Annotated in this window: 101 protein-coding genes, 1 tRNA gene and 4 pseudogenes (2 of these 106 only partly in view); 48 read left to right on the top strand and 58 right to left on the bottom strand. The window is 59.6% G+C overall.

Features of this window, described 5'->3' with window-relative positions; all coding sequences use genetic code 11:
- Positions 1-301: the 5' portion of an imelysin family protein gene (locus C4J94_RS21915; RefSeq protein ID WP_124388037.1), read on the bottom strand. It extends 764 nt beyond the left edge of the window; only the first 301 of its 1,065 coding nucleotides appear in the window; its start codon is at positions 299-301; the stop codon falls past the left edge of the window.
- A gap of 31 nt (positions 302-332) precedes the next feature.
- The gene (locus C4J94_RS21910) at positions 333-1,772 is read right to left on the bottom strand and encodes a di-heme oxidoredictase family protein (RefSeq protein WP_124388036.1); all 1,440 of its coding nucleotides are present in this window, start codon (positions 1,770-1,772) and stop codon (positions 333-335) included.
- A gap of 139 nt (positions 1,773-1,911) precedes the next feature.
- Here C4J94_RS21910 and C4J94_RS21905 point away from each other — a divergent pair, with 139 nt between their 5' ends.
- Positions 1,912-2,475: an NAD(P)H nitroreductase gene (locus tag C4J94_RS21905; RefSeq protein WP_124388035.1), complete on the top strand. Its 564-nt coding sequence runs from the start codon at positions 1,912-1,914 to the stop codon at positions 2,473-2,475.
- Between the two features lie 185 nt (positions 2,476-2,660).
- Here C4J94_RS21905 and C4J94_RS21900 read toward each other — a convergent pair whose 3' ends face one another.
- The 3 genes from C4J94_RS21900 to C4J94_RS21890 form a co-directional block, all read right to left on the bottom strand.
- Positions 2,661-4,091, bottom strand: coding sequence for an amino acid permease (locus C4J94_RS21900; RefSeq protein WP_124388034.1), 1,431 nt, complete (start codon positions 4,089-4,091; stop codon positions 2,661-2,663).
- Positions 4,092-4,234: 143 nt separating this feature from the next.
- Positions 4,235-5,287 carry an ornithine cyclodeaminase gene (locus tag C4J94_RS21895; RefSeq protein ID WP_124388033.1) on the bottom strand — a complete coding sequence of 351 codons (1,053 nt, stop codon included), beginning with the start codon at positions 5,285-5,287 and terminating at the stop codon, positions 4,235-4,237.
- A gap of 48 nt (positions 5,288-5,335) precedes the next feature.
- The gene (locus C4J94_RS21890) at positions 5,336-6,370 is read right to left on the bottom strand and encodes a histone deacetylase family protein (protein ID WP_124388032.1); all 1,035 of its coding nucleotides are present in this window, start codon (positions 6,368-6,370) and stop codon (positions 5,336-5,338) included.
- Positions 6,371-6,489: 119 nt separating this feature from the next.
- Here C4J94_RS21890 and C4J94_RS21885 point away from each other — a divergent pair, with 119 nt between their 5' ends.
- The gene (locus C4J94_RS21885; RefSeq protein ID WP_124388031.1) at positions 6,490-6,990 is read left to right on the top strand and encodes an Lrp/AsnC family transcriptional regulator; all 501 of its coding nucleotides are present in this window, start codon (positions 6,490-6,492) and stop codon (positions 6,988-6,990) included.
- Between the two features lie 196 nt (positions 6,991-7,186).
- Here C4J94_RS21885 and C4J94_RS28200 read toward each other — a convergent pair.
- From C4J94_RS28200 to gap, 8 genes and pseudogenes are all read right to left on the bottom strand, one after another.
- Positions 7,187-7,717: pseudogene (locus C4J94_RS28200) on the bottom strand (methyl-accepting chemotaxis protein); the annotation flags it as partial.
- A 375-nt stretch (positions 7,718-8,092) separates the two neighbouring features.
- Positions 8,093-9,184: pseudogene (locus C4J94_RS28195) on the bottom strand (cache domain-containing protein); the annotation flags it as partial.
- Between the two features lie 278 nt (positions 9,185-9,462).
- Complete coding sequence (locus tag C4J94_RS21875; RefSeq protein ID WP_124388030.1) at positions 9,463-9,864, bottom strand: YbaN family protein; 402 nt, start codon at positions 9,862-9,864, stop codon at positions 9,463-9,465.
- Positions 9,865-10,026: 162 nt separating this feature from the next.
- A complete protein-coding gene (locus C4J94_RS21870; protein ID WP_124388029.1) occupies positions 10,027-10,635 on the bottom strand; it encodes a biliverdin-producing heme oxygenase in 609 nt (202 codons plus the stop codon).
- Positions 10,636-10,770: 135 nt separating this feature from the next.
- On the bottom strand, positions 10,771-13,335 hold the full coding sequence (locus tag C4J94_RS21865; RefSeq protein ID WP_124388028.1) for a TonB-dependent receptor: 2,565 nt from the start codon (positions 13,333-13,335) through the stop codon (positions 10,771-10,773).
- A 116-nt stretch (positions 13,336-13,451) separates the two neighbouring features.
- Positions 13,452-14,420: a FecR domain-containing protein gene (locus tag C4J94_RS21860; RefSeq protein WP_124388027.1), complete on the bottom strand. Its 969-nt coding sequence runs from the start codon at positions 14,418-14,420 to the stop codon at positions 13,452-13,454.
- Between the two features lie 75 nt (positions 14,421-14,495).
- On the bottom strand, positions 14,496-15,014 hold the full coding sequence (locus C4J94_RS21855) for an RNA polymerase sigma factor (RefSeq protein WP_124368204.1): 519 nt from the start codon (positions 15,012-15,014) through the stop codon (positions 14,496-14,498).
- A gap of 139 nt (positions 15,015-15,153) precedes the next feature.
- A complete protein-coding gene (gap, locus tag C4J94_RS21850) occupies positions 15,154-16,155 on the bottom strand; it encodes a type I glyceraldehyde-3-phosphate dehydrogenase (protein WP_124388026.1) in 1,002 nt (333 codons plus the stop codon).
- A 221-nt stretch (positions 16,156-16,376) separates the two neighbouring features.
- On the opposite strand from gap, the gene edd reads away from it, so the two are divergent.
- From edd to C4J94_RS21830, 4 genes are all read left to right on the top strand, one after another.
- Positions 16,377-18,203 (top strand): phosphogluconate dehydratase, encoded by a 1,827-nt coding sequence (gene edd, locus C4J94_RS21845; RefSeq protein ID WP_124388025.1) that lies wholly within the window; start codon positions 16,377-16,379, stop codon positions 18,201-18,203.
- Complete coding sequence (locus C4J94_RS21840) at positions 18,200-19,156, top strand: glucokinase (RefSeq protein WP_124388024.1); 957 nt, start codon at positions 18,200-18,202, stop codon at positions 19,154-19,156. Before edd ends, C4J94_RS21840 begins: the two co-directional genes overlap by 4 nt.
- A 141-nt stretch (positions 19,157-19,297) precedes the next feature.
- A complete protein-coding gene (locus C4J94_RS21835; protein ID WP_124388023.1) occupies positions 19,298-20,032 on the top strand; it encodes a response regulator in 735 nt (244 codons plus the stop codon).
- The gene (locus C4J94_RS21830) at positions 20,022-21,491 is read left to right on the top strand and encodes an ATP-binding protein (RefSeq protein ID WP_124388022.1); all 1,470 of its coding nucleotides are present in this window, start codon (positions 20,022-20,024) and stop codon (positions 21,489-21,491) included. The genes C4J94_RS21835 and C4J94_RS21830 overlap by 11 nt, the downstream gene beginning before the upstream one ends.
- A gap of 123 nt (positions 21,492-21,614) precedes the next feature.
- Here C4J94_RS21830 and C4J94_RS21825 read toward each other — a convergent pair whose 3' ends face one another.
- Entirely contained in the window at positions 21,615-22,544 is a 930-nt protein-coding gene (locus C4J94_RS21825) for an AraC family transcriptional regulator (protein ID WP_124388021.1), read from the bottom strand.
- A gap of 328 nt (positions 22,545-22,872) precedes the next feature.
- On the opposite strand from C4J94_RS21825, the gene C4J94_RS21820 reads away from it, so the two are divergent.
- Positions 22,873-23,214 carry an antibiotic biosynthesis monooxygenase family protein gene (locus C4J94_RS21820; protein ID WP_124388020.1) on the top strand — a complete coding sequence of 114 codons (342 nt, stop codon included), beginning with the start codon at positions 22,873-22,875 and terminating at the stop codon, positions 23,212-23,214.
- A 43-nt stretch (positions 23,215-23,257) separates the two neighbouring features.
- Positions 23,258-23,503 carry a hypothetical protein gene (locus C4J94_RS21815; RefSeq protein WP_124388019.1) on the top strand — a complete coding sequence of 82 codons (246 nt, stop codon included), beginning with the start codon at positions 23,258-23,260 and terminating at the stop codon, positions 23,501-23,503.
- Between the two features lie 106 nt (positions 23,504-23,609).
- Here C4J94_RS21815 and C4J94_RS21810 read toward each other — a convergent pair whose 3' ends face one another.
- The gene (locus tag C4J94_RS21810) at positions 23,610-24,242 is read right to left on the bottom strand and encodes a flavin reductase family protein (protein ID WP_124388018.1); all 633 of its coding nucleotides are present in this window, start codon (positions 24,240-24,242) and stop codon (positions 23,610-23,612) included.
- A gap of 196 nt (positions 24,243-24,438) precedes the next feature.
- Between C4J94_RS21810 and C4J94_RS21805 the strand changes: the two genes are divergently transcribed.
- Positions 24,439-25,194 carry a hypothetical protein gene (locus C4J94_RS21805; RefSeq protein WP_124388017.1) on the top strand — a complete coding sequence of 252 codons (756 nt, stop codon included), beginning with the start codon at positions 24,439-24,441 and terminating at the stop codon, positions 25,192-25,194.
- Positions 25,195-25,293: 99 nt separating this feature from the next.
- Here C4J94_RS21805 and C4J94_RS21800 read toward each other — a convergent pair whose 3' ends face one another.
- From C4J94_RS21800 to C4J94_RS21785, 4 genes are all read right to left on the bottom strand, one after another.
- Positions 25,294-26,613: an MFS transporter gene (locus C4J94_RS21800; protein WP_124388016.1), complete on the bottom strand. Its 1,320-nt coding sequence runs from the start codon at positions 26,611-26,613 to the stop codon at positions 25,294-25,296.
- 282 nt (positions 26,614-26,895) lie between these two features.
- Complete coding sequence (locus tag C4J94_RS21795; RefSeq protein ID WP_124388015.1) at positions 26,896-28,221, bottom strand: sigma-54 dependent transcriptional regulator; 1,326 nt, start codon at positions 28,219-28,221, stop codon at positions 26,896-26,898.
- On the bottom strand, positions 28,215-29,981 hold the full coding sequence (locus tag C4J94_RS21790; protein ID WP_124388014.1) for an ATP-binding protein: 1,767 nt from the start codon (positions 29,979-29,981) through the stop codon (positions 28,215-28,217). Before C4J94_RS21790 ends, C4J94_RS21795 begins: the two co-directional genes overlap by 7 nt.
- Positions 29,982-30,140: 159 nt before the next feature.
- Entirely contained in the window at positions 30,141-31,664 is a 1,524-nt protein-coding gene (locus C4J94_RS21785) for a fumarate hydratase (protein ID WP_124388013.1), read from the bottom strand.
- 217 nt (positions 31,665-31,881) lie between these two features.
- Between C4J94_RS21785 and C4J94_RS21780 the strand changes: the two genes are divergently transcribed.
- Together C4J94_RS21780 and C4J94_RS21775 are read left to right on the top strand one after the other, a co-directional pair.
- Positions 31,882-32,814: an iron-sulfur-binding ferredoxin reductase gene (locus tag C4J94_RS21780; RefSeq protein ID WP_124388012.1), complete on the top strand. Its 933-nt coding sequence runs from the start codon at positions 31,882-31,884 to the stop codon at positions 32,812-32,814.
- A gap of 30 nt (positions 32,815-32,844) precedes the next feature.
- A complete protein-coding gene (locus C4J94_RS21775; RefSeq protein WP_124388011.1) occupies positions 32,845-33,594 on the top strand; it encodes an enoyl-CoA hydratase in 750 nt (249 codons plus the stop codon).
- A 226-nt stretch (positions 33,595-33,820) separates the two neighbouring features.
- Here the strand turns inward: C4J94_RS21775 and pyk are convergent, their stop codons facing one another.
- On the bottom strand, positions 33,821-35,272 hold the full coding sequence (pyk, locus tag C4J94_RS21770) for a pyruvate kinase (RefSeq protein WP_124388010.1): 1,452 nt from the start codon (positions 35,270-35,272) through the stop codon (positions 33,821-33,823).
- Between the two features lie 174 nt (positions 35,273-35,446).
- Here pyk and C4J94_RS21765 point away from each other — a divergent pair, with 174 nt between their 5' ends.
- Complete coding sequence (locus C4J94_RS21765) at positions 35,447-35,821, top strand: tol-pal system YbgF family protein (protein WP_124388009.1); 375 nt, start codon at positions 35,447-35,449, stop codon at positions 35,819-35,821.
- Between the two features lie 205 nt (positions 35,822-36,026).
- Entirely contained in the window at positions 36,027-36,386 is a 360-nt protein-coding gene (locus C4J94_RS21760; protein WP_124388008.1) for a PilZ domain-containing protein, read from the top strand.
- A gap of 19 nt (positions 36,387-36,405) precedes the next feature.
- On the opposite strand, the gene C4J94_RS21755 is transcribed toward C4J94_RS21760, so the two are convergent.
- Genes C4J94_RS21755 through C4J94_RS21730 form a run of 6 tightly spaced genes read right to left on the bottom strand, consistent with a single transcriptional unit; the run spans position 36,406 to position 43,073 of the window.
- A complete protein-coding gene (locus tag C4J94_RS21755; RefSeq protein WP_124388007.1) occupies positions 36,406-37,737 on the bottom strand; it encodes a DUF58 domain-containing protein in 1,332 nt (443 codons plus the stop codon).
- A 7-nt stretch (positions 37,738-37,744) separates the two neighbouring features.
- Positions 37,745-38,743: a MoxR family ATPase gene (locus C4J94_RS21750; RefSeq protein ID WP_124388006.1), complete on the bottom strand. Its 999-nt coding sequence runs from the start codon at positions 38,741-38,743 to the stop codon at positions 37,745-37,747.
- Positions 38,740-39,897 (bottom strand): DUF4350 domain-containing protein, encoded by a 1,158-nt coding sequence (locus tag C4J94_RS21745; protein WP_124388005.1) that lies wholly within the window; start codon positions 39,895-39,897, stop codon positions 38,740-38,742. Before C4J94_RS21745 ends, C4J94_RS21750 begins: the two co-directional genes overlap by 4 nt.
- Positions 39,894-41,423: a DUF4129 domain-containing protein gene (locus C4J94_RS21740; protein ID WP_124388004.1), complete on the bottom strand. Its 1,530-nt coding sequence runs from the start codon at positions 41,421-41,423 to the stop codon at positions 39,894-39,896. The genes C4J94_RS21745 and C4J94_RS21740 overlap by 4 nt, the downstream gene beginning before the upstream one ends.
- Positions 41,410-42,384, bottom strand: a complete 975-nt coding sequence (locus tag C4J94_RS21735) for a stage II sporulation protein M (RefSeq protein ID WP_124388003.1) — start codon at positions 42,382-42,384, stop codon at positions 41,410-41,412. Before C4J94_RS21735 ends, C4J94_RS21740 begins: the two co-directional genes overlap by 14 nt.
- Entirely contained in the window at positions 42,381-43,073 is a 693-nt protein-coding gene (locus C4J94_RS21730) for an RDD family protein (protein WP_124388002.1), read from the bottom strand. Before C4J94_RS21730 ends, C4J94_RS21735 begins: the two co-directional genes overlap by 4 nt.
- Before the next feature lie 167 nt (positions 43,074-43,240).
- On the opposite strand from C4J94_RS21730, the gene sbcB reads away from it, so the two are divergent.
- A complete protein-coding gene (sbcB, locus tag C4J94_RS21725) occupies positions 43,241-44,668 on the top strand; it encodes an exodeoxyribonuclease I (protein WP_124388001.1) in 1,428 nt (475 codons plus the stop codon).
- Between the two features lie 90 nt (positions 44,669-44,758).
- On the opposite strand, the gene mvaT is transcribed toward sbcB, so the two are convergent.
- Positions 44,759-45,133 (bottom strand): histone-like nucleoid-structuring protein MvaT, encoded by a 375-nt coding sequence (mvaT, locus tag C4J94_RS21720; protein WP_003175830.1) that lies wholly within the window; start codon positions 45,131-45,133, stop codon positions 44,759-44,761.
- 346 nt (positions 45,134-45,479) lie between these two features.
- On the opposite strand from mvaT, the gene purU reads away from it, so the two are divergent.
- Positions 45,480-46,328, top strand: coding sequence for a formyltetrahydrofolate deformylase (gene purU / locus C4J94_RS21715; RefSeq protein ID WP_019821236.1), 849 nt, complete (start codon positions 45,480-45,482; stop codon positions 46,326-46,328).
- 117 nt (positions 46,329-46,445) lie between these two features.
- On the opposite strand, the gene C4J94_RS21710 is transcribed toward purU, so the two are convergent.
- The 5 genes and pseudogenes from C4J94_RS21710 to C4J94_RS28185 form a co-directional block, all read right to left on the bottom strand.
- Complete coding sequence (locus tag C4J94_RS21710) at positions 46,446-47,555, bottom strand: lysylphosphatidylglycerol synthase transmembrane domain-containing protein (protein WP_124388000.1); 1,110 nt, start codon at positions 47,553-47,555, stop codon at positions 46,446-46,448.
- Positions 47,543-48,295 (bottom strand): DUF2334 domain-containing protein, encoded by a 753-nt coding sequence (locus tag C4J94_RS21705; protein ID WP_124387999.1) that lies wholly within the window; start codon positions 48,293-48,295, stop codon positions 47,543-47,545. Before C4J94_RS21705 ends, C4J94_RS21710 begins: the two co-directional genes overlap by 13 nt.
- Entirely contained in the window at positions 48,288-49,409 is a 1,122-nt protein-coding gene (locus C4J94_RS21700; protein ID WP_124387998.1) for a glycosyltransferase family 1 protein, read from the bottom strand. The genes C4J94_RS21705 and C4J94_RS21700 overlap by 8 nt, the downstream gene beginning before the upstream one ends.
- A gap of 306 nt (positions 49,410-49,715) precedes the next feature.
- Positions 49,716-50,480: a methyl-accepting chemotaxis protein gene (locus C4J94_RS28190; protein WP_372240905.1), complete on the bottom strand. Its 765-nt coding sequence runs from the start codon at positions 50,478-50,480 to the stop codon at positions 49,716-49,718.
- Positions 50,481-50,573: 93 nt separating this feature from the next.
- Positions 50,574-51,605: pseudogene (locus tag C4J94_RS28185) on the bottom strand (cache domain-containing protein); the annotation flags it as partial.
- A 203-nt stretch (positions 51,606-51,808) separates the two neighbouring features.
- Between C4J94_RS28185 and C4J94_RS21690 the strand changes: the two are divergent.
- Positions 51,809-53,287: a helicase HerA-like domain-containing protein gene (locus C4J94_RS21690; RefSeq protein ID WP_124387996.1), complete on the top strand. Its 1,479-nt coding sequence runs from the start codon at positions 51,809-51,811 to the stop codon at positions 53,285-53,287.
- A 3-nt stretch (positions 53,288-53,290) separates the two neighbouring features.
- Here C4J94_RS21690 and C4J94_RS21685 read toward each other — a convergent pair whose 3' ends face one another.
- Positions 53,291-53,746 carry a DUF721 domain-containing protein gene (locus tag C4J94_RS21685; RefSeq protein ID WP_124387995.1) on the bottom strand — a complete coding sequence of 152 codons (456 nt, stop codon included), beginning with the start codon at positions 53,744-53,746 and terminating at the stop codon, positions 53,291-53,293.
- 305 nt (positions 53,747-54,051) lie between these two features.
- On the opposite strand from C4J94_RS21685, the gene secA reads away from it, so the two are divergent.
- From secA to C4J94_RS21670, 3 genes are all read left to right on the top strand, one after another.
- Positions 54,052-56,787 carry a preprotein translocase subunit SecA gene (gene secA / locus C4J94_RS21680; protein ID WP_124387994.1) on the top strand — a complete coding sequence of 912 codons (2,736 nt, stop codon included), beginning with the start codon at positions 54,052-54,054 and terminating at the stop codon, positions 56,785-56,787.
- Between the two features lie 121 nt (positions 56,788-56,908).
- Complete coding sequence (gene argJ / locus C4J94_RS21675; RefSeq protein WP_124387993.1) at positions 56,909-58,126, top strand: bifunctional glutamate N-acetyltransferase/amino-acid acetyltransferase ArgJ; 1,218 nt, start codon at positions 56,909-56,911, stop codon at positions 58,124-58,126.
- Positions 58,127-58,145: 19 nt separating this feature from the next.
- Positions 58,146-59,090 (top strand): Nudix family hydrolase, encoded by a 945-nt coding sequence (locus tag C4J94_RS21670; RefSeq protein WP_124387992.1) that lies wholly within the window; start codon positions 58,146-58,148, stop codon positions 59,088-59,090.
- A gap of 119 nt (positions 59,091-59,209) precedes the next feature.
- Here C4J94_RS21670 and C4J94_RS21665 read toward each other — a convergent pair whose 3' ends face one another.
- The 3 genes from C4J94_RS21665 to C4J94_RS21655 are packed head-to-tail and all read right to left on the bottom strand — an operon-like array spanning position 59,210 to position 62,790.
- Positions 59,210-59,788, bottom strand: a complete 579-nt coding sequence (locus tag C4J94_RS21665; RefSeq protein ID WP_124387991.1) for a cob(I)yrinic acid a,c-diamide adenosyltransferase — start codon at positions 59,786-59,788, stop codon at positions 59,210-59,212.
- Positions 59,789-59,790: 2 nt separating this feature from the next.
- On the bottom strand, positions 59,791-61,827 hold the full coding sequence (locus tag C4J94_RS21660; RefSeq protein WP_124387990.1) for an ATP-binding protein: 2,037 nt from the start codon (positions 61,825-61,827) through the stop codon (positions 59,791-59,793).
- A gap of 45 nt (positions 61,828-61,872) precedes the next feature.
- The gene (locus C4J94_RS21655; RefSeq protein WP_124387989.1) at positions 61,873-62,790 is read right to left on the bottom strand and encodes a putative 2-dehydropantoate 2-reductase; all 918 of its coding nucleotides are present in this window, start codon (positions 62,788-62,790) and stop codon (positions 61,873-61,875) included.
- A gap of 123 nt (positions 62,791-62,913) precedes the next feature.
- Here C4J94_RS21655 and C4J94_RS21650 point away from each other — a divergent pair, with 123 nt between their 5' ends.
- Together C4J94_RS21650 and C4J94_RS21645 are read left to right on the top strand one after the other, a co-directional pair.
- Entirely contained in the window at positions 62,914-63,399 is a 486-nt protein-coding gene (locus tag C4J94_RS21650) for a YajQ family cyclic di-GMP-binding protein (RefSeq protein ID WP_003193880.1), read from the top strand.
- Positions 63,400-63,534: 135 nt separating this feature from the next.
- Positions 63,535-64,380: a mechanosensitive ion channel family protein gene (locus C4J94_RS21645; protein ID WP_124387988.1), complete on the top strand. Its 846-nt coding sequence runs from the start codon at positions 63,535-63,537 to the stop codon at positions 64,378-64,380.
- A gap of 187 nt (positions 64,381-64,567) precedes the next feature.
- Here the strand turns inward: C4J94_RS21645 and C4J94_RS21640 are convergent, their stop codons facing one another.
- Entirely contained in the window at positions 64,568-65,866 is a 1,299-nt protein-coding gene (locus tag C4J94_RS21640) for an OprD family porin (protein ID WP_124387987.1), read from the bottom strand.
- A 739-nt stretch (positions 65,867-66,605) separates the two neighbouring features.
- On the opposite strand from C4J94_RS21640, the gene C4J94_RS21635 reads away from it, so the two are divergent.
- On the top strand, positions 66,606-67,031 hold the full coding sequence (locus C4J94_RS21635) for an HIT domain-containing protein (protein WP_124387986.1): 426 nt from the start codon (positions 66,606-66,608) through the stop codon (positions 67,029-67,031).
- A gap of 3 nt (positions 67,032-67,034) precedes the next feature.
- Positions 67,035-67,241 carry a SlyX family protein gene (locus C4J94_RS21630; RefSeq protein WP_124364187.1) on the top strand — a complete coding sequence of 69 codons (207 nt, stop codon included), beginning with the start codon at positions 67,035-67,037 and terminating at the stop codon, positions 67,239-67,241.
- Between the two features lie 68 nt (positions 67,242-67,309).
- Here C4J94_RS21630 and C4J94_RS28025 read toward each other — a convergent pair whose 3' ends face one another.
- Positions 67,310-67,912 carry a cold-shock protein gene (locus C4J94_RS28025; RefSeq protein ID WP_122683310.1) on the bottom strand — a complete coding sequence of 201 codons (603 nt, stop codon included), beginning with the start codon at positions 67,910-67,912 and terminating at the stop codon, positions 67,310-67,312.
- 429 nt (positions 67,913-68,341) lie between these two features.
- Here C4J94_RS28025 and C4J94_RS21620 point away from each other — a divergent pair, with 429 nt between their 5' ends.
- From C4J94_RS21620 to C4J94_RS21535, 17 genes are all read left to right on the top strand, one after another.
- Entirely contained in the window at positions 68,342-68,815 is a 474-nt protein-coding gene (locus C4J94_RS21620) for a Dps family protein (RefSeq protein ID WP_003193874.1), read from the top strand.
- 180 nt (positions 68,816-68,995) lie between these two features.
- Positions 68,996-69,334 carry a ribbon-helix-helix domain-containing protein gene (locus tag C4J94_RS21615; RefSeq protein ID WP_124387985.1) on the top strand — a complete coding sequence of 113 codons (339 nt, stop codon included), beginning with the start codon at positions 68,996-68,998 and terminating at the stop codon, positions 69,332-69,334.
- A gap of 172 nt (positions 69,335-69,506) precedes the next feature.
- Positions 69,507-69,728 carry an FmdB family zinc ribbon protein gene (locus C4J94_RS21610; RefSeq protein WP_003193872.1) on the top strand — a complete coding sequence of 74 codons (222 nt, stop codon included), beginning with the start codon at positions 69,507-69,509 and terminating at the stop codon, positions 69,726-69,728.
- Between the two features lie 108 nt (positions 69,729-69,836).
- Positions 69,837-71,612, top strand: coding sequence for an aspartate--tRNA ligase (gene aspS / locus C4J94_RS21605; protein WP_124387984.1), 1,776 nt, complete (start codon positions 69,837-69,839; stop codon positions 71,610-71,612).
- Between the two features lie 135 nt (positions 71,613-71,747).
- Positions 71,748-72,494, top strand: coding sequence for a YebC/PmpR family DNA-binding transcriptional regulator (locus C4J94_RS21600; RefSeq protein ID WP_124387983.1), 747 nt, complete (start codon positions 71,748-71,750; stop codon positions 72,492-72,494).
- 156 nt (positions 72,495-72,650) lie between these two features.
- Positions 72,651-73,175: a crossover junction endodeoxyribonuclease RuvC gene (gene ruvC / locus C4J94_RS21595; protein ID WP_003237683.1), complete on the top strand. Its 525-nt coding sequence runs from the start codon at positions 72,651-72,653 to the stop codon at positions 73,173-73,175.
- A 67-nt stretch (positions 73,176-73,242) separates the two neighbouring features.
- Complete coding sequence (ruvA, locus tag C4J94_RS21590; protein WP_016973269.1) at positions 73,243-73,854, top strand: Holliday junction branch migration protein RuvA; 612 nt, start codon at positions 73,243-73,245, stop codon at positions 73,852-73,854.
- Positions 73,855-74,913: a Holliday junction branch migration DNA helicase RuvB gene (gene ruvB, locus C4J94_RS21585; protein ID WP_003175801.1), complete on the top strand. Its 1,059-nt coding sequence runs from the start codon at positions 73,855-73,857 to the stop codon at positions 74,911-74,913. It begins immediately after the preceding gene.
- A 250-nt stretch (positions 74,914-75,163) separates the two neighbouring features.
- Positions 75,164-75,619, top strand: a complete 456-nt coding sequence (ybgC, locus tag C4J94_RS21575; RefSeq protein WP_124387982.1) for a tol-pal system-associated acyl-CoA thioesterase — start codon at positions 75,164-75,166, stop codon at positions 75,617-75,619.
- A 1-nt stretch (position 75,620) separates the two neighbouring features.
- Positions 75,621-76,316: a protein TolQ gene (gene tolQ / locus C4J94_RS21570; RefSeq protein WP_053135845.1), complete on the top strand. Its 696-nt coding sequence runs from the start codon at positions 75,621-75,623 to the stop codon at positions 76,314-76,316.
- A 23-nt stretch (positions 76,317-76,339) separates the two neighbouring features.
- On the top strand, positions 76,340-76,792 hold the full coding sequence (tolR, locus tag C4J94_RS21565) for a protein TolR (RefSeq protein ID WP_161793227.1): 453 nt from the start codon (positions 76,340-76,342) through the stop codon (positions 76,790-76,792).
- Positions 76,792-77,865, top strand: a complete 1,074-nt coding sequence (gene tolA / locus C4J94_RS21560) for a cell envelope integrity protein TolA (RefSeq protein WP_124387981.1) — start codon at positions 76,792-76,794, stop codon at positions 77,863-77,865. The genes tolR and tolA overlap by 1 nt, the downstream gene beginning before the upstream one ends.
- Before the next feature lie 17 nt (positions 77,866-77,882).
- Positions 77,883-79,163: a Tol-Pal system beta propeller repeat protein TolB gene (gene tolB, locus C4J94_RS21555; protein WP_057723839.1), complete on the top strand. Its 1,281-nt coding sequence runs from the start codon at positions 77,883-77,885 to the stop codon at positions 79,161-79,163.
- Between the two features lie 55 nt (positions 79,164-79,218).
- Positions 79,219-79,719 (top strand): peptidoglycan-associated lipoprotein Pal, encoded by a 501-nt coding sequence (gene pal, locus C4J94_RS21550; protein ID WP_003193861.1) that lies wholly within the window; start codon positions 79,219-79,221, stop codon positions 79,717-79,719.
- A gap of 6 nt (positions 79,720-79,725) precedes the next feature.
- Entirely contained in the window at positions 79,726-80,562 is an 837-nt protein-coding gene (ybgF, locus tag C4J94_RS21545; RefSeq protein ID WP_124387980.1) for a tol-pal system protein YbgF, read from the top strand.
- Positions 80,563-80,726: 164 nt separating this feature from the next.
- Positions 80,727-81,374 (top strand): 7-carboxy-7-deazaguanine synthase QueE, encoded by a 648-nt coding sequence (gene queE, locus C4J94_RS21540; protein ID WP_124387979.1) that lies wholly within the window; start codon positions 80,727-80,729, stop codon positions 81,372-81,374.
- 133 nt (positions 81,375-81,507) lie between these two features.
- A tRNA-Lys gene (locus C4J94_RS21535) sits at positions 81,508-81,583 on the top strand.
- A gap of 86 nt (positions 81,584-81,669) precedes the next feature.
- Here C4J94_RS21535 and asnB read toward each other — a convergent pair.
- Positions 81,670-83,481, bottom strand: coding sequence for an asparagine synthase (glutamine-hydrolyzing) (gene asnB, locus C4J94_RS21530; protein ID WP_124387978.1), 1,812 nt, complete (start codon positions 83,479-83,481; stop codon positions 81,670-81,672).
- A 12-nt stretch (positions 83,482-83,493) separates the two neighbouring features.
- Positions 83,494-84,645: an MFS transporter gene (locus C4J94_RS21525; protein WP_256657732.1), complete on the bottom strand. Its 1,152-nt coding sequence runs from the start codon at positions 84,643-84,645 to the stop codon at positions 83,494-83,496.
- A 65-nt stretch (positions 84,646-84,710) separates the two neighbouring features.
- Between C4J94_RS21525 and serS the strand changes: the two genes are divergently transcribed.
- Positions 84,711-85,973 carry a serine--tRNA ligase gene (serS, locus tag C4J94_RS21520; protein ID WP_164485595.1) on the top strand — a complete coding sequence of 421 codons (1,263 nt, stop codon included), beginning with the start codon at positions 84,711-84,713 and terminating at the stop codon, positions 85,971-85,973.
- On the opposite strand, the gene C4J94_RS21515 is transcribed toward serS, so the two are convergent.
- From C4J94_RS21515 to C4J94_RS21480, 8 genes are read right to left on the bottom strand one after another with little or no spacing between them, the layout of a single operon-like run.
- On the bottom strand, positions 85,964-86,791 hold the full coding sequence (locus C4J94_RS21515; protein WP_124387975.1) for an aldo/keto reductase: 828 nt from the start codon (positions 86,789-86,791) through the stop codon (positions 85,964-85,966). The genes serS and C4J94_RS21515 overlap by 10 nt on opposite strands.
- Before the next feature lie 9 nt (positions 86,792-86,800).
- The gene (locus tag C4J94_RS21510; protein WP_124387974.1) at positions 86,801-87,469 is read right to left on the bottom strand and encodes a phytanoyl-CoA dioxygenase family protein; all 669 of its coding nucleotides are present in this window, start codon (positions 87,467-87,469) and stop codon (positions 86,801-86,803) included.
- 3 nt (positions 87,470-87,472) lie between these two features.
- Positions 87,473-88,846 carry a hypothetical protein gene (locus C4J94_RS21505; protein ID WP_124387973.1) on the bottom strand — a complete coding sequence of 458 codons (1,374 nt, stop codon included), beginning with the start codon at positions 88,844-88,846 and terminating at the stop codon, positions 87,473-87,475.
- A gap of 11 nt (positions 88,847-88,857) precedes the next feature.
- Entirely contained in the window at positions 88,858-90,105 is a 1,248-nt protein-coding gene (locus C4J94_RS21500; protein WP_124387972.1) for a hypothetical protein, read from the bottom strand.
- Between the two features lie 8 nt (positions 90,106-90,113).
- Entirely contained in the window at positions 90,114-90,866 is a 753-nt protein-coding gene (locus C4J94_RS21495; protein ID WP_124387971.1) for a hypothetical protein, read from the bottom strand.
- 18 nt (positions 90,867-90,884) lie between these two features.
- On the bottom strand, positions 90,885-91,865 hold the full coding sequence (locus C4J94_RS21490) for a 1-aminocyclopropane-1-carboxylate deaminase/D-cysteine desulfhydrase (RefSeq protein ID WP_124387970.1): 981 nt from the start codon (positions 91,863-91,865) through the stop codon (positions 90,885-90,887).
- A gap of 13 nt (positions 91,866-91,878) precedes the next feature.
- On the bottom strand, positions 91,879-92,682 hold the full coding sequence (locus C4J94_RS21485; protein WP_124387969.1) for a class I SAM-dependent methyltransferase: 804 nt from the start codon (positions 92,680-92,682) through the stop codon (positions 91,879-91,881).
- Positions 92,679-94,394 carry a carbamoyltransferase C-terminal domain-containing protein gene (locus C4J94_RS21480; RefSeq protein WP_124387968.1) on the bottom strand — a complete coding sequence of 572 codons (1,716 nt, stop codon included), beginning with the start codon at positions 94,392-94,394 and terminating at the stop codon, positions 92,679-92,681. Before C4J94_RS21480 ends, C4J94_RS21485 begins: the two co-directional genes overlap by 4 nt.
- Before the next feature lie 783 nt (positions 94,395-95,177).
- Between C4J94_RS21480 and C4J94_RS21475 the strand changes: the two are divergent.
- From C4J94_RS21475 to nadA, 7 genes and pseudogenes are all read left to right on the top strand, one after another.
- Positions 95,178-95,375, top strand: a pseudogene (locus tag C4J94_RS21475) (2-isopropylmalate synthase); the annotation flags it as partial.
- Between the two features lie 112 nt (positions 95,376-95,487).
- Positions 95,488-96,228 carry a helix-turn-helix domain-containing protein gene (locus tag C4J94_RS21470; RefSeq protein ID WP_124387967.1) on the top strand — a complete coding sequence of 247 codons (741 nt, stop codon included), beginning with the start codon at positions 95,488-95,490 and terminating at the stop codon, positions 96,226-96,228.
- 207 nt (positions 96,229-96,435) lie between these two features.
- A complete protein-coding gene (locus tag C4J94_RS21465) occupies positions 96,436-97,932 on the top strand; it encodes an efflux transporter outer membrane subunit (protein WP_124387966.1) in 1,497 nt (498 codons plus the stop codon).
- Entirely contained in the window at positions 97,929-99,101 is a 1,173-nt protein-coding gene (locus C4J94_RS21460; RefSeq protein WP_124387965.1) for an HlyD family secretion protein, read from the top strand. Before C4J94_RS21465 ends, C4J94_RS21460 begins: the two co-directional genes overlap by 4 nt.
- Positions 99,094-100,638 carry an MDR family MFS transporter gene (locus C4J94_RS21455; RefSeq protein ID WP_124387964.1) on the top strand — a complete coding sequence of 515 codons (1,545 nt, stop codon included), beginning with the start codon at positions 99,094-99,096 and terminating at the stop codon, positions 100,636-100,638. The genes C4J94_RS21460 and C4J94_RS21455 overlap by 8 nt, the downstream gene beginning before the upstream one ends.
- A gap of 112 nt (positions 100,639-100,750) precedes the next feature.
- Complete coding sequence (locus tag C4J94_RS21450; protein ID WP_124387963.1) at positions 100,751-101,218, top strand: SRPBCC family protein; 468 nt, start codon at positions 100,751-100,753, stop codon at positions 101,216-101,218.
- A 245-nt stretch (positions 101,219-101,463) separates the two neighbouring features.
- Positions 101,464-102,522, top strand: a complete 1,059-nt coding sequence (gene nadA, locus C4J94_RS21445; RefSeq protein ID WP_124387962.1) for a quinolinate synthase NadA — start codon at positions 101,464-101,466, stop codon at positions 102,520-102,522.
- Positions 102,523-102,656: 134 nt separating this feature from the next.
- On the opposite strand, the gene C4J94_RS21440 is transcribed toward nadA, so the two are convergent.
- The 10 genes from C4J94_RS21440 to C4J94_RS21395 form a co-directional block, all read right to left on the bottom strand.
- Complete coding sequence (locus tag C4J94_RS21440) at positions 102,657-103,145, bottom strand: RDD family protein (protein ID WP_124387961.1); 489 nt, start codon at positions 103,143-103,145, stop codon at positions 102,657-102,659.
- Between the two features lie 94 nt (positions 103,146-103,239).
- On the bottom strand, positions 103,240-103,452 hold the full coding sequence (locus C4J94_RS21435; RefSeq protein WP_049711759.1) for a cold-shock protein: 213 nt from the start codon (positions 103,450-103,452) through the stop codon (positions 103,240-103,242).
- Positions 103,453-103,845: 393 nt separating this feature from the next.
- On the bottom strand, positions 103,846-104,970 hold the full coding sequence (gcvT, locus tag C4J94_RS21430) for a glycine cleavage system aminomethyltransferase GcvT (protein WP_124387960.1): 1,125 nt from the start codon (positions 104,968-104,970) through the stop codon (positions 103,846-103,848).
- Between the two features lie 39 nt (positions 104,971-105,009).
- Positions 105,010-106,386 carry an L-serine ammonia-lyase gene (locus C4J94_RS21425; RefSeq protein WP_124387959.1) on the bottom strand — a complete coding sequence of 459 codons (1,377 nt, stop codon included), beginning with the start codon at positions 106,384-106,386 and terminating at the stop codon, positions 105,010-105,012.
- A 162-nt stretch (positions 106,387-106,548) separates the two neighbouring features.
- Positions 106,549-109,386, bottom strand: a complete 2,838-nt coding sequence (gcvP, locus tag C4J94_RS21420; protein ID WP_124387958.1) for an aminomethyl-transferring glycine dehydrogenase — start codon at positions 109,384-109,386, stop codon at positions 106,549-106,551.
- 10 nt (positions 109,387-109,396) lie between these two features.
- Positions 109,397-109,780, bottom strand: coding sequence for a glycine cleavage system protein GcvH (gcvH, locus tag C4J94_RS21415; protein WP_124387957.1), 384 nt, complete (start codon positions 109,778-109,780; stop codon positions 109,397-109,399).
- Positions 109,781-110,190: 410 nt separating this feature from the next.
- Positions 110,191-111,699, bottom strand: coding sequence for a sigma-54-dependent transcriptional regulator (locus tag C4J94_RS21410; protein ID WP_124387956.1), 1,509 nt, complete (start codon positions 111,697-111,699; stop codon positions 110,191-110,193).
- A 184-nt stretch (positions 111,700-111,883) separates the two neighbouring features.
- Positions 111,884-112,246, bottom strand: a complete 363-nt coding sequence (locus C4J94_RS21405) for a DUF5064 family protein (RefSeq protein WP_124387955.1) — start codon at positions 112,244-112,246, stop codon at positions 111,884-111,886.
- A gap of 18 nt (positions 112,247-112,264) precedes the next feature.
- Positions 112,265-113,194 carry a carbamate kinase gene (gene arcC, locus C4J94_RS21400; RefSeq protein WP_124387954.1) on the bottom strand — a complete coding sequence of 310 codons (930 nt, stop codon included), beginning with the start codon at positions 113,192-113,194 and terminating at the stop codon, positions 112,265-112,267.
- Positions 113,195-113,280: 86 nt separating this feature from the next.
- On the bottom strand, positions 113,281-114,211 hold the 3' portion of the coding sequence (locus tag C4J94_RS21395) for an ornithine carbamoyltransferase (RefSeq protein WP_124387953.1). The gene runs 80 nt beyond the window's last position; 931 of the gene's 1,011 nt are visible here — the last part of the coding sequence; the start codon falls outside the window, past its right edge; it ends in the stop codon at positions 113,281-113,283.

Raw genomic sequence — 114,211 nt, 5'->3', positions numbered from 1 at the left:
ACTGCACCTGCCAGGAACGGTTGCCCTCGGCCAGCGGGCCGATCAGCAGCGGTTGCAACTCGGCCCAGGCTTTTTGCGCGTGGAGGAAGTCGGCACGGGCGGTGTCCAGGCTTTCCTTGCCCTGGCAGTAGGCCAGGGCGCTGACGGCCAGTTGGCGGTCGGCTTCAACCCAGCGGCTGTAGGTCGGCAGGATGACTTGCTTGGCGATGGCCGCCGAGGTCACCGCTTGCGGGTCCTGGGGCGAGCAGGCGCCGAGGGCGAGGGCGGCCAGGCTGGTGAACAACAACTTGGGACGGAACATGTCGAGCTCCCTTCTGTAATTGGGGCAAAGCTTATAGAGAATTCAGGAACGCCAGCAACGCGGCACGCTGCTCGGCATTGAATGACAACACATGCTGCTGCGCCGCTTGGGCTTGCCCGCCATGCCAGAGCACGGCTTCGAGCAGGTTGCGGGCGCGGCCGTCATGCAGGAACTGGGTGTGACCACTGACGGCTTGCGTCAGGCCGATGCCCCACAACGGCGGGGTACGCCAGTCGCGGCCACTGGCCTTGAATTCGGTACGGTTGTCGGCCAGGCCCTCGCCCATGTCGTGCAGCAGTAAGTCGCTGTAGGGGCGGATCACCTGGTTGGCCAGTTCAGGTTCGGCGGCGTTGGCGGCCGTGGTGAACGTCGGCTTGTGACAGCCCTGGCAACCGGCCTGGTAAAACAGATTCTTGCCGGCCAGCACCTGCGGCGCGTTGACGTCGCGGCGCAGCGGCACGGCGAGGTTACGCGTATAGAACAGCACCAGCCGCAGGATGTTGTCGCTGACTTCCGGCTCGCCGTCGGGGCCGTTGCCGTTGGGTGCCTGTTTGCAGGCGACTTGGGCGTCGGTGCAGTCATCGAAGGGTCTCAAGGAGGTGGTGAGGCCCATATCACCAGAGAATGCGTGAACATTTTGTTGATTGAGGTTGGGTTGCCCGGCTTTCCAGCCAAACCGCCCGAGCACGGTTTTTTGCTCGGCGTCGTCCCACACCTGATTCGCTCGGCCGAGGATGGCTTCGCTGTCCGCCGTCTCCGGGTCGGTGTTGCGCAGGATATCGGCGTCGCTGATGGCTTCAAGCAGCCCCAGGCCGATCATGGGGGGGGCGACGCGCGCAGAAAAACGCGTGTCGGGGTGCATCGGGCCATAGCCGAGCTGGGTGATTTGCAGCTCGGGCTTGCGCAACTCCACCACCGTACCGTCCTTGAACTGGACGTTGACCGGTGTGTAATCGATCCGAACCTTGCCCTCCGGGGCTACGCCAGGCACGGCCATGTCCTGCAGCTGCCCGCCATACACCGGCTCCGGCACCACGCCGAGCTGTTCGATGAGTTTGGCGTAAGGAGGCTGCTCTGTGGCAGGCCGCTGGATCGACAGGCGGACCAGCATCGACACCGCATTGGGCGCGTCGGCCAGCGGTGGATGGCCTCGGCCGTCCTTGATATGGCAGTTCTGGCAGGCATTGGTATTGAACAGCGGGCCCAGGCCGTCACGTGCGGTGGTGGTAGAGGGCGCGATCACCCAGGGGCTGCGAAAGAAACTGTTGCCGACGCTGAAGTCCAGCCGGCGTGTGGGCGCCAGGTTGGCCGAGGGCAGGGAAAACGCATTCTGGTCCCGCTTGTTCACTGTCGTGGCACCGCCGGCGCGCGCTTCACCCGGCTCGGCCTGGGTGAACCGTGGGGCGTCGTCGCAGGCGGTCAGGCCAAGAGCCATCAACGCGGCGCACAGGTGAAGTAGCGAACGGAACATCGAGTTTCCTGAACGAAGGCGAAAAAGGTGGTCGCAAAGTCTAACAGGGCGGGACAGTTTGAATAAGAGCAATTATCGTTTGGTGGCCTGCCGATTCATTCCGCTAGAATGACCGCACATTTTTCTCAGGAGGTGGCCAATGCAGGCTCTCGACGCTTTGCTCAACCGTGTTTCCGTGCCGCGTTTGCTGGAGCCGGCACCGACCCAGGAGCAGCGCGACGTGCTGTTCGCCGCCGCCATGCGTGCGCCCGACCACGGTCAGTTGCGCCCGTGGCGTTTCCTTACCGTGGAAGGTGCCGCCCGTGAGCAGATGGGCACGCTGTTGGCCGAAGCTGCCCGCCTGCAAGACGCCGATGCCCCGCAAGCTGTGATCGACAAAGCCCAGAACGGCCCGTTGCGCGCGCCGCTGGTGGTGGTGGTGATTGCTCGCTTGCAGGAGCACTTCAAAGTGCCCAAATCCGAACAACTGCTGGCCGCCGCCTGCGCGGCCCACGGCATTCTGCTGGCGGCTTATGCCCAGGGGATTGGCGCGGTGTGGCGCACCGGTGAGTTGTCCTACTCGGCCCACGTCGCCAAAGGCCTGGGGCTGGCAGCCGGAGAGCAAGTGATTGGCTTTCTCTACCTGGGCACCCCACAGAACCCGCCGCGCACCGCGCCGAAGGAAGACCTGACAGCGTTCGTCCAGGCCTGGACCGGTCTGTAAGGTTTTTGTAGGAGCGAGCTTGCTCGCGAAGCACTCAGGGCCCACTCGTTTATCCAGAATGAACGCGTTGTCTGGGCGTTTTTCGCGAGCAAGCTCGCTCCTCCAGGTATTGAGGCTTGCCCGATGGCGGTGGTACATACCCAGCAGCTTTTGGTGAGTCCGAGTGGATCAAGCCATTCGTTTCATTAGGGCTGCGCCACTGTCGCGTTCTGCCTGCCAGGAATAGCGTCAGACGTTGGCTTCAAGGCGCGAGTCAACTGATAAGCAATTGCCAGCCACACGAACCATCCCGGCATGACCATCAGGGCAATACGCGTATCAGGCCGCAACGCCAGCAGGCAGAGCACAAAGCCCAGGAACGCCAGGGAAACCCAGGCCATCGGTACTCCGCCAGGCATCTTGTAAGCCGACTTCGCATGCAGATCAGGGCGTTTTTTGCGATAGGCAATATAAGACGCCAGGATCGTCGACCATGTGAAAATCACCAGGATCGCCGACACGGTAGAGACGATAGTAAAGGCTGTCATGACTTGCGGAACGACGAACAGCACCAATACTCCCACCAGCATCAGCAGCATCGTGAACGCCAGGCTCAACAGCGGCACGCTGTTACTCGACAGCCGTCGGAATGCGTGGGGCGCGTTGTCTTGGTTGGCCAACCCGAACAGCATACGGCTCGATGAAAATACGCCGCTGTTTGCCGATGATGCCGCAGACGTCAGTACCACGAAGTTGACGATGCCGGCTGCTGCGGGGAACCCTGCCACAAGAAACAGTTCGACAAACGGGCTCTTGATTGCAGATACCTGCTGCCAGGACGTCACAGCAATAATGCAGATCAGGGCCAGCACGTAGAACAAGATGATCCGCAGCGGAATCGAGTTGATTGCCTTGGGCAGGGTTTTCTCCGGAGATCGAGTTTCGGCGGCGGCTGTGCCAATCAGCTCAGTGCCGGCGAAGGAGAAAATCGCCATTTGAAATCCGGCAAAGAATCCGAACAAGCCGTTAGGGAACGCTGCCTGTTTATCCACCAGGTGACTCAGGGACGCGGTGACCCCGCTGGGTGAGACGAACGAACTGGCAATCAGCACGGTGCTGACGCCGATCAGGGTCACCACCGCAATGATCTTGATGATTGCGAACCAGAACTCCACCTCCCCGAACAGCCTGACCGTCAGCACGTTGAGCGCGAACAGGGTCGCCAGCATTCCGACCGCGGGTATCCACGCCGGCACGTCGGGAAACCAATACTGGAAAAATCCGCCGACCACGACGGCATCGCCGATCACCGCCACGCTCCAGCTCAGCCAGTACGACCAGCCGAGGAAGAATGCCGCGCGCGGGCCGAGGTACGCACCGGCGAAGTCGGCAAAGGTTTTGAAGTTGAGATTGGACAGGAGCATTTCGCCCATGGCACGCATGACGAAAAACACGAACAGTCCAATGATCATGTAGATGAGGATGATCGACGTCCCGGAGAGGGCGATGATCTTCCCGGAGCCCATGAACAGGCCGGTACCGATGGCACCGCCCATGGCCATTAGCTGGATGTGACGATTGCCCAGCGTGCGCTGCAGCGCGGGCTGTTCAAGCAGCCCGGAAGAATTCGATTTCATTGCAAAACCTCTTGATTTTATGTTTTTGAGTTTTGGCAGAAAGTAGGTGTCGAGCGTTCTTGTTAGAAATACAACGGCCAATCACGGGCATGCCTGGAAGGCGATGGCCCCCTCGCCAAGTAGCTGGGGGCGGCCATTACCGATCAGTTGACGGTGCGCAGGTGCGAGGCTTTGGCCGGTAGCGGATTCAGCAGTTGAAAGAGGTTCTTGATGTTGGCTGGCGTCGGTACGAGGTGGATGCGTCGACCGATTTGCTGTGCCTGAGCCAGATCGTTGAGGTAGCGCAGTGACGAAAAGTCCTCCAAGGCAAAGCCCACCGAATCGAAGACAGTCACCTGCGTATCGTTTTCGCGTCCAACCACTTCACCCCGCGCAATCCGGAAAAATTCGGTCACGGGAGAGTCGGCTTCCAGTTGCTGAATGTCGCCCTCAATACGTGTCTGCGGCTCGAATTCGACGATGACCCGGGCGTTGCGCAGGATATCGGCATGCAGTTCGGTTTTACCCGGGCAGTCACCGCCGACCGCATTGATGTGCATGCCGGGCTCGATCATGTCGGGGGTCAGAATCGTTGCATAGGCTTTGTCGGCGGTGACCGTGGTGACGATATCCGCGCCTTTGACTGCTTCCTTCACGGAGCCGGCCAGAATGACCTCGATTTCCGGAAACATCGCGAGGTTATGCTTCAACTTGAGGGACGCGTCGTGATCGATATCGAAGATGCGGATTTCGCTGATGCCCAACAGGTCATGAAAGGCGAGCGCCTGGAATTCACTTTGGGCACCGTTGCCGATGAGGGCCATCGAGGTCGCATTCGAGCGAGCCAAGGACTGCGCCACCAGCGCGGACGTTGCGGCGGTACGCACGGCAGTGGTCAAGGTCAGTTCGCTGAGCAGGGTGGGATAGCCACTCTGCACATCAGCCAGGACACCGAAAGCCATGACCGTCAGCAGGTTCTGCTGGCCGTTGTGCGGATGGCCGTTCACGTATTTGAATGAATACTGCTGACCATCGTCGGTGGGCATCAGTTCGATGACGCCTGCTGCCGAGTGGTTGGCGGTGCGCGGCGATTTATCAAAGTGCGCCCAGCGTGCGTAGTCAGCCTTGATGTAGGTCGCCATGTCGCGGATAGCGCGCCGGATGCCCACTTGGGTAAACAGGCGTGCAGCGTCATCGACATCTATGAAAAGCGTCATGTTCTTATTCTCCGTTCCAGAATTGAAGGCCGTTGAGCGAGGGATGGATCAGCTGCGTTTGCTCTCGAATCCGTGCAGCACGTTGACGGCGTTGATGCCGATTTCGTCGACCATGTAACCCCCTTCCATCACGAACAGAGTGGGGCAGCCAACGCTGGCAATAAGCTCTCCGATCCCGATGAAATCATCGCTTTCCAACAGGAAATGGCTGATGGGATCGTCCTTGAATGTGTCGACTCCCAGCGAAATCACCAGCACCTCTGGGGCAAAGTGCTGGAGCGTCCTGCAGGCATGGCGCAGGGCGTTGCTGTAGCTTTCCCAAGTGGTGCTTTTGGGCAAGGGGTAGTTGTGGTTGAACCCCTCGCCAAGGCCGGCGCCGACTTCGCTGCTGAAGCCTGAGTAGTAGGGATAGGAGACGGCCGGCTCGCCGTGCAGCGAGACGAACATCACGTCACTGCGGTCGTAGAAAATGTTCTGTGTGCCATTGCCATGATGAAAATCGACATCCAGTACCGCAACACGCTGGGCGCCTTGGGTAATGGCCCGTTGTGCGGCAATGGCCGCGTTATTGAGGTAGCAGTAGCCGCCCATGTATTCGCGTGCAGCGTGATGTCCCGGCGGGCGGCACAGCGCAAACGCACTGTCATGGCCTTCATCGATCAGGGCAAGGCCGGTGAGGGCTATATCGGCGCTGGTTTTTACAGCTTGCCAAGTGGTGGCAGTAATCGGGGAGCCGGCATCCATGGCGTAGAAACCCAATTTGCCGTCGATGAAGGTCGGTACTTGGTCGTTGGCCAGATCGCGCACGGGCCATACCAGCGGCAAAGCATCGTGAGTGCGTCCGGTTGCGCACCATTGCGTCCAGGCACTTTCCAGAAAACTGACGTAGCGCTCGCTGTGCGCATTGACGTAGCACGACCGGTCAAATACGCGCGGTTCGATGATCTGGCCCAGGCCGACCTGCTTGACGCGGTCATGGACGGTATCGGCCCGGCTGGGTTGTTCGAAGGACGGCTTGAGTACGCCGTCTTTTAATTCTGTGCCGTGGTGCAAACGGTGGGAATCACTAAAAACTGTAAACATTCTGCGCATCCGTTAATGTGAACCAGTGCAAATATTCTGTTCTGGCCAGGAGGCGATTTCTTTGCTTTGTTTTCGCGGATTAGCAGATATTTCGGGTTTTTTTACTCAGGAATGGCTTCATGCAGAAAAAAATTTCCAAACGTATCAGCCTCGACCACACCGACCTCGCTATCCTTGAATTGCTGCAGGAAGACGCGAGTATTTCCAATTCCGAGCTCAGTGAGCGACTGTCGTCAAGCCTGACGCCTTGTTGGCGAAGGCGTAAGAGAATGGAGGAGGCGGGCGTCATAAAAGGCTATCAAGCCAACCTTGATCGACGCATGCTGGGGTTGGATATCATGGCGTTTGTGCATATCCGTTTTTCTACCCATGCCGACCATGCTCCGGACGCCTTCGAGGCGGTGATTGCGCAATTGCCGCAAGTGTTGGCCTGTCACAAGATCACTGGTGATGCCGATTACGTGTTGCAGGTGTTGGCGAAGGATCTTGATAGCTACAGCGACTTTGTCGAGCAGGTGCTCAGACGTCAGGTGGGCATTGCGTCCATCCAGTCCAGCCTGGCCTTGCGTGAAATCAAGTCCAGTAGCCGCCTTGCGATACCAAAACCGGGAAAGGACTGAGCGAGGGCAAGCCCCCTCCAGCATTGGGCCTGTGGTGTTATCAACTTCACTTGCTGGCTGAGCGGGTGTGTAAGCGGTACTCGGTCCAACTGTGGGAGGGGGCTTGCCCCCGAAAGCGGTGTGTCAGTGACAGATAAGTTGACTGACACTCCGCCATCGGGGGCAAGCCCCCTCCCACATTGAGGTGTGGTGTTATTTAGACCTTGAACTGATCCATCAACTTCATTTGCTGGCTGGCCAGTGCATTGAGCTGGCTGCTGATGGCTGCCGACTCGGTGGCCTGGCCGGTGAGGGTTTCGGTGACGGTACGGATTGCGGAGACGTTGCGGTTGACCTCTTCAGCCACTGCGCTTTGCTGTTCGGCGGCGCTGGCGATCTGCAGGTTCATGTCGCTGATCACCGTCACGGCGTCGCTGATCTTGCCCAGGGCCTGCACGGCTTGGTGGATCTGCCCGGCGTTGCTTTGGGCCTGGTGCTGGCTCGAATGCATGGTCGCCACCACGCCACGGGTGCCGCTCTGGATACGTTCGATCACCAGGCGAATTTCCTCGACCGAATCCTGGGTGCGTTTGGCCAGGTTGCGCACCTCGTCGGCCACCACCGCAAAACCGCGCCCGCTTTCCCCGGCGCGCGCCGCTTCGATCGCCGCGTTCAATGCCAGCAGGTTGGTCTGTTCGGCGATGCTGCGGATCACTTCCAGGACCGAACCGATCTGTTCGCTATTGACCGCCAACGCCTCGACTTCGCCGACGGCCTTGCTGACTTCTTCGGCAAGGGTGGTGATATCGCGGGTACTTTGCTCGATGATCGACATGCCTTCGCGTGCCGACTGATCCGCGCCGCGTGCCGCGCTGGCGGCGTTGGAGGCGCTGTTGGCGACGTCGTGGGCGGTGGCGCTCATTTCATTGGACGCGGTAGCCACCTGGTCGATTTCGCGGAACTGCACCTGCATGCCTTCGCTGGTCTGGCGCGCAATGGCCGAGGACTGGTCGGCCGTGCCGCGCGCTTCGGTGATGCTTTGCTTGATCTGCGCGATGGTCGGCTGCAGCTTGTCGAGGAAGCGGTTGAACCAGTTCACCAGTTCGCCCAGTTCGTCTTTTTTGGCATAGGCCAGGCGTTGGGTGAGGTCGCCGTCACCGCTGGCAATGTCCTTGAGCATGGCCGCCACGCTGTTGATCGGGCGGGTGACGCCGGTGGCGGTCAGCCAGACCAGCAGCAGGCCGAGCAGGGCAGCGGCGGCGGCCACCGATAGGGCTTTGAAGGTGCCTGTCGCCTGGGCTTCATCAAGCACGCCTTGCAACTTCACGTTATCCGCCAGCATTACCGCTTTTGGCAGCTTGATCACCACACCCCAGGATTTGGCGTCGGCAATCGGCTTGACGGGGTACACAGCGCGAATGGTCTCGTCCTGCTCGCGGATCATCGGGCGATCACTGGCGAGCAGTTGCACGATCTCTTTGCCTTCGGCGCCCAGTGTGTCGATCAGATTCTTGCCCACGCGCGCCGGTTCACCGCTGTAGGCGGCGATCAGGCCGGTGCTGGACAGCACCTCCAGGTGCGCAGCGCCGTTGAACAGGTCTTTCTGGGCCGCATCGGTGACGGCTTGCAGGGCGTTGAGGGCGATATCCACACCGACCACGCCGATCACCTTGCCGTCCACGATCAAAGGCTGGGAGATGGTGGTCATCAGTACGGGCTTGCCGGCCACCGTGTCTTCGTACGGATCCAGCAGGCAGGTGGTGCGTGTGTCTCGTGGGCAGGTGTACCAAATGTTGTAGGGCGTGCCGCTGAGGTTGAGGGTGGTTTTCGTCAGGTCATCTTCAACCATGATCGTGTTCAGGCTTTCGCCGCCAGCCCGGCTCCAGTAGCTGGAGAAGCGGCCTTTTTCGTTGGAGACGCGCGCCTTGTCGTCAACGAATTCGCTGTCCTTGCCATCCAGTCCGTTGGGTTCGAACGACAGCCAGATGCCCAGCACCTTGGTGTTACGGTCAAACGCGGTTTTTACGCTCTGGTTGATGTCTTCGCGCAGGGCGCCTGCTTCCAGGGAACGCTTGGCCCCCAGGTTGCGCAGGTCTTTGATGTGGTCGGAGAGGGCGGTGACCACCAGCAGGTTTTCGTTGAAGGTTTTCTGCAACTGCACGGCCTGCTCGGCCGCCTTGGCTTGCAGCAGCTGTTCTACGCTGGCAGTCAGCATTCGTGAGCTTGAGTCACTGACCAGTTCATCGTTCTGGTTGGTCGTGTAGATATTGATGCCGACCACCAGTGCGATCACCCCTAACAGGCAGAGGCCGGAGAGCAGCACGATTTTCAAGCGGATAGAGAGGGTGTCGAACATAGGTTCACTCACGAATGGACTTGTTGAGAAGCACGCAAAGTGCCAAGTCCATTCGGCGCCATGCCTGAAACATCGGCGTAACAAATTAATTCATGAGTATCAGGCGATGAGCGGTAGGAAAACCCCTACACACAGCGTTATCCGGGCTGTGCAAGCCGCTCGGGGCGCGACCAGATCCACAGGTTGCCCAGGCCCATGCCGACGATTGCCAGGTAGATCGGCCAGCCGTGATCGAGCATCACCAGCATCAGCACGGCGCACAGCAACATGCTCACGGTGGCGCTGACCTTGGCCCGGCGCGCGATGATCTTGCCATTGCGCCAGTTGAACAGGATGGGCCCGAACAGGCGGTGGTTTTCCAGCCAGGCGCTGAGGCGTGGCGAGCTTTTGGTGGCGGCCCAGGCGGCCAGCAGGATGAATTCGGTGGTGGGCAAACCCGGTATGACAATCGCCACCAGGCCGATCCCCAGGCTGACGTAGGCCAGCAGGCCATAGAGAAGCTGGGCGATTTTCGAGGTGGATTGGAGTTTGCGGGTCATGGTGTGTGCAATCAGGAGATGACAAAAAATCAGCTTGAAATAGGGACAAAGTGTGGGAGGGGGCCTGCCCCCGATGGCGGTGGTTCAGTTATGGATTCGTTGGCTGATACACCGCTATCGGGGGCAAGCCCCCTCCCACATTGGATTGCATTAAACCGGGGATCAGGCCAGTTCAGGGGCCGTAGCGTACGCCTGTTCCAGCAATACGGTGAAGCGTACGAACGCATCGATCGCGCCTTTATCCATGGCGGCTTCCTCTTCGGCGCTCAATTGCATTGCATCGAGGGTGCGGGTGAAGCGTTTCCAGCCTTCGGCACGCCCGCCCTCCGGCTCGCCCAGGTGACGGGCACCGAAGGTTTCGCTCAGGCCCAGGCCCACGGCACGTTTGATCAGAAAGGCCGCGCCCAGTTTGGAGCCTTCGGAAACGAACAGCCAGCCCAAGGCCTCGGCGCGGCCAGGGTTGTTCACGGCGCCGGCAACCGGTGCTGGCACGTCGGTGTCGAGGTCGCCCAGGTCGAGTCTGGCGGCGTCTGCGCGGCAGCGCTGGGCCAGGTCCGGGATGATCTGGTTCAGTTCGGTATCGTTGTACAGCGCCACCAACTCCGATTGGAACAGGTACTGCGCCACCACGAAGCGAGCGAAGTTGGCCTGGGTTTCAAATGGGGCGTGGGCTTTGACCAGCGCGTCGAGCCTGGTGTGTGGCTCGTGGGTGATCTGGTTCAGGCGCTGGGAGCGCAGGTTTGGACGTTCTGCGGTAGGAGAAGCGGTCATGAAAAAGTCCTTGAGAAGGGGTAGCGCCTGTTGGCTCTAAAGAGAGCGGTTATCAACTAGACGAACAGGAAGACGCGGCACAGTAAAAAATCCTCACCTCGCCGCAATCATCGCGGCGAGGTGAGGAGGGTGCCGTCAGATGTCCCAGATCACATTGATCGCGAAGTTGCGACCCGGCTGGGTCAGGCGATCAAGGTTGGCCGGGCCGGTCACCGCGGCTTCGCCGACGCTGTCGTAGCTGCGCACGTCATCCCAGTTCCAGTACTGCTTGTCGGTGAGGTTGTAGACGCCGCCGTTGATGGTCACGTCTTGGGTGACCTTGTAGTAGGCGCTCAGGTCGAGAATGCCGAACCCCGGCGTCTTGAATGGGCCGCTGGTATCGCCGTCCGGGGCGTGGAAGGTGCTGCTGTCGACGCGATTCTGTTTCTTCACCAGGGTCCAGCTCAGCAGGCCGCCGTAGCTGTCCTGGTCATAGCCCAGGCCGAACACACCCTTGAGCGGGTTGACGCTGTTGAGCGGCTCGCCGTTGTCATTGTTGCGGCCATGGGCGTAGGACACCGCACCCTGGGTATACAGGCCTTGCGGTGCGCCGAAGGCATCCAGGTTCAGGCGACCCTTGGCTTCGGCGCCCTTGATGGTGGCGCGCTTGATATTCACCGCCTGGAACTGTTCGACGGTGCCGCCGACCACCGCGTTGTCTTCGTCGATGAAGTCGCGGTATTTGTTGTAGAACACGGCGATTTCAAAGGAGCCCTCATCGAACTTGCCGCGAAGCCCGGTTTCGATGCCCTTGCTGGTTTCCGGCTTGAGGTCGGGGTTGGGCTCCACGGTGTAGCCCAGGTTGAGGTTTTCGAAGCGGCCGTATAGCGCCTTGGCGGACGGCGTGCGGAAACCTTCGGCGTATTGGCCGAACCAGGTGTATTGATCGGTCAAGGCGTAGGTCAGGCCGAACTTGGGCGTGACGCGGTGCCAGGTCTTGTCCTTGCCGTCGACGGTATAGGCACCGGTGGGGTTCACGGTGCTGAGGAATTCCTCGGTCAGCTTGGGCTTGAGTCGGGTGTAGTCATAGCGCACGGCGGGCAGGAAGGTCCATTTGTCCCAGGTGATCTGGTCCTGGGCGAACAGCGAATAGGTGTTGATGGTCGGGTCGGGGAAGTCGCTGGCTTTCTTCACGCTGTCGCCGGCCGATGGGCTGGGCGCGCCGATGGCGGTGCAGCCGCTGCCGACCGCCAGGCAGGTGGCGCTGCCTTCGCGCGAACCGGTGACTTTCTGCTGCTTGAGCGTGGTGCCGTAGGTGACCTGGTGATCGGTGTCACCGAGGCTGAAGGCCTTGTCCAGTTGCGCATCGAACACCCATTGTTTCTCTTCGTACAACGTGTCGCGGGTGCGCAATACGCGACGGCCCGACTGGTAGATTTCAGCCGTGGTCTGGTCGGTCTTGGCGATCTGGTAATTGAGGCTGGTCTTGATGCGGTCTGCGATGGGCGAGTCGAGGGCGAAGCTGTTTTCCAGGCCGAAACGCTCGCGGGTAATGGTGTCGTTGCCGCGACGGTCTCGGTAAAGGTTGAAACCGCGTCCACCCACGAACGGGCCGCCCACCGCGTTCTTCAGATTGACGTCGCGATCATCCTTGTACTTCTCGTAGGTAAGGCCCAGGCGGTTGTCGTCGCCGTAATTCCAGCCCAGTTTGGCCAGCACATTGGTGGTGCGTGCGTCTTCAGGGTTGGCGCCGGTGCGGGCCAGGCCGGTGGCGTTGTTGCCGTCGTAGGATTCGGTTTCGTGGCCGTTGCGCTGGCTCAGGTGCAGCAAGCCGTCGAAGTCCTGCACGCGGCCGGCGACGGTGGCGGAGGTCAGCCAGCTTTCGTCGGCGGAGCTGTAACCGGTCTTCAGGCGCGCGCCGACGTCCTGGCCGGGCTTGATGATGTCATCCGGGTCGAGGGTGAAGTAGCTCACCGCGCCGCCAATCGCACTGCTGCCGTACAGGGCCGAGGCCGGACCGCGCAGGATTTCCACGCGCTTGACGATTTCCGGGTCGACGTAGTTGCGCCGGGTCTTGGCGTAGGGGCCGTTGAAGAAGTTGTCCGGCACTTCCACGCCGTCGACCTGGGTCAGAATGCGATCGCCGTCGATACCGCGAATGTTATAGCCCGCGTTGCCCGAGCGCGTGCCGGCGCCGCCCACCGACACGCCCGGCTCGTAACGCACCAGTTCACGGGTGGTGTTGACGTTCTGGCGATCCAGCTCCTGGCGGTCGTGCACGCTGACCATGCTCGGTACGCTGTCCACATCCTGCTCGGTGCGGGTGGCGCTGATGGTCACTTGCTGCAGGTTCAGAGCGCTGCCGGCGGCACGTTTCTCCAGGACAATGTTGTTATTGCCCAGCTTGCGATAGCTCAGGTGGGTCCCCGCCAACAGCCGCTCCAGCGCCTTCTCCGGCGACAACGCACCGCGCACGCCAGGGGACGACACACCCTGGCCCAACTCGGCTGGCAGGCCGACTTGCCAGCCGGTCACGCCGGTAAAGGCGTTGAGTGCCGACACCAGTGGCTGCTGTTCGATGCTGAAATTGTAGTTGCCGTGGCTGCGCGGCGCCGGTTCGGCGGCAGTCGCGGCCATTGCTGGCGCACCGGCCATCAGTATGGCGGCGGTCAGCAGGGACAGGACGGGCGAACAAGACCGGCGGTTGAAACGAGAGGACATCGAGAGCGCTCCGGAGGTACGAATCTTATAGTTGCGAACCGATTCAAATAGGAATCAGTTGCATTGGCTATAACGAGACGTATCGCCGGTCAGCTTCGAGTAAAAATAATTCTCATTTAGTTCAGGATGACCAGCGCTGGGTATTCCGAGAGCTTGGCCGAGGTGATGTGGGCCAGGGAACGCACCACGTCCAGCGGCTGGTCAAGGCGATAGTTGCCGGTGACGGCGACGCTGGCGAGCTTGTCGTTGGTGTTGACGATCCAGCCCGGGTAATAGCGACGCAGCTCGGCCAGCACTTCGCTCATCGGGCAGTTCTCGAAGACCAGGCGGCCCTGGACCCAGGCCAGGTCTTTGCTGGCATCCAGCTTGGCCGGCTGGCCGAAGCCCTTGGGGCCGATGCGGATGCTCTGGCCGGCACTCAGGCGCACACGGGCGTCGTCGAAGGTATTGCTCAGGTCGACGTCACCGCGCTGCACTTGCACCTGGGCTTCGCCGTCGAGATAGCGCACGGCAAACGCGGTGTCCTGCACGCTGGCGCGCACCGGGCCGGCGTCGATTTCCAGCGGCAGGCCACGGGCGGGGGCGATGTCGAAAAACGCCTCGCCCTGGTAGAGGCGGGCGATGCGCTGATGGTCCTTGATGCTGCTGGAAAACGCCGAATTGGTGTTGAGCAGTACGTTGGAACCTTCGTCCAGTTGCAGGCGCTGGCGCTCGCCGACCACGGTGAGGTGGTCGGCCTGCAGGCGTACCGGCAGGTTGCTGAAGCTGAACAGGCCGAGCAGCAGCACGGCGGCGGTGGCCAGGGGTTTCCAGTGCGGTTTGACCCGGCGCCAGGCGCTCGGCTTGCGCGGCGCGGCCAGGGCCACGGCGGCGCTGTGCACCGGCGCGCCATCCCAGGCGGCCTGGGCCTTGTTGAAGGCGTGGGCATGCGCCGGGCTCTCGGCCAGCCAGGCCTGGAACGCGGCGTGCTGGCCGGGCTGCGGGCACTGCAAGGCGATCAGCCAATCGAGGGCTTGGTCCATGGCCGCGTCTTGCAGCACCTCATGAGCCAACTCGTGGGGGCGCAGTTTATTCGGGTCCGTCACGGTGTTCCTCGGGTCTTCGCCACGTTCTATTCATTTTTCCTACAGCCTGGATCGACGCCTCTGTCGGAGTGAAGCTTAAGGCTGATCCAATCGTTCGGCCACACCTACACAGATGGCCATGATCAACTTCAGTTCCTTTTGTACGGTGCTCAAGGAGACCTGCAACTGATCGGCAATCTCCTGGTAGCTGCAACCGTGCAGGCGGCTGAGGATAAAGATGCGTTGCTGGCGGGCGCTCAACTGGCCCAGGCTGACGCTCAAATGCTCGAGCAGTTGCTCGGCCTGGGTGGCGTCTTCAGGTGTGCTGATCGGGGCGGCGACACTTTGCAGGATATCCAGCGGTACATCTTCCTGCAGGGTGCGAGCCTGAATCCTGCGCGAACGCAAATGATCCAGCGCCAGGTTGCGCGCTGTCTGGTAGACGAAGGGTTCCAGGTGGTCGATCGGCCGCTCACTCAGGGCGCGAGTCACGCGCAGGTAGGTTTCCTGCAGCAGGTCCTCGGCGGTGCTGTGGTTATTCACCATGCGTTGCAGCGTGCGCAGCAGGATCACCCGTTGGGTGAGAAAGACGTGGTTGAAGCGAGATTGGCTCACAGTGATACCAGACCGATTTGCAGTTAATGATAATGCTTATCATCAGCCGAAATGGCAAGTGGCTATTTCTGCAGCCTTGCACCGCTCAAATGTGGGAGGGGCTTGCCCCCTCCCCACACAAGCCCCACTCCAAATGGCTTTACTCGGCGTTGCAGAGCGCCAGGCAGTTGTCGAGCATGCGGTTGGAGAAGCCCCACTCGTTGTCATACCAGGCCAGCACTTTAAGCAGCTTGCCGCTGACCTTGGTGTGGTTGGCATCGAAGATCGATGACAGCGGGTTATGGTTGAAGTCACTGGAAACCAGCGGCAGGGTGTTGTAGCCGAGGATTTTCGAGTGCTGGCTGGCGTGCTTCAACAGCGCGTTGACTTCATCGGCCGTGGCTTCTTTCTTCAGCTGTACGGTGAGGTCCACCAGCGACACGTTGATCACCGGCACGCGCACGGCCATGCCGGTCAGCTTGCCCGCGAGCTCCGGCAGCACCAGGCCGACAGCTTCAGCGGCGCCGGTCTTGCTCGGGATCATGTTCTGGGTGGCCGACCGTGCGCGGTACGGGTCGGTGTGGTAGACGTCAGTCAGGTTCTGGTCGTTGGTATAGGCGTGAATCGTGGTCATCAGGCCGCTTTCGATGCCCAGTTCGCGGTGCAGCACCTGGGCGACCGGCGCCAGGCAGTTGGTGGTGCACGATGCGTTGGAGATGATCTGGTGCGATTGACGCAGAATGTCATGGTTGACGCCGTAGACCACGGTCGCGTCCGCGCCCTTGGCCGGGGCGGAGATGATCACCTTGCGCGCGCCGGCGGTAATATGGGCGGCAGCCTTGTCACGGTCGGTGAACAGGCCGGTGCATTCGAACACCACGTCGATCTTGTGCGCGGCCCACGGCAGGTCGGCCGGGTTGCGAATGGCACTGACGGCGATCCGGTCGCCATTGACGGTCAGGCTTTCCTGATCGTGGGCGACCTCTGCTTCGAATGTGCCATGGACGGTGTCGTATTTGAGCAGGTGGGCATTGATTGAACTGTCGCCCAGATCGTTGATGGCGACGATCTGCAAATCCTGGCGGTAGCCTTGGGTATACAGTGCGCGCAGGACATTACGGCCGATGCGGCCAAAACCATTGATTGCGATACGTAGAGTCATTGGAAGGTGCCTATCGTCGATTTGTTGTAAGAATTACAAGATTATTCGCATAAAAATAGAAAACAAGCCTTTTTAGTGGCAATATTTTGTTCAATCTACAACGAGTGACCTGAATCAACTGGTCCGATGATCCAAACGACTCCCTGCCATCCCATGTGCGGCGGGCGTTTGATCAGCATAGACACTCAGGTCGCCACATCCGTTAGCCTGGAGTTCTATACATGCATCCCCGCGTTCTTGAGGTCACCGAACGGCTTATCGCCCGCAGCCGCGCCACCCGCGAGGCTTACCTTGCGCTCATTCGCGGCGCAGCCAGCGACGGTCCGATGCGCGGCAAGCTGCAGTGCGCCAACTTCGCCCACGGCGTGGCGGGTTGCGGCACCGAAGACAAAAACAGCCTGCGCATGATGAATGCCGCCAACGTGGCAATTGTTTCTTCGTATAACGACATGCTCTCGGCGCACCAGCCGTACGAACATTTCCCTGAACAAATCAAAAAAGCCCTGCGCGAAGTCGGTTCGGTCGGCCAGTTCGCCGGCGGCACGCCCGCCATGTGCGACGGCGTGACCCAGGGCGAGCCGGGCATGGAACTGAGCCTGCTCAGCCGCGAAGTCATCGCCATGTCCACGGCGGTAGCGCTGTCCCATAACATGTTCGACGCCGCGCTGATGCTGGGCATCTGCGACAAGATCGTCCCCGGCCTGATGATGGGCGCGCTGCGCTACGGCCACCTGCCGATGATCTTCGTGCCCGGCGGGCCGATGCCGTCGGGCATCTCCAACAAGCAGAAAGCCGACGTGCGCCAGCGCTATGCCGAAGGCAAGGCCACCCGCGAAGAGCTGCTGGAATCGGAGATGAAGTCCTACCACAGCCCCGGTACCTGCACCTTCTACGGCACCGCCAACACCAACCAGCTGTTGATGGAAGTGATGGGCCTGCACCTGCCGGGCGCTTCGTTCGTCAACCCGTACACGCCACTGCGCGATGCGCTGACCCGCGAGGCCGCGCACCAGGTCACGCGCCTGACCAAGGCCAACGGCAACTTCACGCCGATCGGCGAGATCGTCGACGAGAAGTCCATCGTCAATTCCATCGTCGCCCTCAACGCCACGGGCGGGTCCACCAACCACACCCTGCACATGCCGGCCATCGCCATGTCGGCCGGTATCATCCTGACCTGGCAGGACATGGCCGACCTCTCCGAGGTGGTCCCGACCCTGTCGCACGTGTATCCGAACGGCAAGGCTGACATCAATCATTTCCAGGCAGCGGGCGGCATGTCGTTCCTGATCCGCGAACTGCTCGAAGCCGGCCTGCTGCACGAAGACGTCAACACCGTGGCGGGCAAGGGCTTGAGCCGGTACACCCAGGAGCCGTTCCTGGTCGACGGCGAACTGATCTGGCGCGACGGCCCCATCGAAAGCCTCGACGAAACCATCCTGCGTCCCGTGGCCCGTGCGTTTTCGCCGGAAGGCGGCTTGCGGGTGATGGAAGGCAACCTCGGCCGTGGCGTGATGAAAGTCTCGGCCGTTGCGCCGGAGCACCAGGTGGTCGAAGCACCGGCCGTGGTGTTCCAGGACCAACAGGACCTGGCCGATGCGTTCAAGGCCGGCCAGTTGGAAAAAGACTTCGTCGCGGTGATGCGCTTCCAGGGCCCGCGCTCCAACGGCATGCCCGAATTGCACAAGATGACCCCGTTCCTTGGCGTGTTGCAGGACCGTGGTTTCAAAGTAGCGCTGGTGACAGACGGGCGTATGTCCGGCGCGTCGGGTAAGATCCCCGCCGCGATCCACGTCAATCCTGAAGCCCAGAGCGGCGGGCCGCTGGCGCGGGTTAAAGATGGCGATATCATTCGCGTCGATGGCGTCACCGGCACCCTGGAGCTTAAGGTGGACGCCGAAGAATTTGCCGCGCGCACGCCGGCCACGGGCCTGTTGGGCAATAACGTGGGCGCCGGTCGCGAGTTGTTTGCATTCATGCGCTTGGCCGCAAGCTCCGCAGAGCAGGGCGCCAGCGCCTTTACCTGTGCCTTGGAGACGCTTAAGTGAAGTTAGCGCTGGTCGGTGATATCGGGGGTACCAACGCCCGTTTTGCGTTGTGGCGGGATCAGGCACTGCATGCGATCCGCGTGCTGGCCACGGCGGATCACTCAAGCCCTGAGGAGGCCATCAAGGTCTATCTCAAGGAAGCAGGCCTGGCGCTGGGTGACATTGGCGCGGTATGCCTGTCGGTGGCCGGGCCGGTGAGCGGCGATGAGTTCAAGTTCACCAACAATCACTGGCGCTTGAGCAAGACGGCGTTCTGCCAAACATTGCAGGTGGACGAACTGCTGCTGGTCAACGATTTCTCGGCCATGGCCCTGGGCATGACCCGCTTGCAGCCCGATGAATTCCGCGTGGTCTGCGAAGGCACCCCGGAGCCGTTGCGACCGGCGGTGGTGATCGGCCCGGGCACCGGCCTGGGCGTCGGTACCCTGCTGGACTTCGGCGCAGGCCGTTGGGCCGCGTTGCCAGGGGAGGGCGGCCATGTCGACCTGCCCCTGAGCAGCCCGCGCGAAACCCAGTTGTGGCAACACATCTACAGCGAAATCGGCCACGTCAGCGCTGAAACCGCGTTGAGCGGCGGTGGGTTGCCGCGCCTGTACCGGGCGATTTGTGCGGTGGATGGGCACACACCGGTGCTGGACACGCCCGAGGCCATCACGGCGGCGGGCCTGGCGGGCGATCCGGTGGCGATGGAAGTCCTCGAGCAGTTCAGCATCTGGCTGGGCCGGGTGGCGGGCAACAATGTGCTGACCACGGGTGGGCGTGGCGGCGTGTATATCGTGGGTGGGGTGATACCGAGGTTTGCCGATTTCTTTATCAACAGCGGTTTTGCCAAAAGCTTTGCCGACAAAGGTTGCATGAGCGACTACTTCCAAGGCATTCCGGTATGGTTGGTGACGGCGCCGTATTCGGGGTTGACCGGGGCGGGGGTGGCGCTGGAGCAGGCCTTTGCTTAGGCTGTGATGGCCTTAGCGGGGGCAAGCCCCCTCCCACACTTTGAATTGTGAACGCTTTCAAATGTGGGAGGGGCGGTGCGACGATTCGACTTGCCCCCGATGAGGCCCTCAAGAGCACCCCATCACAACAAGGAGGACCCCGTGAGCGTAATCAGTAAATCGATTCTCCTCGTCGACGACGACCAGGAAATCCGCGAATTGCTGCAAACCTACCTCAGTCGCGCCGGCTTCCAGGTCCGTGGTGTGGCCGATGGCGCGGGGTTCCGCCAGGCGATGAGCGAGGCCCCGTGCGACCTGGTCATCCTCGATGTGATGTTGCCGGACGAAGACGGTTTCAGCCTCTGCCGCTGGGTCCGCCAGCACCCGCGCCAGGCGCAGGTGCCGATCATCATGCTTACTGCCAGTTCCGACGAAGCCGACCGCGTGATCGGCCTGGAACTGGGCGCCGATGATTACATCGGCAAGCCGTTCAGCCCCCGCGAGTTGCAGGCGCGGATCAAGGCGCTGCTGCGTCGCTGCCAGTTCGGCCAAGAGCGCAGCAGTGGCGGCGAGGTGTTGGTGTTCGATGAATGGCGCCTGGATATGATCAGCCATCGCCTGTTTCACGTGGATGGCGAAGAGGTGATCCTCTCCGGTGCCGACTTTGCCTTGCTCAAGCTGTTTCTCGACCACCCGCAACAGATCCTCGACCGCGACACCATCGGCAACGCCACCCGTGGCCGCGACCTGATGCCGTTGGACCGGATCGTCGACATGGCCGTCAGCCGCCTGCGCCAACGCCTGCGCGACACCGAAAAGCCCCCGCGGCTGATCCGCACCGTACGCGGCAGCGGCTATCAACTGGCAGCCAGCGTGGTTGCCGGCAATGCCCACTGAACACCTGAGCGAACGCCGCCGCCGTTTCCCCGTGCCACGCTCGCTGCTGGGGCGCATGTTGCTGTTGACCCTGCTTGCCGTGTTGTTCGCCCAGGCGCTGTCCAGCGTGATCTGGGTGTCGCAGCTGCGCGCCACCCAGCTGGAAGGCCTGGTGACCAGCGCCCGTAGCCTGGCGCATTCGATGACCGCCAGCGTGAGTTACTTCCGTTCGTTGCCGGTGGCCTATCGCCCGCTGGTGCTCGACCAGTTGCGCAGCATGGGCGGCACGCGGTTTGTGGTGACCCTCAATGATCGCCCGCTGGACATGCAGATCTTGCCCGAAACCCCGCGCAAGCAGGCGGTGCTGGTGGCGGTGGACGAAGTGCTGCGCCAGACCCTCGGCGCCGATGTGCATATCTCGGTGGAGTTCGTCAGCGCCGAAGACCTGCGCATCTTCAACGCTGGTCTCAAGCTTGATGAACTGCCGCGCTCCTGGGCGCACTACGCATTGACCCTGGAGCCGGTCAACCCGCCGGTGCTGGTCACCCAGATCCAGCTCGCGCCCGGTGAATGGCTGTACATTGCCTCGCTGCTGCCGGAGCCATACACCAGCCTCGAAGAGCAAGGCCTGCCTGCCCAACAGGTGTGGTTTATCGTGCTGACCAGCGGTTTTCTGTTGCTGTTTATCGGCCTGCTGGTGCATTGGCAAAGCCGGCCGCTCAAGCGCCTGGCGCGGGCGGCGCGGGACATGTCCCTGGGCGCCGATGTAGAGCCGGTGGCCGAAGGCGGCGGCAGCGAAGTGGTGGAAGTGGGGCGTGCGTTCAATGCCATGCGTGAGCGCATCAGCCGTTACCTGACCGAGCGCAGCCAGTTGTTCAGCGCGATCTCCCACGACTTGCGCACGCCCATCACGCGCCTGCGCCTGCGCGTGGAATTGCTTGAAGACGAGAACCTGCAAACCAAGTTCGGGCGTGACCTGGATGAGTTGGAATTGCTGGTCAAAGGCGCGCTGCAATGCGTGAAAGACACTGATATCCACGAGAACATCCAGCCGGTCGACCTCAATCACGTACTTGAATGCCTGGTCGAGCCGTACCTGGCGCCCAACGGCAATGGGCGCGTGACCCAGCATGGGCAGGCCTTGACCACCTATCCGGGCAAGCCGCTGGCGCTCAAACGCTGCATCGGCAACCTGATCGACAATGCGCTGAAATACGGACAGAACGCGCATTTGCACATCGAGGACGATGGCGCCGAGTTTATCCTGCACGTGGATGATGAAGGCCCCGGCGTGCCGGAACAGCGCCTGGAGCAGGTGTTCGAACCGCACTTTCGCCTGGCCGGGCAGCAGCAAGGGTACGGCCTTGGCTTGGGCATCGCCCGTAACATTGCCCACAGCCATGGCGGTGAAGTGAGTTTGCAGAATTTGCGCGAGGGTGGATTGCGGGTGACCCTGCAGCTGCCCCGCGGCCTCGACTGAACATACGCCGGACCAACTGTGGGAGGGGGCTTGCCCCCGATAGCAGTGTGTCAGTCAGCCAATGTGTAGCTGACACGCCGCCATCGGGGGCAAGCCCCCTCCCACATTTTGATTTTCATTGCATCAGATGCTTTGGCGTAACCGGGCCAGGTCGCGCAAAGGCGGTGCACCAAACAACCGGCTGTATTCCCGGCTGAACTGCGAGGGGCTTTCATAGCCCACTCGATACCCTGCTGCCGAAGCCTCCAACCCTTCGGCAATCATCAGCCGCCGGGCTTCCTGCAAGCGCAGTTGTTTCTGATATTGCAGCGGGCTCATGGCGGTGATCGCCTTGAAACGGTGGTGCAAAGTCGAGACGCTCAGGTTCACTTCCCGGGCCAGGTCATCGATGCGCAGCGGCTGTTCGTAGTTGCCGTTCAACCACTTGATCGCCTGGCTCACGCGATGGCTCTGGCTGTTGGCCACGGCGATTTCATACAAACGATAGCCTTGAGGCCCACGCAACAAGCGGTAGAGGATTTCGCGGTTGATCAGCGGCGCGAGCATCGCGATATCCTTGGGCGTATCCAGCAGGCGGGTCAGGCGCAGCACGGCGTCGAGCAGCTGATGGTCGATGCGGTCGACGTACATGCCACGGGCGGTCGGACGCGACGGCACGCCCATCGGCCCGGCTTCGGCAATCAGCGCGGTGAGCTGGGCCGGGTCGATGTTGATGCGCACCGACAGGTTGGGGTCTTGAGGGGTGGCGTCGATAATCCGCCCGGACACGGGCATGGCCACCGAGAACACCAGGTAGTTGAGCGGGTCGTAGGCAAAGATTTCGTCGGCCAGGCGCACTTCCTTGCTGCCACTGGCCAGGATGCACAGGGCCGGCTCCACCAGTACCGGCATGAAGTCGCGCGGTGTGTTGTGGCGGTTCAGGTACAGCGACGTGATCGCCGTGCCGTAGGAACCATCCTCCCAGGTATGACGGTGCACAATGCTGGCCAGTTCGGCACGCTGCTTTTCCATCTCGGCATCGAGGGGAATGGGCTTGAGGTCGGGCGACGACATGGGGCGTCCTCTACACGCGGGTTTGATGGGGCTCAGCTTAGCGGTGGGTTTTCAAATAGTGTTACGTCGATTCTGCACAATCCTTGCCTGATCCTGCGCCATGGCGTGGATCAGGCAAGCAAGAGGGCTGTCATCTCCCTGAAACATGGCGTTTGCGCCTGGAATAAATCGGCGGCTGGGACGTCCTGCCTACGCTTCTCGCAGGATTGTGCAATAAGCCTGCAGGAATTGACTAACCGGGCCCACACCGGCGCCGCTATCTTTGATCCTGTGGCAACACGCCCCCACAGTGCTTGCCGAGCATCACTTCTCAACGGGAGAGTCGAACATGTCCACCCCCATTCCCGCGAGCCATATGGCCTTTATCCGTGCCCGTACCGGGTGCAGCACCGAACTCGGTGCACGCTTGAGCAGTTTGATCGAACCGGGCCGACAGGCTCAGGGTTGCTTGCAGTTCTCGCTGCAGCATTCCCAGACCGACCCTGATATGTGGCTGATCTCGGGCTTCTGGAGCAGCGAACAGGCGATGAGCGCCTACTTCGATTCGCCGGCCCTGATGGTCTTTACCGAGTTGCTGAACGACATGGTCGTGCGCAGCATGGACTTCCAGACCTTCACCGATGCATCCGCCGTCAACGCCTACGACGAGTACCTGCAACTGGCCGGTTGAGAGGGTTAGAATGGCCGACTTTCCATTGGCCAGGACTTTCAACATGGCACGTAAACAATTTGCCCACCACGAAGCCGTTTCCGCCGTAGTGCCGGGAGAGGGTGGCTACAGCGCCGCCGTCGCCGTCAAGGCACTGGATGGCATGGGCGCTCCACGTTTTCACAAAATCCTGGAAGGGCAAACCTTCAAGACCGCTTCCGATGCCGACGATGCGGCGACTGCGCAGCTTGAGCAGTTGGTCGATGTAGATATGGAAGGCCAACTGACCTGGGCAACTGCAGCCAACTAATGTGGGAGGGGGCTTGCCCCCGATAGCAGTGTGTCAGTCAGCTTATGTGTAGCTGATACACCGCTATCGAGGGCAAGCCCCCTCCCACAGGTTGGCTGTATTTCAGTCAGGCTTTGGTGGCGCCTGGGCGGTACATCTTGAACAGCGCTTGCGGGCCCAGCTGGAAATAATCCGCCGGCCCGCCACCGCGCAGAATCGGCTCGGCGGCGGCGGTGTCGTAGACCCCATCCTTGAGCAGCCATTTGGCGATGTGCACCGCGACCACTTCGCCCAGTACCAGCCAGCTGGGTACCAACTGCTGGTCGGCGCGTTGCAGCTGGATGATCTGCGTGACCTTGCACTCGAACGACACCGGGCTCTCGCCCACCCGCGGTACGCCAACGATCTTCGATGCCACCGGCGTCAGGCCGGATAACTCGAATTCATTCACGTCGGGCGAGACGGCCGCGCAACTCTGGTTCATCTGCTCGGCCAGCGGGCGCGTCGCCAGGTTCCACACAAATTCGCCGGTCTGCTCGATATTGTTCAGGCTGTCTTTGCGCCCGACGCTGGAAAACCCAATGATCGGCGGAATGTAATTGAACGCGTTGAAGAAACTGTAGGGCGCCAGGTTCAGGCGGCCTTCGCTGTCGTGGGACGAGATCCAGCCGATGGGTCGCGGGCCGACGATGGCATTGAACGGGTCATGAGGCAGGCCGTGGCCTTTGGCGGGTTCGTAGAAATGGATATCGTCAGACATAAGCCGGGGGTTCCTGCTGCGGGGATCTGGGAGGCAGCCATAGTGCAATCCATGACGGTCAATTTCCATCGACAATATGGAATTTTCATTCCTCGCCCACCTATTTTTCACAGCTCCCCGTTCAGTCTGCGCGCCAGGTCGACACCCCCTTATAAGTTGGCCATTGAATGACTGAGCTTCGGAGCCTACTCGCACTATGAATAAACTTCCTCAGATCACCCTGGCGTTCTGGGTCATGAAAATCTGCGCAACCACCCTGGGCGAAACCGCCGGGGATTTGCTGTCGATGACGCTGAATGTCGGGTACGCCATCAGCTCGATGATCCTGATCAGCGTGTTCCTGGTCACTCTGGTGACGCAACTCTGGTCGAAAACCTACAACCCGGTGCTCTATTGGATCGTGATTCTGTCCACCAGTACGGCGGGCACCACGATGTCGGACTTCATGGACCGCACCCTCGGCCTGGGATACGCCACAGGGTCGATGATCCTGATCGTGATCTTGATGATCATCTTCGCGATGTGGCACCTCAGCGGTGATTCACTGAACGTGAACAAGGTGCAGACCTTCCGGGGTGAGTTGTTTTACTGGATGGCGATTCTGTTCTCCAACACCTTGGGCACGGCATTGGGCGATTTCCTGGCGGACGATTCTGGGCTCGGCTTTGCCGGTGGCGCCTTGTTGATCGGCTCGACCATCGCGGCGGTGGTGGCGCTCAAATACTTCACCCGAATCTCATCGGTGCTGTTGTTCTGGGTGGCGTTCGTGCTGACCCGGCCGTTTGGCGCGACCCTGGGCGACTTCCTGACCAAGCCCCATGAAAAGGGCGGGCTGGATTTCGGCACCATTGGTTCGTCGGCGGTGTTGGCGGCGGTGCTGGTGGTGATGATTGCCGGCGCGTCCTATGTGCAGCGTCGCTATGGGCGAAGGGAGGTTGCAGAGCTGTCCTGAAACCAATGTGGGAGGGGGCTTGCCCCCGATGGCGGTGTATCAGCTACACATTGGCTGACTGACACACCGCTATCGGGAGCAAGCCCCCTCCCACATTTTTTAGTCCGTAGTGATCCGAGAATGCTTGCGGGTGTCTTTCATGGTCACGTAGACCAGCAACGACACCGCGATACACGCGGTCACGTACCAGTAATAGCCGGTTTCCATGCCGATACTCTTGAACCACAGCGCGATGTATTCAGCGGTGCCGCCGAAGATCGACACGGTCAGGGCATACGGCAGGCCAACGCCCAGGGCGCGAATTTCAGTGGGGAACAGCTCGGCTTTCACCACCGCGTTGATCGAGGTGTAGCCGCTGACGATGATCAGCGCCGCCATGATCAGGAAGAACGCGCCCCACCAGGTCTGCACGGTGTGCAGCGTGGTGAGGATAGGCACGGTGAACAGGGTGCCGAGGATACCGAAGGCGATCAGGATCGGCCGACGGCCAATCTTGTCCGACAGGCCGCCCACCAAGGGCTGCAGGCACATGAACAGAAACAGCGTGGCGGCCGAGATGGTGGTGGAGTCGGAGATGCTCATGCCGACGGTGTTCACCAGGTATTTCTGCATGTAAGTGGTGTAGGTGTAGAACGCCAGGGTGCCGCCCATGGTCAGGCCGACCACGGTAAGCAGTTCCTTGGGATGACGCATCAAGGTGCGCATTGCGCTTTCCTTGGCTTTTTCCTTCTTGGTGAACGACTCGGTTTCTTCCATGCCGCGACGCAGGTACAGCGCAACCACTGCGCAGAGCGCGCCGATGGCGAACGGGATGCGCCAGCCCCAAGCATACAGCTGCTCGGTGGTCAGCACCTGCTGCAGGACGATCAGTACCGCCAGGGCAATGAGCTGGCCGGAAATCAGGGTGACGTACTGGAAGCTGGAATAAAAACCACGACGTTCCTTGGTCGCCATCTCGCTGAGGTAAGTGGCAGAGGTGCCGTATTCGCCACCGACGGATAGCCCCTGCAGCAGGCGGGCAAACACCAGCAGGATGGGCGCGCCAATACCAATGATTTCATAGCCAGGGCTCAGGGCAATCAGCAGCGAGCCGAAGCACATCAGGTAGACCGAGGCCATCAGGGCTTTTTTACGCCCGACCTTGTCGGCGTACAGGCCCATCAGCCAGCCGCCGATAGGGCGCATCAGGAAGCCTACGGCGAAGATCGCGGCAGTGTTGAGCAATTGGGCGGTGGTGTCGCCTTTGGGGAAGAAGGCTTTGGCGAAGTACAGCGAGAAAGCGGCGTAGACGTACCAGTCGTACCACTCGACCATGTTGCCGACGGAGCCGCTGAAGATCGATCTGATTCGGCTGGAGGTCGTGCGTTCTTTTGCCGGCGCAGCCGCCGACCCCAGAGGCAAGGTGTTGGAGTTATCCATTGAAGGATCCTTCATCTAGTTGTTTTTATGGAGCGGCGCGTGCGCAGCCTGTTGGGGCTATAGCAGGAGCTGTGCCAGGTGGATGAGGGCCCGGTTTAGAAGGGTTTCAAGGTTTTTTTGAGCGGAATGTTGCTGATGGTTTTGCGGTGATGAGCGGAAATCCGCTTATGGCTGCTGGCCTCATCGGGGGCTTGCCCCCTCCCACAGTGGACCGCGTTTATTCAGGAACAATGAGGTCAAAATGTGGGAGGGGGCTTGCCCCCGATGGCGATCGGAAGGCCGCTAGAGAAACATCTCCCGAACCAACCCATGCCGTTGCATCTTTTCATTGAGGGTCCGCCGCGGCAGTTGCAGCTCGGCCAGCACCGCCTTGATATCGCCCTTGTGCCGAGCCAGCGCGGCTTTCAGGCAATGCGCTTCAAACGCCTCTTGCTGCGCCGCCAACGATTGCCCGGCTTCGATGCCCTCCGGTTCCGGCTCACCCAGCCCGAGCACCTGGCGCTCGGCCGCGTTGGCCAGTTCGCGCACATTGCCCGGCCAGTCATGACTGAGCAGGCGGCCCAGCGCCGGGCCACTCAGCGGCTCAGCGCTGCGCCCCAGACGCTGGGCCGCATCCTGGGCAAAATGCTCATACAGCAGCGGGATATCTTCGCGCCGCTCGCGCAACGGTGGCAGGCGCAGTTGCGCGACGTTGAGGCGATACGCCAGGTCTTCGCGAAAACGCCCGGCGCGGGCCTCCTCCAGCAAGTCCGGCTTGGTGGCGGCAATGATACGCAAATCCACATGAATGCTTTGGTTGGAACCCAGGCGCTCCAGTTTCTGTTCCTGCAACACGCGCAGCAGTTTTACCTGCTGGGCCAACGGCATGCTTTCGATTTCATCGAGGAACAGCGTGCCGCCATGGGCATACTCCAGCTTGCCGATGCGCTTGCCCTGGGCGCCGGTGAATGCGCCGCTTTCGTGGCCGAACAATTCGGCCTCAAACAGTTGCTCGGGGATCGCAGCGCAGTTGAGCGCCACAAAGGGCTTTTTCGCCCGCAGGCCGAAATCATGCAGGCAGCGTGCGACCAGCTCTTTGCCGCTGCCAGTCTCACCGCGGATCAACACGTTGACCGGCAGCGTCGCCAGGTCCAGCACCTGGCGACGCAGGGTTTGCAGGCTCTTGGACACCCCCAGCAGGCTCGATTCCAGCTGGGCGCGATGGTCGGCTTGCCGATGCAAGCGGCGGTTTTCCAGGATCAGCCCGCGTTTATCCAAGGCGCGGCGCAGGCTATTGAGCAGGGCGTCCGGGCTGAAGGGCTTTTCGAGGAAGTCGTAGGCGCCGTCGCGCATGGCTTCCACGGCCATCGGCACGTCGCCATGCCCGGTGAGCAGGATCACCGGCAAGTCGGCATCACGACGCTGCACCTCGGCCAGCAGCTCCAGGCCGCTGAGGCCGGGCATGCGCACGTCGCTCAGGATCACGCCGGGGAAGTCCCTGGGCAACTGCGCCAGGCATTCCTCGGCGCGGCTGAACAACTGCACCTCGAACCCCGACAGGCTCAACCATTGCTCGACGGCCGTACGAATGCTGGCTTCGTCATCGACCACAATCACCGCGTTCAACATAGGTCGGGCGTCTCCAGCGCAACAGGCAAGGTCAGGGTAAATACTGCGCCGTCGCCTCGGTTGTCGGCGACCAGGCGTCCGCCCAGTTCATGCACGATAGCGTAGGACACGGCCAGTCCCAAGCCGAGCCCGTCACCCACCGGCTTGGTGGTGAAGAAGGGGTCGAAGACGTTGTTCAGGTGTTCTTCGGCAATCCCGCCGCCGCTGTCGCTGACGCTCAACTGCCAGAGCTGCTGGTCGGCGTGCAGACGGATTTCCAGGCGTTTGCGCGGCTTGTCGGCCATGGCGTCCAGGGCGTTGCGCAGCAGGTTGATCAGCACCTGTTCCAGACGAATCGCGTCGCCACGTACCCAGGCCGGGCGCGTCACGTCCAGCACGGTGCTGACCGCTTCATCGCGCAGGCGGGCGTCGAGCAGGTGCAGGGACTGGTCGACTACCGTGGCCAGGTCCAGGCGTTCGCGCAGGCCGCTGGGGCTTTTACGCGCGAAGGTCTTGAGGTGGCCGGTCAGCGCGGCCATGCGGGTGAGCATGTCATCCAGCGGCGTGAGTGCCTTGTAGGCATCGTCGACGCGGCCGTGATCGAGCAACAGCCGCAGCGTGGCCAATTGCATGCGCTGGGCGGTCAGCGGTTGGTTGATTTCATGGGCGAGGGCGGCGGACATCTGCCCCAATGCCGCCAGCTTGGCGGACTGCACCAAGCCATCCTGGGCGGTGCGCAGGGCCTGGGTGCGTTCCTCGACCAGTTGTTCAAGCTCCTCGCGGCTGCGTTGACGCAAACGCGCCAGGCGCCAGCGTTGGCTCAAAAACAGCACCAGGAACACCAGTGCCAGCCAGGACCCGGCGGCCGCAAGCCCGGCGTTGCGTTGGTCTTCGAACGGGAACTGGGGCTTGCGCAGCAGGTGCAGGGTCCAGCCTTCGGCTTTGAGCGGCAGCGATTCCCAGATGTAGTTGGCGTTGCCATCGGGGCCGTTGACGCGCATCAAATGGCTGTTGTCGTCGAAGCGCTGCAGGATGCGGGTCTCCAGCGGTTGCAGCTGCTTTTTGTCGTATTGGCGGGTGGACTTCAGTTCCGCCAGGTCGCTGGCCGACAGCTCACGCAAGCTGCGGTAGCGCCAGCCCGGCTGGTTGGCGATAAACACGATCCCTCGGGCATCGCTGACCAGCAGCAGGTCGTTGCCCTGGGCCCATTCGCGTTCAAGTTCGGGAAATTCGAGTTTGACCACCATGGCGCCGAGGAACTGTTCGTGCTCGTCGACCACCGCGCTGGAAAGGAAGTAGCCTGGGATCCCGGTGGTCACCCCCACCGCATAAAAACGTCCGGTGCCCTGGCTCAGGGTCTGGCTGAAATAGGGCCGAAACGCATAGTTGTGCCCCACATAACTGCTGGGTAGGTTCCAGTTGCTGGCGGCCACGGCCAGGCCGGTGCGGTCCATCAATTCCAGGGTGGAAGACTGTGCGGCACCGTTGATGCGTTCCAGCTTGCGGTTGAGCAGGTCCTGGGTAGTGGCATCCAGCGGGCCTTTCAAGGCATTGATCATCTCCGAGTCCAGGGCCAGCACGGCGGGCAGGGCGCGGTAGCGTTCGATCAGGGTGTGCAGAGAGTTGCCATACAGCGTGAGTTGCTGGTTGGCGCGGGCGGCATCGTCCACCAGGGCTTGGCGTTCGGCATGACGCGTGGCAAGCGCTGCGGCCAGTACGGCGCCGGCAATGATCAGCAGGGAGTAAAAGGTCAGGCGCAGCGGGCGAGGGATTGCGATCATACGATGATGAACAGGCGCGGTAAGGGGGCAAGCACCATACCATGAGCTGTTCGGAACGTGTGTGGGAGGGGGGATGCTCCCGCATTTGACTGCACTCATCATGAAAAAAGGCGACTGGGCCGTGGGGCCGCAGTCGCCTTTATCCTTGTAGGGAGGCGCTTACTGCACTTCCACCGCCAGGCTCTCACTGATCTTCTTCTGCCAGATGGCAGGACCGGTGATGTGTACGGATTCGCCGTTGCTGTCCACTGCAACAGTGACCGGCATGTCCTTCACGTCGAACTCGTAGATCGCTTCCATGCCCAGTTCGGCGAACGCGACGACGCGCGACTTCTTGATGGCTTGCGCCACCAGGTAAGCGGCGCCGCCCACGGCCATCAGGTACACGGCCTTGTGGTCCTTGATCGCTTCGATGGCGGTCGGGCCGCGCTCGGATTTGCCGATCATGCCCAGCAGGCCGGTTTGCTCGAGGATCTGACGTGTGAACTTGTCCATCCGCGTCGCGGTGGTCGGGCCCGCCGGGCCAACCACTTCTTCGCGCACCGGATCGACCGGGCCGACGTAGTAGATGAAGCGGCCCTTGAGGTCTACCGGCAGGGTTTCGCCCTTGTTCAGCATCTCGACCATGCGCTTGTGCGCCGCGTCGCGACCGGTGAGCATCTTGCCGTTGAGCAGCACGGTTTCGCCCGGCTTCCAGCTTTGCACTTCTTCTGGCGTCAGGGTGTCGAGGTTGACGCGACGGGCCGACGGGCCGGCTTCCCAGACGATTTCCGGGTAGGCGTCCAGCGGCGGCGCTTCCAGCGAGGCCGGGCCCGAACCGTCGAGCACGAAGTGCGCGTGGCGGGTGGCGGCGCAGTTGGGGATCATGCACACCGGCAGGGACGCGGCGTGAGTCGGGTAGTCCATGATCTTCACGTCGAGCACGGTGGTCAGGCCACCCAGGCCCTGGGCGCCGATGCCCAGTTGGTTGACCTTTTCGAACAGCTCCAGTCGCATCTCTTCGATGCGGTTCTGCGGGCCGCGCTTCTTCAGCTCGTGGATGTCGATGGACTCCATCAACACTTCCTTGGCCATCACCGCGGCTTTCTCGGCGGTGCCGCCGATGCCGATGCCAAGCATGCCCGGTGGGCACCAGCCGGCGCCCATGGTCGGAACGGTCTTGAGCACCCAGTCGACGATCGAGTCGGACGGGTTGAGCATGGCCATTTTCGACTTGTTCTCGGAACCACCGCCCTTGGCGGCTACGTCCACTTCCACGGTGTTACCCGGGACGATGGAGTAGTGGATCACCGCCGGGGTGTTGTCCTTGGTGTTCTTGCGCGCGCCTGCCGGGTCGGCGAGGATGGATGCGCGCAGGACGTTTTCCGGCAGGTTGTAGGCGCGACGCACGCCTTCGTTGATCATGTCGTCCAGGCCCATGGTGGCGCCATCCCAACGTACATCCATGCCCACGCGCACGAACACGGTGACGATACCGGTGTCCTGGCAGATCGGCCGATGGCCGGTGGCGCACATGCGTGAGTTGATCAGGATCTGGGCCATGGAATCACGGGCGGCCGGCGATTCTTCGCGCAGATAGGCCTCGTGCATCGCCTGGATGAAGTCAACGGGGTGGTAGTAGGAAATGAATTGCAGGGCGTCGGCAACGCTCTGAATCAGGTCGTCTTGCTTGATCACGGTCATGAGTCGCGCTCCTCTATAAGGGAACATTCAATAAGGTGGCTTCAGTTGGGGGGCATCGGTCGGCTGAAACCACCTTTCCAAGGCACGCCACTGGTGCAGGCGCGACGCTAAAAAGGCGCGGCAGTATAACCCGGCACGGTGGCCGATACACCCGACTATGGTCAAACTGTCGCAGGCATGATTCCCTGTGCGCGCCCCTTTGTGATTGAGCCCTTGTATGCCTGAACTCTACGTCGGCGACCGCCATTGGTCGGTAGCCACCGGCAGCAACCTGCTGGATGCCTTGAACCAGGCGGGTGTGGCCGTGCCCTTCAGTTGCCGCGCCGGAAGTTGCCATGCCTGCCTGGTACGCTGCCAGGGTGAGGTTTTGGACCAACAGCCTGACGCGTTGAATCCGGCGCAACGCCACGACGGCTGGCGCCTGGCGTGCCAGTGCCAGGTTGTCGACGATCTGCGGGTCGAAGCCTTCGACCCTGTGCGTGACGGCATGGCTGCCGAGGTCGTGAGTGCCGATTGGCTGACGGCATCGGTGCTGCGTCTGCGCCTGCTGCCCGAGCGCGGCCTGCGGTACAGGGCGGGGCAGCACCTGGTGTTGTGGGCGGGGCAGGTGGCGCGGCCGTATTCCCTGGCAAGTTTGCCCCAGGAAGATCAGTTCCTGGAGTTTCATCTGGATTGCCGCCTGCCCGGCGCATTCAGCAATGCGGCTCGACAATTGAAAGCCGGTGATCGTCTGCGCCTGGGCGAATTGCGCGGCGGGGCGCTGCAATACGATCCGGACTGGCAATTGCGGCCGATGTGGCTGCTCGCCTCCGGCACTGGCCTGGGGCCATTATGGGGCGTGTTGCGCGAGGCGCTGCGCCAGGATCACCAAGGCGCCATTCGCGTGATTCACCTGGCCCATGATGCCGAGGGGCATTACCTGGCCGAGCCCTTGGCGGCGTTGGCCGCGAGCCATCCGAACGTGACCGTGGAGTTGTGGACGGCGGCGCAGCTGGACCAGGCATTGGCGCAACTGCGGCTTGTTTCCCGGCAAACCCAGGCCTTACTCTGCGGGCACCCCGTCAGCGTCGAGGCGTTCGCCAAGCGCTTGTTCCTGGCGGGACTGCCGCGCAATCAACTGCTGGCCGATGTGTTCCTGCCCCGTGGTTGAGCGCTGAATCCTACCGCCGCGAGATTCGCCATGACCGACGCCATCCTGCTGCAACGCGAGGGCGGGTTGCTGACCCTGCAGCTCAATCGCCCTGACAAGAAAAACGCCCTGACCCGCCTCATGTACACCCAACTGGCCCAGGCGCTGGAACAGGCCGATGCGGACGCGGGCATCAATGCCGTGCTGATCCAGGGCAGCAGCGACTGTTTTACGGCCGGCAACGACATCGGCGACTTCCTCGAACAGCCGCCCAGTGACCTCGACAGCCCGCCGTTTCACTTTATGCAGAGCCTGCTCAACTGCCGTAAGCCGGTGATCGCCGGTGTTGCCGGGCCGGCGGTGGGTATCGGCACCACACTGTTGCTGCATTGCGACCTGGTGTATGTCAGCCGTGATGCGCGGTTGCGCATGCCGTTCGTCAACCTTGGGTTGTGCCCTGAGTTTGGTTCGAGCCTGATCCTGCCGCGTTTGCTGGGGCATGCGAAGGCCGCTGAACTGCTGCTGTTGGGTGAGGGGTTTACCGGTGAACAGGCCGCAGCCTGGGGAATTGCCACCGAGGCGCTGGGCAGTGGCGAAGCCGCCTTGGCCAAGGCGCGGGAAATCGCCGGACGCTTTGAGACGCTGGCACCGGGAGCGGTGCAAGTGACCAAGCAGTTGATGAAAAGCGTGGACCGTGAGCAGTTGCGTCAGGTGATCGAGGAGGAGGGGGCGTTGTTTGTGCAGCGGTTGAGGTCGCCGGAGGCGATTGCAGCGTTGTCGGGGTTTATCGCTCGGCGCTGACTGGAATGTGGAAGGGGACAAGCCCTAATGCCAGTCAGTTAAGAAGCAGCAAAAGCGAAAAGTCATCTGTGGCGAGGGAGCTTGCTCCCGCTGGGTCGTAAAGCGGCCCCAAACAACGGGACTGCTGCGCAGTCCAGCGGGAGCAAGCTCCCTCGCCACAGTTAAGGTGTGCGTTTTGACTGACTGGTATTAGGGCAAGCCCCTCTCATCGGTTTCAGCGTGTCACTCAGACCTGCGGGTCGCCCACGTGCAGGATCTTCATGCCATTGGTGCCGCCGGTGGTGTGGTAGCTGTCGCCCTTGGTCAGGATGACCCAGTCGCCTTTCTCGACCACGCCGCGTTTGACCAACTCGTCGATAGCCTTCTGGCTCACTTCGTTCGGTGCCAGCGAAGCCGGATCGAACGGAATGGTGTACACGCCACGGAACATCGCCGCGCGGGCCTGGGCTTCGCGGTGAGGGGTGAACGCGTAGATCGGTACCGACGAGCGAATGCGCGACATGATCAACGGTGTGTAGCCACTTTCGGTCAAGGCGATGATCGCCTTTACGCCTGGGAAGTGGTTGGCGGTGTACATGGCGGCCAGGGCAATGCTCTGGTCGCAGCTTTCGAACTCTTTGCCGATACGGTGGCTGGAGGTCTTGCTGGTCGGGTGCTTCTCGGCGCCGAGGCAGATGCGCGCCATGGCCTGCACGGCTTCCAGCGGGTACGGGCCAGCGGCACTTTCAGCCGAGAGCATCACGGCGTCGGTGTAGTCGAGCACGGCGTTGGCCACGTCGGACACTTCGGCGCGGGTCGGCATCGGGTTCTGGATCATCGACTCCATCATCTGGGTCGCAACGATCACCGCTTTGTTGTGGCGGCGTGCGTGCAGGATGATCTTCTTCTGGATACCGATCAGCTCGGCATCGCCGATTTCCACGCCCAGGTCGCCACGGGCAACCATCACGGCGTCGGACGCCTTGATCAGGCCATCGAGGGTTTCGTCATCGGCCACGGCTTCGGCACGTTCGATCTTGGCCACCAGCCAGGCGGTACCACCGGCCTCGTCGCGCAGTTTACGGGCGTATTCCATGTCGGCGGCGTCGCGCGGGAAGGACACGGCGAGGTAGTCCACTTCCATTTCGGCGGCGAGCTTGATGTCGGCCTTGTCTTTTTCAGTCAGGGCCGGCGCGGTCAGGCCGCCACCGCGACGGTTGATGCCTTTGTGGTCGGACAGCGGGCCGCCGATGATGACGGTGCAATGCAGTTCGGTCGGGGTTGCGGTGTCGACGCGCATCACTACGCGGCCGTCGTCCAGCAGCAGTTCGTCACCGACGCCGCAGTCCTTGACCAGGTCCGGATAGTCGATGCCGACGACGTCCTGCGTGCCTTCGGTGAGCGGATGGCTGGTGGAGAAGGTGAATTTGTCACCGATCTTCAGCTCGATCCGCTTGTTGGCGAATTTGGCGATACGGATCTTCGGGCCTTGCAGGTCACCCAGCAGCGCCACGAAGCGGCCATGCTTGGCGGCCAGGTCACGCACCAGCTTGGCGCGAGCCTTGTGCTCGTCCGGGGTGCCGTGGGAGAAGTTCAGACGGGCAACGTCCAAACCAGCCAGAATCAGCTGTTCGAGGACTTCCGGCGAGTTGCTGGCCGGGCCAAGGGTGGCGACGATTTTGGTACGACGGACGGACATGCACAGACTCCTGAGTTCAAGCGCTGGGGAAGGCTACTATGCTCTTTCGTTGTAGTCATTGTTCGTTTGCACTACTTATCGACGATCGGCTTGTTTTTGCTGCGGATGAAAGGCGAACGTCCTTGAAGATTTTCGACCAGGGGTCGATACACTGCACAAGACAGGAGAACCCCCATGCGAATTTTGCTCGTTGCTGCCCTGGCCGTCAGTGTTGTCGGCTGCACCCGCTGGTCGATGGACCATCATTTGAACAACGCCTACCGCGCCTATGGGGTGGGTGACTGCGCGCGGGTCACCCTGGAGTTGTCCCAGGTCGACCGTGAGAGCCGCACCCGTCGTTATGTGCAACCCGAGGTCTCGATGTTGCGCGGGCAATGCCTGGAGCGGCAGAAACTGTTCGTCGATGCCGCACAAACCTATCAATTCATCATCAGCCAATACCCGGCGAGCGAGTACGCTTACCGTGCCCGAGCGCGGCTCGATACCCTGCGCCAGCTAGGCCATTACTCTGGCGTGAGTGTGGCGCAACCTCCGCCGACGTCTTTGTGATGCTATTTGTCGCTTCATAACTGGCCTGTTTTCAGTCTTGGGTTATTCTTTGAGTGTTGGTTTGTACAACTTTCTATTCAAAAGAATGCAAGGCCCGGATTCGGCAGCTGTTTTGTGACAACGGCCGTTTGTCACACCGATATCCAGGGAGAGCGAGCGATGGGCTCGTTCCGAATCACTGGCTTTATTGGATGGCGAACTCAACATGTTTATCGAACGACGGATCGAACGGCATCAGCTGCCTTATTTCTTGCAGGTGTTCAACCGGCTTACGGACAAGCCAATCGGCTTTTTGGGCGACGTTTCTGAAGACGGGCTGATGCTGATCAGCCAGCTTCCGATGATGATCGGTGCCGATTTCGAGCTGTGCTTGAAAATTCCAGGACCGGACGGCGAGATTCGGGCCGTTGACCTCGCCGCGACTTGCTTGTGGAGCCGTGAAGACGTCAACCCGCAGCATTACGACTCGGGGTTCCGTGTGTGTCAGGCGTGCGATGAATACGCGCAATTGATCAACGCCTTGCTGCATTACTTCAGTTTCGATCCTCTACAGGCACCTGTCTGACTATGCGCAACGCTTGCGTTCAGAACACTCCGGCTTTTTTCCAGCGCAGATAACGCGTGACCAGCGCGGCGCCCAGCGTCGACGGCAAGCTATCGACTACCGACAGCCCATGCGCGCCCAGGTGATCATGCAGCTGGTTTCGCCTGTTGAGGTAGTCAATTGCGCCGCTGTAAGCCAGTGCTTCGGGTAGGGTTTGTACCGGGGCCTGGCGTAACTGGTCGAGTACTTCCTCTCGCAAACTCGCGACCAGTACCCGATGGTGTCGACCGATTCGCTTGATGGCAGTCATCAGGGCTTCATCATCTTCATCGCGCAGGTTGGTGAGCACGATCACCATAGCGCGGCGTTTCTGCCGAGCCAGCAATTGGCTGGCGGCGGCCTCATAGTCAGCTGTCTTGCGTGTGCTCTCCAGGTCATAAACCGCGTTCAGCAAAACGTTCAACTGGCTGCTGCCCTTGGCCGGTGCCAGGTAACGCGGTTGGTCGCTGGCAAAGGTACACAGCCCTACTGCATCGCCTTGGCGCAAGGCGACATAACTCATTAACAGGCAAGCGTTGAGAGCGTGGTCGAAGTGGGACAGCTCGTCATCCTGGCTGCGCATGCGCCGGCCGCAATCGAGCAGGAACACAATCTGCTGGTCGCGCTCATCCTCGTATTCCCGGGCAATCGGCGTGCGTTGGCGTGCGGTGGCTTTCCAGTCGATCTGGCGCAGGCTGTCACCGTCGCGAAACTCGCGTAATTGATGAAACTCCAGGCCCGGTCCGCGCCGTTGGTGCTGACGTATCCCCAGCTGGTTCAGCCAGTTATCCACTCCCTGCAACTGTGCGCCGGACAAACGGGCGAAATCCGGGTACACGCGTGTGGCGTCGCGGGCTTCGATCCAGCGTCGTGCCGACCATAACCCCAACGGACTGGGCACCTGGACCTCGCAGCGGCTGAAGCTGAAATGCCCACGGCGCACGGGGCGGACGCCATAGCCCAACTCAGCACGCTCGCCAGGGCGCAGCGTGATGTGTTGGGGCAGGTTATCCACAACCAGTCCGTCAGGCACGTGATCGAACACCTGCACGGTCACCGGCTGTGGATAGTCATGTTCCAGTGACAGGCGCACTTCGCCCCAGCGCCCCAACGCCAGGCTGCCAGGCAGTGTCCTTTGCACATGCGGCGACGGTCGGCGGCGCAACCGTATGGCATCCAGCATCGCCAGCAACAACAGAGCCAGCAACAGGCCCCAGGCGATTGCGTGCAAGGCCTTGGGCACCGTGAACTGCAACGCCGCCGACGTACCCAGCAGGATATCGAGGGCCAGCAGCACACCCAGCCAGGTCAAGAGCAGACGGGTCGGTTTCATGCCCGCGTTACTGCCTGGGCGCCGGGGTCTGGTCGAGCAACTGCATGATCACCTGATCCACCTCCAGGCCGTCGATGTCCAGCTCCGGCGAAAGACGTACGCGATGACGCAGCACCGCCAGGGCGCAGCCCTTGACGTCATCCGGGGTCACGAATTCACCCCCGCGCAACAGCGCCCGGGCACGGGCACCGCGAACCAGGGCGATAGAAGCCCGGGGACCGGCGCCGATGCTCAAGCCTGGCCAACTACGCGTTGCTCGCGCCAGGCGCACGGCATAGTCGAGGACCTGCTCATCCAGAGGCATGCCGCTGGCGATCTGCTGCATCTGCACCACGTCTTCGGCTTGCAACACGGTTCGCAACGGTTGCACATCGAGCATGTCGGCCCGTGACGAGCGGCTGACTTCGCGCACCATGTCCAACTCTTGTCGTGCGTCGGGATAATCCATGCGGACCTTGAGCATGAATCGGTCCAGCTCGGCTTCGGGCAAGGGGTAGGTGCCTTCCTGCTCGATGGGATTCTGGGTGGCCAGCACCATGAACGGCGCGCCGATGGGCAATGCCTCACCCTCCAGGGTGACCTGACGCTCCTGCATGGCTTCAAGCAGTGCCGCTTGTGTCTTGGCCGGGGCACGATTGATTTCGTCGGCGAGCAGCAGGTGAGTGAATACCGGCCCCTTGCGCAGCTTGAACTGTTCGGTCTGCAGGTCGTACACCGCGTGGCCGGTGACATCGCTGGGCATCAGGTCCGGGGTGAACTGGATGCGCGCGTAATCACCGCCAAAGCAACGGGCCAATGCACGCACCAGCAGCGTTTTGCCCAAACCGGGTACGCCCTCAAGCAGTACATGGCCGCCTGCGATCAATGCGGTGAGTACGTCGTCGATCACCGCGTCCTGGCCAATGACTGCCTTGCGCAATTCAACGCGCAGGGCCTGGGCCTGTTGGCTGGCGGATTGAAGACTGTGTTCGGTGTTCAGGGCAGTGGCCATTGGAGAGTCGCTCATAGGGCATTCCTGAGGGTTTGCAGGCACGCCACCTGGCGGCTGAAGTCGGCGCTGGAGAGCCGTTTCAGCGACGGTGCGCCGAGTGCCTGGCTGATGATATGAGAGGGTTGTCGCGTCAGGCGTCCCAGCACCTGCCATTGCTCGGCCGTGTCGAGGTGTTCGAAGCCGGGGTGGCGCCGCCGGGCGGTGCGCAGCAGGTCTTGCTGCAAGGCTTGCAGCAATGTGCACTGGCCGTTGCGGCGCAGCAGGAAGTCGGCGCTGGCGCGCAAATGCTCCTGTAACTGACGACGCGCTTTGGGCGCGGATTGCTGGATCGGGCCCTGGCGCATGCCGGCTTGCCATAGCGTCAGGGCAACCAGTGCGGCCAGCGCGATGAGGGCCTGGGGGAAATAACGGATCAGCAGGGTCAGCAGGTCGTCCACATCGCTGTTGAACAGCAAGGTGACGTCGGTGCCCTGGGTCAGGTACCACAACAGCCAAGCGTTGTCGTGCTTGCCGATGCCCGGGGTTTTCCACAGGTCGCTGTCGGTGATCACCGTGACGCGGCCTGTTCCCACGTCACGTTGCATCAGATGGCTGGACTTGGCGCTGTTGGCTGAAAACTGCGCCAGGTGCCTGGGGTCGGTAAGATTGAAATCGGTGTCAAAACTGAAATATGCCGGCGCGGTTTCATTGTCGACATACAGTTTGGTGAGGTCGGGTGCGACCTTTTTGCGCGGTGGCGCCGGCTCGTCGAAGTCATCGCTCAAGGCCTGGCGAAGTTCGAGGCGATCGAGCAGCAGGTCGCCGCTTTTGCCGGTCTCTTCATCCCATAACGCCTCGGCCACCAGTAGCAGATGGCCGCCGGCTTTTGCCCATGCCAGCAGCTGTTCCACCTGGCGTGGGGTCATGTTGCTGCGCTCCCCCAGCAACAGCAGGCTATGGTCTTTGGCGGGCAGGTCGGCCAGGCGCTCAAGCCCGTTGGCATGCGCTACCGCGACGCCCTGCTCGCGCAGGAAATGCTCAGCCGCGAGGTAGGGATTCGCCAGTGCCTCTGGCGACGGGCCACGATCCACGACTTCCACGTAGGGAATTGCCTTGTGCCAGGCATACAGGCCACCCGCTCCCAACAGGCACGCCAGCAGCAGCGCTATCCAGACCAAGGGGCGGTTCATTGGCTGGCTCCGTCACTGAAGAGTGCGCGCCAATCGTTGCACAGCTGTTGCTGGGCGGCGTCGGGGGGCAGGCGGTGGCCATAAGCAAGGTTTTGCCAGTGACGGGTCAATTCGTGACTGAATGCCAGCAACTGCGGTTGCTGCAAATGACGAATGCGCTCCAGCACCTGGCCCTCGGTGTCGGCACTTTTGAGTGGCAGGCTGAACTCATGCAGCAGTCGGCTGAGCAAGCCGCGATAGAGCAGGCCAAGGGCTTCCCTCGGTTGGCTGGGCCATAGCTGTTCGGCGGCGCTGGCGATGTCGTCGGGCAACGTCTCGACCCCCAGTTCCAGCCCGAACAACTGGGCAGGCGCAGGTTGTGTGGCCTTGGGGTGAGATTGCCGCCTGCGGCTGACAAACGTGCGCAGCCATTCACGGTAGCGCCAGACCAGCAAGGCCAGCCCGCCAATCACCAGGGCCCATAGCAGTATCTCCAGGCCCATGGCCAGGTGTTTGAAGGTGTTGCTGTTGAGGTTGTCGAGCAAGTGCTGGAGCCAGCCAGGCAGCTTGCCATCACCGTGGGCTTTACGGGCGGGGGCGGAGCTTTCCTCGCCAAAACGATAACGGGTGACGGTTTCCGGATTCTTGAACGGCGGTTTTTCCAGCAGTGCCTTGATCGATTGACTGGAGGCCTGGGTGCTGAGGGGCTTTTGGCCAGGCGTTTCGCCGGCCATCGCCGGTGGGCTCAATTGCGTCAGGGTCAGCGCGATGGCCAGCAGCAACAGCGGCGCGACACTGCTCAGGCGTTGGCGCAACCTTCGAAACACCAGTTCCAGGTCCCAAGCCTCAAGGACGGTGCGACGGTTCAGGTACAGGCTGAAACCGCAGGCGACGTAGATGGGTTCCCAGAACACCAGGATCAGCGCATAGAAGGCATTGCTCAGGTGTTCCAGCCATAGCCCCTGCGGGCCTGTCGCCAGTGCCAGGCGCTGCCAGTCCCAATCCAGTTCGACCTGTTCCGGGATGAATAGATAGAACAGCGCCATGCAGCCGAACCACAGGCCGATTTCCAGGTGCACCCCGATGATCGTCAGCCAGCGCGCAGCGCCCGCATTGCGCTGTTGCAGTACGCCCAGCCGCTGCTGGCGCGCTTGACCCTCCAGGCCTTCGAGCTGGCTCACGGGAAGTACGAAGCTGCGGCTCAGGCTCAGCCGACGCCAGGTCAGGCTGGCGAGCAGTTGTCCCTTGAGCAGGCGTGGCCACTGGCGAACGGCCTGTTTCAGGCTTGGCGTTTCACCAAACAGGGCCTTGGAAAGGATGTACAACGGCAAGCGCTCGAAGGCGGGCTTCAGCCACCAGAACAGGAATATCGCGTAGGACGGGTACTGCCACAGCAGCGCGGTGAGCAGAATGAACACAGGCAGGCTTACCAGGGCCCAACTGCTCATCAGCAATGCCCGATGTTCCCGGGCCATCAGTACGCCGAGGTCCATGGCTTCCCAGGAGGTGCGGGGGCGGATTACCACGCTGGAATCACTTAGGCGCATGGCGAGTCCGGCCGGCGAAGGTCAGGTAGGCAGCCACCAGCAGCCACAGTGCGCCGCCCACAAGGTATTTGATCCAGGGTGCAAGTGTCGTGCTGGATGACCAGTAGGCCTCAATGAATGCTGCAATCAGCAGGAATATCATAACCCCGCAGAGCATCTGCACGCTTTTGCGGGCCGCGAGGCGCAGGGATTCACTGCGTGCCAGAGGCCCTGGAGCGATCAGCGACCAGCCCAGTTGCAAGCCTGCTGCACCGGCCAGAGCGATGGCGCTGAGTTCGAAGGCACCATGACCGATCACAAATGACCAGAACGTCTGGCCGTAGCCGATCTCACTGAGGTACCCGCAGACCGCCCCGATCGTCAATCCGTTGAATACCAGGAAGAACACGCTGCCCAGGCCGAACAGCAAGCCGGCGGCAAAGGTCTGGAACGCGATGCCGATGTTGTGCATCACGTAATAGCCAAACATCATCCAGTCTTCGCTGGAGGCACGTTCGGCCGCACGCCCCAGGCGGCTGGCGGCGGGGTCGTACATGCTCTGCATCTCGGCCACCTGTTGCGGGCTGACGATGCTGTAGATCAGGTCGGGGAACAGGTAGACCAGCAAAGCGATACCGAGCAGGCTGCCGAAGAACAGCAGGCTGGCGACCAGTACGAATCGCCACTGTTCGCGCACCAGGCGCGGGAAGCCGGCCAGGATGAAGGCCAGTACGTCCGCCGTCGTTTGACTGCGATGACGATACAGTTGCTGGTGGCCGCGCAGCGCCAGCTGTTGCAGGCGGTCCACCAGGTAACTGCTGTAGCCGCGCTCCTGGGCCAGGGCCAGGTGTTGGCACAGGCGTCGATAGTGATAAGGGAAGTCGGCTACCTCGCAGGCTTTGCCTCGCTCCAACTGTTGCAGTTGTTCGGCAAAGGTGTGCCATTGCTGTTGGTGACGACTTTCAAAAAGGCTCTGCTTCATGTCGGCCCCAACACGCCATGGGCCACACCGTTGAGTTGCTCCACGGCGCGAGCCGGAGACACCTGCAACGGCGCGGCGAGGATTGCCGCCAGTTCATGGACGCGCTCGGCAGACAGTTCAGCCTGGCGTTCGGCGAAACCGAGTATGGCCCGCTGCTCGCCCAGTTCCAGTGTGAAGGGCAGGCGCAGGGCGGCTGCCTGCGGGATGCGCGGGCGTGCCAATGGCTGCTCGCGGTAGACCACCAGCGTACCCGCGGCCAGGTCGCCGAGGCGCTTGAAGTGCGGATGTTGCAGGCAACTGATGGCGCCGAAGAAGTAGCCGAAGGGCAGCATGTCGACAAAGCGCAGCAGGTTGCGGATCAGCGACGCCGACCAACCGATGGGCGTGCCGTCGTCCTGCACCACCCGCAGGCCCATGACCTGCTTGCCGGGGGAACAGCCCTGGTTGAGCACTTCGAACAGCACCATGTACCACCAGCTGACGAGGAACAGCAGCAGCGAGCCCAAGCCAAGCCCGAGGTTGCCCAGCAGCGCCAGGGGCACCAGCAGGATGCCCATGACCACCCCACGCACGAGCAGGTCGAAGGCATAGGCCAACGCCCTTGAGGGCAGGCCGGCTGGGCGCAAGGGCAGGTCGATACCCTCCGGGGTCTCGATCTGGTAGCAGGTATCCAGAGGTGCTGTTGGCATTGCGGTCCTTGGCAGTGCGAAGCGACTGAGAGAGACGGATGCTAGCAGTGTCGAGGCTGGAAGCAACCCTCGAAGATTTTGCTGGATGTTTGTACAGTAAAGGTATCGCTGGCCCCTGACACCCCGCAGCGCCTAGACTTTGCCGGTCTTCAGCACAGGAACAGGCCGTGACCTCCATTTTCTGGTACGACTATGAAACCACCGGGATCAACCCGCGCAGCGATCGCCCGCTGCAGGTAGCCGGCATTCGTACCGACCTCGAACTCAACGAAGTCGGCCCGCCGATCAATCTTTACTGCCAGCCCGGCGACGATATCTTGCCCCATCCGGCGGCGTGTGCGATCACCGGTATCACGCCGAGTGTCCTGGCGCAGAAGGGCCTTGCCGAAGCGGATTTCATGACCCGGGTGCATGCCGAACTGTCTGCCCCCGGTACGTGCGGCGCGGGATACAACACCCTGCGATTCGATGACGAGATGACGCGCTACAGCCTGTACCGCAACTTTTTCGACCCCTATGCGCGTGAGTGGCAGGGCGGTAACAGCCGCTGGGATTTGATCGATGTGATGCGCACCGCATATGCCCTGCGACCGGAAGGCATTGTGTGGCCCGAGCAAGACGGGCGCGTGACGCTCAAGCTTGAGCGCTTGACCGAGGCCAACGGCATCGACCACGGCCAGGCTCATGATGCGTTGTCCGACGTGCGCGCAACCATTGCCCTGGCGCGGCTGGTGCGCGAAAAACAACCCAAACTGTATGAGTGGCTGTTCCAGTTGCGCAGCAAGCAACGGGTGATGGACCAGGTGCGGTTGTTGCAGCCGATGGTGCACATTTCCGGACGCTTCAGCGCCGAGCGTCATTATCTGGGTGTCGTACTGCCTTTGGCCTGGCACCCGCGCAATCGCAATGCATTGATTGTCTGCGACCTGGGGCTCGACCCGCAGGCCTTGCTCGAGTTGGATGCCGACACGTTGCGCGAACGCCTTTATACGCGCCGTGATCAACTGGCGGAGGGTGAGCTGGCGGTGCCTTTGAAGCTGTTGCACATCAACCGCTGCCCGGTGGTGGCGCCGTTGAAGGTGCTGCGGGCGGAAGATCGCGAGCGGCTGCAACTGGATATGAGCGTTTATCAGGCGCGGGCGCTGCGACTAACTGACGCACAGGAAGTTTGGCGTGACAAGTTGGCAAGCATTTACGCCGAGGAGGAGTTTGCGGCGAATGAGGATCCGGAGCAGCAGCTCTACGATGGTTTTATCGGCGACCGTGACCGGCGTTTATGTGAACAAGTTCGCATGGCAGAGCCGATACAACTAGGGCGTCAGCAATGGCCGTTCGATGATCATCGGTTGCCGGAATTATTATTTCGCTACCGCGCGCGTAACTTTCCTGAAACCTTGAACAATGAGGAACAAGAGCGCTGGAGACTTTTCTGTCAGCAACGTTTGTCAGACCCGGTGTGGGGCGCGCCCAATACCTTGATGGCATTTAAGCTGGCACGTAAGGAATTGGAAAACAATGCAACAGCGTTTCAGCACCAGGTACTGGGTGAATGGCAAGACTATGCCGACTCTTTAGCGGCTCGCCTGAATCTGTAGCCGGACAATTGCAAAACATCCAGACAATAAAAAACGCCAGCAAGCTGGCGTTTTTAATGTGTCGCGTATCGGCTGTGAATCCGACCGGGCTTAGCCCAGCAGGGTTGCCCAACCTTCAACCACGTCGCCGCCCCACTTGGCTTTCCACTCTTTCAGAGTCTTGTGGTTGCCACCTTTGGTTTCAATCACTTCACCGTTGTGCGGGTTTTTGTATTGCTTGACCTTGCGAGCACGTTTGGTGCCGGTGGTTTTCACAGCGCCGCGCGGTGCTTTAACTTTCGATTCCGGATCCAGCAGCGCGATGATGTCACGCAGGGATTTGGAGTATTCACCCATCAGGGTGCGCAGTTTGCCTTCGAATTCCAGCTCGGTTTTCAGCTTGTCGTCTTGCGACAGGTTCTTCAAGCGGGCTTGCAGCTCTTTGATAGCTTCTTCGGTGGCGCGGTATTCGTTGATCAGAGACATGTGGACTACCTTATGTAGAACGCTGATTGACAGGGTGCGTAGCCCAATAATAGTCAGGCCAATTCACCAAGTAAACATTTAAGCAGCTATTTGGGTGAATTATATTGAATGTTTGTGGCAGCGCTCTGCAGTCGAATTAATTATTAGGGGGGTCGCTAAAAACAAGCAGCTTAATTCGGTTAAGTGCCGAGCTTACCGTTGTACCGTCATATACCGGTGATAAAACCCTACGCGATTAAGGGTTGTTGCCATCGCACGGCGGGAGAATAAGCCGCAAGGAGTACTGCAGTTTTTCTGCGCAATCGCTAGAATGGCGGCCTTTGTGAAGTTCTGGAGTTTCCCCCTAATGCGCACTTTTCGGCTGGTGATTGCTTGCCCGGACCGGGTTGGCATCGTTGCCAAGGTCAGTAACTTTCTGGCTTCTCATAATGGTTGGATCACCGAGGCGAGCCATCACTCGGATGACCTCAGCGGTTGGTTTTTCATGCGTCACGAAATTCGTGCCGATACATTGCCTTTTGGTCTGGAAGCCTTTCGTGAAGCGTTCGCGCCGATCGCTGAAGAGTTTTCGATGACCTGGCACATCACCGACACCGAGCAGAAAAAACGCGTCGTCCTGATGGCCAGCCGTGAATCCCACTGCCTGGCGGACCTTCTGCACCGCTGGCACAGCGACGAACTCGATTGTGAGATCGCCTGTGTGATCTCCAACCATGATGACTTGCGCAGCATGGTCGAATGGCATGGCATTCCGTATTACCACGTGCCGGTCAACCCGCAGGACAAGGAGCCCGCGTTCGCCGAGGTGTCGCGCCTGGTCAAGCAGCACGACGCCGATGTGGTGGTGCTGGCGCGCTACATGCAAATCCTGCCGCCGGAACTGTGCCGCGAATATGCCGGCAAGGTGATCAATATTCACCATAGCTTCCTGCCTTCGTTCGTAGGTGCCAAGCCCTATCATCAGGCTTCGCTGCGCGGCGTGAAGTTGATCGGCGCGACCTGCCACTACGTCACCGAAGAGCTGGATGCCGGTCCGATCATCGAGCAGGACGTGGTTCGTGTCAGTCACAGCGACAGCATCGAAGACATGGTGCGTTTCGGCCGTGACGTCGAGAAGATGGTGCTGGCCCGCGGCCTGCGTTATCACTTGGAAGACCGCGTGCTGGTGCATGGCAACAAGACCGTGGTGTTCTGACCAACGCGTTGGGATTGAACACGCAGGGGCCCGGGAGTAAAACTCTACGGGCCCTTTTTTATTTCCAGGAGGCGGCCATGACTGACCCACTCGACAAGGCGACATCCAGGCCACCCGCTACAGTGGGCGAGGGGTGTCTGAGTCGCTACGACCCGGACGCGCTGGGCGCCGATGACGGTACTGATTTTCCGGGCGCTGCCCAGCTGTGGGAGCAGTTGCAGGAACTCGAGAAGCCGCCCGCGGCCCCTGGAAAAGACGCTTGAGCAGCGGTGTGCCCACCATCAGCAGAAACACGGGCGCACCGGCCAGCAGATAGAAGTAGTAGGTCACTGCGCGCCAGATCAGAATCGCCGCCGCCGCCGTGGATTTGCCCACCATGGGCGCCAGCAAGGCCGCCGACGTCAACTCCGCTGCCCCGGCCCCGCCTGGCAACAGGCTGAACTGCCCTGCGGTCAAGGACAGCATCTGGATCAGGAAACTCCAGGCCCACTGCACGTCACCCCCAAGCCCTCGCAGTGCCAGGTACAACACGCTGTAGCGTACGAGCCAATGCAGGCTGGTCAGCGTGAACACCCCAAGCAGCGTGGGCCAGGGTAATTTCAGCGTCTGGGTGAATGCCGCGAGGAAGCGCAGCACCCGGCGGGCCCAGCGACGACGGGTGCTGACGCGTACATGCAGGGCCTTGAGTGCCCGCCCGGCCAGGCGAATCAGCCGGCGATGAAAGCGCACCACCACCAGGCAACCCACGACGCCACTGACCATCGACACCGCACTGACCCCCAGCAGCCATTCCAGGCGCGGGCTGAGGCTATGGAACAACGCGTACAGCACGATGCCCAGCAGTGCGCAGAGGAAAAACAGCAAGTCATTCAACTGATCCATGGCAAACACCGCGCTGCCGTGGGCGGGGCGAATGCCATTGCGTGCCAGCAGGCCCATCAGCGTCAGCGGCCCACCGCTGCCGCCCGGCGTCGCGCACATGGCGAACTCGGTCGGTATCACCACGCCCAGGCTTCTGCGCCATCCCAACTTGCCTCGCTGTTCGCCCAGCAACAAGCGGATGCGCAGGCTGTTGATCAACCAGCAGCCGATGATCATGGCAAACATCCCCAGTAACTGAGGCAGCGGAAACTGCCGCAGCCGTGCCACGGTTTCGCCGCCACCCAGCCACACCGGAATCACCAGGGCGACCAACAGCGCCAACAGGAGCCAGATCAGCCGGCGCATGGCAGCGTCGACAGCCAAGCGGCCTTGGTGTGTGGCGTGCGGCCGTCGTCGAGCAGTCGTTGCAGGGTTTGCAGCCAGTAGTCACGCGAGAGCCTGTGGCGCATGTCTACAGGGTGCAACCCCAAGCGGATCACCGGGGCGGTCTGCCAGCGCTGTTCACGTCGATCGCTCAAGACTTTGGACAGGCCCCGGCGCCACGCACTGCGAGCGCTCCACACCAGGCCCGGCGCATGGATGCGCGTGAAGTCAGGCAGGCGATACAGATGCTGGGGATCGCTGGTATAGCTCAGCGGTAACTGGCGCAGCGCCAGCCGGGTGCCGTGGCTCATCAACCAGGCGGGTGCGACAAACCCGTGCAGTGGCCAGTCATTGCGCTGGAACACTTCAATGCCGTCCGTCAGGCGCTGCAACGCCTCGGCCTGGGACAACTGGTAGAACTCGCCCTCGTGTGTATAGATGCGGCGCATGAACCATTCTTTCGGCGTGCGCGGCCGAGGTTGTTCGTCGCAGTGGTAATAGCCGTGCAGGGCGAGTTCATCGCCGCGGGCTACGCGACTATCGAGCAGGCGGCGGAAGTCACCGTGGGCGGCGAGGGCGTCATGATGATGAAAATCCGGGACGACCAGCCAAGTGATAGGGACATCGCCGAGGGCGTCGACGGCCTCGACAAAAGGCCGGTAATCGGCCCAAGTGCTCGGCGCCACGTCATGCAGCACCAGCATTACCGAACGTTCAGCCATGGGCGAGCATCGGTTTGTGAGTACCCAGCACGGCGTGGTAATGCCCCAGCAGGCTGTCCACCACCGCATCCCAGGCGTAATGCTGTTCGACATGGCGCCGAGCCTGTTCCCCAAGGCGGCGACTGTCGGCGCCGAACAATTCGTGTACCGCATCGGCCATGGCTTTTGGGCTGTTAGGCGCGCAGAGCAGGCCGCAGCGCTCGTCGACAATCTCAGTGAAGGCGCCCGCCGCAACGGCGACCACCGGGATGCCACAGGCCATGGCTTCCAGAATGACCAGGCCAAAGGTTTCCTGGTCGCCACCGTGCAGCAACGCATCGGCACTGGCCATCAAGCGGGCAACATGCTGGGCCGGGCGGAAGCCGTCGACCACGGTGACATTGTCCGGCACGCTGGCCGGCATGCCGGAGCCGACCAGTAACAGGTGGTAACCCTCGCCCAGGCGTTTCATGCAATTGAGCAGCACCGGCAGGTTTTTCTCCTTGGAACCACGCCCGGCGAAAATCAGCAGCCGGGTGTCCTCATCGATCCCCAGTTCGGCGCGCAGGCCGGGGTCGCGCAGGGCAGGGGTGAAGGTTTGCAGGTCGACGCCCAGGGGTTGTACGAAAACGTTTTTCACCCCAAGCCCAGTGAGTTTGTCGGCCATCACCTGGCTGGGCGCCAGTACCCGGTCAAAATTTCCATAGAGTTTGCTGACATAGGCTTCGACGTTGGGGGTAAACCAGGCGCCCATGCGGTTACGCACCAGCAGCGGTAGATCGGAGTGATAAAACCCGATGACCGGCACATCCAGTTGGCGCCGGGCGTCCAGGGCCGCCCAGGCGGTCAGGTACGGATCGCCGACTTCGATCAGATCAGGCTGTAAGTCGTGCAGGACATTTCGCCAAGGCGCCAAGCGCAGGGGGAAGCGGTAGCCTTTGCCGAAGGGCAGTGGCGGTGCCGGCACTTCGAAAATACCATCCCGCTCGCTCAAGTGGGCTCCGGGCACCAGCAGACTGTGGCGAATGCCAGGCTTGAGCGCCAGGCGCCGATGCTTGGCGTCCAGATAAGTGCGTACGCCACCGCTGGCCGGGGCGTAGAACATGGTTATGTCAGCGATATGCACGATGAACATCCCTCCGATCCATTGCTCTCCTTAACGTGGACCTGAGGTAAGGATAGATGTTCGATCGGGATTGATGTCGTGTCGCTTGGCTGAGAATGAGGGCGGGGTCCTCTGGGCGCGCGCTTGCCCTGATACCTGCCAGTCAAGAAGAAGCAGGCGCGAGAAATACCTGTGGCGAGGGAGCAAGCTCGCGCTGGACTGCGCAGCAGGCCCATTGTTTGGGGCCGCTTCGCGGCCCAGCGGGAGCAAGCTCCCTCGCCACAGGTAGGGTGTTCGCGTTAACGGACTGGCATCAGGGCAAGCCCGCGGTATCTGTCAGATCCGGAAACTACCCACCATTTGCTTCAAACGTGCGGCCTGGCGCTCCAGGTCCGAGCAGGCGCGCAGCGTCGATTGCAGGTTTTCCACGCCTTCCTGGTTGAGGGTGTTGATTTCGGTGATGTCCATATTGATCGACTCCACCACCGAGGTCTGTTCCTCGGTGGCGGTGGCCACGGACTGGTTCATGCCGTCGATCTCGCCAATGCGCTGAGTCACGCTGTTCAAGCGTTCGCCGGCCAGGTTGGCGATTTCCACGCTGTCCTGGCTGTGGCGCTGGCTTTCGCTCATGGTGCTGACCGAGTCGCGGGCGCCGACTTGCAGTTCCTCGATCATCTTCTGCACCTGTTGCGCCGATTCCTGGGTGCGATGCGCCAGGTTGCGCACTTCATCGGCCACCACCGCGAACCCGCGGCCGGCCTCACCTGCACGTGCGGCTTCAATGGCGGCGTTGAGCGCGAGCAAGTTGGTTTGCTGGGAAATACTGGTGATCACTTCGAGAATCTGGCCAATATTCACCGTCTTGCTGTTCAGTGCCTCGATATTGGTACTGGAGGCGCTGATCATGCTCGACAGCTGAGTCATCGCCTTGATATTGCGCTCCACTACCTGCTGGCCGTCTTCGGCCAGATGCCGCGCATCACTGGCCTGATTGGAGGCTTGCGCTGCGTTACGGGCGATTTCCTGAGCCGCCGCGCCCAGTTGGTTGATGGCTGCCGCGACACTGTTGGTGCGATTGGCCTGTTCGTCCGAATTGACCATCGACGAGTTGGAGGCACTGACCACCCGCAATGCGACTTCATTGACTTGTTCGGTGGCCGACGACACTTCGCGGATCGAGGTATGAATGCGCTCGACGAAACGGTTGAACGCATTGCCCAAGGTGCCGAATTCGTCGTTGTTCTGGATGGTCAGACGTCGGGTCAGGTCGCCTTCGCCGTCGGCGATGTCCTGCATGGCGCGGGTCATCACGTGCAGCGGTTGCAGCAACACGCGGATTAACATGCCCAGCAAGGCGATGATGATGACCACGGCGATAATCGTGGCGATAACCGCCGACGTACGGAACTCACTGAGCATGGCGAACGACTTGGCTTTATCCACCGAAATGCCCAGGTACCAGTTCACCGAGGGCAGGCCCTTGATCGGGGTGAACGTGACGATATTGGTTTTGCCATTGGCCTGCACTTCGCTGAAATCCGCGCTGATCTTCGGTGTGTCTTTGGCGTACACGTCAGCCAGGGTCTTCATCACCAGGGCCTTGTCCGGGTGGACCAGCACTTTGCCGTCGGCGCTGACCAGGAACGCATAGCCCATGCCGCCGAAGTCCAGGGCACCAATGTTGTCCACCAGGGTTTGCAGGCTCAGGTCGCCGCCCACCACGCCGATGCTCTGGCCGGCCTTGGCACTCGGTGTGGCGATGGAAATAATCAGTTGCCCCGTTGCCGCGTCGATATAGGGCTCGGTCAACGTCGAACCGTTGCTGTTCTGGGCACCCTTGTACCAGGGGCGAACACGCGGGTCGAAACCGTCGGGCATCTTGGTGTCGGGGCGGATGGTGAAGGTGCCCTGGCTGTCGCCGACGTAGGTCGCCATGAACGACGATGTCAGCGCTTTCTGTTCCAGCAGGCTGGCAACCACCGAGGGGTCGGGGTTGAGGGCAATATTCTGTGCGGCGTTTTCTACCAGCGCGATGCGCCCGGTGAGCCAGGTCTGGATATTGCTGGCGGTGACATCGCCCATTTCATGCAGGTAGTTATTGAGGTCGTCACGGATCGCATTGCGCTGAAGGTAATCGTTGTAAAGGGTAAATAACGCGAAGGCGGCGATGACGATAAGGGAGGCTGCAAGCAAAATTTTATGGCTGAAGCGCAGGTTTTTATTCATGGCTTGTAGGGTCCGCTAAGGTCTTGATATCCGAGGCGCGTCCTGATGGGATGCGCAAAAATGGCAGCGTCAAAAAAGGTGTGGTACTTCTGGTGCTAGCGCTAGGGGCCTGCGTAGGAAATATCTGTCCTATTTTGGATGTTGTGGGTTTCACATTACTTGTATCGACCTGGCTGCACTAAAGATTAACCAAAGGTGACGAAATGCCTGACTCCACACAACTGCTTATCGGTGCCGGCCCAGACGGCCAGCCCATCGCCCAGCCCATGCGCCTGGCCAACCGTCATGGGTTGATCGCCGGCGCCACCGGCACCGGCAAGACCGTCACCTTGCAGCGCCTGGCGGAAGCCTTCAGTGATGCGGGCGTGGCGGTATTCGCCGCCGACATCAAGGGTGACCTTTGCGGCCTGGGTGCCGCGGCCAACCCCCAGGGCAAGGTTGCCGAACGCATCGCCGGGATGCCCTTCCTTGATTACGCGCCCAAGGCTTATCCCGTTACGTTGTGGGATATCCACGGGCAGTCCGGTCACCCTTTGCGCACCACCATCAGCGAAATGGGGCCGTTGTTGCTCGGCAGTCTGTTGGAACTCACCGACAGCCAGCAGTCGGCGTTGTACGCGACATTCAAGGTAGCCGACCGTGAAGGCCTGTTGCTGCTGGACCTCAAAGACCTCAAGGCCTTGCTCAACCACCTGCGCTATCACCCTGAGCTGTTGGGCGACGATGCCGCGTTGATGACCACCGGTTCCAGTCAGGCGTTATTGCGGCGCCTCGCGGTGCTGGAGCAGCAGGGCGCCGAAGCGCTGTTTGGCGAACCGGCCCTGCAGCTCGAGGATATCTTGCAGCCTGCCAGCGACGGGCGCGGCCGCATCCACCTGCTGGACGCCAGCCGCTTGGTGCATGACGCGCCGAAGGTCTATGCGACCTTCCTGCTGTGGCTGCTGGCGGAACTGTTCGAGCAGTTGCCGGAGCGCGGTGATGCGGAAAAACCGCTGCTGGCGCTGTTTTTCGATGAGGCGCACTTGTTGTTCGCCGATACACCCAAGGCGTTGCAGGACCGTTTGGAACAGGTGGTGCGCTTGATTCGTTCCAAAGGCGTGGGCGTGTACTTCGTCACCCAATCGCCGGGAGATTTGCCCGACACGGTACTGGCGCAACTGGGGCTGCGGATTCAGCATGGCCTGCGCGCGTTCACCACCAAGGAGCAGAAATCCCTGCGGGCGGTGGCGGACGGTTTCCGGCCCAACCCGGCATTCGATGCCCTGGCCGTGCTGACGGAGTTGGGCACCGGTGAGGCGCTGGTGGGCACCTTGCAGGAAAAAGGCACGCCGGAGGTAGTCCAGCGCGTATTGGTCGCCCCGCCACAGTCGCGGATCGGGCCGCTCACCGAGGCCGAACGTGCGGCGCTGGTCGCCAGTTCGCCGCTGCAGGGCCGGTATGACAAGCCGATTGACCGTGAATCAGCCTATGAAGTGCTGATGGCGCGCAAGGAGTTGGGGCCGACCGAGGAGGCCAAACCGGCGACCGAAGAGCCCAGCTTCACCGACAAGGCCGGTGCGTTCCTGGGAACCACGGCGGGCAAGGCGCTCAAATCCGCCATGCAGCAGGCGGCCAATCAGATGGGGCGGCAGTTGGTGCGCGGCTTATTGGGCTCGTTGCTGGGCGGCAGTAAGCGCAAGTAAGGCTCAGGGCTTGGGCCTGGCATGGGCGGCCAGCCGTTCCAGTGCCGCGCGCAAGCCCGGGTCGTTGATTCCTTCAGCCGTGGCCTGGAGGGTTTCGGCCGCCGTTTCCGACAGGTCCATCGTATGCCCCCCCGTGCTGCGCAGCACGGTGGGCGGCTGCACCTTGAACTGGATGCGCGTCAGGCCGGCAAACTCGTCAAACTCCATCAATTGGCGCTGCAAGCGTTTTTGCTGGTAACGCAAGCGGGTGGCCCAATGCCCATCGGTGACAATTAATAGCAGATTGCCTTCGCGCCAGGACGCTACATGACAATGTTCGCGGGCGGCCGGTTGCAGCTGACTTTCTAGCAGGCGTTGCAAGCGACCCAGGCGTTGCGCGTGGCCAAAGATGGCTTTGAGCGGCTTGGCTTCGCGAAGCAACACGCCGGGAGCGCGGGCTGTAAGAGGGCGAAATGCCATGTTTAGACACCTTAAGTAACAGAGCAGCTATCTTAACAGAAAGCGCCTGTGGGCCCCGAGGCCGTGCGGAGGCAGGGCTTTTCTCATGAAATCAATAAGTAACTTCTGCCTTTCATGGGTTGAAGTTCCGCCAAAAGCCCTTATTTTAAACAAGCCCTCTCACAGCGCCGTGCCCGCCTCCGGGAACAACGCCACTTTCCTCACCCACGATTCCGGGTAGAATGCGCGTTCGCATGCGGCCGTGAGGGCTGCTCGGGCCACTCACGGTGCGCCCTCCATCCCTATGTGTGGAAGAACCTGCCGATATGTTTGCGCCTTTGTTAAAGAAACTTTTTGGAAGCAAGAATGAGCGCGAAGTCAAACGCATGCTCAAGACGGTGCAGCTGGTCAATGCCTTCGAAGAGCAGATGGTTGCTCTGTCGGACGAGCAATTGCGCGCCAAGACCGAAGAGTTCAAGGCCCGCATAGCCAAAGGTGAAACCCTCGACAAGCTGCTTCCCGAAGCCTTTGCGGTCGCCCGTGAAGCCGGTAAGCGCGTTATGGGCATGCGCCACTTCGACGTCCAGTTGATTGGCGGCATGACCTTGCATGAAGGCATGATTGCCGAAATGCGTACCGGTGAAGGCAAGACCCTGGTGGCAACCCTGGGTGTTTACCTCAATGCACTGTCCGGCAAGGGCGTGCACGTTGTGACAGTGAACGATTACCTGGCCCGCCGGGACGCCAACTGGATGCGCCCGCTGTATGAATTCCTCGGCCTGACCGTCGGCGTAGTGACGCCGTTCCAGCCGCCGGAAGAAAAGCGCGCCGCCTACGCCGCCGACATCACCTACGGCACCAACAACGAATTCGGTTTCGACTACCTGCGCGACAACATGGCGTTCAGCATGGAAGAAAAATTCCAGCGCGAACTCAACTTTGCCGTGATCGACGAAGTCGACTCCATCCTTATCGACGAAGCGCGTACCCCGCTGATCATCTCCGGCCAAGCCGAGGACAGCTCGCGCCTGTACACCGAGATCAACAAGTTGATCCCGCGCCTGGAGCAGCACATCGAGGAAGTCGAAGGCGTGGTGACCAAAGAAGGTCACTTCACCATCGACGAGAAGACCCGTCAGGTCGAACTCAACGAGGCTGGCCACCAGTTCGTCGAAGACATGCTGACCCAGATCGGCCTGCTGGCTGAAGGCGAAAGCCTGTACTCGGCGCATAACCTGGGCCTGCTGACCCACGTGTATGCCGGCCTGCGTGCCCACAAGCTGTTCCATCGCAACGTCGAATACATCGTCCAGGACGGTCAGGTGGTACTGGTCGACGAACACACCGGCCGTACCATGCCTGGTCGCCGTTTGTCCGAAGGCCTGCACCAGGCCATCGAAGCCAAGGAAATGCTCAACATCCAGGCCGAAAGCCAGACGTTGGCCTCCACGACCTTCCAGAACTACTTCCGTCTGTACAACAAGCTGTCCGGCATGACCGGTACGGCCGACACCGAAGCGTTCGAGTTCCATCAGATCTACGGTCTGTCGGTGGTGGTCATCCCGCCCAACAAGCCACTGGCGCGTAAAGACTTCAACGACCTGGTGTTCCTGACCGCCGAAGAGAAATACGCGGCGATCATCAATGACATCAAGGACGGCATGGCCAAGGGCCGCCCAATCCTGGTGGGTACCGCGACCATCGAGACTTCCGAGCACGTGTCCAACCTGCTCAACAAGGAAGGCATCGAGCACAAGGTCCTCAACGCCAAGTTCCACGAAAAGGAAGCCGAGATCATCGCCCAGGCCGGTCGCCCCGGCGCGCTGACCATCGCCACCAACATGGCCGGTCGTGGTACCGACATCCTGTTGGGCGGTAACTGGGAAGTGGAAGTGGCTTCGCTCGACAACCCGACCCCCGAGCAGATCGCCCAGATCAAGGCTGACTGGCAGAAACGCCACCAGGCCGTGCTGGAATCCGGCGGTTTGCAGGTGATCGCGTCCGAGCGTCACGAATCGCGCCGTATCGACAACCAGTTGCGTGGCCGTGCCGGTCGCCAGGGTGACGCCGGTTCCAGCCGTTTCTACCTGTCGCTGGAAGACAGCCTGATGCGTATCTTCGCCTCGGACCGGGTCAAGAACTTCATGAAGGCCCTGGGCATGCAGTCCGGTGAAGCCATCGAGCACCGCATGGTGACCAACGCCATCGAGAAGGCCCAGCGCAAGGTTGAGGGGCGTAACTTCGACATTCGTAAACAACTGCTCGAGTTCGACGACGTCAACAACGAACAGCGTAAAGTGATCTATCACATGCGTAACACGTTGCTGGCCGCCGACAACATTGGCGAGACCATCGCTGACTTCCGTCAGGACGTGCTCAACGCCACCGTCAGCGCGCATATCCCGCCACAGTCGCTGCCTGAGCAGTGGGATGTTGCCGGTCTGGAAGCCGCGTTGAAGAGCGACTTCGGCGTCGACCTGCCGGTTCAGCAGTGGCTCGACGAAGACGACCACCTGTACGAAGAAACCCTGCGCGAAAAACTGATGGCCCAATTGCTGGCCGCGTACAACGAGAAAGAAGAGCAGGCGAGTGCCGAAGCACTGCGCACCTTCGAGAAACAAATCGTGCTGCGCGTGCTGGACGACCTGTGGAAAGACCACCTGTCGACCATGGACCACCTGCGTCACGGCATCCACCTGCGTGGCTACGCCCAGAAGAACCCGAAGCAGGAGTACAAGCGCGAGTCGTTCACCTTGTTCTCCGAACTGCTGGATTCGATCAAGCGCGATTCGATCCGCGTGCTTTCCCACGTTCAGGTGCGTCGCGAAGACCCGATCGAGGAAGAAGCACGCCTGCGCCAGGAAGCCGAGGCACTGGCTGCGCGCATGCAGTTCCAGCACGACGAAGCGCCGGGCCTGGACGCGCCTGAGGTGCTGGGCGAGGAGGTCGATGTGGCCCTGGCTCAAACGCCGGTGCGCAACGATCAGAAGCTGGGCCGCAACGAACTGTGCTACTGCGGTTCGGGTAAGAAATTCAAACACTGCCACGGCCAGATCGAATAAGATTTTCGCCTGGCGCTGCAACACCCTACGCCGCGACCGGCATCAGCCGTCGCGGCGTTTTGCCATTAATTCCCCGTCGGTAGCGACGGCACAGACATCATCTATTTCGAGGAGCGCATACATGGCTGTTGGTCTTGGTCCTTTGCCCACATTGCACCCGGTCGCCGGTTTTGAACTCGGTATCGCGTCGGCCGGCATCAAGCGTGCGGGCCGCAAGGATGTGGTGGTGATGCGCTGTGCCGAAGGCTCGACCGTCGCTGGCGTGTTCACCCTCAACGCCTTTTGCGCTGCCCCGGTGATCCTGGCCAAGCAACGTGTGGCCGGTTCGATTCGTTACCTGCTGACCAACACCGGCAATGCCAACGCCGGTACCGGCGAGCCCGGCCTCGTGGCGGCGGCACGCACCTGCGCCAAGCTGGCGCAGTTGACCGGCGTCGACGCCAGCCAGGTGCTGCCGTACTCCACCGGGGTGATCGGTGAGCCGCTGCCGGTGGAAAAAATCGAAGGCGCCCTGCAAGCCGCGCTGGATGACCTGTCTGTGGATAACTGGGCGGCTGCGGCCACCGGCATCATGACCACCGACACCCTGCCCAAGGGCGCGAGCCGTCAGTTCGTGCACGAGGGCGTGACCGTCACCGTGACCGGTATCAGCAAGGGCGCGGGCATGATCCGCCCGAACATGGCCACCATGCTCGGCTATATCGCCACCGACGCCAAAGTCTCCCGCGATGTGCTGCAACGCCTGATGCTGGACGGCGCCAACAAGTCGTTCAACCGCATCACCATCGACGGTGATACCTCCACCAACGACTGCTGCATGCTGATCGCCACCGGCCAGGCCAACCTGCCGGAAATTACCTCCACCGAAGGCCCGCTGTTCGCGGCGTTGAAGCAGGCAGTATTCGAGGTGTGCATGGACGTGGCCCAGGCCATCGTGCGGGACGGCGAGGGTGCTACTAAGTTCGTCACCGTTGAAGTCAATGGCGGCGGCAACCACCAGGAGTGCCTGGACGTAGGTTACACCGTGGCGCACTCGCCGCTGATCAAGACCGCCCTGTTTGCTTCCGACCCGAACTGGGGCCGTATTCTCGCGGCGGTGGGCCGTGCCGGTGTGCCTGACCTGGACGTGAGCAAGATCGACGTATTCCTCGGCGATGTATGCATTGCCAGCCGTGGCGCCCGTGCCGACACCTACACCGAAGCCCAGGGCTCGGCGGTGATGCAGCAGGAAGAAATCACCATCCGTATCGAGCTGGGCCGCGGCGAGTGCAGCGAAACCATCTGGACCACGGACCTGTCCCACGAATACGTGAAGATCAACGCGGAATATCGCACCTGAAACCCGGAGGAAGTCGGCGGTGAAACGAGTGCATGTAGCAGCAGCGGTGATCCGCGGTGTCGATGGCAGGATCCTGCTGGCACGCCGCGCCGATACTCAGCATCAAGGTGGCCTCTGGGAATTTCCCGGCGGCAAGGTGGAGGCGGGCGAGTCAGTCGCCACAGCCTTGTCCCGCGAATTGCAGGAAGAGCTGGGCATCCAGGTCACCACGGCGCGGCCGTTGATTCAGGTGCAGCATGATTACCCGGACAAGCAGGTGTTGCTGGATGTCTGGGAAGTCTCGGCGTTTACCGGCGAACCCCACGGGGTTGAAGGCCAGCCCTTGGAATGGGTGACCCCGCGAGACCTGATCAACTATGCGTTTCCAGCGGCTAACGCGCCCATTGTTGCGGCGGCACGTCTGCCTGCCGAGTACCTGATCACCCCCGGTGAGCTGGAAACCGCGCCCTTGTTGCGTAGCCTTCAAGCCGCCATTGCCGGTGGCATCAAGCTGGTCCAGCTGCGCGCGCCCAATGGTTACGACCCCAAATACCGCGACCTCGCCGTGGATGCAGTGGGGTTGTGTGCGGGCAAGGCGCAGTTGATGCTCAAAGGGCCGTTCGAATGGCTGGGAGATTTCCCATCGGCCGGCTGGCACATGACGTCGGCCCAATTGCGTAAGTACGCGAGCAAGGGGCGGCCACTGCCGAAGGACCGTTGGCTGGCGGCTTCGTGTCACAACGCTGAAGAGCTGGCGTTGGCAGAGTTGATGGATGTGGACTTTGTCACGCTGTCGCCGGTTCAGCCGACGCAGACTCATCCTGAGGCTCAGCCGTTGGGCTGGGAACAGGCGGCCGAGCTGATCCGTGGGTTCAGCAAGCCGGTGTTTCTGTTGGGCGGGGTAGGGCCTGAGCACCGCGAGCAGGCTTGGTCGGTGGGGGCTCAGGGTGTGGCAGGGATCAGGGCGTTCTGGCCGCAGGTTTGAGGTTGCTCTGGCGGGCCTCATCGGGGGCAATCCCCCTCCCACACTAGACTGTATTCACAAATCAAAATGTGGGAGGGGGCTTGCCCCCCGATGGGGCCCTGCCAGTCACCCAGTAATCCTCAGTGAGGCTTCGCCGCCGCCTGCCACAAAACCTCGGCAACGCCCTGGCGCCTGGCAATCACCCGGGCCGCGACAAACAGCAAATCCGACAGCCGATTGATATACGCCAAGCCCACTCCTTCCAAAGGCTCCAGCGCATTCAACTGCTGACAGCGGCGTTCGGCGCTGCGTGCCAGGCTGCGGCACACATGCGCCTGGGCGATCAGCGCCGAGCCGCCGGGCAGGATGAAATTCTCCAACGGTCCCACTTCTTCATTCCAGCGATCAATCGCCGCTTCCAGCCGATCCACTTCCGCTGCAGTCAGCGCTTTGTACACCGGCATGGCCAGCTCGCCACCCAGGTCGAACAACCGATGCTGGCAGGGCGTGAGCACCTCGATGACGTCGTTCAATTCGGGATGCTTGCCGCTCTGCTCTTCAAGGTTCGCCAGCAACAATCCAAGCTGACTGTTCAGCGTATCCACCTCGCCGATGGCCTCCACCCGTGGGTGATCCTTGGGCACGCGGCGCCCGTCGCCGAGGCCGGTTTCGCCCTGGTCGCCGGTGCGGGTGTAGATCTTCGACAGGCGAAAGCCCATGGTCATTGCTCCAGTTGGGTGAGTTCTGCGGGGGACAATTGGCTGCCGGCCAGTGGCAGGCGCAAGGTGAAGCAGGTGCCTTGGCCCAGGGTGGAATGCACCTCCATCTGGCCCTTATGGTTATTGGTGATGATGAAATACGACACCGACAGCCCAAGCCCGGTGCCCTGGCCTATTTCCTTGGTGGTGAAGAATGGCTCGAAGGTGCGTTTGCGCACGCTTTCGCTCATGCCGATGCCGTTGTCTTCCACCTGGATCTCGGCCCAGGGCGGGTTGAGGCGGGTGCGCAGGATGATTCGCCCCGGTTCGCTGTCGCCTTCACGCAGGTGAATCGCCTGGGCGGCGTTTTTCAGCAGATTGAGCAGCACTTGCTCCAATTCGTTGGCCGTGCCGGGTACTGGCCCCAGTTGCGGATCGAACTGGCGGATGATCGCCTGGCCCTTGAAATCAAAACCGATGGCCAGGTCGAAATCGTTACCGGCGATCTCCACGGCCTGGTCGATCAGGGCCGGCAAATCGCATGGGGCCATTTGCCGGTTGCTGCGCCGGCTGAAGCTGAGCATGTGCGTGACGATTTTCGCTGCACGCGCACCGGCCTGTTGAATCCCATCCAGCAACTGCGGGACTTCACGGCCTTGCAGGTAACGATTGACCAGATCCAGCTCGATGCCGGCCTGTTCGGCGTGTTCCAGGTTCTTGGGCAGGTCGGGTGACAGGCGGCGTCGAATGTTCTGCACGTTGTGCAGGATCGCGCCCAGCGGGTTGTTGATTTCGTGGGCCATGCCGGCAGCCAGGCCACCAACCGACAGCATCTTTTCCGATTGCACCATCATTTCTTCCAGGGACAGGCGCTGGGTGATGTCATCGATGCGGATCACCACGCCGCGTCCGGCACCGCCCATCAACGGGTAGAACGTCAGGGCGTAATGCTTTGGCTCGTCGTCCTTGACCCAGGTGACCCGCTCGATGCGCTCCACCGTGTGCTGTTCCACCGTGGCCTTGATTTGCGGCAGGTACGGCTTGAGCGGTTGGAACGCGAGGAAGATCGGCTGGTTGAGCGCCTCATCCAGGCGCGTGCCGGAAAGCGCAGTGGCTTCCTGATTCCACTGGGTCACGTAGAGCTGTTCATCCAGGGCGATCAGCGCCGAAGGCATCGAGTCGATAATGCTGTTGAGGTAGTTCTGAAAGCCCGTGAGCTTTTTCTCGATCTTGCTGCGCACCTGGACTTCCAGTTCCAGCTTGCGGTTGGTGTGGCGGGTTTCTTCGGCCAGGCCCTGGGCCTGGTCGTAGGCGGCCTGGGAATCATCCCGTGCGCGTTTGAGCTGCTGCTCGCGGGCCTCGATGCGCGACAGCATGGTGTTGAACGCTTCCGCCAGGCTGCCGATTTCATCGTGGTTGCCGGGGCCGGCGCGCAGGGCGTAGTTCTCTTCGCGGGTGACCTGGCGCGACAGTTCTTCGAGTTCGTGGATTGGCCGCGTGATCAGGCGTTTGATCTGCCGGGCAATCACCAGCCACAGCAATACGCTGAAAATCAGAATGCCCAGGCTTGCGGTCAGGGTGCCGGTATAGAACGCCACCGGTAGCTCACTGCTGGCCACGAGCAGCAGATGCCCCGAAGGCTGGCCGGCGCGCGGCAGGGTGATCACTTGATTGCTGCGAAACTCGGTGAGGCGCCAGGCCTCGATGTGCCGGTAGTTGTCGGGCAGGTGCAGGCGGTCGCCGTGTTGCATTTGCGCCAGGCGATTGCCTTCGCCGTCGTACAGGGCGGCGGCGCGTAACGGTGAATAGCTGGTCAGTTCATTGAGCAGCGCGTTGGCCTGGGCCGGGGATTGCAGGGCGTCGGCGGCGAGTGCCGGGTTGGACACCAGCCGGCCGATGGCCTGCAAGGCCTGGGGCGCCATGCTTTCCTGGGAGATCCAGTAGGCGGCGCTGATAAAAGTGAGGTTGGCCACCAGCAACACAGTGGTCAGCAGTACCAGCAGGGCAGCCAGTAGTTTTTGCCCTACCGGTAGGTTTTCAAGACGCTGGCGCAGTGGCATCAGGTTTTTCGCAGGCAATAGACATACGGCAGGGTAGCGCGTGCCTCAGTCGCTGGGCAATCCGCGTGCAACCAACTGCTCGACCAAACGCGCTCGCACCTGCTGCAGATGCGGCACTACCCGCTGATGGCGGGCGGCCGCCTGGCAGGCGTAGCCCAGCAGGTAGCTGATTTCGGTACGCCGTGCGTTGGCCACGTCCTGGTACATCGAGGAGTAGTTCGCCGCAGTGGCCTGGATCACCCGTTGCACTTCACTGTGCAAATCCTGCGCAGCCGCCGGCTGGCCGCAATATTCCAGCAATTCGGTCAATTCAGCGCACAGGGTGGCGACTTCGCATTGATGGGCCTGCAGCCCTCCGTTGCGGCACTGGTAGAGCACGGTCAGTGGATTGATCGCGCAATTGAGGGCCAGCTTGCGCCACAGGCGCGTGAGGATATCGGTGCTCCATTCATGGGGGATGGCGGCGGCCTGCAGGTCATCCAGCCACAACGGCGCGGTCGGGTGGGCCGCATCGCCTAGCCAGGTGTAGCCATGGCCGGCAAATACCACGCGCCATTCGCCATCGCGAAACGCGCCTTCGGTGCTGGAAGCAAAGATACAGCGCGCCTGTGGCAACTGGGCGGCAACCGCGTCCTGGCTGCCGAGGCCGTTTTGCAGCAGGATCAGTTCCGCGTCCGGCACCAGGCGGTGTTGCAATTGTGCGACAGCGTCCTGGGCATCGTAGGCCTTGCACGCCACCAGCAGGCGATGGATCGGTTCCGGGTTGTCGGGTGTCTCGCCGATGACGGGGTAGGTGTGCGCGATGCCGTGTTCGACCAGGGTCAGGCCCTGGCCCGCCGCATAGCTGGCCAGCCGCGCCTGGTCGCGCAGGATCAGCCGCACCGGCAGGCCCGCCCGCGCCAGTCGCGTGGCCCAGAGGGTGCCCAGGCTGCCGGCGCCGAGAATATGCCAGGTGGTCGACATCAGTGTGTGCTCCGTAGGGTTGCCAGCGGTGAACGCGGCGAAAGAACCGCTATAATGCCCCGGCATTTTAGCTCGGGCGCGCCCCATCTCTACTGAGCCCGCCCCTTATATTGGAGAAATGACATGCCTTCGTTCGACGTGGTATCCGAACTGGACAAACACGAAGTCACCAACGCCGTCGAGAACGCCGTCAAGGAACTGGACCGTCGCTATGACTTGAAAGGCAAGGGCAGCTTCGAATTCAAGGAAAAGGAACTGACCGTCAACCTGACCGCTGAAGCCGATTTCCAGCTGGAAGCGATGATTGAAATCCTCAAGCTGGCCCTGGTCAAGCGCAAGATCGACGTGCAGTGCCTTGAAGTCAAGGACGCCTACGCATCCGGCAAGCTGATGAAGCAGGAAGCCGTACTCAAGGAAGGCATCGACAAGGAACTGGCGAAGAAAATCGTCGCGCACATCAAGGATGCCAAGCTGAAGGTCCAGGCGGCGATCCAGGGCGAACAGGTGCGTGTCACCGGCAAGAAGCGTGATGACCTGCAAGAAGCCATCGCGGCCCTGCGCGCCAAGACCTTCGACATGCCGCTGCAGTTCAATAACTTCCGCGACTGATGGCACCTTGCGGAACCTGTGGCGGTTTTTGCCGTCCCACGCCGCAGCAACAATGCCTACAATTGAGCCCTACGGGGCTCATTTGCGTTTTCAGGCAGTCAATGAAGCCGCATATCCGCAAACAGGAGAAGATAGATGGATTTGAACGCTGAAGTGGATCACTTGATCAAGACCTCGCAGTCCTGGATCCCGATGATAATGGAATACGGCAGCCGGGTACTGCTGGCCGTTATCACCCTGGCCATCGGTTGGTGGCTGATCAACGTCTTTACCCACCGGGTGGGGCGCTTGCTGGCCGTGCGTAATGCCGACCTGGCGCTGCAGCACTTCATCACCAGCCTGGCGAACATTGCGCTGAAAGTCATGCTGATCGTCAGCGTGGCCTCGATGATCGGCGTGGCCACCACCTCGTTCGTCGCCGCCATCGGTGCTGCCACCCTGGCGATCGGCCTGGCGTTGCAAGGCAGCCTGGCCAACTTCGCCGGCGGCGTGCTGATTCTGTTGTTCCGTCCGTTCCGTATTGGTGACTGGATCGAAGCCCAGGGCACCTCGGGTACCGTCGACAGCATTCAGATCTTCCACACGGTACTGCGTACCGGCGACAACAAGACCGTGATTGTGCCGAACGGCATCCTGTCCAACGGCATCATCACCAACACCAACCGCCAGCCGACCCGAAAGGTCGTGTTTGACGTAGGCGTGGACTACGAGGCCGACCTGCAGAAAGCCCGCGAAGTGTTGCTGGAGCTGGCCAAAGACCCACGCGTGCTGGCCGACCCGGCGCCTGCTGCTGTCGTATCGACCCTGGGCGATAGCTCCATCACGGTTTCCCTGCGCTGCTGGACCAATACCCCGGATTACTGGGATGTTGTGTTTATGCTCAATGAACTGGCGCGCGACCGGTTGAAAGCGGCGGGGATTGATATTCCGTTTCCACAGCGCGTTATTCGTGTGATGCAGGAAGCTCCGGCGAAGGCATGAAACAGTGTCGCGTTTAAGCTGGCCGAAAGGTCAGGTTAAATGCGACAGTTGTATATAGTTACTTAGCTTGCTAGTTATTTCGCTATTGAAATATAACTGAAATAAAAAGGCCGCTCCCTTGTAAACAGGGGAGCGGCTTTTTATTTAAGGGCGAAGCCTTAGGTCATCGTTGTAATCACTTACGTTATTACAGGATGTTCAGCGGGTATTGCGCGATCAGACGCAGTTCGTCGATCGAAGCCGAACCGTAGTAAACGCCATCCGACGAACGATAAGTGGCTTGACGAATACGCAGGCTCAGGTCTTTTGCCGGGCCGCTCTGGATCACGTATTTGCCTTCGATATCGCGTTCCCACTCTTTACCGTTCGATGTGGTGCCAGTGTTGGCGCCGCTACCGGTAACGTAACGAGTCATGAAGCTCAGGCCGGGGATGCCGAAGGTTGCCATGTTGATGTCGTAACGCGCCTGGAACGACTTCTCGCCTTCGGCGTTGAAGTCGGAACGTGCGATGGAGTTAGCCAGGAAAATCGTGCCGCCGCCGTCTACACCGTAAGCGTAGTCGCCGTCGCCAGTAACTTTCTGGGCTGCCAGCGTGAAGGTGTGAGCACCGTAGGTGTATGCACCCTGCAAGCTGAACGCACGGTTGTCGAGCTTGGTGGTGTTGTCTTTTTCAGCACGTACCAGACCGGCGCCATCGCTCTTGGTGTCGTAGATGTTGAAGTCAACAGCCACGGACTGATCATCGCTGAGCGCGTGGGTCCAGTTCACGTTGGCATAGAGTTTTTTCCAGTAGTCTTCCACTTTCGAGTAGTAGAGGCTGGTAGTCAACTCTGGCGTCCAAGAGTAAACGCCACCTACGAAGTTCGCTTGTCGCAGGCCAGTGAACGTGTTTGGCTCGCTGCTGGCGATACTGTCTTTGTAGGTGTGATCCTGGGCGACGATCGAGGTGAAGTGACCGGCTTCCAGTTTCAGGCCCTTGATCTCATTGCTGGTGATCGAGATACCCTGCGGCAGTTCCGGAAGCAAGCGGCTGTCGTCGGATGCGAAGACCGGAGCGGTGGTGTATTGGTCGCCCACTTTCAGGACCGTATCGGAAATACGGAATTTAATGGCGGCGCCACCTTTGGAGTACTCGTCCTGTGCACGACCATCGGAACCATTAGGGAACAGGCCGGTGTTGGCACGGCCCTTGCCGCTGTCGAGTTTGATACCTAGCAAGCCGATGGCATCGACACCGACACCGATGGTGCCTTGGGTGTAGCCCGAACTGAACAGGCCGTGGAAACCGAGACCGGTTTCTTCGCGACGGCTTTGGCCTGAATCGTTGTTACGGAAGTCACGGCTGAAGTACAGGGTACGAGTCAGGATGCTGGCTGTACTGTCCTCGATAAAGCCCTTGGAATCGTCCTGGGCGGACGCCATTGCGAACTGCGAGGTGCCTGCTGAAACAGCCAGGGCGATCATGCTCCACTTCATCACGCGCATCGTGATTTGCTCCTTTGGTTTTAGGAAGAGTACTGCCGTCCCACCTGTATTTTTATCTGGGCGGCTCTTTCTTTATTGTGTCGGCGCAAAGTTATCTCACACCGGCGTTATTGACGATACTTACCCAACTATCCTTTCAGCTTCTTTACGAGGCTGTCGTAAATTGCTAGCTCCGTGTCGCAAATCACAGCCCGATGGTACCCAGGCTGACAACTTCAATGTTCTTTTCAGACTGCTTGAAAGTTTGAAATCGTCCCTGGTACACATTGAAACGCTACTGTTTCTTATCGCGAAACCCTGGCTTCCGGCCAGGTGTCGTTGCCGACGATAGCGATGTGAATGCAACAAGCGTGCACAAAGGGCCAACCGAATGTCATTTTTTTGTGAAAAACGTTACGGCAGTGTAAAAACCGCATAAGCACGGGCTTTTTAGGCCGTTTGGTTAAGGCGCGACGCTCGGGTGTTACCTCAGTTGGGTTGCTCATAAAACCTGCACTTGGGTAAAACGTTACCGATTGACTCCCAAGTGGGTACCTGCCGGCTCCCTTTGAAGCATGGGTGGGTCATTTTGGTGCACTCGTTCAAGGCCCGAAATAGCGTGGTTCAAGTGCCGGACCGCCTCGAAAGGGTGCGTGTCTGTGATCGGTTTGCTCAGGGCGCCCGCGCATTCGCCGTGAAGCCTTGGGCATTCGGCGTTATGCTGGGCGCCTGAAACTGACTCGCCGAACGGAGTGCCCACGTGTTCGCTTTAGATCAACGCCTGCAACAAGACACATTGGCCATTGGGGACTTCCCGCTCTGTCGCCTGCTGCTGTCCAATGACTCGAATTACCCCTGGTTTATCCTGGTGCCGCGCATCAACGGTATCAGTGAAGTGTTTCAACTGGATGTCGCCGAGCAACAGCGGTTGTGGCAGGAAACGACGACCCTCGCCCAGTTGCTGAACGAAGGCCTGGCCGCCGACAAGATGAACATCGGTGCGCTGGGCAACGTTGTCAGCCAGTTGCATGTGCATGTCATTGTGCGCAAGCGCGATGACGCGGCCTGGCCGGCACCGGTATGGGGCAAGCATCCGGCCCGTCCTTACAGCGCAGATCAGGTGGCGGCGATCCGCAGCCGCTTGCGTGAACTACTGCCTGCCGACTTCATTTTTACCCAGGACTGAATCATGGACCTGCAAGATCGCGTCACCGATCTGGAAAGCCGTCTGGCCTTCCAGGACGACACCATCGAAACCCTCAATGACATCCTGGTCGCCCAGCAGCAGGCGGTGGAGCGCCTGCAATTGCAGATGATCGCCTTGCTCAAGCGCCAGGAAGAGATGGGCGGTCAGTTCGAAACCTCGGAAGAGGAAGCGCCGCCGCCTCACTATTGATTGAGCGCGCAATAAAAAACCGCGATCCGGCCAATGCCAGATCGCGGTTTTTTTTGCGGCAGGTGCAATCAGCGACGCGGCAGGGCAGCGATCACATCTTCAGCTTGCAGACCTTTGTCACGGTTCATCACCGAGAACTCCACACGCTGGCCTTCGACCAGGACGCGGTGGCCTTCACCACGGATAGCTCGGAAGTGGACGAAGATATCGTCGCCCGAGTCGCGTGAGATAAAGCCGAAGCCTTTGGAAGTATTGAACCACTTGACGGTCCCGGTATCCCGGTTGGTCATGTCGTAGTTTTGCGACGTGGCCGCAGGGGAGGAGCGGTAGAAGCTGATGGCCAGGTGAAGAACGATGGCGACCACAGCAATCACCAGGCTGAGCAGGATGGCCGGGTGGCCGCCCACTTCAGGCATGGGTGCCAGCAGGGTAAGAGTTTGAACGACGACGGTCAGTACCAGCAGCGCGCTGACCAGGTTTTGCAGTTGATGACGCGTGCCTTTGTTCCAGTAAGGGATTACCGGTGCCAGTGTCAGGTTGAGAAGGCCGAACAAGGCCAGGTATAGAGCGTCGTGTTGTTGCAGGTAGGGCAGGCTTTCAGGCTGCAGGCTCGGGATAAAGGACAGCAGCAACGCTGCAACGCCCGTTAGTAGGTGGACGATTTTCAACATTTTGATTAACTCACGTTAAGACGGATCACAAGGAAGAGCTGACTGGCACGGTTCGCTTCTGAACAATGGGAGGCGTTGAGCACGTGCGCGGGTATCAGCCTATGTGACATGCCGCAGGAATAAACGGCAGCCACACGCCGCCTATTTAACAGCAAAGGCTGTGCCTACTCAAATCAAGCATTTCGGGGTGTTGCAATCGCGGTGGCATTTTCGCGTCGAAGGCTTGTCCTAGACAGGTGCGGGTCATTCGAGCGGCCTTTCGAGCGTTTTCCTACAGGGCAACAGGCTCGCCGGCCCTGCGCCTTGCCGGTAGCGCGAGGCGATTTGCCGCACATCGGCTGGGTGTGCCGGGCTGCACACAGGCAACACTCTTGCTAGAGTGATCCAGCACCTGATCAATGAATGCTCATCAATTGAAGGGGAAAAAACATGGCAATCGATATTGGTATCAGTGAAGAAGATCGTAAATCCATCGTCGATGGACTTTCACGGCTGCTGTCCGATACCTATGTGCTGTACCTCAAGACCCACAATTTCCATTGGAACGTCACGGGCCCCATGTTTCGCACGCTGCACTTGATGTTCGAAGAGCAGTACAACGAGCTGGCGCTGGCGGTGGACTCCATTGCCGAGCGTATCCGCGCCCTGGGCTTCCCTGCGCCCGGCGCCTACTCGATCTACGCCCGTCTGTCTTCGATCAAGGAAGAAGAGGGTGTGCCGAGCGCCGAAGAGATGATCAAGCAGTTGGTGGCTGGCCAGGAGGCTGTCACGCGCACCGCGCGCGGTATTTTCCCCTTGCTCGACAAGGTCAGCGATGAACCGACGGCCGACCTGTTGACCCAGCGTATGCAAGTGCACGAAAAAACCGCGTGGATGCTGCGCTCGCTGCTCGAAAACCAGTAACCGTCGAACCGGGTGGCGCTCCAGGGCGCCGCTCGCGTGTTTCCCTGTGCTTGCTGGCGTTGTCCTACGATGCCCGGTTCCCGCGTCTTCTGGCTGCCCGTCGCTTCCTGCTGTTTTATAGGCTGACTGTCCAATGGGAGAAACCCATGGACTGCTGTTTGGCAAGGGAGTGTCAGGTGTATGTCATGTGGATTGGGTAAGGGCGTGGAAACCGGCGGTTTTCACAAGATAAAGGTCGACCCCTTCGCTAAGGGGTTCGACATGGGGCTCGCCAAACCCTTATCGCGGTCGGTGCGGCTCAACGGTTTTTCCACGTGCCTGCGGCTTGAGCAGGTCTATTGGAATATCCTCACGGAAATAGCCAGGCTCAACACCTGCTCGGTCAGTGCGCTGTTGTCCTATGTCGACCGGGAAGTGCACCTGCGTTACGGCGGTGTGAAGAACTTCAGCGGGCTGGTACGGGTGGTGTGCGTCGTTCACGTGTTGAAAGACCGCCTTGGCGCCTCTGGCCCGATATGATTCGATGTTCCAGGCCCCCGGTCCTTCCTGCCGGCAGGCCGGGCCTGGGGCAGAATGCCGGCTGCGCTGCCTCGATTTACCAGATATAATCCCGCGCTTTGCTGCGCATGCCGGGCTTTATGCACAACGGCAGGGCGTGGCGCAGTTACGATCTGATCGCCGAGACATCTCCATGCCCATGTACGACTATCAATGTGCTTCCTGTGGTCATCAGTTGGAAGCCATTCAGAAGATCAGCGCCGCGCCGTTGGTCGATTGCCCAGCCTGCCAGGCACCTGAGTTGAAGAAGATGTTGTCCATGCCGGGCTTCCGCCTGAGCGGTAGCGGCTGGTATGAGACCGATTTCAAGACCGGCGCCAAGAAGAACCTGGCCGGCGGCGACAAAGCAGACTGAGTTGAACTCTACGCGCAGGCTCCTGCATTATCCGTCCCCTGCTTTAATGTACGGTGACGAGGCAGGCCTGCCACCGAATTTCGAATTACGAGAAGTGAAACCACTACCATGATGCGCAGCCACTATTGCGGCCAACTGAACGAGACCCTGGAAGGTCAGGAAATCACCCTTTGCGGATGGGTTCACCGTCGCCGCGACCACGGCGGGGTGATCTTCCTCGATATCCGTGATCGTGATGGTCTGGCCCAGGTGGTGTTCGATCCGGACCGTGCCGAGAGCTTCGCCGCCGCCGACCGCGTGCGCAGCGAATACGTCGTGAAGATCACCGGCAAGGTGCGCCTGCGTCCGGCCGGTGCCGTGAACAAGAACATGGCGTCCGGCGGCATTGAAGTGCTGGGCTATGAGCTGGAAGTGCTGAACGAGTCGGAAACCCCGCCGTTCCCACTGAACGAATATTCCGACGTTGGCGAGGAAACCCGCCTGCGCTATCGCTTCCTGGACTTGCGTCGCCCGGAAATGGCCGAGAAGCTGCGTCTGCGTTCGCGCATGACCACCAGCATCCGCCGCTTCCTCGATGAGAACGGCTTCCTCGACGTCGAAACGCCGATCCTCACCCGTGCAACCCCGGAAGGCGCGCGTGACTACCTGGTACCGAGCCGTACCCACGCCGGTTCGTTCTTCGCGCTGCCGCAATCGCCGCAGTTGTTCAAGCAACTGCTGATGGTGGCCGGCTTCGACCGTTACTACCAGATCGCCAAGTGCTTCCGCGACGAAGACCTGCGTGCCGATCGCCAGCCGGAATTCACCCAGATCGACATCGAGACCAGCTTCCTCGATGAAAAAGAGATCATGGGCCTCACCGAACAGATGATCCGCAACCTGTTCAAGGAAGTGCTGGACCTGGAGTTCGGCGAATTCCCGCACATGACCTTCGAAGAGGCCATGCGTCGCTACGGTTCCGACAAGCCAGACCTGCGCAACCCGCTGGAACTGGTCGACGTGGCCGACCAGCTCAAAGATGTCGACTTCAAGGTGTTCAGCGGCCCGGCCAACGACCCGAAATGCCGCATCGCCGCCCTGCGCGTGCCTGGCGGCGCCAGCATGCCGCGCAAGCAGATCGACGACTACACCAAGTTCGTCGGCATCTACGGCGCCAAGGGCCTGGCGTACATCAAGGTCAACGAGCGCGCCAACGGTGTTGACGGCCTGCAGTCGCCTATCGTGAAAAACATCCCGGAAGCCAACCTGAACGTGATCCTCGATCGCGTCGGTGCGGTCGATGGCGATATCGTGTTCTTCGGTGCCGACAAGGCCAAGATCGTCAGCGAAGCCCTGGGCGCACTGCGCATCAAGCTTGGCCACGACCTGAACCTGCTGACCTGCGAATGGGCACCGATGTGGGTAGTCGACTTCCCGATGTTCGAAGAGAACGACGACGGCAGCTTCAGCGCCTTGCACCACCCGTTCACCGCGCCGAAGTGCTCGCCGGCCGAGCTGGAAGCCAACCCGGCCGGCGCGCTGTCGCGTGCCTACGACATGGTGCTCAACGGCACTGAGTTGGGTGGCGGTTCGATCCGTATTCACCGCAAAGAGATGCAGCAAGCGGTGTTCCGCCTGCTGGGCATCAACGAAGCGGAACAGGAAGAGAAGTTCGGCTTCCTGCTCGACGCCCTCAAGTACGGTGCGCCACCGCACGGCGGCTTGGCCTTCGGCCTGGACCGTCTGGTGATGCTGATGACCGGCGCCCAGTCGATCCGTGAAGTGATTGCGTTCCCGAAAACCCAGAGTGCCGCGGACGTCATGACCCAGGCACCGGGCGTAGTGGATGCCAAGGCATTGCGCGAATTGCACATCCGCCTGCGCGAGACGCCGAAGGCTGAGTAAGGCTGCTGCGTGAAAGCGCGATAAGGTTGTAAGCAGTCAAAAAGGCGCATCTTCGGATGCGCCTTTGTGTTTAAAAGAGGGAAATCTCGCCGGCGGCGGGATTGATAGGTTTCTAGAGAATTTCGGAGTTGTGTTATGGCTGGCCATTCCAAGTGGGCGAACATCAAGCACCGCAAAGAGCGTCAGGATGCCAAGAAAGGCAAGATTTTCACCAAGTGGATCCGCGAGCTGACCGTCGCCGCCCGTCAAGGTGGCGGTGACCCCGGCTCCAACCCGCGCCTGCGCCTGGCGCTGGACAAGGCGCTCGGCGCCAACATGAGCCGTGACATCATCGACCGCGCCGTGGCCCGTGGTGCCGGCGCCGCCGACACCGATGACATGGTCGAATTGACCTACGAAGGCTACGGCCCGGGCGGCGTGGCGGTGATGGTCGAATGCATGACCGATAACCGCAACCGTACCGCGGCAGCGGTTCGACATGCGTTCAGCAAGTGTGGTGGCAACCTGGGTACCGATGGTTCGGTGGCCTACCTGTTCGAGCGCAAGGGGCAGATCACCTTTGCACCCGGCACGGATGAAGACGCGCTGATGGAAGCCGCGATGGAGGCGGACGCCGACGACGTGGTCACCAATGAGGACGGCTCCATCGACGTGTTCACCTCGTTCGCCAGCTTCTACGCTGTGCGTAACGCGCTGGAGGCCGCTGGTTTCAAGGGCACGGACGCGGAAATCGTGATGCTGCCGACCACCAGCGCCGAACTGGACCTGGATGGCGCGCAGAAGGTGTTGAAGCTGCTGGATATGCTCGAAGACCTGGATGACGTGCAGAACGTGTATTCGAATGCCGACATCCCGGAGTCCGTGGCCGAACAGCTAGGCTGAAAAGCGATGAGGTCAAAATGTGGGAGGGGGCTTGCCCCCGATGACGGTGTGTCAGTTACTTATAAATCGACTGAGCCACCGCCATCGGGGGCAAGCCCCCTCCCACATTGAAACTACGGTGTGTCAGAAATTGTATTTATCCAACCCGCAGGCGTTATGACTTTAATCCTAGGTATCGACCCCGGTTCGCGCATTACCGGTTTTGGCGTGGTGCAACACACTCCGCGTGGCTGCGTCTACGTCGCCTCGGGCTGCATCCGCACCGGCGCGGGTGAACTGGCCGAACGCTTGCAGATCGTCTATCGCGGCGTGCGTGAAGTCATCCAGACCTACGGCCCGGTAACCATGGGTATCGAAAAAGTCTTTATGGCCAAGAATGCCGACTCGGCGCTGAAGCTCGGCCAGGCTCGTGGCGCGGCCATTGTGGCGGGGGCCGAGGAGGGCATGGAAATCGCTGAATACACCGCAACCCAGGTCAAGCAGGCTGTTGTCGGTACCGGTGGGGCGAATAAGGAGCAAGTGCAGATGATGGTCATGCACATGCTCAAGCTCACCGCCAAGCCACAGATCGACGCCTCCGACGCCCTGGCCATTGCCATTTGCCACGCCCACACCCGCTCCAGCCTGCTGCCTCATGGCTTGGGTACGGCACGCAGTCGTGGCGGACGCCTGCGTCTCTGATAGCATCAGCGCAATCGAAATGTGCGGTCAGCCTTGGTCTGGCCCCCACGCTTTAAGGATCTGAACCGTGATTGGACGCTTGCGCGGCACCCTGGCTGAGAAACAGCCGCCGCACCTGATTCTGGATGTAAACGGGTTGGGGTACGAGCTCGAAGTGCCCATGACCACCCTGTATCGCCTGCCGTCGGTAGGCGAACCGCTGACGCTGCACACCCACCTGGTAGTGCGCGAAGATGCACAATTACTCTACGGTTTCATTGGCAAGCGTGACCGTGACTTCTTTCGCGAACTGATTCGCCTCAATGGGGTGGGGCCCAAGCTGGCCCTGGCGTTGATGTCGAGCCTGGAAGTGGATGAGCTGGTGCGAGCGGTTTCGGCCCAGGACACCTCGGCGTTGACCAAGGTGCCCGGTGTCGGCAAGAAAACCGCCGAGCGCCTGCTGGTGGAGCTCAAGGACCGTTTCAAGGCCTGGGAAGTGGTGCCGAGCATGTTCGCGCTGGTACCGAATCAGCCGGACATGCCGGCGGCCCAGGTCGCCAGTGCCGAAAGCGATGCCGTGAGTGCGTTGATCTCCCTGGGCTACAAGCCGCAGGAGGCCAGCAAGGCGGTGTCGGCCATCAAGGACAAGAACCTGAGCAGTGAAGACATGATCCGCCGAGCCCTGAAGGGGATGATTTAAGTGATTGAAGCTGATCGTCTGATCGCGGCCACCGGCCCGCGCGACCGTGAAGAAGTCCAGGACCGCGCCATCCGCCCCCTGAGCCTGGCCGACTACATCGGCCAGCCCACCGTGCGCGAGCAGATGGAGCTGTTCATCCAGGCCGCGCGCGGGCGCAGTGAGTCGCTGGACCACACGTTGATCTTTGGCCCGCCGGGTTTGGGCAAGACTACGCTGGCCAACATCATCGCCCAGGAAATGGGCGTGTCGATCAAGTCCACGTCCGGCCCGGTACTGGAACGCCCCGGCGACCTGGCCGCGCTGCTGACCAATCTCGAACCGCACGATGTGCTGTTTATCGACGAGATTCACCGGCTGTCGCCCATCGTCGAGGAAGTCCTGTACCCGGCGATGGAGGATTTCCAGCTCGACATCATGATCGGCGAAGGCCCGGCCGCTCGCTCGATCAAGCTCGACCTGCCGCCGTTCACCCTGGTCGGCGCGACCACGCGTGCGGGCATGCTGACCAACCCGCTGCGAGACCGTTTCGGTATCGTTCAACGTCTTGAGTTCTATAGCACCGCGGACCTGGCGACGATCGTCAGCCGGTCGGCGAGTATCCTCGGCTTGCCGCTGGACCCGGAGGGCGCCTTCGAAATCGCCCGCCGCGCCCGGGGTACGCCACGGATCGCCAACCGTCTGCTGCGCCGCGTGCGCGATTTTGCCGAAGTGCGGGCCAAGGGGCATATCACGAAGGCGGTCGCGGACCTGGCGTTGAACCTGCTGGATGTCGACGAACATGGCTTCGATCACCAGGACCGGCGTCTGCTGCTGACCATGATCGAGAAGTTCGACGGAGGCCCGGTGGGCGTGGACAGCCTGGCCGCCGCCATCAGTGAAGAGCGCCATACCATCGAGGATGTGCTGGAACCCTACCTGATCCAGCAGGGCTACATCATGCGCACGCCACGGGGCAGGGTGGTGACGCGTCACGCCTATCTGCACTTCGGGCTAAACATTCCGTCACGATTGGGAGAGATGCCCGTGGTAGACGAATTTCTCGATGCAGTAGACGATTAAAAAAATGGTAGGAGCGAGCTTGCTCGCGAAAAACCTCAACGATGACGCAGTGTGTCTGGTTGTACGCGGCGCGCTCAGGTGCTTCGCGAGCAAGCTCGCTCCTACAGGGTATTTGCCACGTTGGGCGATTTATCTGAAGTTTGTGCTGTCCCAGTGTCTGGCGTCGTCATTTGAGTCACTTGAGAAACTTTCAGGAATGAAAAAACAGTTGCCCAGCCGGATTGGCAACCTGAGGAGTAAGCACTAGAGTATGCGCGCGCAAAACGGGGATCCGTCGTTCGCACATCGCTGTCGCGTTTATTACGAGGACACCGATGCGGGCGGCATCGTTTATTACGTCAATTACCTGAAATTCATGGAACGGGCTCGAACCGAGCGGCTACGGGAACTGGGCTTTGCCCAATCCTTGCTGGCAGGGGAGGACCTGTTATTCGTCGTGCATTCCAGCGAGGCGCGTTATTTCGCACCGGCGCGACTGGACGACGAGTTGCTGGTCAGCGCTGAAGTCATCGAATTGAACCGTGCCAGCCTGCGATTCAAGCAGCAGGTCAGGCGGGCAACGGATGCAACGCTGCTCTGTGAGGGGCAGTTCCTGGTGGCGTGTGTACGCACCAACAGTTTGAAACCTCGGGCCATTCCCGAAACTCTACGTGCGGCCTTTGCCGCCGTGAGCGGCGCGGGTAAACAATCAAAGCAGGAGATTTAGCGTGGAACCTACCGTCGTCGACCATTCCTCCATGTGGAGCCTGGTCAGCAATGCCAGTGTCGTGGTGCAACTGGTCATGCTGACCCTGGTAGCCGCATCGGTTACCTCTTGGGTCATGATTTTTCAGCGCAGCAACTTGCTGCGTGCCGGTCGACGTGCCCTGGAGAGCTTCGAAGAGCGCTTCTGGTCGGGCATCGACCTGTCCAAGCTGTATCGCCAGGCCGGCAGCAACCCGGACCCGGATTCGGGCGTCGAGCAGATCTTCCGCGCCGGCTTCAAGGAGTTCTCGCGCCTGCGCCAGCAGCCTGGCGTTGACCCGGAAGCCGTGATGGAAGGCGTGGCCCGCGCCATGCGCGTCGCCATTTCCCGCGAAGAAGAGAAGCTGGAGCAGAGCCTGCCGTTCCTGGCGACCGTCGGTTCCGTCAGCCCGTATATCGGCCTGTTCGGTACCGTATGGGGCATCATGAACTCCTTCCGTGGCCTGGCCCAGGCCCAGCAAGCGACCCTGGCCACCGTGGCCCCGGGCATCGCCGAAGCCCTGATCGCCACCGCGATCGGCCTGTTCGCCGCTATCCCCGCAGTAATCGCCTACAACCGTTTTGCCGCCACCAGCGAAACGTTGATCAGCCGTTACTACACCTTCGCCGATGAATTCCAGGCGATCCTGCACCGTAAAGTGCACACCAGCGAAGAATAAGCAGGTAATTCCCAATGGCTTTAATCGCTCGAGCTCGCAAAAAGCGCAAGCCGGTCGCCGAGATGAACGTAGTGCCCTACATCGACGTGATGCTGGTGCTGCTGGTGATCTTCATGGTGACCGCGCCGATGCTCAACCAGGGCGTGAAGGTTGATCTGCCCAAGGTTTCCAGTGAAGCCTTGCCGCAAGACAACAACACTCAGGTCCTGACCATTTCGATCAAGGCTGACAAGACCTACTACTGGAACCTTGGCAGCGAAGTCGACACGCAGAAGCAGCAGGACAAGGCCCTGACCTTGCCGGCCATGACTGACGCGGTGACCAAGATCATTCGCTCCGGCAACGAAGGCGGCAAGCACACCCAGGTGTTCATTCGCGGTGACAAGTCGGTTGACTACGGCTCTGTCATGGGCGCCATGGGCGGGCTGCAGAAAGCCGGCGTCGGTAACGTTGGCTTGATTACCGAGGCGCCCTGATGCAGCAACAGCGAGAGCCGTCCGCCTCGGAAAGCTACTTCTGGCCTGGCGTCTGGGCAATTGCCCTGCATATCCTGGTGTTTGGCATGCTGTTCGTCAGCTTTGCCATGACCCCGGACCTGCCGCCAGCCAAGCCGATCGTGCAGGCGACCCTGTATCAGCTGAAATCGAAAAGTCAGGCCACCACCCAGACCAATCAGAAGATTGCGGGTGAGGCCCAGAAGTCGGCTGCGCGCCAGACCGAAGTCGAGCAGATGGAACAGAAGAAGGTCGAGCAGGAAGCGGTGAAGGCTGCTGCGGAACAAAAGAAAGAAGAGGCGGCTCAAAAGGCCGAGGAATCGAAAAAGGCTGACGAGGCGAAGAAAGCTGACGAGGCGAAAAAGGCTGATGAAGCCAAGAAGTCCGAGAAAGCTGCCGAAGCCAAAAAGGCCGAAGAGAAACAATTGGCTGATATAGCCAAGAAGAAATCCGAAGAAGAAGCCAAGAAAGCTGCCGAGGAAGAGGCCAAGAAGAAGGCCGCTGAGGAAGCCAAGAAAAAGATCGTCGAAGACGCGAAGAAGAAAGCCGCCGAAGACGCCAAGAAAAAAGCTGAAGCAGACGAGGCGAAGAAGAAAATCGCCGATGAAGCGAAGAAGAAAGCTGCCGCCGACGCCTCCAAGAAAAAGGCTCAGGAAGCAGCACGTAAGTCCGCCGAAGAGAAAAAGGCTCAGGCCCTGGCAGATTTGCTTTCCGACACGCCGCAGCGTCAGCAAGCCTTGGCCGATGAGCGTGGCGATGAAGTCGCGGGCAGTTTCGATGACCTGATCCGGGCTCGGGCAGCGGAAGGCTGGACACGTCCACCTTCGGCACGTAAAGGCATGACAGTAGTGCTGCAGATCGGCATGTTGCCGGACGGCACGGTGACTTCGGTCAGCGTGGCCAAGTCCAGTGGCGACGGTTCGTTCGACAGTTCGGCGGTTGCCGCAGTCAAGAATATTGGCCGGTTGACCGAGATGCAGGGAATGAAACCAAGCGACTTCGCTCCCTATCGTTCATTCAAGATGACATTCACACCTGAGGATCTAGCCTTGTGAGAAACCTTCTTCGAGGAATGCTTGTCGTTATTTGCTGCATGGCAGGGATAGCGGCGGCGGATGAAAAGAACATCCTGGTTACCAGCGGCAGCGATCGGGCCACCCCGATCGCAGTAGTACCGTTCGGCTGGCAGGGCGGCAGCGTGCTGCCGGACGACATGGCCCAGATCGTCAGCGACGACCTGCGCAACTCCGGCTACTACGCGCCGATTCCGAAAGGCAACATGATCAGCCAGCCCAACCAGGCCAGCGAAGTCGTGTTCCGTGACTGGAAGGCGGTGGGCGCGCAGTACCTGATGGTCGGCAACATCACGCCGGCCGGCGGTCGCCTGCAAATCACCTACACCTTGTTCAACGTGGCCACCGAGCAGCAGGTCCTGACCGGCAACGTTTCGGGCACCGCCGAGCAACTGCGTGACATGGCCCACTACATTTCGGACCAGTCGTTTGAAAAACTCACCGGTATCAAGGGTGCGTTCTCCACACGCATGCTGTACGTCACCGCTGAGCGTTTCTCCGTAGACAACACCCGTTACACCCTGCAGCGCTCGGACTACGACGGCGCCCGCGCCGTGACCCTGCTGCAATCGCGCGAGCCGATTCTGTCGCCGCGTTTTGCGCCGGATGGCAAGCGCATTGCCTACGTGTCGTTCGAACAGAAGCGTCCGCGTATCTTCGTCCAGCACATCGATACTGGCCGTCGTGAGCAGATCACCAACTTCGAAGGCCTCAACGGTGCGCCAGCCTGGTCGCCGGATGGTTCGCGCCTGGCATTCGTGCTGTCCAAGGACGGCAACCCGGATATCTACGTGATGAACATGGCTTCGCGCCAACTCACTCGCGTGACCAGTGGCCCAGGCATCAATACCGAACCGTTCTGGGGCAAGGATGGCTCGACCATCTACTTCACCTCCGACCGTGGCGGCAAGCCACAAATCTACAAAGCCAGCGTGGGTGGCGGCGGCGCGGAACGTGTGACCTTTATTGGTAACTACAACGCCAACCCCAAGCTTTCGGCCGATGAAAAGACGTTGGTAATGATTCACCGTCAGGATGGTTTCACTAATTTCCGGGTTGCGGCCCAGGATTTGCAGCGCGGAACCGTAAAAATCCTTACAGATACCAACCTAGATGAGTCAGCCACTGTTGCGCCCAACGGCACCATGGTAATCTACGCCACCCGCCAGCAGGGCCGGGGAGTCTTGATGCTCGTGTCCATCAACGGACGCGTAAGGCTCCCGCTTCCTACCGCACAAGGCGAAGTCAGAGAACCATCCTGGTCCCCTTACCTGAACTGACGCGGCGCTACAAAAAGAAGTACTTAACACACTGGGGTTCATTAGGAGTTTCACGATGGAAATGCTGAAGTTTGGTAAGTTTGCTGCTCTGGCTCTGGCTCTGTCCGTAGCCGTTGGTTGCTCCTCTAAAGGCGGCGACAATGCCGGTGAAGGCGCAGCTGTTGATCCAAACGCTGGTTACGGCGCTAACACTGGTGCAGTTGACGGCTCCCTGAGCGAAGAAGCTGCTCTGCGCGCGATCACCACTTTCTACTTCGAATACGACAGTTCGGACCTGAAACCAGAAGCCATGCGCGCTCTGGACGTTCACGCCAAGGACCTGAAAGCTAACGGCGCTCGCGTTGTTCTGGAAGGTAACACTGACGCCCGTGGTACTCGTGAGTACAACATGGCACTGGGCGAGCGTCGTGCGAAAGCCGTTCAGCGCTACCTGGTACTGCAAGGTGTTGCTCCAGGCCAACTGGAACTGGTTTCCTACGGTAAAGAGCGTCCAGTTGCAACTGGCAACGACGAGCAGTCGTGGGCTCAGAACCGTCGCGTCGAACTGCGTAAGTAATTCGTCATGCGAACGTGCCGTCGTGCTCTAACTGTATTGGCTCTCAGCCTCGCACCGCTTTCGGTGTGGGCTGCGGTTCCTGTAACGGATAGCAACTCTGGCTATAACAATAGCGGCAGCAGTTATCCGCCAGCGGGTTATGGCACGAACGGCGCCTATGCTGGGGGGGCGGCTACGGCCGCGCCCTCGGCACAGGGCGAACTGTTCAACCAGCTGCAACGCATGCAGGATCAATTGGCCCAGCAACAAGGCGCCATTGAAGTTCTGCAGAATCAAGTGAACCAGCTTAAGCAAGAAGGCCTGGAGCGTTACCAGGATCTTGATCGACGTATTGGAGCCGGTGTTGCACCTGCCGCTACTCCTGATAATTCTTCTGCCGGTGGCGCACCCAGTGCTGCCGCCGGTGGCGCAGCAGCGGGGGCCGCGGCAGCCAGCCAGGCCCCGGCTGCCAGCAGTGAACCGGGTGATCCGGCGAAGGAAAAACTGTATTACGATGCAGCCTTCGACCTGATCAAAGCCAAGGACTTCGATAAGGCCAGCCAGGCCTTTACCGCATTCCTGCGCAAGTACCCCAACAGCCAGTACGCGGGCAATGCCCAGTACTGGTTGGGTGAGGTCAACCTGGCAAAGGGTGATTTGCAGGGGGCAGGCCAGGCGTTCGCCAAGGTCAGCCAGCTGTACCCCAAGCACGCCAAGGTGCCGGACTCGCTGTACAAGCTTGCTGACGTAGAACGCCGACTGGGTCATACCGACAAGGTCAAAGGCATTCTGCAGCAGGTAGTCGCCCAGTATCCGGGTACTTCTGCTGCGCAGTTGGCCCAGCGGGATCTGCAGCGCTTGTAAGCCATGCAACCCGTTTAGAAGAAACCCGCGCCTGGCGCGGGTTTTTTCGTTAGAATCCACGCCCTTTTATGAAACACGCTTCCTGGGGTTGGCGCGTTGGCGCAATCCCTTGAAGTGCCTGACGGAGGCGGACAGCCTGTTTAGCTGTTACGCCCGTGGCGACTATGCAAGACACATTACGTATTACCGAAGTTTTTTACTCGTTGCAGGGTGAAACGCGCACCGCAGGGCTGCCTACCGTATTCGTACGGCTGACCGGCTGCCCCTTGCGTTGCCAATACTGCGACAGCGCTTATGCCTTCAGCGGCGGCACCGTGCGCAGCCTTGACGATATTCTGGAGCAGGTTGCCGGCTACCGGCCGCGCTACGTCTGTGTGACGGGCGGCGAGCCGTTGGCGCAACCCAATGCCATTCCCTTGCTCAAGCAGCTGTGCGACGCCGGATACGAGGTCTCGCTGGAAACCAGCGGCGCCCTGGACATCTCCGCGGTAGACCCGCGTGTGAGCCGGGTGGTCGACCTCAAGACCCCCGACTCCAAGGAAGCCCATCGCAACCGCTACGAGAACATCGACTTGCTGACGGTTAACGATCAGGTCAAGTTCGTCATCTGTTCGCGCGAGGATTACGACTGGGCGACCTCAAAGCTGATCCAATATGGCCTGGAGCGACGCGCGGGGGAGGTGCTGTTTTCCCCAAGCCACCACGACCTGAACGCCCGCGAATTGGCGGACTGGATCGTTGCAGACAACCTGCCGGTGCGCCTGCAAATGCAGTTGCACAAATACCTGTGGAATGACGAGCCAGGGCGTTGATACGCCTGATCAGACGGATGTGCGAGGCGTTCAACCCGCCGAATTACGGGCCCAGCGTACAAATTCTGAATTATTTTCAAATAAGGTGTTGAATAATCCTTAGAAATCAGTATTATACGCGCCACCACACAGCGGGTCGTTAGCTCAGTTGGTAGAGCAGTTGGCTTTTAACCAATTGGTCGTAGGTTCGAATCCCACACGACCCACCATTTTTGGCGGTTTAGAAAATCCGGAAGGCCCACGCAAGTGAGGATTTCCGGGTTTTTTTTTGCCTGTCTTTCGGCCCGCTGCCCTGCTAGCGAGAAATATGAAAGATGCCCCTATGCGCATCGACCCAAGCGATGAAGATAGCCAGCTTCAATAGCTGATGCGCGTCTTCATCAGATAGTTTGCCGCTTCCCAGAGCATTGAATAAAAGCTCAACTTTGTCCCTGCAAAAAATCGGCTGCAGCACTTCTTCGTTGCGCTGGAACGCCTCGAAGAAAGGTAGTCGCCATTCCGTATGCAGAAGTCTGTAGCGATCTATTCCATGGCCGCAACCAAGCTTTTTGGCATAGGCCAGGTTTTCGGAGTAATGACGCGCGGCGATGTCCTTGAGCAATGGCTTGGTCGTCATCGTTGACGGACAAATTTTATAGTCTGGCTTGAGCTGCGCAGCGGTTTCCATGAGGCTTCTGTCGAAGAAGGGGGAGCGATACTCCAGGCCATACGCCATGCCTACGGTATCGCTTAGGGAGGCGCTGTGCGACATGCCAAAATAAATATCGTAAAAGGTCCGCGCATCCAGCAGGTTACTGAAGTCGGCAATTCGGAATATTTGATCGAACGCGTACTCCACTTTTCCCCGTTCCAAGCATTTCGAGAAAGTCTGGGTATAGAGCAGTGTCTTGTCGCGAGCGTGTTTCTCAAGCAGAAAGCGCTTAAGGGTTTCCTTTATGTCTTGGTCCTCCTGGGTGTTCAATGAGTGATTGTGCAGGAAGCTGACGTAGCCGTTGTAGCCTGCAAATACTTCGTCAGCACCATTACCCGTCAGGGCGACGCGATTGTGATTTGATATAAAGGCGCTATGGTTGAGAAGGTACGTGCTGTCATAGACGCCTACCGGCTCGTCAAAGTGACTCATTGCGGTGACAAGGTCATCGAACGATGTCTGGGTAGCATCGAATTTGATCAAGTCAAGACCGAATGCCTGGGCAACGTATTCTGCTCTAGAACGTTCAGGGTCGTGCAAACTTCCCGAGGAAAGAAAATGACACTGCACAGGATTGCTGCCTGCTCGCATAGTATTCAAAAGCACGAGTGAAGAGTCGATGCCGCCTGACAGCGTAATCCCCATGGGATAATCGCTGGCCAGCATGCTGTTGACGGAAGAGAGAAGTTTCTCATTGATGAGTTCGGCCGCTTCGCGAAAGGGTAATTCGAGTTTTGAAGAGTAGGAAATAGACCAATACTTCCTCAGTAAGCGCCTGCCGCCGCTGTCTATTTTGAGATAGTGAGCAGGGGCAAGTTTATGTATGTCTTGAAACAGCGTGCTTATTGGTCCCGCTTGGGTTTGAGCGAAGTAGTCCGCTACGCCGTCCGGGTTCAGCGCGCTTGTATAAGCGGGTGTCATCAGGAGGGGCTTCAAGGTCGAAGAAAACCGTAGTATGCCGTTGAGGTCCTGATAGAAGAGCGGCTTTTCTCCTACGCGATCCCGGTATAATAATAGTGTAGACTCACGGCGATCGTAGAGAGCAATGGAAAACATTCCATCGACCTGTTGAATAAAGTCTTCCCCGTGCAATCTATAAAGATGCCCAATGACTTCTCCGTCACTATAACCGCTAAAAACCACTCCCTGCGCTTCGAGTTGTTTTCGCAACTGCGGATGATTGTATATTTCTCCATTGTATATAACTACGATGTTTTTATCATCATGGAAGAAGGGTTGTCGTCCGCCCTCGGCATCGAGAAGGATAAGCCTTCTATGTCCGAGTTGTATCTGCTTGTCAAAGTAACTCGATGAGTCGTCAGGCCCTCTGCTCGACATCAACGTAAGCATTGATTCAAACTCGTGTTGGTCGGGCAGTGCTCCGCCATATGAGTAGGCGCCTAGAATTCCACACATTATTAAATATCCTTATTTAAAGTCGTCAGATGTTTTTGAAGGTATTATCGCGGACAAGCTTGCTAGTCCGCAAAAAACAGCGCACGCGGCGAGAAATGAAAATTTCCCAACTAGGCTTCCCGCTAATAAAGGGCCAGCCACCGCTCCCATTTGGATCAGTGACTGGAAGGCAGCTGCTGCAGCGCCGCTGAGGTGCTCCGGAACCGAGCGTTGTAGAACTACTTCACCGTAGGTGAGCAGCAGCATTCCTGCGCTCCCCCACAGTAGTACTGAAACGACCGAGAGCGAAGCACTGAGACCCGAAAAATTCAGGAAAAAATAGCTGGCAATATAGAGTATTGAAGCTATTTTCAGATTGATGGAAATTTCCCTGTTCCGGGTGGCGCGAAGTATGTAAGGGCTTAGAATCATTGTCGCCAGGGCGGAAAACGCTATAAGCCATCCATATTGGGTGGCCGGGGCGACAGTTGAAGCACTTTGCTTCAACCCCAGCGGCAATAGAAAAGCAAAACCACCCTGAACCAAAAGCATCAAGAATAGATAGAGCTTGATTCTGCTGTTTGCCGTCCGGTGGGGCACCTTGCGAGGAGCGGTGTAGCCGACAGCCATTTGAGGCGGGCGTACGAAAATGATGAAGATAGACAGTGCGATCAGATTTGCCAAGCAGTCAAAATAGAAAACCCATTTATAGGAAAACTGAAATAAAATGCCAGCACTGGCGACCCCGATGGCATAACCCATATTGAAAAACATATAGCCGATAGAGAGGGCTGTTGTTTTGTCGCCAGTGCCCGCCAAAGAAAGGGTCCCTAGGGTAAAACACACGAGAAAAATTCCTGCAAATAGGCAGCTCAGATAAATGCATATAATAAATCCAATAAAATTATTGTTTAGCGTGGCGGAAAATAACGAGATAAGAAAGAACGTCTGGCTGATGATGAATGTATGCCACCAACTGAACCTGGAACAAATTTTTCCACCGATAAAGTTTCCCAGTACAAGGAACGTTGTAGCACTCCCCATGGCAATTGCTGTAGCGGATACATTCAACGCAAAAACTTCACTGAGAATGAAGAACATCATGGGCGGAACGGTGCTCGCGCACGCGCAGGCAAGTCGTGCCAATGACAAGGTTATAACTGGGGCAGGAAGGCGTGAAAGCATTGAAAGCATAGGGCTCTACCTACATAATGTCGTTTTTGAGACTCAGTCGACCAAGGAATCTGAATATGCTTGATATAAAGCTGGTCCGCTCCAACCCCGAGTATTTGCAGGAAATCTGTAAAAACCGGCGCGTCGATGTCGATGTGGCAAAAATCGTAGAGTTGGACCGTGTGAAGCGCGAGCTGCAGCAGAGCCTTGAATCTCTGCGCTCCGAGGCGAATGAAAATGCCAAGAACAGCACTGTGGAAAAAAGTGTCAGTATCGCTCGAGGCAAAGAACTCAAACAGAAATCTCTGAGCCTTGAAAAGCAGCTATCCGAGGTCGAACTTGAGCTCGAAGGCCAGTTGTTATTACTCCCTAACACATACGCCGACGACACTCCCATTGGCATGGATGACGACGCCAATGTCGAGGTGACGAAGTACAGCGCTCCTCCGGAATTTGATTTTGAACCCAAAGACCACATTTTCCTCGCCAACAGATTGGGCATGGATTTTGAAGCCGGCGTCAAAACCAGCGGTTCAGGTTTCCCCATCCTCAAAGGCACTATCGCCAAGCTTGAAACCGCTCTCATGCGTTTCGTTATGGACAGGGCTGAGGCTGCCGGTTTCGTACAAGTGAACATCCCGCTGATGGTCAAGCAGGAGATCATGCAAGGGGCGGGGTTCAATCCCAGACGCACCGAAACCGCCAGCGAGCTTTTCCCGTTGATGCACGACAACCTGTTCATGATCGGTACTGCGGAGGTACCGCTTGTAGGACAGTTTTCCGATGAGATCCTCGCTCGTAACGAACTCCCAGTTAAAGTTTTCAGCATGTCTCCTTGCTTCCGTAGAGAGGGTGCCAGTGGACGACGGGATGCGGGCCTATATAGAAACAAGACCTTCACTAAGGTGGAGCTTGTTGCGCTCGTCGAGCCGGAGCAATCGGAGAAGACACTTGAAGAAATCCTGGCGTTTGAGATAGGCATTTTCGAGTCTTTGGGCATCCATTTCAGGGTCATTCGCATCTGCTCCGGCGATCTCGGTGCGCCTGCCTTCAAGAAATATGATCTCGAGGCCTGGATGCTAGGACGAGATCGTACGGGTGGTTGGGGCTGGGGCGAGCTGACAAGTTGCAGTAATTGCACTGACTTCCAGGCCAGAAGACTACAAGTGCGATATAAGTCTGAAAATGGAAAAAATGTTCATGTACACACCCTAAATGGGACAGGCATTACAACTCGGGCTATAATTCCGCTACTTGAGCAGTATCAGCAGGCGGACAATTCGATTAAGGTCCCGGCCGTTTTGCAGCCTTATCTTAATACTGAAGTCCTTCAAGGTTGATACTGATCTCGATGTTGAAGCTGCCGCAAGATCTGCTGATAAGCCTCTTGCGGTAACAAATCAAACTCATCCCATTCCGGGGAGCGACACTGACGGGTATTTTTTTCAAACAATTCTATACCGCTCAGTGAATTTTCCTCGGAAGCCATCTGCCAGTTATTCCAAATATCCAGGAGTCTGGTTTGTTGTTTTGTTGAAATAATTGGGCTCACCGCTATTTTCTTTAGCCAGCTAAACAGGGCCCGCGTCAAGTTTTGCGGCGCTGCCGTTGACGCCAGTTCGTCGTCGGTGAAAACCTTGCCAGTTGCAAATATGCTATGGGCCTGCACTTCTATGCGGTTTTCTTTGCAGTAATTCACAAGCTCAGTTTCCTGCAAAAATGGATTTATTTCATTCTGAACAACCATGGGGGTGTAGCCAAAGGCACCCAGCGCTTTCAGGTGGCCAAGGGTGTAATTGCTCAGGCCATATTTTTTTATATAGCCCTTTGCTTGCAGTTGCTGCAATACCTCTAACGCGTCGGGATGGAGGACGTGTTTAGGTGAGTGTATCAATAATTTATCAACATGCTTTAGTTTGCTTTGACTGATCATGGATAGTGCCAAATTTTCCAGCTGCGCACGCGTCTGAAAGGCGGCGGGAATTTTTACAGTTAATTCATAATCCTCTCTTGGATACCTCTGCAGCGCTGATAAAACATCGTCATGGTTTTTATAAAGAACGGCGGTGTCGAAAGAACGACAGCCCATCTCCCAGGCGCACGTAATATGCGCAGGAATGTTGGGCCTGGGTATATGTTCCGTGCCTAATATAAACATGTCATTTCCTTATGGGGTCAATGGGCGCGCCCAATCCGGCACGTAGGTGATAGCAATGACCCGCCTTATACTGCCACTGTTATTTTCTCCCGTGCCATGAATGACCCTGGGATTGATAATGATCATGTCACCTGTGGCAATCGTCGGAGTGACTATGTCGACGTCTAACGTGTCGGAAAAAATATCCGATTGATAATCCTTATGCAGAAAGGTATGTGATCGAGGCGCAATATGCAGCGGGCTTTTTTCCGCATTCAGGTCGTCAAGATAATAGAGCACACGTAAGCACGACGGATGGTTAGGGCGGTACTTCGAGCATTCATAAGGATCATAATCAGTATGAAACGAGAGTGCGGGATGCCCCGGTTTGCAGTTCGCATAGGTGGCTGTCCAGCGTAGCACTTGGCCACCGATCATTTCGTTAAGTAACGCCCTACAGGCGCTGTCGGCGACCAGCTCGTTGGTGGCCGGTAATTCATGGGTATCGATATCGTGAATCATGACCCGCGTCGCCGATGCTTTATAGACTTCAGTGTCTGCAAATTCTCGACCTTCAAATTGTTGCTCCAGGCGAGTCATCTCTTCGATGAGCGCTGTAACCCTTTCCTTCGACAGCGCGTTTCGGACAATGAGGTAGCCTTCCTGCTCCAGTGTCTTTATTAAGCTATTCTTTTCCATAAGTTACTGCCTCTCCTTGTTCTTAACAGCGTTTTTCAGCAGATAATGACAGCTCTGAAAATTACCTATCAACTGCTTAACCTTTCTTGTCTTTATCAGTTCGATGAAGCTGCCCAGATTGTCGGTGCTGGACTGGTTTATCGAGTCGAGTAGAGAACTGTCGATGCCTTCAAAAAAAGGTGCACCCGCTAAAAATGTCAGTTCATCTCGAAAACACAGGTTTTCGAAGGGTGTGTTCATGAACTGCAGTTGCGTATTACTTTTCCTCAAAATGCTCTGATAGAGCCCGACCGAATCTTGCTGGCTCGTCCCTCCCAGAGCCTTTAAGCCAGTGCCGAAACACCTGACGAAATACCCGAGAAACCGGTCGCAAAAAAGTCGCCCGTCCTCAAGCATTCGAACCAATTCCCGCTTCCCTACGCGCGCCAGCACTGTTCCATCTGATCGACGTTTAAGGATGAGTTCGGCGCCAGTGGTACAATTTTCGATGGCGAGTAACTCCAGTTTTTGTTCACTCTTGAAATAAAAAAAATCAGTCAAGTCATGACCCAGTACAAAGTTATCATCGGAATCGATGGTCGTTTCCTTAATGTTTAAAATGAGCGATCTTAGCGTGGCGTCGAATATCATGTCGGCGAGGGGAAGTTGTGCATTGAGTAGCTGTTTCGCTGCGAGAAAACTTGTAAATCGCTCGTCAAGAAAAACAATTTCCGTTCCGGTAGCATATTTTATTTGTTTGCCCAGTTCCGTGTTGATGGCAATAAACGCGTCTTCTGCACAGGTAAAGGTTTTTGTATTCCACATCTCCCTTAACCTTTTCCAGCGCGAGTCCTGCTGGTCGGCAGGCGCGCTTATGGATATCTGAAATGGAGTGGGTAAATTGCAGAATGATCTGCTTTTTAACTGGCTGTTGCTCAGGTCAGACAAGCGCACTGGCTGGTTACCATCTTTTAGAAAAAGCGGCCCCTTCAACGGTGCTCTGGCGGAGATACATTTAACCGTGGAACATTGAATGGTGAGGCCGTACGGAATGTTCTTTGACGACAACGCCATAGAAAAAAACAGATTGTTCAGAAAGATCTCGTCATCCAGCAAGATTCCACTATGATCGGCCTGTTGCATGGCTGGGCACTGGATAATCGAGTCACATAGCGCGTTATTTTTTTTTCCGGTTTGTTCCAGGTACTCATTGAGATTATCAGAAAAACTGTTCAGAAACGGATGGCTTTCCGTTATGGCCGGTTGTTTAAGTATACGGCCAAACGCCTGCTCAAGCGGCAATTCAAGCGTTTCAGTCAGTTGTTGGGCAAGCGCCGACTGTAGCATCCCCAATTGCTTGAGTGTTTCGCCTAACGTCGGGACGGTCTTGCTATCCATGTTGAGTGGCATCACAGGTCGATGAGTTGAGGGGCATAGCAGTAGGCTGTCTGTCGGAGTTTCCAAGAGAGAGAGCCCAGTCCCTCACACAACGCGGTAGGGAGCGTTTCTGACTCTGTCCTGAATAGCTGATCCAGCAGTGCAACCAATTTCCCTACGTCATCTTCGTTCGCCGAGCGTCGGGTGATTTCCGCAAGCGAAACCCGATAGCCCGGACCCTGGTTACCTGGGAGGCTATTTACCCAATTTGCTGCAATGCCGACAGAAGATAATTTATTGTTATTGATCTGCGCGGTACCGTGGGGCACGCCAAACCAGACCTGATGAACATGTTTTTCATCCGCAGGCATCGGTACTGTGTAGTCGAGTTGCTTTAATAATCTCGCAAACGCGTTTCCGTTCGCCGCAATCTGATTGGCATATTCGGTCCCGCCGCAATTGATGAATTCATCCACTGTGATCGCCAGGGAGACGATGCTGGCCGAATGATGATGGCTGACGAGGTGGTCAGCTGCTTTTTCTATATGTTTGTACACCTCAGAATTTCGCGTGCAAATGATTCCTTTCTGCGGCCCGGGGAACGTTTTATGGGTAGAGCCACACCAGACGTCTGCTCCCTGGTCCAGAGGGTTTTCCACACAACCACCAAAGATCAGGCCGTTGGTATGGCTTGCGTCGTACAGCACCAGGCTTTTAAGCCCCGCTCTGGTGATTGCGTCCTTCAAGGGCCCGCAATCAATCGGTGACAGGAACGTGGACTGATCTAGGTAGATCATGCTGGGTCTGTATTTGGCGATATCCTCTTCAAATATGCCCAAATCAATGGTGTCGACATCGCAGAATTTTATATCGATCTGTCGCCGCCCCATCTTGTTGATAACGAAGCCGGTGCTGGCATGCCCGCCATCGTTGGGGGAGATCGAAAAAATCGTGTCGCCCGGTTCCGTCAGAGCCGCAATGCCGACAGTCATCGCACTCAATCCCGATATCGGGCGTACGTTGACGTATTCGCATTTGGTCAGTTTCTTCAGTCCGGGCAGCAATATTTCATGTTCCACCTCACCAATACGCGCGCCATTAGGGAAGCACCAATATCCGAACAGCCGCTGATCATCGAGGAAATAGCGAGATTGGTAATCCATTGCATAGGGCATTCTGGCCATTGGCGAAAGAGCGTTTTCGCTAGGTACCAGAGAAATAGCGCCTTTAGCCTGGTCATTCTGCAAAAGGATTTTTTTCCAATAATCAATGTTGGACATTTTTTCACCTATTGGGAACGTGTCAAATAGAGGGCGATAAGATCTTTCAGATTTTTGCTGTTTAGGTATTCAGCTTCAAGGTCAGGATGGCGGCCGCTACTTACAATGTTTCTAGACCACCCCTTACACTTTTTGGCACGGCATATCAGCGTCGCAGAAACACCCTCATTCCCATTCGCCAATACGCGGTGCAGCGTGTCAGTGGGGCAGATATATGACTCTCCGCGGCGAAGCTTCTGTGTGTCCTGAAGCTCCAGGGAGCTGTCTCCAACTGGGATGAACGCGTTTCTCTTTCCGGTATAGATGATTTCTTCGAAACAGTGAGCGTCGATACTTGCTGAGTCTACCCACACCTCTGATCTAAGGGTGCCAAGGGTCACAAGCGATGCGAACCACCAACGATGGCTATGTATATTCTCTTGGGCTTTGATCCCTTCAAGATAGAGATGAAATCGCAGATTGAAATGTTCATTCTCTATTAAAACGATTTTGTAGAATCCGTTTCCCTGGAGATAGCTTCGACTGGCAATTTCGGCCAATACCTGCTCGTTTTGCATAATATCTACCAAGGCGAAATCGACCCCGGCGGGCCCGAATTCAACGAGGGTCTTTTCGATGTCTTGCATCAGGACAGGCGTGCGGTTTTTTTGAAAAAAGCACCGAGTGAGCTGCTCTACCAAGTGCTCAAAGGTTTTTTCTCTACTGGAAGAGTACTTGCGCTCACGACCCATATTTGCCGTCAGCAACGTATCGATTGTCATGGGGTTCACCGAGGTCCATTAAAAAAAATCGCCGGTGCCTCCTGAGTGCAAAAGGACGGCTATTGAGTCATCTTGCTTTCGCTCTTTAAGAACGCCTTTCATTCCTTTGAAGGTTTTCAACATATAGGTCATGTCCAGGAAGATTCCCTCTTCCTTCAAGATGGTCAGCGACGTTTCAATATCGTTCTCGGTATGCTTTCCATAACCACCATTTGCATAGGCGTCGTGAAACGTGATGTTGTTCGTGTGGAACCGCGCACCTTTCGAACTGGCCCAGCGTTGAAGGTGTGCGTTAACGCGGCTTTCCAGCTGCCTGCGGGTTTCGCCGATGCAGATTCCATGGATATTCCAATCAGCTCCCAGCAGTTGGGCTGCGATTGACAGCCCCAGGCTGGTCATACCAGATCCGGCGCATACGAATATGTGCACCGCTTTCCCCGCCTTTACCGGTAGCTGCCAGGATAACTCAACGCCCAGTTCTATGGATCCGTTCAAGGCGTCGGCGTTGCTTATACCCGAGGCTATGTACAACGCTCGTCTTCCTTCGGACCGCAAGTGGCGACACAGTTCTTCGGCCTGATTGGGTAACTCACTCCACGCGACGCCGCTCTTCCAGTGAATGTGATCACAGAGGCTTTTCGTCACCTTGTAGTTACTTGAGCAATCACTCAGGTCGAGAGGGTTATCGCCTCCGTAAAGGATATGTGACTGCATGCCCAAACGATGTGCTATATAAGCAACGCTTTTCGTTTGATTGGATTGCAGGCTTCCGATCGTAACCAACGTATCAATCTGCTCTTGCATCAAGCTCGGTATGAGATGTTTGAGACGACGTAGTTTATGGCCAGAGCCGTATACATCAAGTGTGTCTTCTCTTTTTACCCATACCGGTGAGCCACATTGGGAAGACATATATTCACAGCAATCAAGTGCCGTCACCGGGTAATTTACCTTGATCGGTATCCGTTCATCAATGTTGCCTATATCATCCATAATCATGCTAACTTCCTTTTCAGGGCTTTACCGCGCACAAAGACATTAGATAGGGCAGCTTTTCAGATCCCTCTTTCTCACGCCAGAGGTTGTTATCGTACTCGGCTAATGTTGGAACGATAGGATAGGGCGAGAAGCTATGCTCTCCAAGATGAGTAATCGATAGGTGTGCTGCCGACAGGGCTGCATGGATCTCTGAAATAGAATGAGCCCATCGTACTTCTTCGTATTCTATGTCACTGTTTCTGTCTGTATAGGTACCGGTTGAATGGGTCAGATTGCCGCGCAATGAATTAAAATAATCACTTGTGCCTGCCAAGCAACCAGGGAATATGACATTCAGGAAAGGATGGTATTCAATCAGTATCAACCTTCCGCCACTCTTCAGGGCTCTTGATATTCCCCGTGCCCATTCCCACAAATCCTCTATCCAACAGAGGACGCCATAGGAGGTATAGACGATATCGAAAGTCGAAGGCACGACTACATGTTCTATCCTCTGGGCGTCGGCAACACAAAAGGTGACTTCGATTCCAGCCTGCGAAGCGAGCTCCGTAGCTTTCTCAATAGCGGCGACTGAGATATCGACGCCGATGCAGTCGGCGCCCATTCTGGCCAGGCTGATCGTATCGAGGCCGAAGTGGCACTGCAAATGCAGTAACTTCAATCCCGCAATATTGCCTAACAGCGCGCTATCGAGTTGTTGTATTGAGCTGGTGCCGCTTAGCACTTTGTCCGTCGCGTAAAACTCGGAATCGACATGTACCTGGGTCCGTTTGTTCCAGGCAGATGCATTTATTTGTAGCGTATCTGCTCTGTTCATTTGTCAGACCGTTTCGTCGGGTTGTAAATGAAATAATCGTTCAGCACAAGGCAGTCAATCCCAGACGTGAAAAAGGAGTTCAGCGCATCCTGGGGAGTGAGATCTATGGGTTTCCCCCTCACGTTCATTGAGGTGTTAATCAGCACAGCCACACCACTTTTTTCTTTGAATTTACTCAGCGTCTGGTGGAGAAACTCGTCATCCGCTTTGTTGATCGTCTGAACACGGCAGGTTTGGTCGGCGTGAACGACGGCCGGGATAAGATCAATCGCCCGTTTCTTCGCCTTACAAGTGAACATCATGTATCTGTTGCGGGTGCCAGCAAAAAAAGTGTCAAACTCCTCATGGGTTACGATAGGCGCCAGCGGCCTGAACATCTCTCGGTCTTTTAGGATGTTCAAATGCTCCCTGGTCTTGGCCGAGCGTGGAGACGCAATGATGCTGCGATTTCCAAGTGCTCTAGGACCAAACTCCATTCTTCCTCGAAAAAGGCCGACGATTTTTTCTTGATGAAGAACTTCTGCAATTTTAGAAGGCATCCTTTCATTCGGTATTTTTTCATATGTCAAACTGCTCAGTTCCAACGCTTTTTCGATACTTTCGCTGTCGTATTCGGAGCCTAGGAACATCGAGTCATATTCGATCTGCGGTTGACCGCCGGCATGGACATGGGAAAGGGCAGCGGCTCCGAGCGCTGTGCCCGCATCGTGCGAGGCCGGTTGAATAAACACCTCGCCGATGCCGTCGATTTCAGCGATACGGCTATTGGCCAATACATTGAGGAAAGTACCGCCCGCCAGGCAGACGTCTTTCAGACCGGTTTTTCCAATGTAGTGCGAGATGAGTCCAACCAGCACTCTTTCCAGTTTTCTCTGCACGCTACAGGCTAAGTTGAAATCCTTTTCTGTTAATTCTGAACCATACAACCGAGGGCCTACGGACGCTTTCAGCTCTTCAAGTTTGGCGGTGTCGTATACATAGTGGCCATCATCATCCTGCCTCAGGATTTGATCCAGGCGCTCTCTGTAGACGTCCGAACCATAGGCGCCAAGTCCCATAACCTTGTATTCGTCTGAAAAGGGTTCGAAACCGAGCAACTGAGTGAAATCCGAGTAAAAGAAGCCCAGCGAGTCCGGTAAGTCCACAGACCCAATCTTATTGATCTGCGCGTTTTTTCCGGTGTATATCGAGGTGGAGCTTATTTCTCCGCTGCCGTCGGATACGATGATCAGCGCCTCGTTGAGACCCGAGAAGAAGAACGCGGACGCGGCATGAGACAGGTGATGATCCCATTCTCGGTAGGTTGCATTCGCCAACCCGTTTTCGGGAAGAAAGTCTGAATATCTTTTCGGCAGCTCGTATTTTCCATTCAGCGCTTCACGAAAGTTTTTCAGCGAAAACAGGGCAGCCTCTTCTTCGGATTGGGAGCTTTTGCGAGTGCCTTGGGCATATTCCGTCAGCGCTTGCTGGTGCAGATCCGAAGAATAAGAATAAGCAATTTCATCGACTTGACTTGCATGGATGCCAGTTTCTTTTAATGCCGCGTAGATGGAGTCAAAGGGCACGAATGTCTTGTACGGGGTATAGGATTTTCCATGTTTTATTCGAGTCAGGCGCTCATCCTCAATAGCGAAGAGGAGCTTTCCATCTTTCATAAGAGCAACGGCAGGATGCTCAAAAAACGAGTTAATACCTAAAATAATCAAAACCATATCCTCCGTTTGGCATAAGCCAGTCCATTTGTTTTATTTCTAATTCCATTTATTCGCGGAAAATATCCAACCCGATCTTATCCTGAATTTTTTTTCGAAGTCAACCGTCATAGTGCCTGCTCTCACCCTCTGTCCCCCTGTCATGTTCGCAGCACTCAATGTTGCCGCGTTAAATATTTACTACAGCAGAGTTGTGCGAAATATTCTGTGCTTGCCAGGCCTTGATGTTCATTCGCAGTGTGATCATCGTTAGTGTCTTTTCATCGAGTGGGTGATTATAGCCAGATCTCAGAATATGCAAGTCATGAAGGATACGGCGACGTGCGCGGCGCCAATAGACGCGGTGTAAAGGTGACACAAACAAGTGCTAAGAGCCCGGAAATGCGGGTAGTTAACGTTGTTCTACTTACAACTATAAGTAGTGATATTTTTTATTTTTTTTCGAATTGCCCCGATCGGTTTTGGTAAACAGAACAGGTATTGGCGTGTGTTGAATGGAGTTTCCAGCCGCATGGTGCCCATACGACGGATATCGCAGGGCGAGATCGATAGTTTTCAGCTTTTAAAGGCCATAAGTTGGGGTTTTTATGACTGCTGTGCGAATATATTGGAATAATTCACCAACATTTAATTTTTTTTGATTTTTCAGGTATTTTTTTCACATCGCAGTCGCAGATTCGCAATCCTGTCAAGCTTTTTTTGTTTACTATTGGATCCGATGTGGCATGCGTCCCCCCAAGGTTGCCTGGGCCCGGCGACACGCAGTTTTAAAAAGGAGAGCAAATGATGCTCAAGGACCCTTCCGGTAAATGCCGTCATTTCGCCACGGTCGATTTGTTGCGCCGCCAATGGCCCAGTGTCGTGCGGACTGCGGCGCCGACTTGGTGCGGTGTCGATATGCGTGATGGCGGCCAGGCGCTGGTTGAACCCATGAATACCGAGCGCAAGCGTCGCTTCTTCGACCTGCTGGTCAAGGTGGGTTGCTAGGAAATGGAGTTTACTGCCGAGTCCCTCAAGATGGTGAGGAGTGCCTTCAACCGCGCATCGCACCTGGGCCTGCTCAGCTTGGTAAGTGCTGCGGTGCCTTTCTGAAATGAACGCGCACACCGCAGTGTCGGCGCTTACCGGTGACTATAGCCACGGTGACATCGTTGCCGCGCACCGGCATGACGAAGGCCAGTTGGTCTACGCCATCAACGGTGTGATGCTGGTATCGGTCGTCGGCACCACCTGGGTGGTGCCTTCCGGGCACGCCCTGTGGGTGCCGTCGGGGCAGGAGCACCAGATCCGCATGACGGGCGAGGTGCGCATGCGCACGTTGCTGATCACCCCCGGCGCGCACCGTGCCTTGACCGAGGAATGCCACGTCATCCGCGTGTCGCCGCTGCTGCGCGAGTTGATCATCGCAGCGGCCGAAACGCCTGACAGCGAGCCGGCCGTGCTGCGTCATGTGCAGATCGTCGACCTGATCTTCTCCGAACTCGACCGGGCACAGAGGGTTTTGGCGCATGTGCCGATTCCGGACGAACCGCGGCTCAAGTCGCTGTGTGCCGACTTTATCGACAACCCCTCCCAGGAGTCGAAACTGGAGAGCTGGGCGGTGCAACTCAATATGAGTTCGCGCACCCTGGCTCGGCTGTTCCAGAAAGAGCTGGGCATGAGCTATGGCGAGTGGCGTAAGCGCACGCGGCTGCTGCTCAGCATGCAGCGCCTGGCCTGTGGTGTGTCCATTCTGGAAGTGGCGCTTGAGCATGGCTACCAGAGCCCGAGCGCTTTCACCGCAATGTTCAAACGCACTGTGGGCTACCCCCCCAGCAACTGCCGGCTGGTCTGATCGGGCCCCGCGCTCACACTTTTCCTACTGGACATGGCCTGCCTGCGCGCAGGGCCATGCGTGCGTGCGTCTGGTCGGCGAGCGCTCAAGATCCAGCGCGCGCGAGCAGGTTGTCCCAATCGAAACGATGGTTGTCTGGAACTCGGGAGATGAGCAACGCGGTGCTCTCTTAACCTGCGTCTCTACTCAGCACTCTGGATTTCTGCGATGGGTTCGCCTTCTTTTTCCATGCGGCACCGCCGTCTTTCGCTCCTGGGCGTGGCCGTCGTCTGGTTGGCGGGGTGTTCCTCGTGGGTGGCCCATATGCCCGCGCAACCGCACCCGCAGCGCATCGATGCGTTGAGCCGCTTGCCGCAAGGTGTGTCGGGCCAGGCCTTACCCGACCGTTGGTGGCAGTTGTATAACGATCCCAAACTCGACGCGCTGGTGCAGCTAGCGCTGGCGCACAACCGCGACCTGGCGGCGGCACAGGCCCATGTGCAATCGATGCTCGCCGCATTCAGGCAGGTCGACGCCGAGCGTTGGCCGTCCACTCAGGCGTCAGTGGGTGCGGTCTATGGCAAGACGGCCGACGATCAGACCCTGGCCAAGGCCACCGACAGCCACGCACCATCGCAGTGGGCCTTCAACCCTGGCTTTGAACTGGCTTACCAGCTGGATGTGTGGGGCCAGGTCCAGCGCAGCATCGAACGGGCGCAGGTGCAGGCGGCGGCGGCTCAGGATGCCGAAGACCTGCTGCGCATCACGGTCGCCGCGCAAACCACCCGCGCCTACGTGAATGCCTGCGCCCTGGGCGCGCGCGCCAAGGTGCAGCGCCATTCGCTGGAAGTGGTCGGGCACAGCCTGGCATTGACCGATCGCCAGCGTCAGGCCGGTGTGGTGACCGATCTTGAATACAGCCGCATGCAGGCCCTGCAGGGCGAAACCCTGGCCTTGCTGCCCATGCTGGAGGCGCGCCGCCAGACCGCGTTGTACGAGCTGGCGATGCTCACCGGCGTGGCTGATCTGGAGCAGGGCTCGGGCGCTGCGACATGCGAAGTGGTGCCGCAACTGACTGGCGCGCTGCCGGTGGGCGATGGCTGGCAATTGCTGGCGCGCCGCCCTGATATCCGCCAGGCCGAACGAGCGCTGCAAGCGGCCACGTTGCAAGTGGATATCGTCCAGGCCGACCTGTACCCGAAGGTGACCTTTGGTGCATCCGTATCTTCATCTGCCAGCAAACCCCATGAACTGGGGGACAGCAGTGCGGTGATGTTCGGCATCGGCCCGCTGATTACCTGGCAATTCCCCAACTGGCGCGCCAACCGCGCACGGGTCAACCAGGCTCGCGCGCTTGAACAGGTGGAGGTCGCGCAGTTCGAGGCCAGCGTGCTCAAGGCCCTCAAGGACGTGCGCCAGGCCTTGGCATTGTACGACGGCGAGCGCCAACGCCACGCGGCCTTGAGTCAGGCCCTGGAGAGCAGTCGGCACGCCTACCAGCTGGCGCAGTTCAACTACGAAGCCGGCTCCATCGACTTTCTCGACGTGCTCGACAGCGAGCGTGAGCTGGTCCGCCTGCAAGCCACCCAAGCCGATGCCGACGGCCAGTTGCTGCAGCGCCAGATCAGTCTGTTTCGCGCCCTGGGTGGCGGCTGGCAATCCAGCCCCATCCCTGCTGCTGCGCTCACCCACGCTTCCGTCACTTTTTCCGGTACCCAGCCATGAATATCGCTGTTGATGAAAAAACCACTGTGCAGGATGAGCAGGAGCCTGTGCTCGAACAACTCATGCACGCCCGCAAGCAACGCCGCAAACGCAACCTGATCCTGCTCGGTGGTGCTGCGTTATTGATCGGCGCAGTGGCGTTCGGTGTGTATTGGCTGACGGTTGGGCGCTACCTGGAACAGACCGACGACGCCTACGTGCGTGCCGACTGGATTCCCATCAGTCCACGGGTGTCCGGGTACGTGGCCCAGGTGCTGGTGGAGGACGACCAGCCCGTCAAGGCAGGCGATGTGCTGGTGCGCATCGAGGACCGCGATTACCAGGCGCGCTTGGCCCAGGCCCGTGCGGAGTTGGCCGAAGTGCACGCCTCCATCGCTGCCCAGCAAGCCAACCTGCAAGTCACCGACAGCCTGATCGCCCAGCAAAAGGCCGGCGTGGCCCAGGCTGAGGCGCACACCCGCAGCGTGGGGGCGGAGTTGCGCCGCGCCAGCCTGGATCAGCGTCGCTATGAAGGCTTGGTGCGCGAGCATGCCGCCAGCGCCCAACGTCTGGAAAGCGCGGCTGCCAGCTACACCCAGGCCAGCGCCGCGGTTGAAATTGCCCGGGCGATGCAGCGCCAGCAGGAAACCCGCCTGAACGTCGCCATTACCCGACGCCAATTGGCCGATGCCTCGCTGCAGCAGCAGATAGCCCGGCGCGGCCAGGCCGAGGCCCAGTTGAAACTGGCGGACCATGCGCTGGAAGACACCTTGATCCGCTCACCAATCGACGGCGTGGTGGGGCAGCGCAAGGTGCGCACCCGCCAGTACGTCGCGCCGGGGCTGCCGCTGCTGGCGGTGGTGCCCTTGCAGCAGGCCTACGTGGTGGCCAACTACAAGGAGACCCAATTGCGCGACATGCGCGCCGGGCAAGCGGTGGATATCAGCGTCGACAGCTATTCGGGACGCAAGCTCAAGGGCCATGTGGTGAGTTTCTCGCCCGGCTCGGGGGCGGTGTTCGCGCTGCTGCCGTCGGACAATGCCACCGGCAACTTCACCAAGATCGTGCAGCGTTTTCCGGTGAAGATCGTGATCGATCAGCACGATGACGGCGGCCCCATCCTGCCGGGCATGTCGGTGATCACCACGGTGGATACCCGTCCCACTGTCCAGGGCGCCGCGCATGACTGAGGCTGGCGAGAAAACCGTCTCCTTTCGCGCCTGGGTGGCCGTGATCGGCGGGCTGTTCGGCTGCTTCATGGCCGGCATGAACGTGCACGTGACCAGCGCCGCGCTGCCTGAAATCGAAGGCTCACTGGGGGCGACCTTCGAAGAAGGCTCGTGGATCTCCACGGCGTACCTGGTCGCGGAAATCGTCATGATCCCGCTGACTGCCTGGCTGGTGCAGGTTTTCTCCCTGCGCCGCGTGATGCTGGTGGGCTCGTTTGTGTTTCTGGTGGCTTCCATTGCCTGCTCCTGGGCGCCAAACCTTGAAGTGATGATCATCATTCGGGTGATCCAGGGTGCCGCCGGCGCGGTGCTGATCCCCTTGTCGTTCCAGCTGATCATCACCGAGCTGCCGCCGAGCAAGATCGCCATGGGCATGGCCCTGTTCGCCCTGTCCAACAGCGTGGCCCAGGCCGCCGGGCCATCCATCGGCGGCTGGCTGACCGATGCGTATTCGTGGCGCTGGATCTTCTACCTGCAACTGGTCCCCGGCATTCTCCTGCTGCTGGCGGTGGCGTGGTCCATCGATGCCAAACCCATGCAACTGAGCCTGCTCAAACGCGGCGACTGGGGCGGCATCCTGGCCATGATCGTCGGCCTGGGTGGATTGCAGATCGTGCTCGAAGAAGGCGGGCGCAAAGACTGGTTCGGCTCCGACTTCATCGTGTGGATGTCACTGGCCGCCGGCGTCGCCCTGGTGTACTTCGTGCTGTCGCAACTGTACGGCAACCGCTCATTCATCAACCTGCGCTTGCTCAAAAGCTACAACTTCGGCGTGGCGAGCGCGGCGATGTTCATCTTTGGCGGGGCCACGTTCGGCCTGGTGTTTCTGGTGCCCAATTACCTGTCCCAATTGCAGGGCTACAACGCCCGAGAAATCGGGATCAGCCTGATTGCCTATGGCATGGTGCAACTGGTACTGGCACCGTTCATGCCGCGCCTGATGAAGTGGCTCAACCCCAAGCTGATGGTGGCCAGCGGCTTTTTCATCATGGCCCTGGGCTGTTATCTCGGCGCGCACCTGGACGTGGACAGCGCCGCCAACGTGATCATCCCGTCCACCGTGGTGCGGGGCATCGGGCAGCCGTTGATCATGGTGGCGCTGTCAGTGCTGGCCGTGTCGGGGCTGGCCAAGGATGAGGCCGGTTCCGCTTCGGCCTTGTTCTCCATGCTGCGCAACCTGGGTGGGGCCGTGGGCACCGCCGGGCTGACGCAGATTGTCGCCATGCGCGAGCGCTTTCATTCCGAGCGCGTCGGCGAGTCGATCACCTTGTTTTCCCCGTCATTCCAAGAGCGCCTGCGCGCGGGCATGGCGGACGGCGAAGCATTCATTTTCAACCAATTGTTGCCCGCCCAGCAGCAAGTCCTTGAGGGCCTGATGCACACCGTGCGTCGCGAGGCCTACTTGATGGCCTACAGCGATGCGTTCTACGTGTCCTGTGTCGCCTTGATCCTGTGCGGTGTGGCGGCATTGGCCTTACGGCAACAAGCGAAAAATTGAATGCATGCAGGCGGCAAATGACGCGTGGCTGATCACGATTTGCAGGGTGGCTCGATGACACAATTGCATCTCAAGTACATTGATTCATCTGAGCCAAAAGAGGGAGCTGTTCATGCAACATCCTGGACCCGATACCCTGGTGCGCAATCCCGTGGGCAACCCGGTGGTCGCCAGCGTTACCGTCAATGGCGATGCGCGCAGCGTGTGGAATATCGTCGGTAACTTTTCCGGTTTCGCGAAGTTTATTCCGGCGTTGTCGCACATCGAGATGACAGGGGAGGGCGTTCGCTCGGTGCGCAAGAAGCTGTTTAAGGACGGCAATGTGGTGATCGAGCAACTCAACAGCCATGACAACGCAGGCATGACCATGACCTGGTCGCTGATTTACACGTCGCTGAATATCGGCAACCTGTGGGCTGTCATGCAAGTGGAGCCGCAAGGTGCGAATCAAAGCCTGGCGACCTGGACCATCATTGGTGAGCCCAGCACCGATGGCCCGGAGGACGTGCCGGCATTCGAGGCGTTCCTGCAAGGGTTTGCCGATGATGCGATGAGCAATGTCCAAAAGCTGTTTGCCTGACCACTTGCACCACCTCGCGAATACCGCTGTATTCGCGGGGCACGACTCCCGCCGTCAGCCCCGCAAAATGCCCTTGCACTGCCAGATTAGTGCTTTTGAATCCATTCGATATTCTGTAGCCTTGCGCAGCCTCATCTTTACCCGTGCTTGATGAATACACACACTTCGTCCGGCGGCGCCCGAAGGGCTCCAGAGCCGGTGGTACACTCGATTTTCGCGCTACTGCGCCTGCAGGTCTTGCGAACATGACGCATATCTCCGAACGCCTACTGGTTCAAGCCCACCTCGACGCCAAGCAGCCCAAGGCCCTGAGTGCCGATGAGGAAGCGAGCTTGCGCGCCGCCATCGCCGCCGAGCTCAAAGCGCAGGACGCGGTGTTGGTTGCCCACTTTTATTGCGACCCGGTGATTCAGGCCCTGGCCGAAGAAACCGGCGGCTGTGTTTCCGATTCCCTGGAAATGGCGCGCTTCGGCGCTGCCCACCCAGCCAAGACCGTGCTGGTGGCGGGGGTGCGGTTCATGGGCGAAACCGCGAAAATTCTGACCCCTGAAAAACGTATCCTGATGCCGACCCTGGAAGCCACCTGCTCCCTGGACCTGGGCTGCCCGGTGGATGAATTTTCCGCGTTCTGCGATCAACACCCCGAGCGCACGGTGGTGGTCTACGCCAACACCTCGGCGGCGGTCAAAGCCCGTGCCGATTGGGTGGTGACGTCCAGTTGCGCACTGGAGATCGTCGAAAGCCTGATGGATAACGGCGAGACGATTATCTGGGGCCCCGACAAGCACCTGGGCACCTACATCCAGCGCCAGACCGGTGCCGACATGCTGCTGTGGGACGGTGCCTGCATCGTCCACGAAGAGTTCAAATCCAAGCAGTTGGAAGACATGAAGGCGCTGTACCCGGACGCGGCGATCCTGGTGCACCCGGAATCGCCGACTTCGGTGATCGAACTGGCAGACGCCGTAGGCTCCACCAGCCAGCTGATTGCCGCGGCGCAGCGCTTGCCGAACAAGACCTTCATCGTCGCCACCGACCGTGGCATCTTCTACAAGATGCAGCAGCTGTGCCCGGATAAGGTGTTTATCGAAGCGCCGACTGCAGGCAACGGCGCCGCGTGCCGTAGTTGCGCGCATTGCCCGTGGATGGCGATGAATACCCTGGAGCGCACGTTGCAATGCTTGCGCGAAGGTAGCAACGAGATCTTCGTCGAGCCGTCTGTGATACCCCATGCGGTACGCCCGCTCAAGCGCATGTTGGACTTCACCCAGGCGGCGCGCCTCAAGCTCGCCGGCAACGCCTGACTTGAGGTCAACTGGGTAAAGGTGGGAGGGGGCTTGCCCCCGATAGCGGTGGATCAGTCAAGATATCGGGTGACTGTCACACCGCCATCGGGGGCAAGCCCCCTCCCACATTTTGATCTTCACTTGGCAGATGGTTACTTCTTTTGCTTGGGGATCCGCACCAACTGCGTGTCTGAATAAATGTCATGCCAGCTGCGCTTCTGCTTATCGAACAGCGACCAGACAAACCCCAGCCCCATGCATAGCCACGACGCGATCGACACCACAAAGCGCAACAGCGCCTGCCACAGGCTGATACGCGAGCCATCGGCGTTCTGCACGCGTACGCCCCACACCTGCATGCCCAGGGTCTGCCCGGAATGGGTCCAGAATTTGGCGAAGAAGCCGAACAGCACGAACACCAGGAGGGTCGACAGCAGTGGGTCACCGTCCAGTGCGCCGGATTCGGTGAGCGTGCGCATCTTCGCTTCGCCGACGAAGGCAATCCAGACCAGCTTGTAGATAAACGCGGTGACGATCAGCAGCGCGGTGCATAAGAGGAAGTCATAGAACATCGCTGCCAGGCGACGACCCAGGCCAACGGCAGGAAATTCGCCTTGAGGGCTCAGCAGGGGTTTGGGCATGGCAGGGCTCTCTGGACAAAGAGTGCAGTTTACGGAATCGCGGGCATAAAAAAGCCCCTGATGTCATATCAGGGGCTTTTTGTCGCAGTAAGGGTCAGCCTTCTGCGTGTACTTCGTCAGCCTGCATGCCTTTCTGGCCCTGCACAGCAACGAAGGTCACTTTCTGGCCTTCTTTGAGGCTCTTGAAGCCGTTGCCCTGAATAGCGCGGAAATGCACGAACAGATCCGGGCCGCTTTCTGGCGTGATAAAACCAAACCCTTTCTCGTCGTTGAACCACTTGACGGTACCGCTCTGACGATCAGCCATTTTCTTCTTTCCTTTGACGCTAAAAATTGATGACAGCCCCTTTCACATGAAAGAGTACTGGGCTGGGTTGCAGGAAAGTAAGAGACGTCGAACGGGTTGTAGCGTAACTACTTCAGCTACTGCCCAGGTCCAGGTTCCAAGCGACCCATGCAAACACAGTGGGCAAACTCTACGCCAACTAATATGAAAAAAACAAGCCCTGCAAAAAAGACCGATTTTGCTTGGTTTGATGACACTTTGTTGAATAAAGTCGAGCTGTCTTATTCGATAGTCTCGGTCACTTGTTATAGGGGATTCTCTATAACAATGACTATCAATCGTGCACTGTTATATGGCGGTTGCGTTACAGTTTAGTGCACGTAACGCAACCTCGTTGCTTATAGAAACAGCCAATCAACCGCGGAAGTAACGTTGCGGCACGAATGGCATTTTACTTACACGTAATGGCACCTTTCTCCCACGCACCAACGCTGAAACCTCGGTATCCAGTGCGACAAACGCGCTGTCCAGATAACCCATCGCCAGCGGGCCGCCCAGGGTTGGGCCAAAGCCTCCGCTGCACACGCTGCCGATGACCGTACCGTGTTCATCGACAATTTCCGCGCCTTCGCGCACCGGGGTGCGTTCCTGCGGCAGCAGGCCAACGCGCTTGCGGCTCACACCGGCTTGCTGCTGGGTGAAGATCCGGTCGGCGCCCGGGAAGCCGCCGGCTCGCGCGCCATCGGCACGGCGGGCCTTGGAGATCGCCCACAACAGGCTGGCCTCAATCGGCGTGGTGTCGGTGTTCATGTCATGGCCGTACAGGCACAGACCGGCTTCCAGGCGCAGGGAGTCGCGCGCGCCCAGGCCGATCGCCTGCACTTCGGTCTCGGCCAGCAGGCTGCGGGCCAGGCTTTCGGCATTCTCAGCCGGTACGGAGATTTCGAAACCGTCTTCACCGGTGTAGCCGGAGCGGCTGACGTAGCAGTCCACACCCAGCAGGCGCAGGGAGGCAAACTGCATGAAGGTCATTTTGGTGACTTCGGGTGCCAGGCGCGCCAACACCTTCACCGCCGCCGGGCCTTGCAGGGCCAGCAGCGCGCGTTCTTCGAACAGCGGCTCGATGCTGCACTGCTCGCCAATGTGCGCGCGCAGATGGGCCAGGTCCTGGTCCTTGCAGGCGGCATTGACCACCAGAAACAGTTCGTCATTGCCCAGGTTGGCCACCATCAGGTCGTCGAGAATGCCGCCCTGGTCATTGGTGAACATCGCGTAGCGCTGCATGCCCACCGGCAGGTCAATGATGTCGACCGGTACCAGGGTTTCCAGGGCCTTGGCGGCATTGGCGCCGGTCAGGCGGATCTGGCCCATGTGCGACACATCGAACAACCCGGCCTGTTCACGGGTGTGCAGGTGTTCTTTCATCACGCCCAGCGGGTATTGCACCGGCATGTCGTAGCCGGCGAAGGGCACCATGCGCGCGCCCAGTTCGAGGTGCAAGGCGTGCAATGGAGTTTTCAACAGGGTTTCGGTGGACATGTTCAGCTCCTGAAAAACGTGCTGGCGCGCGGTTAGGCGTCAGCACTCGATAATGTTGACCGCCAAACCGCCACGGGCGGTTTCCTTGTATTTGCTCTTCATGTCGGCGCCGGTCTGGCGCATGGTGCGGATCACTTTGTCGAGGGACACAAAGTGCTGCCCATCGCCGCGCAAGGCCATGCGCACGGCGTTGATCGCCTTGACCGAGCCCATCGCATTGCGCTCGATGCAGGGCACCTGCACCAGCCCGCCAATCGGGTCGCAGGTCAGGCCGAGGTTGTGCTCCATGCCGATCTCGGCAGCGTTTTCCACTTGTGACACGCTGCCCCCCAGCACTTCGCAAAGTGCCCCGGCGGCCATCGAACAGGCCACGCCGACCTCGCCCTGGCACCCCACTTCAGCGCCGGAAATCGACGCGTTTTCCTTGTACAGAATGCCGATGGCGGCGGCGGTGAGCAGAAAACGCACCACGCCGTCTTCGTTCGCGCCGGGGATAAAACGCATGTAGTAATGCAGCACGGCGGGAATGATCCCGGCCGCACCGTTGGTGGGCGCGGTGACCACGCGCCCGCCGTTGGCGTTTTCTTCGTTGACCGCTAGTGCATAGAGGTTGACCCAGTCGAGCACCGACAACGGATCGCGCAAGGCCGACTCGGGGTTCTTGCACAGTTGCCGATGCAGCGCGGCGGCGCGGCGCTTGACCTTCAGGCCGCCGGGCAGGATGCCCTCATTGCGACAGCCGGCGTCCACGCAATCCTGCATCACCTGCCAGATCTTCAGCAGGCCGGCGCGGGTTTCCGCTTCCGGGCGCCACGCGCGCTCATTGGTCAGCATCACCTGGCTGATGGACAACCCGTAAGTGGCGCAGTGGCCGAGCAAGTCCTTGGCGTGCTTGAACGGAAAAGTCAGTGGGGTGGCGTCCTCGACAATCCGGTCAGCGCCGGCGGCGTCTTCATCCACCACGAAACCACCGCCCACCGAGTAATACTCGCGGCTGCGCACCTGGATACCGGCCGCATCGAAGGCACGAAAGATCATGCCGTTGGGATGGTAGGCGAGGGGTTTGCGAATCATCGCCAAGTGTTCTTTCTCGTTGAACGCAATGCTGTGTTCGCCGAGCAGGTTGAGGCGACCGTCACTGCGCATCTGCGCAAGGCGTGCGGCCACGGTTTCGGTATTCACGGTGTCCGGGTGTTCGCCTTCCAGGCCCAGCAGCACGGCTTTGTCGCTGCCGTGGCCTTTGCCGGTGGCGCCCAGCGAGCCGTAGAGTTCCACCTTGATGCTGTGGGTGGCGCTCAGCAAGTCGTCACGCTTGAGCCCCTCGACGAAGCGAGCGGCGGCGCGCATCGGGCCGACGGTGTGGGAGCTGGAGGGGCCGATGCCGATTTTGAACAGGTCGAACACGCTAAGGGACATGGTTGTTCTCCGGTTTCTTATTATTCCTGAGGTCAGGCGCGGTCAACTGTGGGAGGGGGCTTGCCCCCGATGGCGGTGTGTCAGCCACCAGATTTATCAACTGATGCTCAGCTATCGGGGGCATGCCCCCTCCCACATCTTGACCTCGTTCAGCCAGTCAGGTTACGCGTAGCTTTCGATCGACGGGCACGCACACACCAGGTTGCGATCGCCAAACACGTTGTCGACCCGGCCAACCGGCGGCCAGTACTTGCCTTCGATCAGCGAAGCAACCGGGTACACCGCCTGCTCGCGGCTGTATAGGTGGCTCCATTCGCCCACCAGTTCCGCAGCGGTATGCGGGGCGTTCTTGAGGGGGTTGTCGTCCTTGTCCAGCGTGCCGTTTTCCACCGCACGAATTTCTTCGCGAATGGCGATCATGGCGTCGCAGAAGCGGTCCAGTTCTTCCTTGGATTCACTTTCGGTCGGCTCGATCATCAAGGTGCCGGCCACTGGGAACGACATGGTCGGCGCATGGAAGCCGAAGTCGATCAGGCGCTTGGCCACGTCGTCCACGCTGATGCCGCTGCTGTCTTTCAACGGGCGCAGGTCGAGGATGCACTCGTGCGCCACCAGGCCGTTGCTGCCGGTGTACAGCACGGGGTAGTGCTCTTCCAGGCGACGGGAAATGTAGTTGGCATTCAGGATGGCCAGCTGCGAGGCGCGCTTGAGGCCGGCGCCGCCCATCATGCTGATGTACATCCAGGTGATCGGCAGGATGCTTGCGCTGCCGAACGGCGCGGCGCACACCGCGCCTTCCTTGCGTTCCATGGCCGCATGGCCCGGCAGGAATGGGGTGAGGTGGGACTTGACGCCAATCGGGCCAACGCCCGGGCCGCCACCGCCGTGGGGGATGCAGAAGGTCTTGTGCAGGTTCAGGTGGGATACATCGCCGCCGAACTTGCCCGGCGCGCAGAGGCCGACCATTGCGTTCATGTTGGCGCCGTCGATGTACACCTGGCCGCCGTTGTCGTGGATGATCGCGCAGATTTCGCGGATGCCTTCCTCGAACACACCATGGGTGGACGGGTAGGTGATCATCAGCGCGGCCAGGTGCTCGCGGTGCTCGACGGCCTTGGCGCGCAGGTCGTCGATGTCGACGTTGCCCCGTGCGTCGCAGGCGGTGACCACCACGCGCATGCCGGCCATGTTGGCGGTCGCCGGGTTGGTGCCGTGGGCCGACGACGGGATCAGGCAGATGTCGCGACGCGCTTCGCCACGGCTCTGGTGATAGGCGCGGATGGCCAGCAGGCCGGCGTATTCACCCTGGGAACCGGCGTTCGGCTGCAGCGAGATCGCGTCGTAGCCGGTGGCCGCGCAGAGCATGGCTTCCAGGTCCGAAGTCAGTTGCAGGTAGCCGGCGCTCTGTTCGGCCGGGGCGAAGGGGTGCAGGGCACCGAACTCGGCCCAGGTCACCGGGATCATTTCGCTGGCGGCGTTGAGCTTCATGGTGCACGAGCCCAGCGGGATCATGGTGCGGTCCAGCGCCAGGTCCTTGTCGGCCAGCTTGCGCAGGTAGCGCATCAGCTCGGTTTCCGAGTGGTAGCGGTTGAACACCGGGTGACTGAGGATCGGCGACTGGCGCAGCAGGGCGGCCGGCAGGGTGCTGTCGGTCGCGGCGAAGGCTGGCAGCGCCTTGCCGTCGGCGAAGATGGCCCACAAGGCCTGGATATCAGCCTGGGTGGTGGTTTCGTCGACCGACAGGCCGACACGCTCGGCATCCACCACGCGCAGGTTGATGCGCTGGGCACGGGCCTTGTCGTGCAGGGTGGCGGTGTTGGCGCCGGTGTTGAGTGTAAGGGTGTCGAAGAAGTGTGCCTGTTCGACCTTCAAGCCCAGGGCGGTGAGGCCCTTGGCCAGGATCGCCGTCAGCTGGTGAATGCGCTGGGCGATCTGGGTCAGGCCTTTGGGGCCGTGGTACACGGCGTACATGCTGGCGATGTTGGCCAGCAGCACTTGGGCGGTGCAGATGTTGCTGGTGGCCTTCTCGCGACGGATATGTTGCTCGCGGGTCTGCATGGCCAGGCGCAGGGCAGGCTTGCCGAAGCGGTCTACGGAGACACCGACCAGACGGCCTGGCATGTCGCGCTTGAACGCATCCTTGGTGGAGAAGTACGCCGCGTGCGGGCCGCCAAAGCCCAGTGGCACGCCGAAGCGTTGCGCGCTGCCGATGGCCACGTCGGCGCCGAACTCGCCCGGCGGGGTCAGCAGCGTCAGGGCCAGCAGGTCGGCGGCGACGGCGACCAGCGCGTTGGCTGCGTGAAAGCGTTCGGTCAGCTCGCGATAATCGAACACATCGCCGTTGCTGGCCGGGTATTGCAGCAGGGCGCCGAAGAATGCGCTGACGTCGGTCAGTTCGCGCTCATCGCCCACCACCACGTCGATGCCCAGTGGCTCGGCACGGGTGCGCAGTACGTCGAGGGTTTGCGGGTGGCTGTGCACCGAGGCGAAGAATGCATGGCTGCCTTTGTTCTTGCTCAGGCGCTTGCAGAAGGTCATGGCTTCGGCGGCGGCGGTGGCTTCGTCGAGCAGGGAGGCGTTGGCGATCGGCAGGCCGGTGAGGTCGCTGATCAGGGTCTGGAAGTTCAACAGCGCTTCCAGGCGGCCCTGGGAAATCTCCGGCTGGTACGGGGTGTAGGCGGTGTACCAGGCCGGGTTTTCCAAGAGGTTGCGCAAGATTGGCGACGGCGTATGGCAGTTGTAGTAACCCTGGCCGATATAGGTCTTGAACAGTTGGTTCTGGCTGGCGATGGCCTTGATCCTGGCCAGGGCCTCGGCTTCGCTCAGGCCGTCTTCCAGGCCGAGCACGCTGGTGCCCTTGATGCTTTCCGGGATGACGCTGGCGCTCAAGGCTTCGAGGGAATCAAAGCCCAGGCTGGCGAGCATCTGCTGCTCATCTTCCTCACGCGGGCCGATGTGGCGGGCGATGAATTCGTTGGCGGTGGTCAGATTAACGGTCATGACACGCTCCTCAGGCTTCGGCGTTGGCTTTGATCAGGCGGTCGTACGCATCCTGATCCAGCAGTTTAGCGACTGCCCCGGCATCAGCCGGTTTGAAGCGGAAGAACCAGCCTTCGCCCATCGGGTCTTCGTTGACCAGCTCCGGGCTGGCGTCGAGTTTGTCGTTCACTTCGAGGACTTCACCGTCCAGGGGCATGTACACGCCACTGGCGGCTTTTACCGATTCCACGGTGGAGGCTTCAGCGCCTTTGTCGTAGGCCTGCAACTCGGGCAGTTGCACGAAAACCACGTCACCCAGCGCATTCTGCGCGAAAGCGGTGATACCCACGGTGACGCTGCCATCGGCTTCGGCGCGCAGCCATTCGTGATCTTCAGTGAAACGCAACTCGCTCATGGAAACTCCTCAGGGCCAGATTCGCCTGGTGGACGGGATTGGAATGATGGGAGTTGCTTAGCAATATTGCGGCCAATGTCATTAAGTCGTTACAAAACAAGTAGTTAATGAAATGGGTTCTGAGCTTATGCGCTGAAGCTGTAGCGATTTCGCTACAGCGGAGCCTGCGAAAAAAAGCCTATGTGGATCAAAGCCTTGCATGGCGCGCAAAAAACAGGGTTGTAGCGATATCGTTCCACTGTAGCGCTTTCAGTACAGCGGATGTCGTTCTCAGACCAAAACCTGGAATGCATTCCAAATGTGGGAGGGGGCTTGCCCCCGATAGCAGTTTGTCAGTCAGCTCACCTGCTACTGATACACCGCTATCGGGGGCAAGCCCCCTCCCACATTGGTGTGTATTTCAACTGGAATCAGGGTTTGTTGGGTATGCCGTACTTGCGCAGGCGATGGGCAATGGCCGTGTGGGAGGTCTGCAAGCGACTGGCCAGTTGGCGCGTCGAGGGGTAGCGGGTATAGAGCGTTTCCAGCAGGCTGCGCTCGAAGTCTTCCACTGCCTGTTCCAGGCTGTCGACTTCGCCGTCGCTCTGGCGAGCGACGGAAGTGCCGGCGATATCCAGGTCGCCGATGTCCACCAGGCTGCTTTCGCAGATGGCGGCGGCGCGGAAGATCACATTCTGCAGTTGACGCACGTTGCCCGGCCAGCGGTTGCCCAGCAGTGCCGGGTAGGTCCCCGGCGCCAGGCGGCACACCGGGCGCTGGATCTGTGCGCACGCCTGCTGCATGAAGTAGCGGGCCAGCAGCAGGATGTCCTGGCCGCGCTCGCGCAATGGCGGCACTTCGACGTTGAGTACGTTGAGGCGGTAGAACAGGTCTTCGCGGAAAGTGCCTTCGCTGACCATCTTTTCCAGGTCGCGGTGGGTGGCGCTGAGGATGCGCACATTGACCTTCACTTCGCGGTCGCCGCCCACCCGGCGAAAGCTGCCGTCATTCAAAAAACGCAGCAACTTGGCCTGCAGGTAGGGTGACATCTCGCCGATTTCATCGAGAAACACCGTGCCTTGGTTGGCCAGCTCCATCAGCCCTGGCTTGCCGCCGCGCTGGGCGCCGGTAAAGGCACCGGGCGCGTAGCCGAACAACTCGCTTTCGGCGAGATTTTCCGGCAGCGCGGCACAGTTCAAGGCCAGAAACGGCGCACTGTGGCGGGCGCTGATCGCATGACAGGCACGCGCCACCAGCTCTTTGCCGGTGCCCGTCTCGCCCTGGATCAACAGCGGTGCATCCAGCGCGGCCACGCGTTGCGCCCGCGCCTTCAAGGTGCGGATCACCGGGGATTCGCCCAGCAGCGCGTCGAACCCTTCGGCATGGTCATGGTGCAGCGCCGACAATTGTTCGCCGATGCGGTTGGGCTGGTAGAGGGTGAGCAGGGCGCCGGCATCGGTAATCGGCGTGGCGTCCAGCAACAGGGTCTGGCCGTTCACGCTGATTTCGCGCAACGGCAGGCGGAAGCCATGCTCCAGCAAGGTTTCCAGCAACCCCGGGTCGTTGAACAGTTCGGCAATGCTTTCCCCGGCGGGTTCGCGGCCGTACAACGCGATCAGCGCCGGGTTGGCCAGCAGGATCTTGCCCGCGCTGTCCAGGGCCAGCACCGGGTCGGTCATGGCCGCCAGCAGGGCGTCGAGTTGCAGGTGGCGGCGTTGACCGGGAAGGATGTCGACCACGGTCACCGCCTGCACGCCCTGCACGCTGAACAACGCATCGCGCAGCTCTTCGAGCACCTCGGCGCTCAAGGTCGGCGCGTCGATATAGACGTTGGGCGGCACCATCTCCACCGCATCCAGGTTGAGATTGCGCCCACCGAGCAGGGCCAGGACTTCCTGGGTGATGCCGACGCGGTCGATGAAGCTGACGTGGATACGCATGTGTGGCTGAGAATTCTGAGGAGCAGAGGCGGCAAGTATGCCTTGGAGCAGATGCAGATCAAAATGTGGGAGGGGGCTTGCCCCCAATGGCGGTGTGTCAGCTAAAGATTTGTTGGCTGATCTAGCGCTATCGGGGGCAAGCCCCCTCCCACATTTTGAACAGTGTTGTGTCAGTGCAACCTTATCACCCCAGGTGTTCGGGCTTGACCGGGTCTCCGGATTTCATATCCAGCTGATGCCGCACATCTTCGAACATCAGGTCGTAATGCTTGTGCTGCGAGCCGAGGCTGCTGTGGGTCTTGGGAATGCCGTACTTTTCGGCAATCTTGGTCACGTTGCTGGCGAAGTTGTAAGCCTGGTCCTTGGGCAGGAAGAACGTTTCCTTCATGTCCTTGCCCTGGATGCTGCCATGCAGGGTGAACTGCATGCCTTTGCCTTCGCTTTTATCCGTGACGACTTCATAGTCCAGGCACAGGTCGTAGCTGACATCGTCTTTGTTCAGTGCGTGCCGCTCGATATGCAAGTGACCGGGTTCAAAGATGGCCATAGGCGTTTCTCCTCTACTTCACAAATAGGTGATGCCAGGTGTTGCAGTGCTGATGCGCGTGCCGGCGCTGCCCTGGACGATGGCTTCGATGTCTGAGAGTGAACCGATCACCGCGGTTTTGCCAGTCTGGCGGGCGAACTCGCAGGCGGCCTGCACCTTGGGGCCCATGGAGCCGGCGGCGAAGCCGAGTCGTTCCATTTCGTCGGGGTGGGCCTGGCCGATGGCCTTCTGAGTGGGCTTGCCGAAATCGATGAATGCCGCATTGACGTCGGTGGCGATCACCAGCAGGTCGGCGTCCAGTTGGGCGGCCAGCAGCGATGAGCAGAGGTCCTTGTCGATCACCGCTTCAATCCCGCGCAGCTTGCCGTCTTCGCCATACATCGTCGGAATGCCGCCGCCGCCGGCGCAGATCACGATGGCCTTTTTCTCCAGCAGCCATTTGATCGGGCGTATTTCAAAAATGCGTTTGGGCCGTGGGCTGGCGACGACGCGGCGATATTTGTCGCCATCGGGGGCGATGGCCCAGCCTTTTTCCGCAGCGAGTTTTTCTGCTTCGGCCTGGGTGTACACCGGGCCGATAGGTTTGGTGGGGTTCTGGAACGCCGGGTCCTTGGCGTCCACTTCGACCTGGGTGAGCAGGGTGGCGAAGGGCACTTCGAAGTCCAGCAGGTTGCCCAGTTCCTGTTCGATGATGTAGCCGATCATGCCTTCGGTTTCGGCACCGAGTACGTCCAGCGGGTAAGGCGACACGCTGGTGTAGGCGGCGGCCTGCAACGACAGCAGGCCGACCTGCGGGCCGTTACCGTGGGCGATCACCAGCTCGTTGCCGGCATGGACCTTGGCGATCTGTTCGGTGGCGATGCGGATGTTGGCGCGCTGGTTGTCGGCCGTCATGGGTTCACCACGGCGCAGGAGGGCGTTGCCGCCCAGGGCTACGACGATACGCATAGGTGTGTCCTTCTGAAATCCATCGTTGTGAACACGGGCAAATGTGGGAGGGGGCAAGCCCCTCCCACATTTTGACCCTGTAGCCTTTAGATATCCGCCAGCGCCGACACCAGAATCGCCTTGATGGTATGCATGCGGTTTTCCGCCTGCTCAAAGGCGATGTTGGATGGCGATTCGAAGACTTCTTCGGTGACTTCCACGCCATTGGCCAGGTGCGGGTACCGCGCGGCGATGTCTTTGCCGACCTTGGTTTCGCTGTTGTGGAACGCGGGCAGGCAGTGCATGAACTTCACGCGTGGGTTGCCCGAGGCTTTCATCATCTTGGTGTTGACCTGGTAGGGCAGCAGTTGCTCGATGCGCTCATCCCAGGCTTCCACCGGTTCGCCCATGGACACCCAGATATCGGTGTGGATGAAGTCCACACCCTTGACCGCCTCGGCAGGGTCTTCGGTGATGGTGATGCGCGCGCCGCTTTCTTGCGCGAATGCCTGGCACTGCTTGATGAAATCCTCGTGGGGCCACAGGGCTTTCGGTGCGCCGATACGCACGTCCATGCCGAGCTTGGCGCCGATCATCAGCAGCGAGTTGCCCATGTTGTAGCGTGCGTCGCCCAGGTAGGCGTAGCTGATGTCATGCAGCGGCTTGTCGCTGTGCTCGCGCATGGTCAGGGTGTCGGCGATCATTTGCGTCGGGTGGAATTCGGCGGTGAGGCCGTTGAACACCGGCACGCCGGCGAACTTGGCCAGCTCTTCGACGATCTCCTGCTCAAAGCCACGGTACTCGATGGCGTCGAACATGCGGCCAAGCACGCGGGCGGTGTCTTTCATGCTTTCCTTGTGGCCGATCTGCGACGACACCGGGTCGATGTAGGTGACGTGCGCGCCCTGGTCGTGGGCTGCCACTTCGAACGCGCAGCGGGTGCGGGTCGAGGTCTTTTCGAAGATCAGCGCGATGTTCTTGCCTTTGAGGTGCGCACGCTCGGTGCCGGTGTATTTGGCGCGCTTGAGGTCGCGGGAC

The sequence above is a fragment of the Pseudomonas sp. R5-89-07 genome (assembly GCF_003851685.1).
Lineage (GTDB): Bacteria > Pseudomonadota > Gammaproteobacteria > Pseudomonadales > Pseudomonadaceae > Aquipseudomonas.
This window is presented reverse-complemented; position numbering and strand designations above follow the sequence as displayed.

What these genes read in the sequence shown, in the direction of transcription:
- edd (WP_124388025.1), top strand. Translation starts at nt 16,377, where the DNA reads ATGCATCCCCGCGTTCTTGAGGTCACCGAACGGCTTATCGCCCGCAGC.
- ruvC (WP_003237683.1), top strand. Translation starts at nt 72,651, where the DNA reads ATGACTTTAATCCTAGGTATCGACCCCGGTTCGCGCATTACCGGTTTT.
- C4J94_RS21405 (WP_124387955.1), bottom strand. Translation starts at nt 112,246, where the DNA reads ATGGCCATCTTTGAACCCGGTCACTTGCATATCGAGCGGCACGCACTG.
- C4J94_RS21410 (WP_124387956.1), bottom strand. Translation starts at nt 111,699, where the DNA reads ATGCGTATCCACGTCAGCTTCATCGACCGCGTCGGCATCACCCAGGAA.
- secA (WP_124387994.1), top strand. Translation starts at nt 54,052, where the DNA reads ATGTTTGCGCCTTTGTTAAAGAAACTTTTTGGAAGCAAGAATGAGCGC.
- tolA (WP_124387981.1), top strand. Translation starts at nt 76,792, where the DNA reads ATGCAGCAACAGCGAGAGCCGTCCGCCTCGGAAAGCTACTTCTGGCCT.
- C4J94_RS21460 (WP_124387965.1), top strand. Translation starts at nt 97,929, where the DNA reads ATGAATATCGCTGTTGATGAAAAAACCACTGTGCAGGATGAGCAGGAG.
- serS (WP_164485595.1), top strand. Translation starts at nt 84,711, where the DNA reads ATGCTTGATATAAAGCTGGTCCGCTCCAACCCCGAGTATTTGCAGGAA.
- C4J94_RS21610 (WP_003193872.1), top strand. Translation starts at nt 69,507, where the DNA reads ATGCCCATGTACGACTATCAATGTGCTTCCTGTGGTCATCAGTTGGAA.
- C4J94_RS21440 (WP_124387961.1), bottom strand. Translation starts at nt 103,145, where the DNA reads ATGCCCAAACCCCTGCTGAGCCCTCAAGGCGAATTTCCTGCCGTTGGC.
- C4J94_RS21495 (WP_124387971.1), bottom strand. Translation starts at nt 90,866, where the DNA reads ATGACAATCGATACGTTGCTGACGGCAAATATGGGTCGTGAGCGCAAG.
- C4J94_RS21765 (WP_124388009.1), top strand. Translation starts at nt 35,447, where the DNA reads ATGCGAATTTTGCTCGTTGCTGCCCTGGCCGTCAGTGTTGTCGGCTGC.
- C4J94_RS21760 (WP_124388008.1), top strand. Translation starts at nt 36,027, where the DNA reads ATGTTTATCGAACGACGGATCGAACGGCATCAGCTGCCTTATTTCTTG.
- purU (WP_019821236.1), top strand. Translation starts at nt 45,480, where the DNA reads ATGCGCACTTTTCGGCTGGTGATTGCTTGCCCGGACCGGGTTGGCATC.
- C4J94_RS21700 (WP_124387998.1), bottom strand. Translation starts at nt 49,409, where the DNA reads ATGTTCATCGTGCATATCGCTGACATAACCATGTTCTACGCCCCGGCC.
- ybgC (WP_124387982.1), top strand. Translation starts at nt 75,164, where the DNA reads ATGCGCGCGCAAAACGGGGATCCGTCGTTCGCACATCGCTGTCGCGTT.
- C4J94_RS21730 (WP_124388002.1), bottom strand. Translation starts at nt 43,073, where the DNA reads ATGCCAACAGCACCTCTGGATACCTGCTACCAGATCGAGACCCCGGAG.
- C4J94_RS21660 (WP_124387990.1), bottom strand. Translation starts at nt 61,827, where the DNA reads ATGCCACTGCGCCAGCGTCTTGAAAACCTACCGGTAGGGCAAAAACTA.
- C4J94_RS21865 (WP_124388028.1), bottom strand. Translation starts at nt 13,335, where the DNA reads ATGTCCTCTCGTTTCAACCGCCGGTCTTGTTCGCCCGTCCTGTCCCTG.
- C4J94_RS21655 (WP_124387989.1), bottom strand. Translation starts at nt 62,790, where the DNA reads ATGTCGACCACCTGGCATATTCTCGGCGCCGGCAGCCTGGGCACCCTC.
- C4J94_RS21615 (WP_124387985.1), top strand. Translation starts at nt 68,996, where the DNA reads ATGTCATGTGGATTGGGTAAGGGCGTGGAAACCGGCGGTTTTCACAAG.
- C4J94_RS21800 (WP_124388016.1), bottom strand. Translation starts at nt 26,613, where the DNA reads ATGGATAACTCCAACACCTTGCCTCTGGGGTCGGCGGCTGCGCCGGCA.
- arcC (WP_124387954.1), bottom strand. Translation starts at nt 113,194, where the DNA reads ATGCGTATCGTCGTAGCCCTGGGCGGCAACGCCCTCCTGCGCCGTGGT.
- C4J94_RS21505 (WP_124387973.1), bottom strand. Translation starts at nt 88,846, where the DNA reads ATGGATAGCAAGACCGTCCCGACGTTAGGCGAAACACTCAAGCAATTG.
- C4J94_RS21745 (WP_124388005.1), bottom strand. Translation starts at nt 39,897, where the DNA reads ATGAACCGCCCCTTGGTCTGGATAGCGCTGCTGCTGGCGTGCCTGTTG.
- gcvP (WP_124387958.1), bottom strand. Translation starts at nt 109,386, where the DNA reads ATGACCGTTAATCTGACCACCGCCAACGAATTCATCGCCCGCCACATC.
- C4J94_RS21525 (WP_256657732.1), bottom strand. Translation starts at nt 84,645, where the DNA reads ATGCTTTCACGCCTTCCTGCCCCAGTTATAACCTTGTCATTGGCACGA.
- C4J94_RS21620 (WP_003193874.1), top strand. Translation starts at nt 68,342, where the DNA reads ATGGCAATCGATATTGGTATCAGTGAAGAAGATCGTAAATCCATCGTC.
- C4J94_RS21685 (WP_124387995.1), bottom strand. Translation starts at nt 53,746, where the DNA reads ATGGCATTTCGCCCTCTTACAGCCCGCGCTCCCGGCGTGTTGCTTCGC.
- C4J94_RS28025 (WP_122683310.1), bottom strand. Translation starts at nt 67,912, where the DNA reads ATGTTGAAAATCGTCCACCTACTAACGGGCGTTGCAGCGTTGCTGCTG.
- C4J94_RS21515 (WP_124387975.1), bottom strand. Translation starts at nt 86,791, where the DNA reads ATGTTTATATTAGGCACGGAACATATACCCAGGCCCAACATTCCTGCG.
- tolB (WP_057723839.1), top strand. Translation starts at nt 77,883, where the DNA reads ATGCTTGTCGTTATTTGCTGCATGGCAGGGATAGCGGCGGCGGATGAA.
- C4J94_RS28190 (WP_372240905.1), bottom strand. Translation starts at nt 50,480, where the DNA reads ATGGTCAATTCGGACGAACAGGCCAATCGCACCAACAGTGTCGCGGCA.
- C4J94_RS21830 (WP_124388022.1), top strand. Translation starts at nt 20,022, where the DNA reads ATGCCCACTGAACACCTGAGCGAACGCCGCCGCCGTTTCCCCGTGCCA.
- C4J94_RS21510 (WP_124387974.1), bottom strand. Translation starts at nt 87,469, where the DNA reads ATGGAAAAGAATAGCTTAATAAAGACACTGGAGCAGGAAGGCTACCTC.
- C4J94_RS21825 (WP_124388021.1), bottom strand. Translation starts at nt 22,544, where the DNA reads ATGTCGTCGCCCGACCTCAAGCCCATTCCCCTCGATGCCGAGATGGAA.
- C4J94_RS21885 (WP_124388031.1), top strand. Translation starts at nt 6,490, where the DNA reads ATGCAGAAAAAAATTTCCAAACGTATCAGCCTCGACCACACCGACCTC.
- C4J94_RS21735 (WP_124388003.1), bottom strand. Translation starts at nt 42,384, where the DNA reads ATGAAGCAGAGCCTTTTTGAAAGTCGTCACCAACAGCAATGGCACACC.
- C4J94_RS21740 (WP_124388004.1), bottom strand. Translation starts at nt 41,423, where the DNA reads ATGCGCCTAAGTGATTCCAGCGTGGTAATCCGCCCCCGCACCTCCTGG.
- C4J94_RS21650 (WP_003193880.1), top strand. Translation starts at nt 62,914, where the DNA reads ATGCCTTCGTTCGACGTGGTATCCGAACTGGACAAACACGAAGTCACC.
- C4J94_RS21900 (WP_124388034.1), bottom strand. Translation starts at nt 4,091, where the DNA reads ATGAAATCGAATTCTTCCGGGCTGCTTGAACAGCCCGCGCTGCAGCGC.
- asnB (WP_124387978.1), bottom strand. Translation starts at nt 83,481, where the DNA reads ATGTGTGGAATTCTAGGCGCCTACTCATATGGCGGAGCACTGCCCGAC.
- gcvH (WP_124387957.1), bottom strand. Translation starts at nt 109,780, where the DNA reads ATGAGCGAGTTGCGTTTCACTGAAGATCACGAATGGCTGCGCGCCGAA.
- C4J94_RS21895 (WP_124388033.1), bottom strand. Translation starts at nt 5,287, where the DNA reads ATGACGCTTTTCATAGATGTCGATGACGCTGCACGCCTGTTTACCCAA.
- C4J94_RS21645 (WP_124387988.1), top strand. Translation starts at nt 63,535, where the DNA reads ATGGATTTGAACGCTGAAGTGGATCACTTGATCAAGACCTCGCAGTCC.
- C4J94_RS21600 (WP_124387983.1), top strand. Translation starts at nt 71,748, where the DNA reads ATGGCTGGCCATTCCAAGTGGGCGAACATCAAGCACCGCAAAGAGCGT.
- C4J94_RS21870 (WP_124388029.1), bottom strand. Translation starts at nt 10,635, where the DNA reads ATGACCGCTTCTCCTACCGCAGAACGTCCAAACCTGCGCTCCCAGCGC.
- C4J94_RS21775 (WP_124388011.1), top strand. Translation starts at nt 32,845, where the DNA reads ATGACCGACGCCATCCTGCTGCAACGCGAGGGCGGGTTGCTGACCCTG.
- C4J94_RS21435 (WP_049711759.1), bottom strand. Translation starts at nt 103,452, where the DNA reads ATGGCTGATCGTCAGAGCGGTACCGTCAAGTGGTTCAACGACGAGAAA.
- C4J94_RS21785 (WP_124388013.1), bottom strand. Translation starts at nt 31,664, where the DNA reads ATGACCGTGATCAAGCAAGACGACCTGATTCAGAGCGTTGCCGACGCC.
- C4J94_RS21665 (WP_124387991.1), bottom strand. Translation starts at nt 59,788, where the DNA reads ATGGGCTTTCGCCTGTCGAAGATCTACACCCGCACCGGCGACCAGGGC.
- C4J94_RS21810 (WP_124388018.1), bottom strand. Translation starts at nt 24,242, where the DNA reads ATGTCTGACGATATCCATTTCTACGAACCCGCCAAAGGCCACGGCCTG.
- C4J94_RS21630 (WP_124364187.1), top strand. Translation starts at nt 67,035, where the DNA reads ATGGACCTGCAAGATCGCGTCACCGATCTGGAAAGCCGTCTGGCCTTC.
- mvaT (WP_003175830.1), bottom strand. Translation starts at nt 45,133, where the DNA reads ATGTCTCTGATCAACGAATACCGCGCCACCGAAGAAGCTATCAAAGAG.
- C4J94_RS21750 (WP_124388006.1), bottom strand. Translation starts at nt 38,743, where the DNA reads ATGAGCGACTCTCCAATGGCCACTGCCCTGAACACCGAACACAGTCTT.
- gap (WP_124388026.1), bottom strand. Translation starts at nt 16,155, where the DNA reads ATGACTCTACGTATCGCAATCAATGGTTTTGGCCGCATCGGCCGTAAT.
- C4J94_RS21805 (WP_124388017.1), top strand. Translation starts at nt 24,439, where the DNA reads ATGAATAAACTTCCTCAGATCACCCTGGCGTTCTGGGTCATGAAAATC.
- C4J94_RS21910 (WP_124388036.1), bottom strand. Translation starts at nt 1,772, where the DNA reads ATGTTCCGTTCGCTACTTCACCTGTGCGCCGCGTTGATGGCTCTTGGC.
- C4J94_RS21755 (WP_124388007.1), bottom strand. Translation starts at nt 37,737, where the DNA reads ATGAAACCGACCCGTCTGCTCTTGACCTGGCTGGGTGTGCTGCTGGCC.
- C4J94_RS21795 (WP_124388015.1), bottom strand. Translation starts at nt 28,221, where the DNA reads ATGTTGAACGCGGTGATTGTGGTCGATGACGAAGCCAGCATTCGTACG.
- gcvT (WP_124387960.1), bottom strand. Translation starts at nt 104,970, where the DNA reads ATGTCCACCGAAACCCTGTTGAAAACTCCATTGCACGCCTTGCACCTC.
- C4J94_RS21640 (WP_124387987.1), bottom strand. Translation starts at nt 65,866, where the DNA reads ATGCGCGTGATGAAGTGGAGCATGATCGCCCTGGCTGTTTCAGCAGGC.
- C4J94_RS21480 (WP_124387968.1), bottom strand. Translation starts at nt 94,394, where the DNA reads ATGGTTTTGATTATTTTAGGTATTAACTCGTTTTTTGAGCATCCTGCC.
- C4J94_RS21470 (WP_124387967.1), top strand. Translation starts at nt 95,488, where the DNA reads ATGAACGCGCACACCGCAGTGTCGGCGCTTACCGGTGACTATAGCCAC.
- C4J94_RS21465 (WP_124387966.1), top strand. Translation starts at nt 96,436, where the DNA reads ATGGGTTCGCCTTCTTTTTCCATGCGGCACCGCCGTCTTTCGCTCCTG.
- C4J94_RS21705 (WP_124387999.1), bottom strand. Translation starts at nt 48,295, where the DNA reads ATGGCTGAACGTTCGGTAATGCTGGTGCTGCATGACGTGGCGCCGAGC.
- C4J94_RS21780 (WP_124388012.1), top strand. Translation starts at nt 31,882, where the DNA reads ATGCCTGAACTCTACGTCGGCGACCGCCATTGGTCGGTAGCCACCGGC.
- C4J94_RS21905 (WP_124388035.1), top strand. Translation starts at nt 1,912, where the DNA reads ATGCAGGCTCTCGACGCTTTGCTCAACCGTGTTTCCGTGCCGCGTTTG.
- argJ (WP_124387993.1), top strand. Translation starts at nt 56,909, where the DNA reads ATGGCTGTTGGTCTTGGTCCTTTGCCCACATTGCACCCGGTCGCCGGT.
- C4J94_RS21790 (WP_124388014.1), bottom strand. Translation starts at nt 29,981, where the DNA reads ATGATCGCAATCCCTCGCCCGCTGCGCCTGACCTTTTACTCCCTGCTG.
- C4J94_RS21710 (WP_124388000.1), bottom strand. Translation starts at nt 47,555, where the DNA reads ATGCGCCGGCTGATCTGGCTCCTGTTGGCGCTGTTGGTCGCCCTGGTG.
- pyk (WP_124388010.1), bottom strand. Translation starts at nt 35,272, where the DNA reads ATGTCCGTCCGTCGTACCAAAATCGTCGCCACCCTTGGCCCGGCCAGC.
- C4J94_RS21450 (WP_124387963.1), top strand. Translation starts at nt 100,751, where the DNA reads ATGCAACATCCTGGACCCGATACCCTGGTGCGCAATCCCGTGGGCAAC.
- pal (WP_003193861.1), top strand. Translation starts at nt 79,219, where the DNA reads ATGGAAATGCTGAAGTTTGGTAAGTTTGCTGCTCTGGCTCTGGCTCTG.
- C4J94_RS21500 (WP_124387972.1), bottom strand. Translation starts at nt 90,105, where the DNA reads ATGTCCAACATTGATTATTGGAAAAAAATCCTTTTGCAGAATGACCAG.
- C4J94_RS21490 (WP_124387970.1), bottom strand. Translation starts at nt 91,865, where the DNA reads ATGATTATGGATGATATAGGCAACATTGATGAACGGATACCGATCAAG.
- C4J94_RS21890 (WP_124388032.1), bottom strand. Translation starts at nt 6,370, where the DNA reads ATGTTTACAGTTTTTAGTGATTCCCACCGTTTGCACCACGGCACAGAA.
- C4J94_RS21455 (WP_124387964.1), top strand. Translation starts at nt 99,094, where the DNA reads ATGACTGAGGCTGGCGAGAAAACCGTCTCCTTTCGCGCCTGGGTGGCC.
- C4J94_RS21425 (WP_124387959.1), bottom strand. Translation starts at nt 106,386, where the DNA reads ATGTCCCTTAGCGTGTTCGACCTGTTCAAAATCGGCATCGGCCCCTCC.
- aspS (WP_124387984.1), top strand. Translation starts at nt 69,837, where the DNA reads ATGATGCGCAGCCACTATTGCGGCCAACTGAACGAGACCCTGGAAGGT.
- C4J94_RS21820 (WP_124388020.1), top strand. Translation starts at nt 22,873, where the DNA reads ATGTCCACCCCCATTCCCGCGAGCCATATGGCCTTTATCCGTGCCCGT.
- ybgF (WP_124387980.1), top strand. Translation starts at nt 79,726, where the DNA reads ATGCGAACGTGCCGTCGTGCTCTAACTGTATTGGCTCTCAGCCTCGCA.
- nadA (WP_124387962.1), top strand. Translation starts at nt 101,464, where the DNA reads ATGACGCATATCTCCGAACGCCTACTGGTTCAAGCCCACCTCGACGCC.
- queE (WP_124387979.1), top strand. Translation starts at nt 80,727, where the DNA reads ATGCAAGACACATTACGTATTACCGAAGTTTTTTACTCGTTGCAGGGT.
- C4J94_RS21690 (WP_124387996.1), top strand. Translation starts at nt 51,809, where the DNA reads ATGCCTGACTCCACACAACTGCTTATCGGTGCCGGCCCAGACGGCCAG.
- C4J94_RS21875 (WP_124388030.1), bottom strand. Translation starts at nt 9,864, where the DNA reads ATGACCCGCAAACTCCAATCCACCTCGAAAATCGCCCAGCTTCTCTAT.
- C4J94_RS21485 (WP_124387969.1), bottom strand. Translation starts at nt 92,682, where the DNA reads ATGAACAGAGCAGATACGCTACAAATAAATGCATCTGCCTGGAACAAA.
- C4J94_RS21815 (WP_124388019.1), top strand. Translation starts at nt 23,258, where the DNA reads ATGGCACGTAAACAATTTGCCCACCACGAAGCCGTTTCCGCCGTAGTG.